This window comes from Rhodococcus sp. PAE-6, assembly GCF_025290685.1.
Taxonomy (GTDB): Bacteria; Actinomycetota; Actinomycetes; order Mycobacteriales; family Mycobacteriaceae; genus Rhodococcus; species Rhodococcus pyridinivorans.
Genome location: NZ_JAOCLZ010000006.1, coordinates 1 through 115,343, shown reverse-complemented (window position 1 = coordinate 115,343; position 115,343 = coordinate 1). Strand labels below are relative to the sequence as shown.

The following is a 115,343-nucleotide window of genomic DNA, read 5'->3' as shown; positions in this document are numbered from 1 at the left end:
AACCGGTCGTGGAACTGCGGTGTGGAAGGCCCCACGGACGATCCCGAGGTCCTCGCGCTGCGCGGGCGCCAGCAGCGCAACATGCTCGCGACGCTGATCCTGTCGCAGGGCACGCCGATGCTCGCCCACGGCGACGAGTTCGGTCGCACCCAGCAGGGCAACAACAACGTGTACTGCCAGGACAACGAACTCTCGTGGGTGGACTGGTCGCTCGCCGAGTCCAACGCCGACCTGGTCGCGTTCACCCGCAACGTGATCGCGCTGCGCACCGACCACCCTGTCTTCCGGCGTCGCAGGTTCTTCGAGGGCCGGCCCATCCGCAGCGGTGATCAGTCCCGCGACATCGCGTGGCTCACACCGGCCGGCGACGAGATGATGCCAGAGGACTGGGACAGCGGTTTCGGCAAGTCGCTCGCGGTCTTCCTCAACGGCGAGGGCATCCCCGAACCCGATCAGCGGGGGCAGCGCGTCGTCGACGACTCGTTCCTGATGTGCTTCAACGCCCATCACGAACCGATCGAGTTCGTCACCCCCGACGGCCCGCACGCCGAGGAATGGACGGTCGCGCTCGACACCGACGTTCCCGACGGTCTGCGCGAGGAGACGGTCGTCGCCGGTAAGCCGGTCCGGGTGCAGGCACGCTCGGTTCTGGTGCTCCGGAAGACCCGGTGACCCCCGGCGATACGGAGTCGGCAGGTGTGAACGGCGCCGGCGCGGGGAATACTGCGCCGGTGTTGTCCACCTACCGACTCCAGATGCGCGGCGACGAGTGCACCTTCGCCGACGCCGTCGCCCTGCTCGACTACCTCGACGCCCTGGGTGTCTCGCACGTCTACCTCTCCCCCGTCCTCAGCGCGACGATCGGGTCCACCCACGGATACGACGTGGTCGATCCCGGCACGGTCTCCGAGTCGCTCGGGGGACGCGAGGGTCTGGAACGGTTGTCGCGGGAGGCACGCGCACGGGGCATGGGGCTGGTCGTCGACATCGTCCCCAACCATGTCGGGGTGGCCGACCCACGTCAGAACGCGTGGTGGTGGGACGTCCTGAAGCACGGCTCCGGATCGCGCTACGCGTCGTTCTTCGATCTCGACCTCGCTGGTGACAACGGTGTGGACGGTCGGATCGCTCTGCCGGTGCTCGGATCGGACGACGCGGTGCAGGAGCTGACCGTCGACCGCTCCGGCGACGAGCCGATGCTCGCCTACTACGACAAGCGATTCCCGATCGCTCCCGGGACCGACGAGGGCACCGGTGAGGAGGTCCACGCGCGGCAGGCCTACCGGCTCGTGGCGTGGAACTCGGGGTTGATCGGATACCGCCGCTTCTTCACCGTCGACGATCTCGCCGCGGTGCGGGTGGAGGATCCCGCGGTGTTCGACGCGACGCACGAGCAGGTCGCCTCGTGGATCGCCGACGATCTGGTCGACGGGATCCGCGTCGACCATCCGGACGGTCTCGCCGATCCGTCCGGTTATCTCGCGCGCTTGCGCGAGGTGATCGGCCCCGAGCGGTGGCTCGTGATCGAGAAGATCCTCGGCGATGCCGAACCGCTGGATGCGACGCTGCCGGTGGACGGCACCACCGGCTACGACGCACTCGGCGAACTGTCGACGGTGTTCGTCGATCCGTCCGGCGAGTCGGAGCTGAACGCCCTGTCGCGCAGGTTCACCGGCGCCGAAGGCGACGCGCCGTGGCTGCACGCCCGCGAACACGACCTCAAACGATCGGTGCTCGGCAGCGGGCTCGCGCCGGAGGTGCGCCGCCTCGTGCGGGCGATCCGACGCGAGACCGGCGACACCGGCTGCGATGACGCGGCGCTGCGCGAGGCCGTGATGGCCGTCGCCGCACAGCTTCCCGTCTACCGCGCCGACTACGCGCCGCTCGCGACCCTGGTGCCGCGTATCGTCGGCGACCTCGCGCGGACGCAACCCGCGCTCGATCCTGCGCTCGCGGTGTTCGCCCGGGCGATGGCCCTCGGCGGTGAGGCCGCGTCCCGCTTCGGCCAGGTGTGCGGTGCCGCGACGGCCAAGGCGGTCGAGGACTGCCTGTTCTATCGGGCGGCGCGGCTGATCTCGCTGCAGGAGGTGGGCGGGCAACCCGGCCGTTTCTCGGCCACCCCGGCCGAGTTCCACCTCGCGTGGACCCAGCGGGCACGGCACTGGCCGCGGGCGATGACCACCCTGTCGACCCACGACACCAAACGCAGCGAGGACGTCCGGGCGCGGATCGGTGTGCTCTCGCAGGTCGCCGACGTGTGGTCCCGTCGGCTCGGGCAGTGGAACGAGTCGGCGCCCGCACCGGATCCGGCGATCGGACTGTTCCTGTGGCAGACCCTGTTCGGAGTCTGGCCGCTCGACGGAGTGGTGACCGACGAGCTGCGCGAACGGGTACATGCGTACGCGCAGAAGGCGCTGCGCGAGAACGGAACCCGCACCACGTGGACCGAGGTCGACGAGGAATTCGAGACCGCGGTGGGCAACTGGCTGGACACGGTGATCGACGGACCGGTCGCGGGTGAGCTCACCGCTTTCGTGACCGAGGTCGAACCGCACGTCGCGGCCGTCTCGTGCGGCCAGAAACTGTTGCAACTGCTCGGCCCCGGCGTCCCCGACGTCTATCAGGGCACCGAACTGTGGGACGACTCGCTCGTCGATCCGGACAACCGGCGGCCGGTGGAGTTCGACGTCCGACGGCGGCTGCTCGACGCCCCTGATTCGGCGCCGGCGAAGTTCACGATCGTGCGCACCGCGCTCCGGTTGCGCCGCGAACGACCCGCGAGCTTCGTCGGCGGGGCGTACGTTCCGGTCCTCGCCACCGGCCCGGCCGCCGAGCACCTGCTCGCGTTCGGCCGCGGTCCGGCGCCGGACGACCTCGATGTCCTCGCGGTGGCCTCCCGCCGCACCGTGGCGCTGTCGCGTTCGGGGTGGAAGGACACGACCGTCGACCTGCCGGACGGCGACTGGTCGGATGCCCTGACCGGACGCTCCTTCACCGGTCGGGTGCGGGTCGCCGATCTGCTCGACTCCCAGCCGGTCGCAGCACTCGTCCGCGCGCGTTAGTCCTCGAGCGCGTCGAGCGCTTCCTCCGCGTCGAGCCGGCGCTGGGTGCGTCGCCGACTCCAGGCGAGAACCAGTCCTGCGAGGACGATGACGACCGCCGCGCCGACGACCCGCCCCGCCCAGGTCGCGGCGTCGTTCTCGAAAGGATGGCTCTCGTAACGCAGGCGGAGGAAGATGCCGGCGACGCCGACGAGATAGAGCGCGGCGGCGGCGGCACTGCGGGGTCGCCACAGTTTCGCGGTGGCGTACAGGTCGACGTCGCGTTGCCGCGCGTACAACTGGGTCACGATCGACACGACGAACCAGGCCACGAGGATGCCCAGTGCCGTCCACGCCCCGGGCCGGCCGGCGAGCCACGGGAGCAGCGCCGCCGCCACCAGCGCGATCCACAGGGACAACTGGAATCCCACCGCCGATGCTTCGTTCCAGACGTCTCGCTGACGTTCGTCGCGGTAGAATTCGTCGTCCAGATCGCCGATGAAGCGCGCGGTTTTCACGAAGACCGTCATGAGGGCTCCTAGATGGTGAGCGGGAACAGTTCCTCGACCGTGCTGTCGAGTCTGAAGGCGAGACGCAGGGCGAGGTACACGCTGGGCGCGTAGTCACCCTTCTCCGTCGAGACGATGCTCTGTCTGCTGACGCCGACCGCGTCGCCGAGCGCGGCCTGGGTGAGTCCCGCTTTCTTGCGGAATTCGCGGACCCGGTTGCTCCTCGGTGTGTCGGTCACACCAAAAGTAAACTCTGCTTGTCATTTCATGTCAAGCATTCTTGTCATTTTCGATCGTCGAACCGCTCCGGCACACCCGTCGAGCTGGACATGCGATCACCCCTCGACGTAGTCGATCAGGAAATAGAGAATTACATTCTCGCGGTCGAAGGTTCCGACACCGCTCCGGCCTTCGGCGAATCATGCCACAATGCCGGGATTTCCGAGCAGGATCCGATCCCGACGAGGGGTGGATTCGGGATCGTCACTTACGGAATCCACCCGATACGCAGCAGTCCTTGATTATGTTCTCGAATACGGAAATCTAGTTCTCATCGCGAGCGCCGTCGCCGGCAGGACTTTGCGCAGTCAGGGAGAGGATTCGATGAAGGCCGAAGACATGGTGATGATCAGCATCGACGACCACGTCGTCAACCAGTCCCGGACCGGCACCAGCTTCCTGCCGGCCGGCATGAGCCCGACGGACGTGTGGCGCAAGAACTTCCTCGCCTGCTACATCACTGAACCGAGCGGACTGAACAACCGTCACCGGCTCGGCGTCGACACCATCGCGTGGGAATGCGACTACCCGCACTCCGACTCGACGTGGCCGAACTCCCCCGAGATGCTCGAGGAGGAACTCGACGCGTGCGAGTGCACCGACGAGGAGATCGACAAGATCACCTTCGCCAACGCCGCGAAGTTCTTCGACTGGGATCCCTTCGAGCACATCCCGCGTGAGGAGGCCACCGTCGGCGCCCTGCGCGCCCGCGCCACCGACGTCGACATCAGCGAGACGTCCAAGGAGGAGTACCGCCGCCGTTACGAGCTCACCAACTCCGGCTCGTAGATTCCTGCTCCACAGGAGCCCACAACAGACGATGCCCGCCGATCCGGATCGGCGGGCATCGTCGCGTCTACGGTGTCGTGCCTACTGCGTCGTGCCTACTGCGTCGTCACGGTCGGCTCACATCGGGTCCTTGCGCCACAACAGTGCGTGCAGGCACTCGACGGCCTCGGCGGGCGATTCGACATCGAGCACTCCGGCGGCGGGCATCCGCCAACCGCCGATCGCGATGACCGGAACACCGATGCGGACCGCGAGCGCGATCTCGCTCATGGTGCCCCAGCTTCCACCCACCGCGATCAACGCGTCGCTGCTGCGCACGAGCAGCGCGTTGCGCATCTCTCCGAGGCCCGTGGGAACGGCCACCGTCAGATAGGGATTGCCCTCGGCACGGTCGTCTCCGGGCAGCAGGCCGAGGGTCGTCCCACCGGCTTCCACAGCGCCACGGCAGGCTGCCGCCATCACCCCACCGAGACCGCCGGTGACCACGACGGCCCGGCGTCCGGCGAGGAGTCCCCCGACCTGGCGGGCGAGGCGTCGCTGTTCGGGCGTGGCTTCACCCGGCCCCACGACCCCGACATAGCGCTGCGCATTCATGTCCGGCATTCTGCATCACGGAGCGCTCCGGAGCGCGCGGTCCGAGAACATCATTCACGCCCGGCATCGTCCGCTCCCGCTCTGACCGCCCCGAGGCCGGGCGATCGAGCCCATCGGGGGAGACTGTGGCCATGAGCAGAGCCGACCGCAGCACCGACACCCGCCCGGATTCCCCGTGCCCGTGCGGTCGCGACGTTCCCCTGTCCGAATGCTGCGGGCCGCTGCTGGCCGGTGCGAGCGCGCCCACCGCCGAACGGCTGATGCGTTCGCGGTACACGGCATTCGCGACGCGCGATGCGGCGCACCTGCTGCGCACCTGGCACCCGTCCACACGTCCGCGCTCGATCGAGTTCGACCCCGGTCAGCGCTGGACCGGGCTCGAGGTCCTGCACATCACCGGAGGCGGATTCCTGCATACGACCGGCACGGTGGACTTCCGCGCGCACTGGACGGCGGACGGGGTGCCCGACTCGATGCGCGAGCACAGCCGGTTCGTGCGGGAGGACGGCGAGTGGCTCTACCTCGACGACTGCGGCGACGACTGAAACCGACTCCGTCACGGCGCCGTTCGTCGCAACAGCGTCGCGCGCAGCGTCCCCGAGAGCCACTGACGGTACTGGTCGACGTCCCATCCGCGATCCCGTCTCAGCAGCGCGTGCACCTGCGGGGAACTCAGGGTGAACAGGACATCGGCCGCGTGCTCGACGGTGACGTCCTCGCGCAGCCAGCCGGCGTGTTCGAGTCCTTCCGCGAGGGTGCGGGCGTTCTCGGCCGTCGCCTTCGCGTCGTCCGCGGCGAAACGACGCATGTCGGGGTCCGCCCCCGATGATTCCACGGAGGTCATGAGCAGCCCGCCCGCGCGTTCGAGCATCGCGGTGCCGTAGCGGACCACCTGCTCGACCACGAGGTCGACGTGCGAGACCGCGCCGCTGCCGTGGGACGATTCCGGATCCGCCGCCGCGACCGCGCGCGGATCGCCGTCGCCGGCCACCGCGTGATCGAGCGCCTCGCGGAAGATCTCCGCCTTGCCGCCGGGGAAGGCGGTGAACACCGTCCGCACCGCCACACCCGCTTCGTCCGCGATGTTCTTGACGGTGGTGCTGACGTAGCCGTCGCGAACGAACAGCCGCGCCGCGGCGTCGCGGATCGTCTCGCGGGTTCGGCGGGCCGCTTCCTCCCGCAACGGCGAGGTGTACCGTCGGCGAGCTCGCTCGGGATTCGGGTTCACTCCCCCAGTATCGAGTGCATTGCAGCTGCAACAAAATTGACGCGCGGCAGGGTGGGACGCCGGTGGCGCCATCCCCTGCACCGACGCCTCCGACACGGCATGCTGGTCGAGTGCACACCTTCGAGGTCTGGGCTCCGATCCCGTCGTCCGTCCGACTGTTCGCCGACGGACGGTTCCACGACATGCAACGCGGCGACGACGGCTGGTGGCGCACCACCGTCGACGTCGCTCCCGACACCCGATACGGTTTCGTGCTCGACGACGACACCGGGACGGTCCTTCCCGACCCGCGATCTCCGCGGCAGCCGGAGGGCGTACACGAGCCGTCGCAGCTCCACGTGCTCGACGAGACGAAGTGGACCGACCACGGCTGGACCGGCCGGCAACTGACAGGAAGCATCGTCTACGAGATGCACGTGGGGACCTTCACCCCCGAGGGCACACTCGACTCGGCGATCGACCGTCTCGACGAACTCGTGGACCTCGGTGTCGAGTTCGTCGAACTCATGCCGCTCAACGCGTTCAACGGCACCCACGGATGGGGCTACGACGGCGTGCTCTGGTACGCGGTGCACGAACCCTACGGTGGCCCCGATGCCCTGCAGCGTTTCGTCGACGCCGCCCACGCGCGCGGACTGGCGGTGGCACTCGACGTCGTCTACAACCATCTCGGTCCGTCGGGGAACTATCTGGGCCGCTTCGGTCCCTATCTCTCCGCGGCCCCGGGAATCTGGGGCGACAACATCAACCTCGACGGTCCCGGATCCGGGGAGGTGCGCCGGTACATCCTCGACAATGCGCTGCGCTGGTTCCGCGACTTCCACATCGACGCCCTCCGGCTCGACGCCGTGCACGCGCTGATCGACCACACCGCCACACACCTCCTCGAGGAACTGTCGGTCGAGACGTTCCGCCTGTCCGCCCATCTCGGCCGCCCCCTGTCGTTGATCGCCGAATCGGACCTCAACGATCCGAAGCTGATCACTCCCCGGCCCGGCGGTGGATACGGACTGCACGCGCAGTGGGCCGACGACGTCCACCACGCGATCCACGCGGCGGTGTCCGGTGAACGGCAGGGCTACTACGGCGACTTCGGTTCGCTGGACTGCCTCGCGTACACGCTCGGGCACGGCTTCTTCCACGCCGGGACGTATTCGAGCTTCCGCGGCCGGGTCCACGGGCGCCCGCTCGACACCCGGCGCACGCCGGCGAGCGGTCTGGTCGCCTACACCTGCACGCACGATCAGGTCGGCAACCGGGCGCTCGGCGACCGGCCGGGTGCCTATCTCGAGCCCGGTCAGCTCGCCCTCAAGGCGGCGCTCGTGCTCACGTCCCCGTTCACGCCGATGTTGTTCATGGGCGAGGAGTGGGGTGCGAGCACACCCTTCCGGTACTTCACGTCGCATCCCGAACCGGAACTCGCCGCGGCCGTGGTCGAGGGTCGCCGGCGCGAGTTCGCCGAACACGGCTGGGACGCCGCCGACGTACCCGACCCGCAGGCTCCGGAGACCTTCATCGGCTCGAAGCTGCGCTGGGACGAACGCGACGAGGGCGGGCACGCCCGGTTGCTCGAGTGCTACCGCGCGCTCATCGCGCTCCGGCGGGACCGTGCCGAGCTCACCGATCCCTGGCTCGAGCACGTGCACGTGACGTACGACGAGGACGAGAAATGGCTCGTCGTGCACCGCGGGGCGCTGCGGGTGGCGTGCAATCTCGGACCCGATCCCGTCACCGTGCCGGTCGGCGGAAAACCACTGCTCTGGTGGGACGAACCGGTGGTCAACCGCACCGAGTCCGCAGTGCTGATCCCGGGCTGGTCCTTCGCGATCCTGGAGGCTCCCGAGATGCCCCGCCGATAACGTTCGTCAGGCGAAAAAAGTCGTTGATTATGCCACGAGTGGGCGAGTACCGTCTCAAGTACCGTCGAATTCTCGAGGTGAATCACCATGCAACCCAAGAAGATTCTGGCGAGCGTATTCCTCAGCACCGCCCTCGTCCTCGCTCCCGCCGGAGTCGCATCGGCGACCCCCACCGTCGACACGGCACCCGGGATCGTGAATGTCAGCGGAGGACACGACGACCACGGAAAGTACGACCACCACGATCACGACAAGAACTACAACCATCACGACAAGAAGTACGACCGCGACCATCACCGGAACCACTACTGGCGGCCCGACTGCTATTGGTGGGGCCCATGGCTGGTGTGCAATCGCTGGTGACCGCACACCAACCGTGACGTGACCGGGCCACCCGGTTACGTCAGATAACGGTAGGCCGGCGACCCCGGCTCGAGTCGCTGCGCGTCGATCGGCGACGCGTCCATGCGATTGAGCAGAGCCGAAAGGTCTTCCGCGGCACCCAGTTCGATACCGACGAGGGCAGCGCCGGTCTCCCGGTTGTTGCGCTTGACGTACTCGAACAGGGTGATGTCGTCGTCCGGTCCGAGGACTTCGTCCAGGAACCGCCGCAGTGCGCCGGGCTCCTGGGGGAAGTCCACGAGGAAATAGTGTTTGAGCCCGCGGTGGACGAGCGACCGCTCGATGATCTCGCCGTAGCGTGAGACGTCATTGTTGCCGCCCGACACCAGGCACACCACGTTCGCTCCGGGCTGCACCGAGATCGACTCGAGGGCAGCGACCGACAGGGCGCCGGCGGGCTCGGCGATGATGCCCTCGTTCTGGTACAGATCGAGCATCGTGGTGCACAGCGCACCCTCGTCGATCTGGGTCATCCCGAACGGGGCCCGGCCGAGCCCCTCCCGGCGCAGCGTAGCCACGAGCGGCAGGCTCGAATGGGACACGACCTCGGCACCGAGTTCGGAGACCACGGCGTAGGGGACGTCGCCGATCCGCTTGACTGCAGCGCCGTCGACGAACGGCTCGACCTCCGGCAGCGTGACGGGACCGCCCGCGACCAGCGCGGCGGTCATCGACGCTGCACCCGCCGGCTCGACGCCGACGATCGACGTGCGTGGGGACCGCTCGCGCAGATAGGCGGCGACACCGGCGATGAGGCCGCCCCCGCCCACGGGGACGAGCACGACGTCGAGATCGCCGTCGAGCTGTTCGAGGACCTCGCGCGCGATGGTGCCCTGCCCGGCAGCGGTGCGGGCGTCGTCGAAGGGCGGGATCATCGTCGCACCGGTGCGGATCGCATCGTCGGCTGCCGCTGCGGCCGCGGCGTCGAAGGTGTCGCCGACACCGATGAGTTCGACGCTGTCGCCGCCGTGGACACGGATCCGATCGCGCTTCTGCTTGGGAGTGCGGGTGGGCACGTAGATCCGGCCCTGGATTCCCATCACCCGGCACGCGTAGGCGACACCCTGCGCGTGATTACCGGCGCTGGCCGTGACGACGCCCGCGGCGCGCTCGGCCGCGTCGAGCTGCGCCATGGCGTTGTACGCCCCACGGAGCTTGAAGGACCGCACCCGGGTGAGGTCCTCCCGCTTGAGGTAGACGTTGGCGCCTACGAGCGCCGAGAGTCGAGGGCTGCGCTCGAGTGGCGTTGGGTCGACCGCCTCCGAAATTCGCTCGGCAGCCGCATCGATGTCGGCCGCGCAGGGCACGGCGGTCAGAGTCATCGGTTCTGCTGTTCGCGAAGTGGAGGTCACCCGTCAATGCTGCCACTCCCCCGATTCGACCACCACGGCGGGATCCGCATCGAGGGGGTAGCAGCACAGTCCGTCCGAGCGTGCTCGGTCTACGAGCCTTCGACCGGTTCGAGAACGAAGACGGGGATCTCGCGGTCGGTCTTCTCCTGGTACTCCGCGTAGGGCGGGAACGCCTCGACGGCACGTTCCCACCACTGCGCCTTCTCCTCGCCGTGGACCTCGCGGGCGGTCATGTCCCACACCTCGGTGCGGTCCCTGACCTCGACGTGCGGGTTCGCGACGATGTTGTGGTACCAAACGGGATGCTTCGGTGCACCGCCGAGCGAGGCGACAGCGGCGTACCTACCCTCGTGCTCGACCCGCATGAGAGGGATCTTGCGGAGCTTGCCGGACTTGGCGCCGACCGTGGTCAGGATGATGACCGGTCGACCCTGGAGGGTGGTGCCGCGGGTTCCGCCCGACGACTCGTACTCCTCGACCTGCTTGGCGCTCCATTCGACGGGACTCGGTTCGTATTCTCCGTGCAGTGGCATACCGACCAGTCAACACAATCGTTGTAGCAGTCGCCGCCCGATCGTCGAGTTCGGTGGCCCGAACTCTTCCCTGCGCCTATCCTGAAGAAAGAGTTCCGCCCGGCCTACAGTCGCTCGGTCTACAGGAGGTGCACCGCGATGTCCGTGCTCGACCCCCGGATACACCGTGAGCGCACCGACGGTGTGGACATCGCCGGCACGATTTGGCCCCTGTACAAGCTCGAAGCACTCGCGGCCGGTCTCCTGACCCTGCTCGTGGTCCTCGTCGTCACCACCAGCGCCCAGAGCGCCGTCATCGGTGCCGCTGCGGTCACCGTCGTCGTGTGGTGGGTCCGCAGGATCCAGCAGCACGCACTCCGTTCCTAGACGCACCGGCCGACCCCGGCTTCCCGCGCGGCGCTCACCGAAGGGCTCGCGCCGCGCGGCGGACCGCTAGGTGGCCAGGCAGCCCGGCCCGAGCAGGGCCTTGAGGTCGCCCATGAGCGCCGACGACGCTTCGACCCGCAGGCTGTCGTCGAGCTTGAGGACGGTGACCTTGCTGCCGGTGATGAGCCGCACGTGCACGTCGGACGAACCGGGATGGCGCGTGAGCACATTCTTGAGGGCACCGACCTTGTCGGGGGTGCACAACCGGGTGGGCATCGACACCGAGACCGGCTTCGCGACCCCGATCTGCGACAGGTCGGGGACGGCGAGATCGTTGGCGATCAGGGAGATCCGGTCGTCACGGATCGACACCCGGGCCTTGACCAGCACCACCGAGTCCTCCACGACGTCCATGCCGTAGACGGCGTAGGACTGCGGGAAGAACAGCACCTCGATGCCACCGGTGAGGTCCTCGAGCTGCGCGGACGCCCAGGCGAGACCGTTCTTGTTGATGCGCCGGTTCACCGAGGCGAGGATGCCGCCGACGGTGACCTGGCTGCCGTCCTTGAGCGCGCCTTCGAGGATCGCGGGGATCTGGGTGTCGGCCTGGGACGCGAGGACGTGCTCGACGCCGTTGAGCGGGTGCCCGGAGACGTACAGGCCGAGCATCTCCCGTTCGAGGGCGAGGCGGTGCTTGGTGTCCCATTCCTCCTCGGGGATGCGGACGTTGAACACCGCGGCGACGGACTCGTCGGCGTCGTCGCCGCCGAACAGGTCGAACTGGCCGATGGCCTCGGCCTTCTTCGTGCTCATCACCGCGTCGATCGCGTCGGCGTGGACGAGCATCAATCCCTTGCGCGGGTGTCCGAGCGAGTCGAATGCACCTGCCTTGATGAGGGATTCGGTGACCTTCTTCGAACACGCGACGGTGTCGATCTTGTTGAGATAGTCGGAGAAGTCGGTGTAGCGGCCCTTCTCCTCCCGCCCCTTGATGATCGAGGCGACCACGTTCGTGCCGACGTTGCGGACGGCGCCGAGGCCGAACCGGATGTCCTCACCCACCGACATGAAGTTGGTGTGCGACTCGTTGACGTCCGGCGGCAGCACCGTGATGCCCATCTTGCGGCAGTCGGACAGATAGACCGCGGCCTTGTCCTTGTCGTCGCCGACGGAGGTGAGCAGACCGGCCATGTACTCGGCCGGGTAGTTCGCCTTGAGGTAGGCGGTCCAGAACGAGACCAGGCCGTAGCCGGCGGCGTGCGACTTGTTGAACGCGTAACCGGCGAAGGGCAGAACGGTGTCCCACAGCGCGGTGATCGCCGCCTGCGAGAAGCCGTTGTCCTTCATGCCCTGCGCGAAGCCGTCGTAGGCCTCGTCGAGGATCTCCTTCTTCTTCTTACCCATCGCGCGACGCAGCAGGTCTGCCTGTCCGAGCGAGTAACCGGCCACCTTCTGAGCGATCTGCATGATCTGCTCCTGGTAGACGATCAGGCCGTAGGTATCGGCGAGGATCTCCTTCAGCGGTTCCTCGAGCTCGGGGTGGATCGGCTTGACCTCTTGCCGCCCGTTCTTGCGGTCGGCGTAGTCGTTGTGCGCGTTCATGCCCATCGGGCCGGGGCGGTACAGCGCGAGCACCGCGACGATGTCCTCGAAGCCGGTGGGCTGCATGCGGCGCAGCAGGTCGCGCATGGCGCTGCCGTCGAGCTGGAACACGCCGAGCGTGTCGCCACGCGCGAGCAGTTCGTAGGTCGCCGGATCCTCCAGCGGGAGGGTGTCGAGGTCGAGATCGATCCCGCGGTTGACCTTGATGTTCTCGATCGCGTCGCCGATGACGGTGAGGTTGCGCAGACCGAGGAAGTCCATCTTCAGCAGGCCGATGGCCTCGCAGGACGGATAATCCCAGCCGGTGATGATCGCGCCGTCCTGCGCGCGCTTCCACAGCGGGATCGCGTCCATGAGCGGCTCGGACGACATGATCACCGCGCAGGCGTGGACGCCCGCGTTGCGGATCAGGCCCTCGAGACCGAGCGCAGTGTCGTAGATCTTCTTGATGTCCGGGTTGGACTCGATCAGCTGACGAACCTCGGCGGCTTCCTTGTACCGCTCGTGACTCGGATCGGTGATACCCGAGACCGGGATGTCCTTCGCCATGATCGGCGGCGGAAGTGCCTTGGTGATCTGGTCGGCGATCGCGAATCCGGGCTGGCCGAACTGCACTCGCGCGGAGTCCTTGATCGCGGCCTTCGTCTTGATGGTGCCGAACGTGATGACCTGGGCCACCTTGTCGTTGCCCCACCGCTCGGTGGCGTAGCGCACCATCTCACCGCGGCGACGATCGTCGAAGTCGATATCGATATCGGGCATCGACACGCGCTCGGGGTTGAGAAACCGCTCGAACAGCAGACCGTGCGGGATCGGGTCGATGTTGGTGATGCCCATCGCGTAGGCGACGAGCGAACCGGCGGCCGAACCACGGCCGGGGCCGACGCGGATGCCGACCTCGCGGGCGTGGTTGATGAGGTCGCCGACGACGAGGAAGTAAGCAGGGAAGCCCATCTGGTTGATGACGCTGATCTCGTACTCGGCGCGCTCGACGTACTCGCGAGGCGGGCCGGCGGGGAAGCGACGGTCGAGGCCGCGCATGACCTCCTTGTGCAACCAGCTCGCCTGCGTCTCCCCTTCCGGCACCGGGAAGATCGGCATCCGGTCGCGGTGGGTCCACACGTCCTCGTAGGACTGCACGCGCTCGGCGATGAGCAGCGTGTTGTCGCACGCACCCGGCACCTCGCGGTCCCACTGCTCGCGCATCTCCTGCGCCGACTTGAGGTAATAGCCGTCGCCGTCGAACTTGAACCGGGTGGGATCGGAGAGGGTCTTACCGGTCTGGATGCACAGCAGCGCCTCGTGGTTCGCGGCCGCATCCTTGGTGACGTAGTGGCAGTCGTTGGTCACCAGCGGCGGGATGTCGAGCTTGCGGCCGATCTCGATCAGACCCTCGCGCACACGGCGCTCGATGGACAGGCCGTGGTCCATCAGCTCTAGGAAGAAGTTGTCCTTGCCCCAGATCTCCTGCCACTTCGCGGCGGCTTCGAGCGCTTCGCGCTCGTGGCCGAGGCGCAGGCGCGTCTGGATCTCGCCCGACGGGCAGCCGGTCGTGGCGATGATGCCCTCGTGATGGTGGGCGATGAGCTCTTCGTCCATACGGGCCCACTTGCCGAGCTGACCCTCGATCGATGCGAGGGAGGACAGCTTGAACAGGTTCCGCAGGCCCGTCGAGTTCTCGGCGACCATCGTCATGTGGGTGTAGGCACCCGAGCCGGAGACGTCGTCGGACTTCTGGCCGGGATCACCCCACTGCACACGCTTGGTGGAGAAGCGCGACTCCGGCGCGACGTACGCCTCGATGCCGATGATCGGCTTGATGCCGAACTTCTTGGCGACGTTGTAGAACTCGCTGGCGCCGTACATGTTTCCGTGGTCGGTCATGCCCACGGCCGGCATCCCCAGCCGTTCGGCCTCCTTGAACAACGGTCCGACCTTCGCGGCACCGTCGAGCATCGAGTACTCGGTGTGGGTGTGCAGATGAACGAACGAGTCAGCCACGCGTGCCTCTCCCGGGATGTCTGTGGGCAGAGACGAGTCTAAGCCGCGCGAGGCTCCGCAGTGACCACGGCACGCTGACGACGGGCCCGCACGAGCGCGTCCGTGCTGTACACCGCCAGGGCGATCCAGATCAGGACGAAACCGATCCACCGCGAGGCGGGCATGTCCTCCCCGAGCACCACCACACCCCACGTCATCTGCAGGCTCGGCGTGAGGTACTGCAGCATGCCGAGTGTCGCGAGCGGGACCCGTTGTGCGGCCGCGCCGAAGAGCAGCAGCGGCACTGCGGTCACCAGCCCCGCCGATACGAGCAGGGCCGTGTGATCCACGCCGTGCCCGAGGAAGGTGCCGGTGCCGGTCACCGCGAGGAAGATCACGTACCCGAGCGCAAACGGGGCCGCGACGATCCCCTCCCCTGTCAGGGACGTGCGCGGATCGAGCGGCACGATCTTCTTGATCACCCCGTAGGACGCGAAGGACAGCGCCAGGGTCAGGGCGATGATCGGCGGTCTGCCGTAGTCGACGGTGATGACCACCACCGCGCACACCGCGAGCACCAGCGCCGCGATCTGCGCCGGCCGCAATCGTTCCCGGAAGAACAGGACACCGAACACCACGCTGACGAGCGGGTTGATGAAGTAGCCGAGTGCGGTCTCCACGACCCGGCCCGAGACGACGCCGTAGATGTAGACGCCCCAGTTGACCGCGATCGCGGTGGACGCCGCGGCGACCAGGCCCCAGGTGCGGGCCGACAGGCCGCGCAGGGTGCGGAGGCGTCCCATGACGCCCAGTACGATCAGCATGAGCACGAGGGTCCACAGCACGCGGTGCGCGAGGATCTCGACGGCGCCGGCGGGTTCGAGCAGACCGAAGTAGGCGGGGAACAGTCCCCACAATCCGTAGGCACCCAGACCGCACAGCACCCCGGTGCGCACGATGTTCCGCTGCCCCGAGTCGTTCCGATCCCCCGAGTCGCTCACCGGCTCACCCTACGGCTCCGCCGGTGCGCTGTCGTTCCGAGACACTGTCGTTCCGAGACACTGTCGTTCCGAACACTGTCGTTTCGAGACGGGATCCCCCGCACCGTCACACTTCCCCGTCGTCCGGGCCGGGCACGACCGTCTCGACGTGGGTGGGCAGCAGCGGGGTCACCGCGAAGCGTCCCGCGATCGCGTCTGCGGGCAGGACCTCCACGGCCCGCACGTCCGGGGCGTCGGCGACGGCCCGGAACTGTGAGGGGGTACCCCGGAGCACCGCCGCGACGACGCAGTCGCAGCCGTCGGCGAGCCGCTGCGCGGAGACCGCCCCGACCCGCGCGGCGCGTTCGGTCCCGAACTCCACCAGGCTCAGCCGGCCCGCGGCGACCGAGGGGGCACGACGCACCGCCTCCGGGTTCTCCGGCACCGCGACCGGCACCAGTGGTGTCTGGACGCGGTCGATCGGGACGCGGAACAGCACCTGCGCCACGCGCACCTCGTCGGTGCGTTCGACTACCCGGTCGATGCCGACGGCGTCGGTGAAGGACACCAGTCCCCAGTGCTCGAGGTCTCCGTCCGTTGCCGCCTCGCTCAGGCTGTCCGCGGCCCGTGCCAGATAGTCGGCGACCGCTTCCCCGTTGTCGGGGCCGAGGGTGTCGCTCCCCACGGGGGCCGTCCGCGGCGGTGAGGTCCACCCGGCGACGAGCACCGCGACGACGAGAACGACGACCGACGCCCAGGGCAGGACACGTCCCATCGGTCAGGCGTTGCGCAACACGGCGAGCGCGTGTTCGAGATCCGGAGGGTACTTGCTGGTGATCTCGACCCAGTGCCCGCGCGTCGGGTGCGAGAACCCGAGGGTGCACGCGTGCAGCCACTGCCGTTCGAGACCGAGACGCGCCGCGAGACGTGGGTCGGCTCCGTAGGTGAGGTCGCCGCAGCAGGGGTGACGCAGTGCCGAGAAGTGCACCCGGATCTGATGGGTGCGACCGGTCTCGAGGTGGATGTCGAGCAGGCTCGCGGCCTGGAACGCCTCGATCGTGTCGTAGTGCGTCACGCTGGGCTTGCCGTCGGCGGTGACCGTGAACTTCCAGTCGCTGCTGCGGTGGCGGCCGATCGGTGCGTCGATGGTGCCGCTGCTCGGGTCGGGATGCCCTTGGACGAGCGCGTGGTACCGCTTGTCGACCGTGCGTTCCTTGAAGGCGCGCTTGAGGACGGTGTAGGCGCGTTCGGACGTCGCGACCACCATGACGCCGGAGGTGCCCACGTCGAGCCGGTGCACGATGCCCTGGCGTTCGTGGGCGCCGGACGTGGAGATCCGGTAGCCGGCGGCGGCGAGGCCGCCGATCACGGTCGGTCCGGTCCAGCCGACGCTCGCGTGGGCGGCGACACCCACGGGCTTGTCGACCGCGACGATGTCGTCGTCGGCGTAGAGGATCTCCATGCCCTCGACGGGCTGGGCCTCGATGGTCAGGGGGCGGGGCGGCTCGGGCAGTTCCACCTCGAGCCAGGAGCCTGCGGACAGTCGGTCGGACTTGCCCACCGCCGCGCCGTCGACCACGACGGCGCCCTCCTCGGTGAGCGTGGCGACCACGGTCCGGGACAGACCGAGCAGGCGCGCGAGGCCTGCATCGACACGCATCCCGTCGAGCCCGTCGGGTACGGGCATCGCGCGGGTTTCCCTCACTGGTGTGATTCCTTTCTCGTTTCGTCCGCATCCGGCGCTGCGCCCGGGCCCTTCGAGGCACCACCGTCGGGTTCGACGCCGAAGATGGTCAGGGCCACGAGCAGGATCGCTCCGCACACGATGGCCGAGTCGGCGACGTTGAACACCGGCCACCATCCGACCGACACGAAGTCGACGACGTGGCCCTGCAGCGGTCCGGGCGAGCGGAACAGACGGTCGGTGAGATTGCCGAGCGCTCCCCCGAGGACGAGGGCGAGGCCGAGCGCCCACCACCTCGATCTCAGGGTCCGGCCGATCTTCACGACGCCGACGACGACGGCGATCGCGACCAGCGTGAGCAGCCAGGTCATGCCCGTGGCCATGGAGAACGCGGCACCGGGATTGCGGACGAGTGTCAGGGTGACTGTGTCGCCGACGATCGAGATCGGGTCGGCTGGGTCGATGTAGTGGACGGCGAGCACCTTCGTCACCAGATCCGCGACGTAGACGACGAGCGCCACGAGCAGCAGCGGCCGCAGCATGCGCCGGCCGACGGAGGGGGACGGCTCGTCGGCACGACCGGGAACCGGCGTCTCCGCGTCGCGGTCGGGTCGGGAAGCTTCGTTCGTCACCGCTCCATCATCCCCTACCGGACGACCGCGGCGGTTCCCCCTCCCGTCGTGGCTACCCTGGGTGGCGTGCCTGCGCTGTCCAGATTCCCCCGCTCGGGGCCGTGTGCCCTCGCGGCTGTGCTGTCCCTCTCCGCTCTCGTCGCCGGTTGCGGTGGTCCTTCGGACGGCGCGCCCGCCGTCACGGCGGCGACATCGACGGAGGTGACGGTGCCGGTGTCGGCGGTGACCACGACGGTGCTCGACCCCGGTGCCGAACCCCGATCGGTGGTGCGGCTCGCACCCGAGGCGGGGGTGCAGCAGAGCGTCGTCCTCACCACCCGATCCGAGGTCTTCCAGCGCGTCGGCGACGACCCGCAGCAGGACTTCTCCACTCCCGAGCTGACCCTTCCGCTCTCGGCGACGGTCGAGCGAGCGGTCTCCGGCGAGGACCCGAGCACCGTGGTCGACATCACCGTCGGATCGGCGACATCGCCGGACGAGACGCTCGGGTCGGCACTGTCCGATGCCGAGGGTTCCGGAGCCGGACTGACGATCGGGCCGACCGGCGCGATCAGTGCGCTGCGCCTCGAGCCCGCTCCCGATGCTGCGAACATCGCACGGTCGGCGATCGAGCAGGCCTTCTACCAGGCCGTCTATCGCATCGTCTCGTTCCCGGACGAAGCCGTCGGGGTGGGCGCGGTGTGGGAGATCCACCAGCAGGTGATGAGCGCGGGCATCACCCTCGACCAGGTCGGGACGGCGACGCTCGTCGAGCGGGAGGACGACCGCATCACGGTCGACGTGAGGGTCGAACAGACACCGCGCGAGTCCACCTGGGTGCTGCCGAACGGACAGGGCCGTCTCGACATCGAGCAGTACACGATGGCCGGTGAGGGGTCGATGACGATCGACGCGTCGCTCCCCCTGCCCGTCGGCGGAGAACTGACGGTGCGGGGCGATCAGACCTACGTCGAGCCGGACGGCGGAACACGCCTGTCGCAGTCGCAGGTCGACCGCGTGGGCTGGAACACCCCGGATCGGTAGTCCGGAAGATGGACGAACGCCGACGGCCGGCGCGGATGATCCGCGCCGGCCGTCGGTTCGTTCGGGACGAGTACTACATCATGCGCAGGCCGGGGACTGCAGCTGCGCCATGTTGATGACGATGGAGCACGCATAGTCCTTCGACACCTTCCAGGTGTCGTCCTCGGCGACGAAGTCGACCGTTCCGAAGGACGGCTGGTCGCTGCCCGCGAGCGCCATCTCGACACCGGCGGTGATCGTGCCGTTCTCGTTGTCGGTCACGTCGACGACGTTGACCTGCACGCCGGCGTCGTTGGCCGCCTGGGCGACCATGTTGATCAGCTCCGGATCCTCCTCGGCGCCCTGGACCAGGTCGGTCTTCTCGGCGGCCGGGACGCTCAGGTCGAAGGCGCGCGCGAGGTCGGCGTTGAGCTCCTCGACGGTGGGCACCGGCGGGTAGTCGACGGCCGGAGCCGCGGCGGTCGTGGTCGTGCTGGTCTTCGCGGTCGTCTCGGAGGAGCTACCGCCGTCGTCCGAGCTGCAGGCGGACATCGTGAGGGCGGCGGCGAGCGCCACGGTGGCGACGGTGATCTTGCGAAGCTTCAACTTCTCGTCCTTCTCGTTCGGTCGTGCACGATGTGTTCGTCGTGCTCGGTCATCCGGCAGCGGATCGCCCGCAAGAGTACCCGGCGGTAGTAAGAAGACCATGAGGGCGCCGGGAACATGTTTCAGTTCAGGCTCGCGAGCGGGTCGGCGACGCCGAGGTCGGGATCGTTCTCGTCGAGCGTCCGTGCTGGTCCCGGACCCGTGCTGTGTGTCTCGAAGCGGACGGTGACCACGCCGTGGCCCGCGCCCTGCACCCATCCGTGCCCGAATTCGGGATGGCAGACGTCGGCGCCCGGCGTCCACCGGGTGGCCGGTCCGCTCGCCGCGACGCGCTCCTCGTCGTCCTCCTCTGCCGGTCCGGTCTCCTCGGTCGTCGTCCGGTCGAGTTCGGGGAACAGGGTGTCCTGCGCGATAGCGGACAGACCCGCATAGCCCACCCCGACGAGCCGGACGGGGCCGATCTCGAGGGGATCGAGCGCGAGTCGCTGGGCGGCGGCGGTGAGCACCTGCATGTCCTCGGTGGCGTAGGGCAGGGTCGACGACCGGGTGAGCACCGACATGTCGGCCTTGCGCAGCTTGAGCACCACCGTGCGGGCGGCACGCCCGTCCTTGCGCAGGCGTGTGTGCGCGGCGGTCGCCGACGCGGCGATCGCCCGCCGCAGTCCGGGCATCGCGACGATGTCCGTGGGAAAGGTGGTCTCGGCGCTGACCTGTTTCGCCTCGGCGCGCTCCGCGACGGGCCGGTCGTCGAATCCGTTGGCGAGCCGGTGCAGTCCCGGCCCGATGGTGCCGCCGAGGATCGACGCCGCCTCGGCGACGGGCAGCGCCGCGAGATCTCCGATGGTCTCGATGCCGAGTCGCCGCAACCGGTCCTCGGCCACCGGACCGATCCCCCACAGCTTGCGCACCGGCAGGCTGTGCAGCAACGGGAGTTCGCCTTCGGGCCGGACGACGAGCAGCCCGTCCGGTTTCGCGAGACCGGACCCGATCTTCGCGATCTGCTTACCCGATCCGGCCCCGATGGAGGCGACGAGACCTGTTTTCTCCCTGACGTGTTCGCGTAACTCGGAACAGAAGCGTTCGACCTCGTCGGCGTCGGCGCCGGCGAGTTCGAGAGGTTCGGCGAACGCCTCGTCGAGAGAGAGGGTCTCGAGGATCGGGATCCGGGCGCGCAGGGTGTCGAAGACGAGTCCGCTCAGTTCGCGGTAGAGGATTCCGCGCGGAGGCAGCACGACCGCCGCCGGTCCGACGAGGCGCCGTGCCCGGCTCATCGGCATGGCAGAGCGCGCACCGTAGACGCGGGCCTCGTAGCTCGCGCCGGCCACCACCCCGCGGGCACCGAGCCCACCGACGAGGACCGGCCGGCCCCGCAGGGTCGGCCGGGTCAACTGCTCGGCGGACGCGAAGAACGCGTCGAGATCCAGGTGCAACACCCAGCGCCGACTCACGGAAGCGGGCACGTGTCGAGACTAGTGCGCCGCACCCACACGTCCGGTGGGAGGCCGCAGGTCGGTGCTTCCGGAAGGACGCTCGGTCCTTCCGGAAGCACCGGCCCGGTCACGCCCTGACGATGGACGCGCGGGTTCCTTCGCCGAGTTCGATCGCCTCGCCTTCGGGGGCGCCGAGCTCGAAGGTCGTGGCGAGGATCTCGCCGGCGATCAGATCCCGGTGGCGGTCGGCCCATTCGGCGCGTTCGGCCGGAACCTCGAACCGCACCGAGATGCGGTCGGAGACCTCCAGGCCGAGGTTGCGGCGCGCGTCCTGGAATTCGCGGATGCGGTCCTTGGCCCAGCCCTCGGCCTCGAGTTCCTCGGTGACGGTCGTGTCGAGGACCACCAGGCCGTTGCCACCCGGCAGCGCGGCGGTGGATTCCGGCTCGGCCGCGACGAGACGGCTGGTGTACTCCTCGGGCAGCAGGGCGATGCCGGCCGCGGTGACCGTGCCGTCCTCCGCCTGCGTCCAGTCGCCCGCCTTGACGGCCTTGATGACCTTCTGCACGTCCTTGCCGAGACGGGGACCGGCGGCACGTGCGTTGACGACCACCTCGAACCGGCCGTGGGCCTCGACGTCGTCGGTGGTCACGACCCGCTTGACGTTGACCTCGTCCTTGATGAGGTCGACGAACGGATCGAGATGCGACGAGCCCGGCGTCGCGACCGTGACCTCGGGCAGCGGGAGTCGCACGCGCAGCTTCTGGGCCTTACGCAGCGACAGCACGGTCGAGCACACCCCGCGCACCTCGTCCATCGCCGCGACGAGCGCGGGATCCGAGGGCAGGTCGTCGGACGCCGGCCAGTCCGCCAGGTGCACCGACCGGCCACCGGTCAGACCCCGCCAGATCACCTCGGACGCCATCGGCAGCAGCGGCGCGGCCAGGCGCGTGACGACCTCGAGCACCGTGTGGAGGGTGTCGATCGCGTCGGTGTCCTCGTCCCAGAACCGGTTCCGCGAGCGGCGCACGTACCAGTTGGTCAGCGCGTCGCAGAAGGTGCGCAGCTCGTCGCACGCCCCGGCGATGTCGACGGCCTCGAGCGCCTCGGTGATGACGTCGCGGGTCTGCGCGAGCTTGGCGAGGATGTACCGGTCGAGCACGTTCGTCGAATCGGTCCGCCAGGTGCCCGGCTTCGACGCGTACAGCTGCAGGAAGCTCCACGCGTTCCACAACGGCAGCAGCGCCTGCCGCACACCCTCGCGGATGCCCTGTTCGGTGACGACGAGATTGCCGCCGCGCAGGATCGGCGAGGACATGAGGAACCAGCGCATCGCGTCGGAACCGTCGCGGGCGAAGACCTCGTTGACGTCGGGATAGTTGCCCTTCGACTTGCTCATCTTCAGGCCGTCGTCGCCGAGGACGATGCCGTGCGCGGCAACGCATTTGAAGGCAGGACGGTCGAACAGCGCGGTGGCCAGGACGTGCAGCGTGTAGAACCAGCCGCGGGTCTGCCCGTTGTACTCGACGATGAAGTCGCCCGGGTAGTGCGTGTCGAACCAGTCGCGGTTCTCGAAGGGATAGTGCACCTGGGCGAACGGCATCGAGCCGGACTCGAACCAGCAGTCGAGGACCTCGGGGACGCGACGCATGGTCGACTTCCCGGTCGGGTCGTCGGGATTCGGCCGGGTCAGTTCGTCGATCATCGGCCGGTGCAGGTCGGTGGGCCGCACGCCGAAGTCGCGTTCGAGTTCGTCGAGCGAACCGTAGACGTCGACGCGCGGGTACTCCGGGTCGTCCGAGATCCATACCGGGATCGGGCTGCCCCAGTAGCGGTTACGGCTGATGTTCCAGTCACGGGCACCTTCGAGCCACTTGCCGAACTGACCGTCGCGGATGTGCTCGGGCACCCACGTGATCTGCTGGTTGAGCTCGACCATGCGGTCGCGGAAACGGGTGACGGCGACGAACCACGACGGCACCGCCATGTAGATCAGCGGCTGACCCGACCGCCACGAGTGTGGGTAGGAGTGCTCGATGGTCTCGTGCCGCAACAGCTTTCCGGCGGCCTTGAGGTCCTTGATGATGACCGGGTTGGCGTCGAAGACCTGCAGGCCCTCGTACGGCGGCACCATCGAGGTGAACTTGCCGCCCGGATCGAGCGGCTGCACGAGCTCGATGCCGTTGCGCTGGCAGTACTCCATGTCCTCTTCACCGAAAGCCGGTGCGAGGTGGACGATTCCGGTACCGGACTCGGTGGTGACGTAGTCGGCGGCGATCACCCGGTGCGCGTTCTCACGGCCGGCGAAGAAGTCGAAGGGCGGCTCGTAGGCGAGACCGACGAGGTCGGTGCCGCGGTAACGGCCGAGCACGTCGGGTTCCTCGCCGAGTTCGCGGGCGTAGTGGCCGAGACGATCCTGCGCGAGCAGGTAGGTCTTGTCGTCGGCGCCACGCACGGCGACGTACTCGATCTCGGGGTGCACCGCGATCGCGAGGTTGGACGGCAGGGTCCACGGCGTGGTGGTCCAGATGAGCGCGCACGCGCCGTCGAGTTCGGAACCGGGTGCACGCAGCACCATGTCGACGGTGACCGCCGGGTCCTGACGCATCTTGTAGGCGTCGTCGAGACGGGTCTCCTGGTTCGACAGCGGCGTCTGCTCGTACCAGCTGTAGGGCAGCACCCGGAAGCCCTGGTAGATCAGGCCCTTCTCGTACAGCGACTTGAACGCCCACATGACCGACTCCATGAAGTCGAGGTCGAGGGTCTTGTAGTCGTTGTCGAAGTCGACCCAGCGGGCCTGACGGGTGACGTAGTCGCGCCACTCACCGGTGTAGCGCAGCACCGACTGCTTGCAGTAGGCGTTGAACTCGGCCAGGCCCATCGAATCGATCTCGGACTTGTCCTTGATGCCGAGCTGCTTCTCCGCTTCGAGCTCGGCGGGCAGGCCGTGGCAGTCCCAGCCGAAGCGGCGGTCGACCTTCTTCCCGAGCATGGTCTGGAAGCGCGGGACGACGTCCTTGACGTAGCCGGTGAGCAGGTGCCCGTAGTGCGGGAGGCCGTTCGCGAAGGGCGGGCCGTCGTAGAAGACGAACTCGTCGGCGCCGTCACGGTTGCGCAGCGACGCCTCGAAGGTACCGTCGGAGGCCCACTGCGCGAGCACACGCTCTTCGAGCGCCGGGAAGTCGACACCCGAATCGCGCGGCAGGTCGTAGTCGACGCGCGGATATCCGGCAGTACTGCCGGCGGTTGCTGCGGTGGGATCCGGTGCAGCGTGGTTCTCGGTCACAGCGTGGCTCCTCCGTGCCTGGATACGTCTCGGCACGGGGACGATCGCCGTGCGCGTGCACGGCCACCGCGGTACCACCCCGCTTGCTCGTCCCGGGGGACGGCCACTCGTTCGGGCTGTGACGGGCCCACCCGTCCGGTTCTACTGGGCGACCGGCAAGGTCGCCGTTCTTCCGGAGGCTCCCCGGTGATGGCCGGATCGACGCCGCCCGCGATCGCGGGATCGAGCTTCACGCTCGGTGATGCATATTGTAGGACGCTTCAGCGATCCGAAGAATTCCGGTCGCCGCGACGCCGGCGCGATGCACGCCGACCGGGACGTCCGCCCGAGGCTCCGGCCTGCCCGACGGAACGGGGATCGGCCCACTCACCTTCGGCCGAACTCCGTCCGCCGAGCGTGCTCGCCAGCAGGAGCACCGCTCCCACGACGCACACCGCGATACAACCCCATGCCCAGAGCACCGAACCGGTCATCAACGCGATCACGAGAAGACCGAATCCGACAGCTGCGAGTACCAGCGTGACGACGAGCACGACGCTCCTCCTCTACCGAGGTACAGCACCAGGCCGTACAGCACCAGCCGGAGAGACCGTCGGTCAGCTGTTGCCCTTCGCGAAGGACGACGATCCGAACGACGACGACGAGTTGGACTGGTTGAACACTTCCTGTCCACCGTCCACCGGAACGGCGGAACCGCGCTGCTCGAGCTCTTCGAGCTGCGACTCCAGATAGGACTTCAGGCGCACCCGGTATTCACGCTCGAACGTCTTGAGCCGCTCGATGCGCTCCTCCAGCACCGAACGCTGCTGGTTGATCGTGGCCATGATCTCGGTGTGCTTCTTCTCCGCGTCCGCCTGCAGCGCGTCGGCCTTCTCCTTGGCCTGACGCAGCTGGGTCTCCGAACGGGTGCGGGCATCGGCGAGCATCGCGTCGGACTTCTGCCGCGCGTCGGCGATCATCGCCTCGCTGCGGGTGCGGGCGTCGGAGACGAGCTGCTCGGAGTTGGTCCGAGCGTTGCGCACGAGCTCCTCGGCCTCGGCCTTGGCGTCGCCGGTGAGGCGGTCGGCCATCTCCTGCGCGAGCCCGAGGACCTTGGCGGCCTGCATGCTCGCGTCGCCGCTCGACGGCGCAGCGGCGACCGGGACGGGTGCCGGAGCCGGCGCCGGGGCGGGTTCCGGCTTGGGTGTCTCGACGACACGCGCGGGTTCGGGTTTGGACGGGGCCGCCGGCGCGGACGACGACGCGCTGCGCGGCGCCTTCTTGGCTTCGGCAAGCTCCTGGTCGAGTTCGGCGACCCGCTGACGCAGGTCGGCGTTCTCCTCGATGAGGTTCGTCAACTCCTGCTCGACGAGATCGAGGAAGGCGTCGACCTCGTCCTCGTTGTAACCACGCTTCCCGATCGGAGGCTTGCTGAACGCGACATTGTGCACATCAGCTGGTGTCAGCGGCATGGAAGGATCCCTTCACGCGTCGAGTAAGCGGTCAAGCAGGCGTTCTGAGTAATCGACAGTGCGTTACGCGTATCAAAACCCACTGTATATGGCACTCCATTGTGGCACACGGCAGCTCCGGGACGGCTCGACCCGACGTCCGACGCAGGCATCATGCTGCGCCGCCCCTGGGCAGGAATGCCATGAGGAAATACACGATGAACAGCAAGACCATGATGGACAGATCGAGCCGTACACCACCGAGATTGAGCGGCGGAATCAGTCTCCGCAGCAGCTTCACCGGCGGATCCGTGACCGTGAAGATCGCCTCGAGAACGACGACCACGAAGCCGGACGGCTTCCACTCCCGCGCGAAGGTTCTGATGAACTCGACGATGATCCGCCCGATCAGCAGAAGCCAGAAGATGAACAGCAGGAACCACAGCACCTCGAAAACGGCCACCTGCCCACAATGCCCGACGATGACGGGTCGATCAAAACCGAAACGCCCGGCCTGCAGTGATCTGCATCATGGCCGGGCGTGTCGGAACACTCGAGGGACGGCGACGGGCATGCCACGACGGACGTGCCGTGTGCACGCCCGCGCAGCGCGCGTCGACTACTGCTGGTTGTAGAAGCCGGTCTCGGCGATACGCCGCCGTTCCTCGGCGGAGACGTCGATGTCGGCGGGCGAGAGCAGGAAGACCTTCGTGGCCACCTTGTCGAACGAACCGCGCAGCGCGAAGGCGAGCCCGGCCGCGAAGTCGACGAGTCGCTTGGCGTCGGCGTTGCTCATCTCGACGAGGTCCATGATGACCGGCGTTCCGTCGCGGAAACGCTCACCGATCGTGCGCGCCTCGCTGTAGTCGCGGGGGCGCAACGTGGTGATCTTGGACAACGGACCTCCCTCGTCGAAGAGCGCACCACGCCGGGGCTCGGCGCGCTCGAGCCGGCTCTCCGCCGTCAGTGGTGCACGGCTGGGAACCGCGCGGGCCGGGGTGGGCGCCGGACGGGGACTGCGAGCGGTGATGGGTTCGACCCGCGGACGCGGTGCCGGCTCGTACCGGTCGAACTCGTCGTGCTCGAACTCGCGAACCGGTTCCTCGCGGTGCGACGGGGCGTACTCGTCGCGATGCGACGGCGCGTAGCCGCCATAAGTGGCCTCGCCGTAGTCGCGATCACGGTCGCGGCGGCCACTCGTCGGATCGTCGAGGTACTCGTCCTCGTAATCCTCGAGCGGCACCATCCCGAAGTACGCCTTGAACTTGTGGAGTGTGCTCATCGATCGCCTTTCCCTCGCGCGGCGGATGTCATTCAGGCTAACGGTCGATACCCCAAGACCGCCGTTCCGACACGCACGCACGTCGAACCCCATCGAACCGCGTGCTCGAGGTCACCCGACATGCCCGCGGACAGCTCCACCGCCGCCGGGTGGTCCTGCAGCAACCGTGCATGCATGGCGTGAAGCTGCTCGAATGCCCGTTCGGGCTCCCACCCGAGCGGCGGCACTCCCATCAGGCCTCCGAGTTCGAGGACCTCGGACGCGGCGACCGCCTCGGCGAGGGCGGGAAGATCCTCGGCGACCACGCCGCCGCGCTCCCGGTCGCCATCGAGGCTGACCTGCAGCAGTGCCCGCAGCGGTCCGGTGCGTTCGCCGGTGTCGAGGGCGGCCCGCGCCCCCTTCTCGAAGGCCTGCACGAGACGGAGACTGTCGACCGAGTGCACCGTGTGCGCCCAACGGGCGACGGCACGGGCCTTGTTGCGCTGCACCCGACCGATCATGTGCCACTCGACCGGCGCGTCGACGCTCTCCCGGAACACGGCGATCTTCGCGCTCGCCTCCTGCTCGCGGGACTCGCCGAAGCGTTCGCATCCCAGCTCGTGGAGGAGCACGGCGTCGGAGGCGGGAAAGAACTTGGTGACCGTCAGCAACGCGACGTCCGACGGATCGCGTCCGGCGGCGCGCGCCGCGGCGTCGAGCCGCTCGCGTACGGTGGCGAGACGTCCGGCGAGTTCGTCGCGCCGCTCCTCGGAGGTGGGGCTCACGCCGTTCCCTCCTCGCCGGCCTCCTCGAGCCAGACGACCGAGGCGAACCGCCCCGTGGGTGCCGAACGCCGGTGGCTGAACAGCGAGGTGTCCTCGATCGTGCAGCGCGGATCCTCCACCACGGCGGTCACGCCGTGATCGGCGAGCTGGCGGCGCAGTCCGGCACGCAGGTCGAGTCCGGGAGTACCGCGGTTCGTGCGGGTCGCGCTACCGGGCAGGTGTGCCTCGACATCGGCCCTCATCGCCGCGGGCACCTCGTACTGCCGGCCACTCGCGGCCGGTCCGAGCAGCGCACCGATGCGATCGGGGCGGGCGCCGAGATCGACCATGACGTCGAGCACGCGCGGGAGGATCCCGATGCGCGCCCCCACCCGGCCGGCGTGCACCGCGGCGATCACCCCGGCCACCTCGTCGGACAGCAGGATCGACACGCAGTCGGCGCTGAGGGTCACGAGCGCGAGCCCGGTCTCGCGGGTGACGAGCGCATCGGTGGCGGGAACGGGTTCGGACACCGGCCCGTCGACCACGGTGACGTTGCGGCTGTGGATCTGTTCCATCCAGACGAACCGCTCGGGCGGCAACCCGATGACGGACGCGAGCCGCCGCCGGTTGGCAGCGACTGCGGCCGGGTCGTCACCGACGTGATCGGCGAGGTTGAAACTGTCGTACGGAGCTGCGGACACCCCGCCGGCTCGTGTGGTCACGACCCGGCGGGCGCGCAGCAGGCGGTGCGGAGCCGTCAACGGCGCATGAAGATCGGCACGTCGACGTCGTCGTCACCGTCGTCGTCGATGTCCACGCTGCGGGGTGCGTTGCCGCCTCCGGCCGGCGGCTGGCTGCCGACGGGGGGCTGCTCGCGCACGGGGGTGGTTTCGACGGTCTCGCGCTCGGGACGGCCGAGTTCGCCGGCGCGCGCGACGCCGATCGCACCGGGCCGACCGGCCGGCTGCTGCTGCTGCTGCGGCTGCTGTTGTTGCGCCTGCCCCTGCTGCTGCTGGCCGACCTCGACGGGACGGCGGGCAGGCGTTCCGCCCTCGAAGCCCGCGGCGATGACGGTCACGCGGACCTCGTCGCCGAGCGAGTCGTCGATGACCGTGCCGAAGATGATGTTGGCGTCGATGTGCGCGGCCTCCTGCACGAGCGAGGCAGCCTCGTTGATCTCGAACAGGCCGAGATCGGATCCGCCGGCGATCGACAGCAGCACGCCGCGCGCGCCTTCCATCGACGCCTCGAGCAGCGGCGAGTTGATCGCGGCCTCCGCGGCCTTGATCGCACGCCCCTCGCCGCGCGACGAGCCGATGCCCATCAACGCGGAGCCGGCACCCGACATGACGCCCTTCACGTCGGCGAAGTCGACGTTGATCAGACCCGGTGTGGTGATGAGGTCGGTGATGCCCTGGACACCGTTGAGGAGCACCTCGTCGGCGGAGCGGAAGGCGTCCATGAGACTGACGGCGGCGTCGCCGAGCTGGAGGAGCCGGTCGTTGGGGATGACGATGAGCGTGTCGCAGGACTCGCGCAGCGTTTGGATGCCGGTGTCGGCCTGACTGCCGCGGCGCTTGCCCTCGAACGAGAACGGACGCGTGACGACACCGACGGTGAGCGCGCCGAGCTTGCGGGCGATGCTCGCGACGACGGGAGCGCCGCCGGTACCGGTTCCACCACCCTCGCCTGCGGTCACGAAGACCATGTCGGCGCCCTTGAGTACTTCTTCGATCTCGTCCTTGTGATCCTCGGCGGCCTTGCGGCCGACCTCCGGGTCTGCGCCGGCGCCGAGTCCGCGGGTCAGTTCGCGGCCGACGTCGAGCTTGACGTCGGCATCCGACATGAGCAGGGCTTGCGCGTCGGTGTTGACGGCAATGAACTCGACTCCCTTGAGTCCCTGCTCGATCATGCGGTTGACCGCGTTCACGCCGCCACCGCCGATACCGACGACCTTGATTACGGCGAGGTAGTTGTGCGGGGGCGTCATGTGCTCTCGCCTTCCTGAAGTTCCGGGTGGTGCATGGTGTCCGGGTGGTGCTGGGTCTGGGTCTGACTCGATGTCGGTCACGTCCGCCGGTCGGGCGGACGGCTCCGCAGCGCGCTGCCCCGACAAACCCTCAACCACAGCTTGAAGGTTATGTCAAGTAACGCGACTGTCCGAAACGCTATGGCACGGGTACCGAGATTAGCCAGTAGACGCGCCGGACACGCCGGACGAATTTCGTCGATCCCTCACCTCACCGTCGGCAGGTCGGGACTCGCCACGTCGAATCGCTCCCCCGGCTGTGTCAGCAGCGGGCCGACGACCGCCGCCTTCCGCTCGGAACGATCGGTTCCACCCCACACCACGACACGCCCGTCGGTGAGGACGATCGAGATGTCGGACGGGGAGGGCGCTTCGACCGTCTCCACCTGCACGCGCAGGTCGGGCGGTAACTTGTCGAGCACCTCAACGGCGGCGCGGGTCGCGGGATCGCCGGTGCCCGGCGTCGGAGTGACGAGACGGGGAGTGAACATCGGAGGCGGCTCGACCGCGAAGTCCACTCCCTCGATGTCGACAGAGTGGGTGCCGTCGGGGGCGTCGAAGAAGACCATCGCCTCGCGCTCGGTCACTGTCACCCGGACGGTGGAGGGATAGACCCGCTGGACCCGGGCCGACGCCGCACGCGGAATCGTCGCGACCCGCTGGGCCGCCGCGGCCGTGTCGACCCGGAGCAGCGGCGTGCCCTCGGCGACCGCGAGCGCGTCGACCACCTCGTCGTAGGTGACGACCTCGATCCCGTCCACCTCGATCACCCGCACGGACAGCAATGGCGACAGCCACGCCACCGCGATGGCGCCGAGGAACACCGCGACGACAGCCGCCCCTAGCAGTACCGTCCGCAGGCGCACCGACCGCCCGGACGGGCGGCGGGCAGTGCTGCGTTCGCGGGCTTCATCGGGCTCACGCGGTTCGCGTGACGGTCGTCCGCGACGGCGGCGCGACGAAACGGCGGCGGGCGTCACGAGCTGATCGGTCCCGGTCCGGAACCGCCGGGTGCGCGGAATCCGCCGGGCTCGGCAGCCGCCCCGGCCGGACGGAAGCGACCCGGTTTGCTGTGGAGCGCGTCGAGGATCTGCCGGCCCAGCATCGTGACGTCACCGGCACCCATCGTGATCACGACATCACCCGGCCGGGTCAGACGCGCGACCTGCCGCGGCACCGCGGACAGATTCGGCTGGTAGTGCACAGGCTTGCTCACCGCCCGCGCGACCAGCGCACCGCTCACACCCGGGATCGGTTCCTCCCGGGCGCCGTAGACGTCGAGCACCACGACCTCGTCGGCGAGGTCGAGAGCCTGCCCGAACTCGGTGGCGAACGCCTCGGTGCGCGAGTAGAGATGCGGCTGGAAGACGACGATCACGCGGGGCCGTTCGGTGCCGGTCTCGGTGTAGCGCAGCGGCTCTCCCGCCACGAGTTCGGCCGCGGCCGCAAGGACCGCGCGGACCTCGGTGGGATGGTGGGCGTAGTCGTCGAACACCCGCACACCGTGTTCGCGGCCGGTGTACTGGAACCGCCGGTGCACACCACCGAAACCGGCGAGGCCTTCCAGCGCCTCGTCGACCTGCGCTCCGGCTTCGAGCGCGGCGAGCAGCGCGGCGAGAGCATTGAGCGCCATGTGCCGGCCGGGGACGGACAGTCGCACGGTGCGCGGCGAATCCTCACCCGCGAGGTGGAACTCGGCGACGCCGCCGACATCCTTGGCCTCCCAGCCGAGCAGCCGCACCCCGACGGGAACGCCGCGGTGGTCGCCCACGGTGCCGATGACGTCGGCGGTGCCGTAACCCTGCACCCGCAGGTCGTCGCGGCCGAGGGCGACGACGCGCTCGGCGAGGGCCGCCGAGCCGGGGTCGTCGAGGCAGACGACGAGCAGGCCGCCGGGGGCGATGCGGGCGACGAACTCGTCGAAGACCGCCGTGTACGCCTCCGGAGTGCCGAAGTAGTCGAGGTGATCGGCCTCGATGTTCGTGACGATCACGGTGTTCGGGTCGTACTGCAGCAGCGAGCCATCGCTCTCGTCGGCTTCGGCGACGAAGACGTCCCCGCTGCCGTGGTGGGCGTTGGTCCCGGATTCGTTGAGTTCACCGCCCACCGCGAAGGACGGATCGAGGCCGCAGTGCTGCAGCGCGACGACGAGCATCGACGTCGTGGAGGTCTTGCCGTGGGTGCCGGAGACCAGGAAGGTGCGGTTCCCTCGCATCAGCGAGGCGAGGACCGCGGGTCGCAACAGGATCGGGATGCCCCGCTCGCGGGCGGCGACCAGTTCGGGATTGTCCTTCGGGATAGCCGCGAACGTTGTGACCAGGGCGGTAGGACCACCCTCCAGCAGGTCGAGAGCCTCGGCGGCGTGGCCGATGCGGACCTGCGCGCCGCGGGCCCGCAGCGCGAGCACACCGCGGCTCTCCTTCGCGTCGGAACCCGATACCTGTCCCCCACGGGCGAGCAGGATCCGGGCGATGCCCGACATCCCGGCACCGCCGATACCGACCATGTGCACCCGCTCGAGTTCGGCGGGTAACTGCGCACTCATCGTTCACTCCTGTTCGGTTCCACTCCGGCAACCTCGAGCACTATGCGCGCCATCTCGTCTGCGGCGCTGCGGTGACCAGCGGCCGCGGCGCTGCGCCCCATCTCCACGAGTCTCCGCTCGTCGCCGAGCAGCGACACCACTTCCGTGGCGACATAGTCCGAAGTCAGGTCGCCGTCGGCGACGATCCTGCCACCGCCGGCCTCGACGACGGGGCGGGCGTTGAGTTCCTGTTCACCATTCCCGTGCGGGAGCGGCACGTACACGGCGGGCAGACCCACCGCCGAGACCTCCGCGACCGTCATGGCCCCGGACCGGCAGACCACCGCATCGGCGGCGGAGTACGCGAGGTCCATCCGTTCGAGATAGGGCACGGTGACGTACGGGGCGCGGGCGTGACCGACATGGGCGGGGATGTCCACGGTGTTCTTCGGTCCGTGCGCGTGCAGCACCGCGATGCCGGCCTCCGCGAGTGCCGAGGACGCGCCGGACACGGCCTCGTTCAGCGAGCGTGCACCCTGCGACCCACCGAAGACGAGCAGCACGGGTACGTCGTCGGGCAGACCGAAGTGCCGGCGTGCCTCCGCGCGCAGCCCGGCGCGGTCGAGACCGGTGATCGACGAGCGGACCGGGATCCCCACGATCTGCGCGTCACCGCCCCGGACGATTCCCGAGCGCGGGACGGCGGCGAGCACGCGCTCGGCCCGCAGGGCACCGATGCGATTGGCGATGCCCGCACTGGCATTGGCCTCGTGGACGACGACCGGGATGCGCCGGCGTCGACGCAGCGGACCGGCTCCGGCCGCGAAATAGGCGGGCAACGCCACGTACCCGCCGAAACCGACGACGACGTCGGCGCCGACCTCGTCGAGGATCTGCCTGGTACGGCGCACCGACGAGACGACCCGGCCGGGAAGTCTCAGCAGGTCCACCGTCGGCTTGCGGGGCAGCGGCACCGGTGGGATGAGTTCGAGGGGATATCCGCGGCGCGGCACCAGCGTCGTCTCGAGTCCCCGTTCGGTGCCGATCGCGGTGATCCGCGCGTCGGGCACGAGTGCGCGAACGGCATCGGCCACCGCGAGTGCCGGTTCGATATGACCGGCCGTGCCGCCTCCGGCCACCACCACCGACAGTGCCGGCCTCTCCCCACTCACCTACGGTTCCCTCTCTCTCCGCTTCGTCCGTTCGATCCGCGTGTCGCGCGGTTCGTCTGCTGCCGGCCGCGAGCCGGTTCGCGTCCAGGTTGTGCACGCCGGGCCCGGCCGGTCCCCTCCCGGGGTTCCGTCCGGCCCGCCGATGTCCGGCGGTCCGTCGCGGCTCCCCGTTGCCGCTCGTTCGGTGCGGGGGACTGCCGCTTGCGCGATCCCCCACCTTTCGACGCGGGGCGGGCACTGCGCTCGGGCGCCGCGGCCCGCGCTCGCGGCTGTCGTGCTGCGACCGTACGCGCCGCCGAGGAGCGACCGGCCCGGTAGGCCTCCGGCTTGCGCAGGCGCAGCAGCCGCGCGAACCGGCCGTCCTGACCCGCGTGCAGCGCGGCGATGGCCTCGGGTTCGTGTCTGGCTGCGTTGGCGATCAGGCCGAACATCAGCAGGGTGGTGGCCGTCGAGGTACCACCGGCCGACACGAGCGGCAACTGCAGGCCGGTCACGGGCAGCAGTCCCACGACGTAGCCGATGTTGATGAAGGCCTGGCCGATGATCCACGTCGTCGCCGTCGCAGTGAACAGGCGCAGGAAGGGGTCGGCCGAACGCATCGCGATCCGCAGTCCGACATAGGCGAACAAGCCGAACAGGCCGATGACGGCCACTCCACCGAGGAAGCCCAGTTCCTCACCGATGATCGCGAAGATGAAGTCGTTGTGGGCGTTGGGCAGATAACTCCACTTCGCGCGGCTCTGACCGAGCCCGCGACCCCACAGGCCGCCGTCCGCGAGGGAGAACTTCGCCTGTCGCGCCTGGTAACCGGCACCCTGCGGGTCGTCGCCGGGGTTGAAGAAGGCCCGCACACGCTGCGAGCGATAGCCGGCCGTCAAGGCCAGGATCACCGCGAGTGTGGTGGCCGTGCCGACGATCCCGAGGAACACCTTGAGCGGCAGTCCCGCGAACCACAACAGGGCGATCACGATGATCACGATCGAGACGGTGGTGCCGAGGTCGGGCTGGAGCACGATCAGGCCGGTCACGAGCAGGGCGGCCGGGACGAGCGGGACGAGCATCTCGCGCAGCGTCGAGTTCTCCCCGCGCCGGGAGGCGAGCAGGTGCGCACCCCACACGGCAAGGGTGATCTTGGCGATCTCCGCCGGCTGCAACGAGATACCGGCGATGACGAACCACCCCCGGGTGCCCTGCGAGACCGTACCGATGCCCGGTATGAGCACGAGCACGAGCAGCACGACCGAGAACGCGAACGCCGGGAAGGCGAAGCGTCGCATCACCCGGACCGGGATCTGCAGCGCGATGTAGAAGATCACCATGCCCAGGACGGCGAAGATCGCCTGGGAGGTGAACAGTCCGTAGGCCGATCCCGCCGCGGCCACCGCGCCGACGCTCGACGACGACAGCACCATGACGAGGCCGAGCACGGTGAGCAGGACGGCGATCGTCACCACGAGATGGAAGGACGCGAGCGGTCGCGCCATCCAGGCCCCGAACCGGCCGCGTACTCCCACCACCGGCTCGTCGGTGTTCGCCCCTGCTCGGGTCGCTCCTGCCCGAGGGGTCACGGTTGCGTCCCGCCCCCGCGGAGTTCCTCGACCGCGGACGCGAAACTCCGGCCGCGCTCCGCGTAATCGGCGAACATGTCGAGCGATGCCGCGGCCGGGGCGAGCAGCACCGTCTCCCCCGGCGAGGCGAGTGCGGCCGCTTCCCGGACCACCACGCGCATCGCGGCAGGACCGTCGGCGCCCGGTGCCACGGCCCTCCTCACCGAAGACGTGTCGGTCTCGCTCGTCGCATCGGTCATCGCTTCATCGTCGCCCGTGTCCACGACGACGACCGGGACCTGCGGGGCGTGTCGCGCCAGCGCGTCGGCGATGTCGCCGGCGTCGCGGCCGAGCAGCACGGCTCCGGACAGTCGCGGCGCAACCTCGGCGACCAGGTCGTCCACGCGGGCGCCCTTGAGCAGACCACCGGCGATCCACACCACGCGGTCGCGGGCGAGCAGCGAACTACGGGCCGCGTGCGGATTGGTCGCCTTCGAATCGTCGATGTACTCGACGCCGTCGACCTGCCCGACCGGCGCGGCGCGGTGCGGACCGACGCGGTGCCGTCGCAGGCCGTCGTGCACCGCCGAGGCGGGCACGTCGATGGCCCGGGCGAGGGCTGCGGCCGCGAGTGCGTCGGACAGTCCGGCAGGGCCGGGCGGCGTCACGTCGTCCACCCGGGCGAGCACGGCGGAATCGGCGAACGCCCGGTCGACGAGCAGTTCGCCGCTGATCCCGAGTTCGCCTTCCTGTGGATAGCCCAGGGTGAAGCCCACGGTGACCACGGCACGGGACCGGTCGCCGAGACCACCGGCGATCGGGTCGTCGAGACCGATGACCCCGACGGCGCCGGTGAGCGCACCGAGTTTGGCCTCGATGTAGTTCTCGATGCCGCCGTGCCAGTCGAGATGGTCCTCGGCGATGTTGAGCACGACGCCGGCCTCGGGCCGAACCGAGGGCGCCCAGTGCAGCTGGAAGGACGACAACTCGACGGCGAGTACGTCGGCCCGCGGTTCGTCGCGGCGCAGGGCGTCGAGCACGGGAAGACCGATGTTGCCGCACGCGACGCTGCCGAGGCCGGAGGCCTCGAGGATCGCGTGCAGCATCATGGTCGTAGTGGTCTTGCCGTTCGTCCCGGTGACGGCCAGCCACCGACGGGCCGGTCCGTAGACCTCGGCGCGGTCGATGCGCCAGGACAGTTCGATGTCGCCCCAGATGGGGATCGCCGCGCCGGCCGCGCGCGAGAGCAGCGGGGCGTCGGGCGGGAATCCGGGACTCGTGACCACCAGGGCGAACTCGCGCAGCGCAGCGGGGTCGTCGACGAGACTGTCGAGGTCGACCGTCCGGGCGCCGAGCGCCGCGCACTCGGCCAGTGCCCGCTCGTTGCGGTCGGTGACGGTGACGTGGGCGCCGAGATCGGTAAGGGGTTCGATCGTCGCGCGGCCGGACACCCCTGCCCCGGCGACGAGCACCGCCCGTCCTCTGAGCCGTTCGAGTTCGTCGTTCACGGTCAGTCCCCGATCGCCGCGAGGTATTCGCTGTAGAAGAGGGCCAGACCGATCGCCGAGGCGATGGCGGCGAGCAACCAGAACCGGATGATCACCGTGGTCTCGGCCCATCCGCCGAGTTCGAAGTGATGGTGGAAGGGTGCCATCCGGAACACCCGCCTGCGGCTGGACCGGAAGACCGCGACCTGGATGACCACCGAGGCGGCCTCCGCGACGAACAGCGCGCCGATGACCACCATGAGCAGCTCGGTGCGGGTCGTGATGGACAGACCGGCCAGCATGCCGCCGAGGGCGAGCGAGCCCGTGTCGCCCATGAAGATCTTGGCCGGTGCGGCGTTCCACCACAGGAAGCCGATGCAGGCGGCGGCGCCGGCGGCGCACAGCAACGCGAGATCGAGCGGATCACGGACGTCGTAGCACCCGGCGGTCGGCTCCACGGCGCACGCGTTGCGGTACTGCCAGAAGGTGATGATGACGTAGGCGCCGAGCACCAGCGCCATCGAACCCGCAGCGAGACCGTCGAGGCCGTCGGTGAGGTTCACCGCGTTCGACCATGCGCTGACCAGCAGATAGACGAACAGGATGAACACGATCGAGCCCATCGAGACCGTGGCGATGTCGCGCACGTAGGACAGATCGGTGCTGGCCGGGGTGAGACCGTCCGCATTGCGGAACTGCAGCGCGAGGATGCCGAAGCCCACCGCGACGACCAGCTGGCCGACCAGCTTGGCCGTCTTGTTCAGACCGAGATTGCGCTGCTTGCGGATCTTGATGAAGTCGTCGAGGAAGCCGACGCCGCCGAGCGCCGTCGTCAGGCCGAGCACGAGCAGACCCGAGGCCGTGGGACCTTCCGCGTCGTATCCCGTACCGATGAGATGCGACCCCCAGTAACCGGCCCACAGACCGGCGAGGATCGCGACGCCGCCCATGGTGGGGGTGCCGCGCTTGGACTGGTGGCTCTGCGGGCCCTCGACCCGGATCTCCTGCCCGAAGCCCTGCCGGGAGAACATCTTGATCAGGAGGGGGGTGAGCAGGATCGAGACTGCGAGCGCGATGCCCGCCGCGAACAGGATCTGTCTCACCGGGCGTCCTCCGTCCCCACAGCAGCGTCGTTGTCTCCGGCACCGGGGTCGTCCGCGAGGACGGCCTCGGCGACGGTCCACAGTCCCACGGACTGCGATGCCTTCACGAGCACGATGTCGCCCGGTTGCAGTTCGTCGCGCAACAACGCGATCGCGGCGTCGGCATCGGGTACGTGGCTCGCTTCCTCACCCCACGATCCTTCCATCACGGCGCCCTGGAACAGACCCCGGACCGGCCGCGTGGCACCGACGGCGATGATGCGGGTGACGTCGAGGCGCACGGCGAGGCGTCCGATGGCGTCGTGGGCGACGACGGCGTCGTCCCCGAGCTCGGCCATCTCCCCCAGCACCGCGAAGGTGCGCCGGCGATCCGGACCGGACCGCGCCATGGTGACCAGGGCCTTCACGGCTGCGCGCATGGAATCGGGATTGGCGTTGTAGGCGTCGTCGATGACGGTCACCCCGTCGGATCGGGTCTGCACCGCCATGCGGTGCGCCGAGACGGGACCCGCCGTCGCGAGCGCCTCGGCGGCCTGCGCGACCGTCGCACCGCACTCCACGGCGACGGCGATCGCCGACAGGGCGTTGCCGATCTGGTGTTCGCCGTGCACGGCGAGCCGCACGGGCACGCGCCGCTCCTGTCCGTCGGCGCCGGGGACGACGGCGGTGAAGGAGGCACGCGCCTGGTCGTCGAGGTGGATGTCCTCGGCGCGATAGGCGGCACCGGACCCGGTCCCGACGGTCACCACACGACCGGTGGTGCGGGTCGCCATCTTCGACACGAGGGTGTCGTCGGCGTTGAGGATCGCCACTCCCCCCTCGGCGGCGCTGGGCAGCGCCTCGACGAGTTCGCCCTTCGTCTCGGCGATGACCTCCTGCGAGCCGAACTCGCCGAGGTGTGCGGTACCGACGTTGAGCACGACACCGATCCGCGGCGGGGCGATGCGGGTCAGGGTCGCGATGTGCCCGGGGCCCCGCGCCGACTTCTCGAGGACGAGGAACCGGGTGGATTCGGTGGCGCGCAGCGCGGTCCAGGGGTGGCCGAGTTCGTTGTTGAACGAGCCGGGCGGGGCGACGACCTCACCGAGCGGTGCGAGCACGGCGGCGATCATGTCCTTCGTGGACGTCTTGCCCGCCGAACCGGTGACACCGACAACGGTGAGGCCGGCGCCGGTGAGCGTGTCCACCACGGTGCGGGCGAGCTTCGCGAGGCCGACGAGCACGGCCGCGCCGGATCCGTCGCTGTCGTGTTCGAGCGCGAGGGTGTTGGTCTCGGTCGGCGGGATGGGCGGCACCACGATGGCGGGCACACCCACCGGCCGTGCGGCCAGGACCGCGACCGCACCGGCGGCGACGGCGGCCGCGGCGTGATCGTGCCCGTCCGAGCGCGCACCGGGCAGCGCCAGGAACAGGCCGCCGGGACCGATCCGTCGCGAGTCGAACTCGACGGAACCGGTCACCTCGGCGGACGGATCGTCGACGTCGTGCAGGGTGCCCCCGACGACCTCCGCGATCCGAGCCAGTGTCATCGGGATCATGCCTTGCCTCCGTGATGCGAACCGCCCGCAGCAGGCGGATGGTCACCGTCGGGTCCTGCGGTCCGGTACTTGTCGAGAGCTGCGCCGAGGACCTCGCGGTCGTCGAAGGGGTGCTTCACTCCGTCGATCTCCTGCCCCGTCTCGTGGCCCTTGCCGGCGACGAGGACGACGTCGCCCGGGCGGGCCCACGCGACCGCGGCGTCGATCGCCGCGGCGCGATCGCCGATCTCGAGGATCTCGCCGCGTTCGGCCGCCGGGACGGAGTGTGCACCGTCGAGGACGGCCGCGCGGATGGCGGCGGGGCTCTCGGTTCGTGGGTTGTCGTCGGTCACGACCACCAGATCGGCGGCCCGCGCCGCGACCTCGCCCATGATCGGCCGCTTCGTCCGGTCGCGGTCGCCGCCCGCACCGACGACGACGGCGATGCGTCCCTCGGTCGCGGCGCGCAGGGTTCCGATGACCGCTTCGAGCGCCGCGGGCTTGTGGGCGTAGTCGACGACGGCGAGGAAATCCTGACCGCGCTCGACCCGTTCGACCCGGCCGGGCACCGCGACATCGGCGATACCGCGGATCGCGGCGTCGATGTCGGCGCCCACCTCGGCGCAAAGCGCTACGGCGAGAGCGGCGTTGGTGACGTTGTAGCGGCCCGGCAGGCCGACGGTGGCGCGGCGGGCGATCCCGTCCGGACCGGTCAGGGTGAACTGCTGCACTCCCGTCTCTTCGGGGACCTCGTCGGTGACCGTCCAATCGGCCGCAGCGCCGGCAGCGTCACCGGCGTCACCCGTGGTGACCGTGCGGACTGCGGTCGCGTCGTCGCGGCCCGCGCGCGCGACCTCGGCCATGCGACGTCCCCACACGTCGTCGGTGCACACCACCGCGCGGCGGGCCCGGACCGGCGAGTCCTCGGCGAACAGCCGGGCCTTCGCGCCGAAGTAGTCGTCGAGGTCCTTGTGGAAGTCGAGATGGTCCTGGGACAGGTTGGTGAACCCGCCGACGGCGAACTCGGTGGCGTCCACGCGACCGAGTGCGAGGGCATGGCTGGAAACCTCCATCACGACCGTGTCGACACCGCGTTCGCGCATGACGGCGAACAGGGCGTGCAGCTGCGGCGCCTCGGGTGTCGTGAGGGTGCTCGGCACGCGAATGCCTTCGATCCGGGTCTCCACGGTCCCGACGAGACCGACGACGCGTCCGGCCGCGACGAGGCCTGCCTCGACGAGATAGGACGTCGTGGTCTTACCGGACGTGCCCGTGATGCCGATGACCTGCATGCTCCGGGAGGGGTGTCCGTAGACGGTGGCCGACGCCGCCCCCAGCGCGACACGCGGTTCGGGATGGACGAGGACCGCGACCGAATCGGAGGTGGCCTCGGCGACGAGGTCGCGACCGGCCTCGTCGGTCAGCACGGCGACCGCTCCGCGTTCGAGCGCGGTGCCCGCGTAGGAGGCGCCGTGGGCGCGCGCGCCGGGCAGCGCGGCGAAGACGTCGCCGGGGCGGATGCCCTGGGCGCGCAGGTCGATGCCGGTGATCGCGGCCGCGCGGGCCGCATCCTCTCCGGCGGCTGCATTGACGATCTCGACGCGCGCCCCGATGGCGTCGGCGAGAACCGAGATCTGCGTCATCGGTGGGTGCTCGGGTCTCCGCCCCTCCTCCGGAGGAGCCGGATCCGGACTCGATGGCACAGGCACCAGTTTCCTCTCGCTTCGCTGCAGCTCGTCTGCAGGCACTCCGACGGATGTTTCCGGGTTCGTTCCCGATCCGCTCTCGGCGACGACCGTCGTGTCACGTTACCGACCTGTCAGCCTACCGAGGCGCCACGGTCACCTCGTCAGTCGACCTGGAGGATCAACTTGCTCTCCGGTTCGGCCGACAGCGGCACGCCGTCGCGCTGCAGCAACCACGACGCGATGTTGCGGAACAACGGCGCGGCCGATTGGCCCCCGCTGCCGTCGGAGCTGCGGGTCGGGGCGTCGAGCATGATGCCCACGACATAGCGCGGATCGTCGGACGGAGCGATGCCGGCGAAGGTGATCCAGTAGTCGGAGTTCGAGTAACACTTGCAGTTCTGGTCGATCTGCTGGGCGGTACCCGTCTTGCCCGAGATCTGATAGCCCTCGATGGCGGCGCCCGCACCGGTGCCCTGCTGGTTGCCGGTATCGGACTGGACGACGGAACGGAACATGTCGCGCACCGTCGCGGCGGTCTGCGGGCTCACCACCCGCACCGGATCGGGACGGGGCGTCTCGGTGCGCGTGCCGTCCGGCGCGATGGTCGCGCGCACGACCCGCGGCGGGACACGTTCCCCGTCGTTCGCGATGGTCTGGTAGATCGCGGTCATCTGCAGCAGGGTCATCGACAGACCCTGGCCGATGGGCAGGTTCGCGAAGGTGCCACCCGACCACTGCTCACGGCTGGGCAGCAGACCCGCGGATTCGCCGGGCAGGCCGACATCGGTGCGCTGGCCGAGACCGAACAGTCGCAGCATCTCGGCGAAGCGGTCCTCACCGATCCGCTCGGCGAGCATGAGCGTGCCGACGTTCGACGACTTCCCGAACACACCCGTCGTGGTGTACGGCACGACCCCGTGATCCCAGGCGTCCTTGACGGTCGCGCCGGCCATGGTGATCGTGCCGGGGACCTGCAGGACCTCGTCGGGGCGGGTCAGACCGTCCTCGATCGCCGCGGCCGCGGTGATGATCTTGTTCACGGACCCGGGTTCGAACGGCGAACTGACCGCGAGGTTGCCCTGTTCGGCGTCGGGCGGGTTGTTCGCGACACCGATCGACGGGTCGAAGGTGCTGTCGTTCGACATGGCGAGCACTTCGCCGGTGTGCGCGTCGAGCACCACAGCGGAGGCGTTCTTCGCCCCGGACAGGTCCTTCGCGCGCTGGACCTCCTGCTGCACGTGGTACTGCAGGTCGTTGTCGATCGTGAGCTCGACGGAGGAACCGTCGACGGCGGGCTGACGGTCGCGCCAGCTGCCCGGGATGACGGCGCCGTCGGATCCACGGTCGTAGGTGGACGAACCGTCGGTACCCGCCAGCACGGCGTCCATCGACGCTTCGAGCCCGATCAGGCCGTGTCCGTCCCAGCCGGTCGCGCCGACGAGATTGGCGGCGAGCGATCCGCCCGGATACAGACGGATGTCCTGACGCTCGGTGCCGACCTTGTCGTACTCGTCGACGATCTCCGCCGCGACCCCCGGATCGACGCCGCGGGCGAGGTAGACGAAGGTCTCGTCGCTCTCGAGCATCTCGAGCACGTCCTTCTCCGGCGCCGCAGCGCCGAGCGCCTCGTGGACCGCCGACGCGACGCCCTCGAGATATTCGGAGACCTCGGGCCGGGACGGGTCCTTCGCACGTTCCTCCTCGAGTTCCTTGCGCACCCGCACGGGTTGGAAGGTCAGCGCCTTCGCTTCCATGGTGTACGCGAGCGGTTCCCCGTTGCGATCGGCGATGGTGCCGCGGGTCGCGGGTTCGACGAGTCGGGTGGTGCGCTGGCTGGCGGCTTCGGCGGACAGTGTGGGGGCCTGGACGAGCTGCACGGACAACAACTGGGCGACGGCTACGCCCAGAATGCCGAACATGCCGATCCGGCCCCACTTGTTGCGGAACGCGAAACTCGTCCGGTCGCGCTGCTTGCGATCGCGCGGCGCGGGCATTCGAGCGCGGCCGCCGCGCGTCGCCGGGGTGGAACGTCGCTGCGGTGCACGCCGAGGGGTGGAGCGGTTGTTCACCGAGGCCCGCCCTCGGGTTCCGTCGGCACGGCCTGGACTGGCGCTTCGGGCGCCGCCTCACGGGGCGCTTCGGATTGCGGCAGTTCGCTCACGGGTACCGATTGTCCTGCCGCGGGCGGTACAGGTGCGGCACCCTCGACATCCGGCGTGGCGGCCGCGGGAGCTTCCGCCGCGGGTACCGGCACGGGAGCCGGTGCCGGTTCCTCGCCCACCGGGCGGCCGTCGGCCGATGGCGCGGCCCGACGCGTGCCCTCGGTGTCGGTGCGCGGCCGGGGTTCCTCGCTCACGTCACCGAGCGGCCGCGGGGTCTCCGCCCCGGCGCTGCCGGCCAGCGGGGTCTGGACGCGGGCGTCCTCTCGGGCGGGCGGATCCAGCGGGACCGGCGGGGCACCCTGGGCCGGAACCGGATCGCCCACCACCTGCACCGAACCGTCCGGAGCGACGACGATCCGCGCGACCTGCCCGGTGGGGATCATCCCCAGTTCCGCCGCGGCGACCGCGAGCGCGGGAGCCGACTCGGCCGTGGCGACGTCGCGCTGGAGCACCGCCCGCTTCTGGGCGAGCTCCTCGTTGAGGGACCGCGCCGCGCTGAGCTCGTAGGAGTCTTCGGTCGCCCGGGTGGTCAGCAACAGCGTCACGGCCATGCCCACGCCCAGGAGCCCGATGATGGTGGCGACGAACGGGATCCGGGTGCGGACACGTCCGGCACCCGTCGTGCGCCCGCGGGTCTGCACCTGTTCGACCCCGAGCTGCGCTGCGCGCTGCGACCGTCGCTGATAGGCACGCTGCGCTGCGGTCGATCGCCCCGGGTTCCGGCGCTGCGGGGGTGCCACCTGTACGGTCATCGGTTACCTCCTGGCGATTCGTTCTGCAGCACGCAGGCGGACGGGCGCCGAACGTGGGTTGGCCTCGATCTCGTCGTCCGTTGCCCGCTCCGCACCGCGGGTGAGGATGCGCAGTTCCGGTCCCATCCCGGGCAGTTCGACCGGAAGCCCTTCGGGACTGCGGGACTTCGCACGCGGTGTCAGTTCCTGCTTGACGACCTTGTCCTCGAGCGACTGGTAGGACATGAAGACGATCCGGCCGCCCACCGCGAGAGCGTCGAGAGCGTCGGGGATCGCGGTGCGCAACGAGTCGAGCTCCGCGTTGACCTCGACCCGCAACGCCTGGAAGGTGCGCTTGGCCGGGTGACCACCGGTACGGCGGGTCGCCGCCGGGATCGTGCGGTACAGCAGTTCGACGAGTTCGCCGCTCGTCCGGAAGGGAGTCTTGGCCCGGGTCCGCACGATCTCGGAGGCGATCCTGCCGGCGAAGCGCTCCTCGCCGTAGGTGCTCAGGATGCGAGCGAGGTCGCCGTGACTGTAGGTGTTGAGGACATCGGCCGCGGTGATGCCGGTGGTGGCATCCATCCGCATGTCGAGCGGGGCGTCCTTGGAATAGGCGAAACCGCGCTCCGCCTCGTCGAGCTGCATCGAGGACACGCCGAGATCGAACAGGGCGGCGTGGACCGAGCCGTACCGGTCGAGGCCGACGCTCTCGAGCGCGTCGGCGATCCCGTCGTAGCGGGTGTGGACGAAGTCTGTGCGGTCGGAGAACCGTGCGAGTCGCTCGCGGGCGATCGCCAGTGCGTCGGTATCACGGTCGAGGCCGACGAGCCGCAGCCTCGGGTAGATCGTCAGGAAGTGTTCGGAGTGCCCCCCGAGACCGAGTGTCGCGTCGACGTAGACCGCGCCCTCGCCGTCGGGACCGACGCTCTCGATGGCCGGACCGAGAAGGTCGACGGCGCGCTGGAGCATGACGGGCACGTGGCCGAATTCCGCCGCAGATGTCACATCGGCACCGGTGGCCTCATCCGTACCATCGACGGATTCGTGCTCGCCGTCCACCATGTGTCCTCCGGAATCCTGCTCGGGCCGCTTACGGTCTGTCGGGTACTCGTCGGGTGGACGGTGGTATGCCTCGTGCCTGCCTGTCGCTCGTCTCGATACCGTGCTCGCCGCCACGGGGGTGGATACGGAAGACGGCGAATGCCTCGAGGTCTCTGTCCGAGTCCGAAGAGACCTGACGCCGGGGAAGTGCGTCAGGGCCCTCCGGTCCGTACCTGGCGCTGGGGAAGTGCGTCAGGGCCGGCACATCGGGCAGAGGCCTCGCGGCACTCGCCGCGCAGCCCGAGCCGTGGTTACAAGATGTCGCGTAGTGCTTCGTCTCTCGCTTCCGAGAAGTCTTCTTCGTGCTCGGCGAGGTAGGTCTCCCATGCCGTCGCGTCCCAGATCTCGAGGTACCTGACCGAACCGATCACCACGCAGTCCTTGGTGAGACCGGCGTACTTGCGGTGAGCTGACGACAGCGTGATCCGGCCTTGTGAGTCGGGTCGCTGCTCCTCCGTTCCCGACGCGAGACTCCGCAGGAACGCACGTGCCTGAGGGTTGCTCCGTGAGGCACTCGCAGCGCGTTCGGCCAGAGCGGCGAACTCGTCGCGAGGGAACACGGTGAGGCTGTGATCCTGCCCCTTCGTGATCATCAATCCTCCCGCCAGCTCGTCTCGGTACTTCGCCGGCAGTGTCAGCCGGCCCTTGTCGTCCAACTTCGGGGTGTAGGTACCGAGGAACACTCGGCGCCTCCCCGCTGCCGGACGGATGCTTCGCGCGACAGGACACCTTGTCCCGCCGCGCCCCACATTACCCCACTTTGCCCCACCGGAAACGGATTACTGCCGCCCGGCCGCGCGTGTTGTCGTCACATTCCCAGCTCAGAGCAGGTGGCGGAAAATGGGGACACGCGCTCGCGTGACGACGACGGATCCACCGCTGTCGGCGCCCCGACGATCCGCCCCACCGGCGGAGCGAGGGCCGAGCAATCGGCGACCAGGGAAAACACTGCGGCCGGAGCCGAGGTGGGAGGCGGTGGGGAGACGGAGATTGCGCGAGTGGGGCGCGGTGGTGGAGGGACAGAGGGGCGGAGAGGCGGGCGACGCCGGGTCGGTGAAAGGTCTGCAGACGAACGACGACGGCACGACCCGTGGGTCGCGCCGTCGTCGGTACACCTGATGGTCGAGGAGGTCAGTCCTGCTCGAAACGCCTCCGGAACCGCTCTTCCATGCGGTTGGTGAAGCCACCACCCGAGGACTTCTTGCCGCCGCGGGAACTTCGACCGGACTTTCCGGAACCGGAACTACCGCCCGTCGCCCCGGGAGTCGACGGCCGACGACCGCCGAGGAGCAACAAGACTCCGGCGGCGAACATCACGAGGAACCCGAGCAGACTGATGATCGGGAAGCCGCCCGGCTTGAGCGGCAGGGCAACGCCGGCGATCAGCAGCGTCAGGCCCAACACGAACAATGCGCCGGCCTGTAGCCGCCGCCGGTTCGACGCCATCCCCAACCGGCTGCCACGCACGGTCGAGGCGAACTTGGGATCCTCAGCATAGAGCGCGCTCTCGATCTGATCGAGCATGCGCTGCTCGTGCTCGGAGAGTGGCACGGTACCTCCCCCGGCACTAAACGGTGGCCACCGGATCCGTGGGGCGAATCCGGTGGGGGGCCGTCCGTACGGCCGCCTGAGTCAATAATACGAGCAGATGTCGCTGTGGACCACAAACTCCACACGTGAGTTCGATCCCGTCGTCGGCGAAGGCCCTCGTGAAGGGGCGAAAGTCACCCACCGACACCGACCTCCGGCTCTGCTTCGGCGTCGAGATAGCCCTCCACATCGTGCAGGAAGTGGCCCACCTCGTCGTAGAAGGCACCGGATTCGTCGGCTCCCACCGCCTGCGCGACCCCCGCCTCGACCGCGGTGCGGGTGGCGGAGCGATCGGCGAAGTAGTCGGCCCAGACGGCGAAGGACTCGTCGGCGCGCGCCATGAGTGCCCATGCGTTGCGCGTCGCGGGTCGGCGGGGCCGGATCCCGGAGCGCAGCTCCGCGGCCGCGACCACCGCACCGGCACCGCGCAGCGCCGCCAGGTAGGCGAGGCGGAACCGCTCGCCCGGATCGCCGGCACCGGCGGCACCGGAAAGCAGATCGTCGGCCTTGCGCAGCAGCGTCGCCGCGCGCGCCGAGGTGGCATGGTCGATGCATGCGGACGGCCCGAGCGTGGGAGACGTTCGGCGCGGGCCTCGACTCGCGACCTGACCGTTGGTCATGTTCACGCACCTCCTCGGCGTGGTCTCACCACTCGTTACAACGAGCGGTATCCGGTGGCATTCCCGCCGAAACGCCGAGGAACGGAGATCACTGTCCTCGAGTGAGGCCCGACACGGACGCCGAGCGGGAGACCCCAGGGTGATCCGGGGATGTTCGCTTCCCTCGAACATCCCCGGATCACCGATGTCGAACATGCGTTCGACGTATTCAATATAGCTGGACCCACCGACAACCCGTCAAGAGAAAGCGGCCACGTCATCCCGAACGATCAGCGAGACCCGAGCACCTCCGACGCACCGCGAGCCACCCGAACGAGTCACGCATGACCACCGATCCCTGCCAGGACGCCCCGATCCTCACCGAACTCTCCCCCGCGGACTTCCGTGCGCACCTGCCCTCGCTGCTGACCGTCTACGTCGCGGCGATGCGATATCCCCGAGGCACGGAGTACCACCGCGCGCCGATGTGGTCCGAGCATTCGGCCCGCGCGGGTTGGCAGGCGTTCGCCGCGAGCCTCCCCGAGGATCCGGACACCGTCGTCGGGATCGCGTACGGCTACCGGGGCGACACCCGCCAGTGGTGGCACCAGCAGGTGCGCGCCGGCATGCGCCATTCCGGACGGTCCCCCGAGGAGATCGATCGCGTTCTCTCCGACTACTTCGAGCTCACCGAACTGCACGTCCGACCCGACATGCAGGGACGCCGCATCGGTGAACTGCTCCTGTCGGCGCTGCTGCGGGAACGCACGGAAGCGGCCGTACTGCTGTCGACACCCGAGGTGCCGGGCGAGGACAACCGGGCGTGGCGGCTGTACCGTCGGTTCGGATTCCAGGACGTCGTCCGCCGGTTCGTCTTCACCGGCGACGCCCGCCCGTTCGCGGTCCTCGGCAGGAGCCTGCCCCTCGAGCCGGACCTCGTTCCGCACCACCATCACACGATCGGCGATCCGGACGGAAGCGGTACCCCATGAACGCCACACTCGACGTCGTCGTCGTCGGCTCGGGCCACAACGCCCTGGTCTCCGCGTGTTATCTCGCCCGCGACGGATGGTCGGTGGAGGTTCTCGAACGCGACACCGTGCCGGGCGGCGCCGTCTCCACCGTCGAACGTTTCCCCGGATATGCCGTCGACCGCGGCTCCTCGGCGCACATCATGGTGCGCCACTCCGGGATCGTCGAGGAACTCGATCTCGCCGCCCACGGCCTGCGCTACATCGACTGCGACCCGTGGGCGTACGCGCCGCCCCCGGCGGACTCCGACCGTCCCGGCATCGTCTTCCACCGCGATCTCGACCGGACCTGCGCCTCCGTCGAGGCCGCCTGCGGACGCCGCGAGGCCGACGCGTACCGCCGCTTCGTGCAGGACTGGGGCCCGCGCAGCGCGGCGGTGATGACGTCGTTCACCCGTCCCCCGACCGGCCGGCACCTGCTGTCCTCGTTCTGGGGACTCGACGCGGGTGAGGGGGGCAGCGCCCTGTCCCGCCGGTTCCTCACCACCGGCGACAGCCTGCTCGACGAGTACTTCGACGACGAACCCCTCAAGGCGGCCCTCGCCTGGTTCGGCGCGCAGTCCGGCCCGCCCATGTCCGAACCCGGCACCGCGGCGATGGTGGGCTTCGCCGCCCTCATGCACACCCTTCCCCCGGGTCGCGCGATCGGCGGAAGCGGTGCGCTCACCCAGGCCCTGCTGTCGCGGCTGCGGTCCGATGGCGGCACGGTGACCTGCGGCGACGCCGCCACCGAGATCCGCCGGGCCGGCGATCTGTGGACCGTGCGCACCGAATCGGGACGCTCGGTGCAAGCCCGCAGGGTCGTCGCCGGATGCCACGTGCTGACCACGCTGGATCTGCTCGACCGCGGCGGATACGACCGCGACCGGCTCGAGGGCTGGCGTCGCAGCATGCGGGTCGGTCCGGGCATCGGCATGGTCCTGCGCCTCGGCACCGACTCGCTGCCCCGCTACCGCGGCTGCGACGAGCCCGAATCGACGACCTCCGGTCTGCAACTGCTCGTCGACGACCGCGCCCACCTGCGCGCCGCGCACGGTGCCGCGATGGCGGGAGACCTGCCCCCGCGACCCACCGTCCTCGCGATGAGCTTCTCCGCCCTCGACCCGACGATCGCACCCGACGGCAAGCACCAGATCACGCTGTGGTCCCAGTGGCATCCGTACGCGCTGCGCGGCGGACGTCGCTGGACGGACATCGCCGGCGCCGAGACCGACCGCATCCTCGCCGAGATGGAGACGCGCTCTCCCGGCTTCACCGCGAGCGTGGAGCACTGCCACGTGCAGACCCCCGCGGACATCGAGAGCGAACTCGGCCTGCTCGGCGGGAACGTCATGCACGTGGAGATGTCGCTCGACCAGATGTTCCTGTGGCGTCCGCTGCCGGAGCTGTCCGGCTACCGGGTGCCCGACGCGCCCGGCCTCTATCTCACCGGCGCCTCGACCCATCCCGGTGGTGGAGTCTCCGGTGCGAGCGGCCGCAACGCCGCCCGGGTCGCCCTCGCCGACGCCAAGGGCAGTCTCGTGGACCGCGTGAAGGGCTGGGTGTCGCGGTGACCGACACCCGCGTCCCCGCACCGACCCGACCGGCCCGGTGGCGGACGGTCCTTCCGATCGTCCCGGCCGTCGCCGCGGTCCTCGCCCAGATCGCCTATCCCCTCACCGAGGGCGGCGCCCGGGACGCCGCGACCGTCGCGGTCGTCACGCTGCTCACCGCCGCCTGCCTCGTCCACGCCGCGTTGAACCGCGGCATCACCTTCGCCGTCGTCCTGTTCGTCAGCTCGGCGGGCATCGGGTATCTGTCCGAGGTGGTCGGCACGATGACCGGCTATCCCTACGGCTGCTACAGCTACGTCACCGACAGGCTCGGGCCGGCCGCACTCGACGTCCCGCTGGTGGTGCCGCTGGCGTGGTCGGCGGGCCTGTACCCCGTCTGGTGCGTGGCCTCCCGCCTCGTCCGCAACGGTCCCGGCAGGGTCGCGGCGGTCACCATCGGCATGCTGGGCTGGGATCTCTATCTCGACCCCCAGATGGTGGCGGACGGGCACTGGTCGTGGTGCAACGCCGGCGGCCTGCCCGGGATCGAGCACATCCCGCTCACCAACTACGCGGGCTGGCTCCTCGTCGCCGCGATCATGGCGACCGTACTCGTGCTCGTCGACTCCCGCTCGGACCGTGCCGACGCGCCCCGGCACGACGCCGTGCCGATTGCGCTGTTCCTGTGGACGTGGCTCGGTTCGGCCCTCGCCCACAGCGCCTTCCTCGACGCTCCCGAACTCGGCTACTCCGCGGTCTACGGGCTGGTCGTCATGGGGGTACTGGGTCTTCCCCTGCTGGTCTCACTCGTCCGGTCGTGGCGCGCAAGCGTGTCCGCTCCCGGGCGGGACGAGGCACGACTCGCCGCGAGCGACCCGAAGAACCGACGAGGATGACCGTGCCTGGCACCATGTTCTCCGTGCAGTCGTCCATCCTGTCCGTCCGCCGTCGTGTCGTCGCGGTCGTGGGGCTCGTGCTCCTCGGCCTCCCGCTCCTCACCGGCTGCCTGCGCGTGCAGGCGACGATGGGGATCTCCTCCGACGACCGTGTGTCGGGGCAGATCGTCGCCGCGACCATCCCCGCCGACGAGAACGATCCCGGCCCCGAACTCACCGCTCCCTCGGCCCTGGCCGGGAAGGTGCGGGTGCAGGAGTACTCGCAGGACGGCTACGTCGGGAGCCAGGTCTTCTTCAACGACCTCACCTTCGGCGACGTCCAGCAGCTCGCCACGATGTCCGATCAGAGCGCCGGCATGTTCCAGCTCAACCTGCAGCGCTCGGGCGATCTGGTGGCACTGAACGGACGTGTGGATCTCGAGTCCGCTCCCACCCAGGGCACCGACGTGCAGTTCACCATCGCGTTCCCCGCCCGGGTGGCGACCACCAACGGCACCCGCGAGTCGGATTCGGTCGTGACCTGGAAGATTCCGGCCGGCGAGGTGAGCACCCTCCGCGCGGAGGTGCGCTACGCCGATCCCAACACGCGCGGTTTCGCGGGCTGGGCCGGAATCATGGCCGGCGGCGCCTTCGGTGTCACGCTGATCATCGCCGGCGCGGCCTGGTTCACCCGCAATCCCGCGCCGCAGTGGTCGTCGGCGAACGGGACGCGGTCCTGACCCGCCTTCCGCGCGACCCGTCCCCCGGTCTCACGCGACTCGTCGCCGGTGGCGCTCTCGTCGCCTCCTACGGCGCGGCCGTTGCCGTCGCGAACCGGGTCTCGCTCCCTCGTCTCGTGCCGGGACCGGTGGTCGACGAGCAGGTCACCGTCGTCGTCCCCGCCCGCGACGAGGCGCCCCGCATCGCCGCGATCGTGTCCGACCTGCGGGCACAGACAGGACTGCACGCCCTGCGCGTGGTGATCCTCGACGACGACTCGTCCGACGGCACCGCCGACCTGGCCACGGCCGCGGCCGAGGGCGACGAGCGCATCACCGTCGTCCGATCGACACAGCCACCGCCCGAAGGATGGACCGGGAAGGCGGCCGCGTGCGCCGCAGCCGTCGCCCACGCCGGATCGACTACCGACAGCGGCATCGTCGTGTTCGTCGACGCGGACGTCCGGCTCGCACCCGACGCGCTCGCCGCCGCCGTCGCTCTGCTGCGCCACCAGGACGCCGCGCTCGTCTCACCGTTCCCGTACCAGCTCACCGGATCGGCGCTCGAACGGCTCGTGCAGCCCCTGCTGTTCTGGTCGTGGTTCTCGTTGCTCCCCGTCGCGGTCTCGCACCGCACCCACCGGCCGTCGATGGCGGTCGCGTGCGGACAGTTCCTCGTCTTCGACGCGCGCGCCTACGCGGCGATCGGCGGGCACGCCGCGGTCGCGGCGAGTCCCACGGAGGATCTGGATCTGGCCCGGACACTGCGTCGCGCCGGACTGCCTACGACGGTCGCGGCCGCGGGCGGACTGGCGTCGTGCCGGATGTACGACGGAGCCCGCCCGCTGATCGGCGGTTACACCCGCTGGTTGTGGTCGGCGTTCGGATCCCCGGTCGGGGCGGCCGCGGTGGTCGCGCTGTATCTCCTCGCCTACTTCGTGCCCCCGGCCGCGGCGCTTCTCGGCGGGGGACGGACGCGACGCTGGGGCGTGGCCGGTGCCACCGCGGGCGTGACGTCACGCCTTCTCGCGCGCGTCACCGAGCGGGGAGGACGCCGACACCCGGACGCTCCGGGCCGTCCCGTCGACGATCTGCTGGACGCCGCGGCGCACCCGGCATCGGTCCTGGCGGTCGGTGCGCTCACGGCGTCGTCGATCCGGGCACGGCGCAGCGGACGCGCGGCGTGGAAGGCCCGCGTCCTGCCCTGACCCCGAACCGGCGCGGGCCGGATGTCAGGCCGGCTGCACCGCGGCGGGAGCTTCGAGTTCGTAGCCGAGGCGGTCGAGCACCTCGCCGGTCGCGCGGGCGAAGTTGAGCGTGATGAAGTGCAGGCACGGCGCACCCTCGGAGATCAGCCGCTCGCACATCTCCGTCGCCACCTCGATACCCACCTCGCGCACCGCGGCGCGGTTCTCCTCCGGACCGTCGCCTGCCGCGCGCCGCAGCCGCTCCTCGAGAACGGGCGGCAGATGCGAACCCGACAGTTCGAGGCTGCGCCGCGCCGAGCGCAGCGACGTGATGGGCATGATCTCGGGGATGATCGGCTTGAGCCCCTGCTCGGCGTCGCAGGCCACGACCCGGTCGCGCAGCCTCAGGTAGTGCTCGACGTCGAAGAACATCTGGGTGATCGAGTACTCGGCACCCGCACGGAGCTTCTGCACGAGATAGCGGGTGTCGTGATCGAGGTCCGGGGACCGGTGGTGTCCTTCGGGGAACGACGCGACGCCCACGTGGAAGTCGCCGAGCTCGCGCACCAGACGCACGAGCTCGTCGGCGTATTCGAGACCTTCGGGGTGCTTTTCCCACTCGCCGAGCGGGTTGCCCGGCGGGTCACCGCGCAGCGCGAGGATGTTGGTGATGCCGCGGTCGGCGTAGGCGCCGACCATCGCGCGCAGTTCGTCGATGCTGTGCCCGACGGCCGTGAGGTGCGCGACCGGCAGGAGGGTGGTCTCCTCGGCGAGGCGTCCGGTGACCCGGACCGTACGGTCGCGGGTGGAGCCCCCGGCGCCGTAGGTCATCGATACGAAGGCCGGGCCGAGACGTTCGAACGTCCGCACGGCGCGCCACAGTCGTCCCTCGGCCTCGGCGTCGCGAGGCGGGGAGAACTCGACGGAGAACGGAATGCGGCCCGAACGCGCGGACCCGAGACGGTCCACGATCGACGGGGTCCGAGAAATCCCGCCGTCCTCGGTTGCCCTGACGAAGTCGCTTGTCACCGGTCCAGCATAGGTGGCGCCCCCGGGGCGGTCGCTACCGGCGACGACCCGACTGTGCGGATAGGCTGGTCGCGGCACCTCCGGCTCACCCGCCTCCGAGGTGCCGTCACCCACCGACCTGGAGGTTTCGTCCTGTCTACCGGCGCCGTTCACCTGTCTGCCGAGCAGCTCCCCCATCGGGTGGAGGACTCCCTCCGGCAGTTCTTCACCTCACGCTCCGACCTGGTCGACTCGGTGGGCAATGGATACCGGCAGGCCGTCGACACGCTCGAGGCATTCGTGCTGCGCGGCGGCAAGCGGGTGCGTCCGCGTTTCGCCTGGACGGGCTGGCTCGGCGCCGGTGGTGACCCGACCGGGCCGGACGCCGAGGCCGTCCTGCAGGCGTGCTCCGCGCTCGAGCTCGTGCAGGCCGCGGCGCTCGTCCACGACGACATCATCGATGACTCCACCACGCGCCGCGGATTCCCCACCGTGCACGTCGAGTTCACCGAGCAGCACCGGAAGGCCGGCTGGCACGGCAGGCCGGAGCAGTTCGGCGAGTCGGTCGCGATCCTGCTCGGCGACCTCGCCCTGGTCTGGGCCGACGACATGCTGCACTCGGCGGGGCTCGACCCCGCGACCGTCGCGCGCGTGGTCCCGCCCTGGACCGCGATGCGCACCGAAGTGCTCGGCGGGCAGTACCTCGACATCGCCAACGAAGTGGCGGCGGACGAATCGGTGGAGGCCGCTACGCGGGTCAACCGGTTCAAGACCGCGGCGTACACGATCGAACGCCCCCTGCACATCGGCGCTGCCCTCGCCGGCGCCGACGACGACCTCATCGCCGCATACCGCCGCTTCGGCACCGACATCGGCCTGGCGTTCCAGCTGCGCGACGACCTGCTCGGTGTCTTCGGCGACCCCGAGGTCACCGGCAAGCCTTCGGGCGACGACCTGCGCTCGGGCAAGAGGACCGTCCTGTACGCGCTGGCACTGGAGACGGCCGATGCCTCCGATCCGGCCGCGGCCGAGCTGCTGCGCACCTCGATCGGGACCGATCTGTCCGACGCGCAGGTCGAGCACCTCCGCTCGCTGCTCGTCGATCTCGGCGCGGTCGCCCGAATCGAGGACCGCATCTCGGAACTGACCGACAGCGCGTTCGAGGCGCTCGAGGCGTCCGGCGCCACCGAGGAGGGCAAGGCCCTTCTGCGCGAGTCGGCGGTCGCGGCGACGCGACGGGTGGCGTGACGGCGGTGCGGACCGTTCCCGGCGCCGACCGGGTCGTCGTGGTCGGTGCCGGTCTCGCCGGTCTGTCGGCGGCGCTGTACCTGCGCGGCGCCGGTAAGGACGTCACGGTGCTCGAACGCGCCGACGACGTCGGCGGCCGGGTCGGCAGCTATCACGGCCCGGGCTACGAGATCGACAACGGCGCCACCGTGCTGACGATGCCCGAGTTGATCGACGACGCGCTCGCCGCGGTGGGCACCGACCGCAACTCCGTCCGGCCGGCCCTGCGCACCCGGCGACTGTCCCCCGCCTACCACGCGCGGTTCGCCGACGGCACCTCGATCGACGTGCACTCCGACCCCGACGCCATGGTCGCGGAGATCTCACGGGTGTGCGGTCCCGACGAGGCACGCCGCTATCTGGGGTTGCGCGCGTGGCTCGCCGACATCTTCGACGCCGAGTTCGACCGCTTCATGGACGCGAGTTTCGACTCGCCGCTCGACCTGGTCTCGTCCCCGGCGGCGCTGCGCGATCTGGCGCGTCTGCTCCGACTGGGCGGGTTCGGCAGGCTCGGCGCGCAGGTGAATCGCAGGGTCACCGACCCGCGCCTGCGCCGCGTCTTCACCTTCCAGGCGCTGTACGCGGGGGTCGCTCCGGCACGGGCCCTCGCCGTCTACGGGGCCATCGCCCACATGGACACGTCGCTGGGCGTGTACGCGGTGGACGGCGGCATGCGGTCGGTCGCCCGCGCGATGGCCGCGGCGTTCGTCGAGGCCGGCGGACGGCTCGAACTCGGCCGGGAGGTGACCTCGCTCGACCTCTCCGCCGGTCGGGTCGACGGTGTCCGCACCCGCGACGGACAGCGCTTCCCGTGCGACGCGGCCGTCCTGACCCCCGACACCCCGGTGGTCGACGGATTGCTGCCGCGCCGACGGTGCCGCCGCACGCTGGCCGCGCCGTCGGCCGTCGTGCTGCACGGGTCGATCCCCACCGGGGTGACCCGTGGCTGGGCGGCGCAACACCACCACGTGATCGATTTCGGCGGGGAGTGGGACCGCACCTTCGCGGAGATCACCCGCAGCCGCGGACGCGGCCGGCCGATGTCGGACCCCTCGCTGCTCATCACGCGACCGGCACTGTCCGATCCCGGCCTGCGATTCACCCGTGAGGGCGTCGAGCACGAACCGTTGTCGGTGCTGGCGCCATGCCCGAACCTCGACAGCGCTCCGCTCGCCTGGGCCGAGCTCGCGGTGCCCTATCGCAACGAACTGCTCGACGTCCTCGACCGCCGCGGATACGGCGGCATCACGGACGGTTTCCGCGTCGACCACATCGACACGCCGGCCACCTGGCACGCTCGTGGCATGCAGGCGGGCAGCCCGTTCTCGAGCGCTCACGTCTTCCGGCAGACGGGACCGTTCCGGCGCCGCAACCTCGATCCGGCCGTTCCCGGCGTGGTGCTCGCGGGGTCGGCGACGGTGCCGGGCGTCGGTGTCCCCACCGTGCTGTTGTCCGGAAGGCTCGCCGCCGAACGGCTCGGTGTTCCGCGAAGGCGGTGACACCGGGCGCACCACGCTCCGCGTCTCCACTAAACTGTCCTCGTTCGCCAGCTATCTGCGCGCGCCGCGCATCCACACGTCCACGGGGGAGGAACCGTACCGATGTCGTCCCCTGCCTCGCCCGACGCCGAGCCGCAGACCTCGCCCGCGCCGGAGGGGACGGCCGCACCGAAGGGTGAGCGTCCGAAGCACGCATTCCTGAGGAGTCCCGCCGGCCATGCCGCACTGCTCGGCGCGTGGGGCGCGGTACTCATGACCTTCGGCAGTTTCGGATCGGGCAGTGTCCGGCGGATCGACCCGCTGCTCGAGGACATCTATCTGTCGTGGCTGCGGTTCGGCCACGGCCAGTTGCTCTCGCGGATCATCCTGTGGGTCGGTGTGCTCCTCATGATCGCAGCGTGGGTGCGCGTCGGCCGGGCGACCCTCGCCGGCCACGTCACGGTGCGCGATCTGTGGACGGTGCTGCCCGCGTGGACCGCTCCCCTGCTGGTCGCGACACCGATGTTCAGCCGCGACGCCTACTCCTACCTCGCGCAGGGCGCACTGCTGCGCGACGGTTTCGACCCGTACGAGGTGGGCCCGGTCGTCAATCCGGGCGTCCTGCTCGACAACGTCAGCAATGTGTGGACAACGACGACCACGCCCTACGGGCCCGTCCACCTGCTGCTCGGTGCGGGCATCACGTCCATCACCGACGACAACGTGGTGACGGGCACCTGGCTGTGGCGCCTGACCATGCTTCCCGGCCTGGCACTCATGGCGTGGGCCGTGCCGAAACTCGCCCGTCGCATGGGCGGAAATCCCGCGATTGCCCTGTGGCTCGCAGTGCTGAACCCGCTCGTACTGATCCACCTCGTCGGCGGTGTGCACAACGAGCTGCTGATGGTCGGTCTCATGATCGCCGGCATCGTGTTCGTGCTCGAGGGCCGGCACCTCGGCGGCATCGCCCTGGTCTCCCTCGGCGCCGCGATCAAGGCCACCGCAGGATTGGCACTGCCCTTCCTGGTGTGGGTGTGGATGATCCACGAACGCGATCGTGCGCTTGCCGAGGGACGCGAACCGGCAGCGCCCGTGCGCCTGTTCGCCAAGGCCGTCGGCCTGGGACTGGGGGTCTTCGCCGCGGTCTTCGGTGGCACCTCGCTGCTCGCCGGTGTCGGCATCGGCTGGCTCACCGCCCTGTCCGGCTCGTCGAAGATCATCAACTGGCTGTCGCTGCCGACGATGATGGCGCACGCCGTCACCTGGGTCACTCCGTGGCGGCTCGGATCGGTCCTCGACATCACACGCATGCTCTGCGCGATCGCGCTGGTGGTGATCCTCGTGTGGGCGTGGTGGCGCTTCCGCCGCACCGAGCGCGACGCGATCTTCGGGATCGTCGTGGCGCTGACTGCGGTGACCCTGCTGTCGCCCGCCGCGCTGCCCTGGTACTACTCCTGGCCGCTCGCCGTCGCCGCCGCCTTCGCGATGTCGCCCCGGGTGCTCATGGTGCTCGTCGCACTGTCGACATGGCTGATGTTGATCTTCAACCCCGACGGGTCGATCGGGATGTACAACATCGCGCACGTCGCGCTCGCGGTGTTCGCCTCGATCGTCGCGGCCCGTTCGCTGGTCACCTACGACCCGCTGCGCCTGCGGTTACGACCTCGACCGGCATCACCCGCCGGCGCTGCCCTGGACGACCGTGCCTGAGCGCCCCACGGGGATCGCGGCCGACGATCTCACCCGGGCCTACGCCTACTGCGCCGAGCTCACCGCCGAACACGGACGCACCTACAACCTCGCGACCCGGCTGCTGCCCGCCTCGCGACGACACGCCGTGCACGCGCTCTACGGCTTCGCCCGACACGTCGACGACATCGTCGACGTCACCGCCGTGGACGACCCGGAGGCCGCGATCCGTGGTGTCGACGACGCGCACAGCCGTCTGCACGCCGCACTCGCCGGCGTTCCCGGCCCGCTCGACCACACCGGTCTCGTGGTCCGCGCGCTTGCCGACACGATCGGGCAGTACCGCATCCCGATCGACTATTTCGAGGCGTTCATCCGATCCATGCGCATGGACGTGCCCGGCACGCCCGAGTTCCGGCCCCGCTACGGGACCATGGAGGAACTGCGCGAGTACATGTACGGCTCGGCGGCGGTGATCGGTCTCGAACTGCTGCCGATCCTCGACGTCGACGATCCGGCCGCCCCGCCCGCCGCAGCCGCGCTCGGGGCGGCGTTCCAGCTCACCAACTTCATCCGCGACGTGGGCGAGGACCTCGAACGCGGACGTCTCTACATCCCGCTCGAACTGTGGTCGGCCTTCGGGGTCGACATCGACCTGCTGCAGGAATGCCGGCGCACCGGCGCGATGGACCCGAGGGTCCGGCGGGCACTCGCCCACGCGGTCGCGCTGACCCGCGCCGAATATCGCAAAGCCGAACCCGGGCTGGAGGTACTCCCCGACCGGATCCGGCCGGGTATCCGCGCAGCCTTCACGCTCTACGGGCGGATTCTCGACGAGGTCGAACGCAGCGGGTTCCGGGTGCTCGACCGGCGCGCGACGGTTCCGCGCCGCACGCGCGCCGCGGTCATGATCACCGAGTACGTCGCCGGCTCACTGCTCCGGAAGCGGTAACGACGCCCCGGAGACTCAGAAGGCGAGCGCCTGCGCCCGCCGCACGACCTCGCGCGCGGACTGCGTGTGCATCGCGGCCACAGGGCATCCACCGGGAAGAGAATCGTCCTCGGCGAAGAGCCACCGCAGGATCTCGTCGTCCTCGTAACCGCCGTCGTGCAGCACCGCGATCAGGCCCGGAAGACCCTTGAGAACGTTTCCTTCCTCGTCGAGAAAGGCCTCGGGCAGGACCGGCACGCGGTCGCGCTTGAACGCCAGCAGCTGCCGGTCGCGCACCATCTGGTGTACGCGGGAGGTGGCGACGCCGAGGCTCTTGGCCACGTCGACGAGCTGCACCACGGGCACGGAGCGGTCGAGAACGTCGTCGCAGTAAGGAATTGCACTCACCCCACCACGTTATCGCTGCGGCCGCGCAGGCAGCTACGCGGCTACCGTCCACGGGAGCTGGCTACGATCGACGGGGACGAAATCGCTCCGCACACGCGGAGCCGGAGCTTCGTCACGTCGATACCTCGAAGGCCCGGGTACCGGCGTCCCACCATCACGCACGAGACACGGGGGTACACCGGGTGACCGCTGGAGGCGACCGACTGGTCGGCGTCGTGCTCGACCGGCGTTATCGCATCGAATCGCAGATCGCGCGGGGCGGCATGTCGACCGTCTACCGCGGCACCGACATGCGTCTCGACCGTCCCGTCGCCGTGAAGATCATGGATCCGCAGTTCGCGGCCGATCCCCAATTCCTGGCACGGTTCGAGTTCGAGGCCAGATCCGTCGCGCGATTGACGCATCCCGGGCTCGTCGCGGTCTACGACCAGGGCCAGGACGGCGATCACGTCTTCCTCGTGATGGAGCTCGTCGAGGGCGGCACCCTGCGCGAGCTACTGCGCGAACGCGGGCCGATGCCGCCGCACGCCGCGGCCGCCGTGGCCGCACCGGTCCTCGGAGCCCTGGCCGTCGCCCACCGGGCGGGTCTCGTGCACCGCGACATCAAGCCCGAGAACATCCTCATCTCCGGCAACGGTGAGGTGAAGATCGCCGACTTCGGGCTCGTCCGGGCGGTCGCCGCCGCGACCACCACCTCGCGCAGCGTGATCCTCGGCACCGCGGCGTACCTGTCTCCGGAGCAGGTGACCGTCGGCAGCGCCGACGCGCGTAGCGACGTCTACTCCGCCGGTGTGCTCGTGTACGAGATGCTCACCGGCCGCACTCCCTTCACCGGCGACACGTCCCTGTCGGTGGCATACCAGCGCGTGGAGAAGGACGTGCCGGATCCGAGTTCGGCCATCGACGGGGTTCCTCCCGAACTGGACGCCTTCGTCCGCCGGGCCACCGAACGCGAACCGACGGAACGCTACGCCGACGCGCAGGTGATGGCCGTCGCGCTCGGCGAGATATGCGACACGCTCGATCTCCCCCGCTACCGGGTTCCGGCTCCGAGACGATCCGCGGTGCGGACGCCACCCGTGGTGGATCCCGATGCCGCGGCACCGACCCGCACCATCGACGGCGCCGCTTCCGGGCCTGCCGATCCTGCTCCGCCGACGACGGTGCTTACCGGCTCGGCCGCGAACTCGCATGCTCCGACGACCGTGCAGACCGCCGTGCCGGCCACGCCCGGCCCGAATGCACCGGCCACGCGCCCGCACCCGACCCGGGTCGCGACCCGCACCCATCCGCGTCCCGATACCGAACCGGTGGCGCCCCGGCCCGACTACGCCGTCGACCGCCGCCGTCAGCGCCGGTCCGCCGCCGGTTGGATCGCCGCGATCATCGTGCTCGCGTTGTTCATGGGGATCGCCGGGTGGTGGCTCGGCGCCGGCCGGCTCAGCGACGTCCCGACCGTGCTGGGACTCGACAAGGCGGCGGCCGTGTCCGCGATCGAGACGGCCGGATTGTCCAGCGAGATCCGGGGCGAATACTCCGACGACGTTCCCGTCGACACCGTCCTCGGCACCGACCCCACCGCGGGCTCACGCGTGCCCGACGGCGACACGATCGCGTTGCTCGTGTCGCTCGGCAGACCGACCGTCCCGTCCATTCCCGGCGCCGGTGAGAGATCCGTCGTCGAGGACGAACTGCGGAGCCGCACCTTCGAACCGGTCGAGGGCGGTACCGCGTTCAGCACCACGGTGCCCGAGGGCGGAGTGGCCGCGCTCGACCCCGCGCCCGGCACCGTCCTGCCCGTGGGGTCCGAGGTCGCGCTTGTGATCAGCAAGGGATCGCCGCCCGTGACCCTGCCCGATCTGACCGGGCGCCCCGTCGACGAGGCGCGTCGCATCCTCGACGAGGCAGGCCTGACCGTCGGGGACATCCGTGAGGTCTTCGACGCCGATGTCGACGAGGGGCGGGTCATCGGCACCGACCCGGAGGAGGGCGAAGACGTCAGCGCCGGCGGAACCGTCACCCTCCTTGTATCCAATGCAGTGAAGGTGCCGTCGATGTTGGGACGCTCGGTGGGCTCGGCCCGCGACGAACTCACCCGCCTCGGATTCGAGGTCGAGGTGCGGCAACTCGGCGACTACGACCGCTCGGTCGTGATCGGCCAGAATCCCGGGGCGGGGCGGAGAGCAGAACAGGGCAGCACGGTCACGCTGACCGCACTGCCCTGATCCGACCGCCTGTCCCCTACCCGCGGAGCATCTCCGCTGTGATCAACCGCGGAGCATCTCCACTGCGATCAACCGCGGAGCATCTCCGCTGCGATCAACCGCGGAGCATCTCCACTGCGATCAACCGCGGAGCATCTCCACTGCGATCAACCGCGGAGCATCTCCGCTGCGATCAACCGCGGAGCATCTCCGCGACCAGGAACGCGAGTTCGATCGACTGCTGCGTGTTCAGCCGCGGATCGCACGCCGTCTCGTAGCGACCGTGCAGGTCGAGATCGGAGATGTCCTGGGCACCGCCGAGGCACTCGGTGACGTCCTCACCGGTGAGCTCGACGTGGATGCCACCCGGATGCGTGCCCAGCGCGCGATGCACCTCGAAGAAGCCCTGCACCTCGTCGACGATGCGGTCGAAGTGACGGGTCTTGTAGCCGGTGGACGCCTCGTGGGTGTTGCCGTGCATCGGGTCGCACTGCCAGATCACCTTGTGACCGGAGGCCTCGACGCGCTCGATGATGCCGGGCAGCAGATCGCGGACCTTCGAGTGACCCATCCGGGAGATCAGGGTCAGTCGGCCCGGCGTGTTGTGCGGATCCAGGCGCTCGACGTACTCGACGGCCATCTCCGGGGTGGTCGACGGACCGATCTTCAGACCGATCGGGTTCGACAGCAGTTCCGCGAACGCGATGTGCGCGCCGTCGAGCTGGCGGGTGCGATCACCGATCCACAGGAAGTGGGCCGACAGGTCGTACAGGCGCGGCTTGTCGCCCGAGTTGTCGAGGCGCAGCATCGCGCGCTCGTAGTCGAGGACGAGAGCCTCGTGGCTGGCATAGATCGTCGCCGCGCGCAGATTCGGGTCGATGACACCGCAAGCGTCCATGAATCGCAGACCACGATCGATCTCGGAGGCGAGCGCCTCGTAGCGGGCACCGGCGGGCGAGGCCGAGACGAAGGCCCGGTTCCAGTCGTGCACGCGGTGCAGGTCGGCCTCACCGGCGGCGGTGACGGCACGCACGAGGTTCATCGCGGCGCTCGCGTTCGCGTAGGCGCGCACGAGGCGCGACGGATCGTGCCTGCGCACCTCGGCATCGGCGACCAGCGAGTTGACCATGTCGCCGCGGTAGGACGGCAGACCGAGCGCGTCGGTGTCGGACGAACGCGGCTTGGCGTACTGGCCGGCGATCCGCGCGACCTTCACGACCGGCGTCGACGCACCGTAGGTCAGCACCACCGCCATCTGCAGCAGCGTGCGGATGTTGCCCTTGATGTGCGGCTCGGTGTTGTCCGCGAACGTCTCGGCGCAGTCGCCACCCTGGAGGAGGAAGGCCTCACCCCGAGCGACGGCGGCGAGCTGGTTCTGCAGCTCCTCGACCTCGCGGGGCACGGTGATGGGAGGCACGCTCTCGAGCACGGTGCGCATCGCCGCGGCCTGTTCCTCGGGCCAGCTGGGCTGCTGCAGCGCCGGCTTTGCAAGCGCCGCGTCGAGGTTGGCACGCAGCTCCTCGGGCAACGGGGGAAGTTCGGGCAAGCGGTCGATCGGCACGTCGACAGTCCAGTTCACCCGTCCAGGATATGGCGTGACGGCCGGAAGCGGCGCAGCACCCCGTTACCCGCGTCACCGCGACCGGCGAGCAACCTCGATCGCTTCGAACTTTGCGAGGTTGTGGCGGGCGTCGGCGAGGGCGTCGTGGTTGTCGTCCGGCGCCGGGGGCAGGGGCGGTGAGCCCGAGTCCTCCCAATACTGCCGGAGCTCGCGGGTGAAGCGGGGCAGGACGTCCGGGAGTTCGGGCATGGTGCCCCACAGCTGGACGAGCACGACGTGGTCGTAGGCTCCGATCCACGCCCACAGTTCGGGCCGGATGCCCGGTCGTGGCACGAGGAACTTCAGCAAGTCGTCGCGGATCCTCGATCGCGACTTCCAGGCGGGGTGCGCCGGGGGCGGGAGCTTCGGGAGGACGTTGCGGCGCACCCAGGCTCCGGCCCGGGTCGGGTCGAACTCGGTCGACACCGCGTAGAACTCGCGGCCGTCCTCGCAGGCGACACCGATCGAGACGAGTTCGATCGTGCGTCCGTCCTCGATGAACTCGCAGTCGTAGAAGTAGCGCACCTGCTCACCCGGCGCGCGTGTCGGGAACGCGGTCCGCGACGGGACCGTCCTGCGGCGGGGTCGCGGCACTGCCGTTCGTCGACGCGCCCGTGTCCCCGACCCCCGACTCGTCCGCCGAGCCCTTGTTCTTGAGGGAGGCGGCGTAGATGTCGACGTACTCCTGGCCCGACAGCTGCATGAGCGAGTACATGACCTCGTCGGTGACGGTGCGCTCCACGAACCTGTTTCCGCCCATGCCCTCGAACCGGGAGAAGTCGATGGGCTCACCGATCCGGACGGTGATCTTCGCCGGTCGCCACATCTTCGACCCGATGGGGTTCATCCGGTCGGTGCCGATCATGGCGACGGGGATCACGGGGACGCCGGTCTCCAGCGCCAGTCGCGCGAGGCCGGTCTTGCCCTTGTAGAGGCGTCCGTCGGGTGAGCGGGTGCCCTCGGGATAGATGCCGAGCAGCTTGCCCTGGCCGAGCACCCGGACCCCGGCGTTGAGCGCATCCTGCGCGGCGTCGGCGCCGGTGCGGTCGATGGGGACCTGCCCGACGGACGAGAAGAACCAGCGCTGGAAGGCGCCCTTGAGTCCGGTGCCGGTGAAGTACTCACTCTTCGCGAGGAAGGTGATGCGCCGACGTACGAGGAGGGGAAGGTAGAACGAGTCGAGGACGGCCCGGTGGTTACTGGCCAGGATCGCCGGTCCGTGCGCCGGAATGTTCTCGCCGCCCTCGAACTTCGGACGTCCTATGAGCCACAGCAGCGGCCCCAGGAGGGCGTACTTGAACAGCCAGTACCACATGGCATCCTTCCCGAATCCGATCATCCCCCACACGGATCGGTGCAGCACCGCCCGCCGGTCGACTCTACGACGACGCGACTGCCCCTCGCACATCGCCCCAGTGCTCGACCCCACCCTTTCAACGTCGACGTGACGATAATCTCACCTCCGGCGAATCTCACCTCCAGTGGAATTCGACTACAGCGGCGGTCGTGAGGTTTCGATCGCGGATCGGGCGAGATCGGCGGCACCGATGAGCCCGGCGGCGTCGCCGAGCTGCGCGACCCGGACGCGCGCGAGAGGACGATGGCCGGCGCCGGTGGTCACGGCCGCGTAGTGCTCGCGCGCGGCGTCGAGGAACAACGGCGCGGAACCGGAGACTCCTCCCCCGATGACGACGAGCTCGGGGTCGTAGACGTCGGCGACGAGCGCCAGTCCGAGCGCGAGCCTGCGGGCGAAATCGTCGAAGGCCGCGAGAGCGACGGGGTCGCCGTCGTGGGCCGCACCGGCGACCCGCCGGCCGGTGAGCGATCCGGGATCCGAGGCGATCTCGCCCGCGAGAACGGACCGCCCGGGTTCGGCCGCGAGCATCTCGACGATCGTGTCCACGAGACCCGTTCCGCTGCAATACCTCTCCCAACATCCCTGCTTGCCGCACGGGCAGGGCCGCCCGTCGGGCACGACCTGCAGGTGACCGAGTTCGGGCGCCACACCGTAGGCACCGCGATAGATCCTGCCGTCGAGCAGCAGGGCCGCGCCGATGCCCGTTCCGAGCGCGACCATCACCGCGATCGTGCTGCCCGCGGCGGCGCCGAAGCGGTACTCGGCCCAGGCCGCGGCATTGGCGTCGTGTTCGAGGACGACCGGCAACCCGAAGCGTTCGGTGAGCGTCTCGGCGAGCGGCGTATCGCGCCAGGGCAGATGCGGTGCGAACCGCACGGTGGTGCGGTCCTCGGTGAGGAAACCCGCGACCCCCAGCCCGACCGCGCCGATGTCGTTGCGCTCACGCAGATGCTCGACGAGCCGGTGCAGCGCGTTCTCGAGGGCGACCGCGGAGGACGGCGTCTGCGTGCGCACACTGTCGACGACGTCGCCGTTACGGTCGACGGCTGCCGCGCGGATGCTCGTGCCCCCGATGTCGATCCCGACCGTGAGCCCGGGGTCGTGCGTGTTCACGTGCGGAGGTTGACGGAGATCGGCTCGAAGGCCGGACGATCCCGTGTCGGCGGATCGGGGGTCGGCTCGGGCGGGACGCCACCGGTCGAGGGCAGGAACTGCGCGAGGAACTTCCGCAGCAACGCGATCAACGCCGCCAGTTTCGACGCCAGCCTGCTGACCAGTTCGTGGTTCTCGCCGCGAACCAGGGCTGCGGCGGCACAGAGCGGGCACCACGCGCACCCGTTCGGGGTGGTCGCGGCCTCGGCGTCACCCGGCGCCGTCGAACCGGTCGCGGTATCGGGGGCGGTATGAGCCGACGCGTCGCCGGTCGCGGCGACGAACTGCTGCACCGTGCCCTCGACGCGGTCGAGCACGGCGTCGGCGAGCAACAACAACTCGGAGATCAGGGCTTCGTGGTCGTCCCTCACAGCGGCCACACCGCCGGATCCGGTACGAATCGCACCACCAGATCGGTTCCGTCGAACTCGGCATCGGAGACGGTGCACCGCCGCAGCCCCGAGGCGAGTCGCACCCGGCGTCGCATGCCGTCGGCGCCGACGACGAGGTCGTCGCCGATCCGTCCGAGTGTCAGGGACGCGGGATCGGCGAGCGGCAGGTACATGCGCATCGCGTACACCGACTCCACCCCCGTTCCCGATTCGTGCTGCACCCGGACCGGCTCGTCGGTCTCCGACGAGGGAACGAGTGCATCGCGGCGGAGCGCCGTGGCGAGCTCCTCCAGAGCTGCCAACCCTACCGGCTCCGCAGCACGGCGCTCGCACACGATCACGGGAACGTCGGTGACGGCCGCCCCGATCTCGGCGACGATCGCCTCGTGCGCGGCCCGTTGATCGGCCAGCAGCCGTGCAGCCGCACCCGAACCGCCCACCGCGGGGACGACGCCGTTGACGACGACCGCGTCGACGCGAATGCCGGACAGGGCGAGCCACGATCGCACCCGTGCGAGCTCGGCACGACCGGCGCGGTCGGGCGTCGCCACGATCACCGCGGCGCTGCGTCCGCGATCGTCGAGCAGGTCGCGTACCGCGGTGATCCCCGACAGCAACCGATCGAACAGCGCGACGAAGACACCCGTGCGGGGGTCCGGACCGGTGGCCGCCGCGACCCGGCTGTGCTGAGGCCAGATCCGTTCCAGCGAATCGGAGACCGTGCGCGGCGCGGTGAGGGTGCGCAGGGCGTCGGCGGAGGCCGGGGCGTCGACGACGACGAGAGCCCACCGTCCGCTGTCCGCGAGTCGCGCGACCTCGGCGAGCACGAGCAGTTCCTCGACGCCGGGAAGCCCGGTCAGTTCGTCGGGCTCGGGCAGGTCGAACTGGTCTGCGTGCTCGTGCGTCCCGGCGAGCGCCGCCATCGAGGCGAGGACCGCGTAGCGCGTGCGGAGCAGCTGCAGCGAGTCGATCTCGACCATGCCGAGGTTGTCCTCGACGGTGCGGATGTCCGTCGCGCCGGCGTCCCGGTTCGTGGCCGGAGGCAGGTCGAGCACGTCGCCGAGAGAGTGCGCCCGGTCGATGGACACGACGAGCACGGGTTCTCCCGCACGGGCGGTCGCGAGCGCCTCGGCCGCGGCAAGGGTCGTCTTCCCGGCGCCGCCCTTTCCGAGGAACCATCGCACGCGGGCCGGGGCGTGCCGGACGTTCAGCCCTCCACCTGCTTCTTGAGTTCCTTCAGCGCGGTGTCGGTGATGACCTTCTCCGCCTTGCGCTTGAACAGACCGATCATCGGGATCGTGAGATCCACGGTGAGCTGGTAGTCGACGACCGTGGTGCCGCCGGGAGCCTCGGTCAGCACGTACGAACCGGACTGGGCCTTCTGGATCTCACCGCTCTCGAGCTCCCAGCTCACGGCACGGTTGTCGGACGCCCACTTGTACCGCAGGACGTAGGTGTCCTTCACGATGCCGGCGTCGAGGACGAAGCGCACGCGTTCGGCGCGGCCGTCGGGACGATGTTCCACGACCTCCACGGTCTTCGCCGCCGACACCCACGTCGGATAGGCATCGAAATCTGCGATGACCTCCATGACACGCTCGGCCGGCGCGTCGATGGTGATCGACCTCTTCGTCTTCTCGGCCATGTGGTGACGGCTCCCTTTCTCGGTCCCTCGGGTGTGCACCGATCAGTCCCGCCCCGAGGGTCTATCACACACCGTGGGAACAACGGTATCGGGACGACGCTCCTTCGGTGGCTTCAGTGTCGCGGCGGTTCACCTGCCGGACGACCGGCCTCGAGACGCTGCTTGACCTCGAAGGTCATCACCTTCCCTTGGACCCGGCGCGTACGGTTCATTCCCGCGAGGTCGAGACCCGCCACCCGCTCGGGCGCGACACCGGCCGGCTCGCAGTGCAGGAAGTAGTGGATCACCGCGCCGTCGAGAACCGGCTCGATCCACACCTCCATCGTTCCGTCGAGCGGACCCGACACCGTCCACCGGATGCCCTTCTCGGCTCGGTCCTCCCGCACGGTCAGTACGAGATCGGGCCACCATGCACGCCACCGATCGAGGGCCGCGACCTCCTCGGCGATGCGCTCCGGAGGCGCCGCTACGAAGGTCTGGTCCGCCACCTGAATGCTGCTCACGCAGAACAGCTTCACATATCGCGTCGGCGGCCCGTCCGGTCACCCCGCCGACGGCGTCACCGTCTCGTTCGGGGGCGCCGAGGCGTCGAGATAACCGCGCAATCTTGCGCCCAGGACGTCCCATCTCCAATCGCTGGAGACCCACTCTCGACCGGCCGCGCCCATCGCGGCGGCACGATCGGGATCGGCGAGGACACCGGACACCGCGGTCGCGACGGCTGTGACGGAGGTGCCGTCGACGACGTAGCCGGTGCGACCGTCGCGCACCGTTTCCGGGGCACCACCCGACCGGCCTGCCACGACGGGCACCCCGGTCGCGGACGCCTCGAGGTACACGATGCCCAGGCCCTCGACGTCGAGACCGCCGCCGCGGGTCCGGCACGGCATCGCGAACACGTCAGCGATGGTGTGGTGCGCGGCGAGCTCGGCCGACGGCACGGTGCCGGTGAATACGACGTGCTCCTCGACATCCGTGCGGCGCGCGAGCTCCCGCAGGCGCGACTCGTACGGTCCGCCGCCGACGATGACGAGGACGGCACCGTCGATCCGCTTCCGGATCGCGGGCAGCGCACGGATGAGCATGTCCTGTCCCTTGCGCGGCACCAGGCGCGACAGACACAGCACGGTGGGCCGGTCGCCGAGACCGTAACGTGCCCGCAGTTCGGCGCGGGCCGCCGGATCGGGCCGGAAGACGTCGGTGTCCACCCCGGACGGCAGGTGTTCGAGACCCGCTTCGGGGCCGAATGCCGAGGCGAACCGCCCCCTCGTGTAACGACTGACGTAGGTGACGGTGTCGGTGTGCTCGCCGATCTGCCGCAGCGCCTGCCGGGCGGCGGGAAGCATCGACCATCCCACCTCGTGGCCGTGGGTGCTGGCGACGATGCGATGAGCGCCGGCGCGGCGCAGCACGGGCGCCAGCAGCGCCAACGGTGCAGCCGCTCCGAACCAGACGGTGTCGCAGTCGTGTTCGGTGAGCAGCCGCGTGGTCCGTCGCGCGACGTCGGGTGTCGGCAGCATCAGTGTCGTGGGATGACGGACGACCTCGAAGGGGACTCGTGCGTCGAACTTCACATGGCTGTCGCCGCGCCACCGCGGCGCGTAGACGACCAGGTCGTCGGACGGCAGCTGGTTCGCGAAGGCGTGCAGATAGGACTGGATGCCCCCCGGTCGGGGCGGGAAATCGTTCGTCACCAGCAGGGTCCGCGACATGGGACCACCGTAGAAGCAGCGCGACGGGAAGGCGCCGACGGGTCCCGAGCTCCGGACGGTGCCGATGGGCCCGGCCCGGACCGTCCCGGTCAGCGGATGTCGCGGATGCGCTCTCCGAGCCAGCGACCCCAACCGCCCACGAAGCCGGCGGTGTCGACGCCGAGCAGGTCTGTGAGCACGTCGTCGAGGTGTTCGTCGGTGAGGGGACCCGCGGCGAGGGCGCGGTAGAGGGAGACGAGCGTGTCGTGTCCGAACTGGTCCGCGGTGTACGCGGCGATCGACCAGGAGCTCTCGTAGGCGAGCGTCGACCGGTCGCCGATGAAGTCGCCGTCGGCGGGCAGCGACGTCGGTACACCCGACGCCCGTACCTGCCGGGTCAGCGTCGGCGCGATCCGCTGCACGTCGACCGGCCCGGTGGCGAGGCCCTCCGCGGCCGTGCGGTGGCCGACGTAGTCGGCGAAGCCCTCGAGGACCCACATCGGGGAGCCGTCCACGGTGCCGGCGCGTGCGGCGACGTGCACCGTCTCGTGCGCGAGCACGATCCGGCGGGAGGTGTCGTCCAGCCGGTCGCTCGCGGCCGGGTTGAAGACGATGCGCTGCCCGGTGGCGATCCCGCGCTCGTGGTCGACATCGTCGGAGACCGCGACGGCCGCGATGTCGTCGCCGTCGTGTCGTGGCCCGACGAGGTGCGAGAACTCCTCGTGTGAGGACGTCACGACCACCAGTGCGCGTCGCGGCCAGGAATCGCCCCAAAGGTCGTCGACAGCCTCGACCACCGACGGCAGGTCGCCTGCCAGGTCGTCGACGAAGGCGGCGTTGTCCGGGTGTCCGATCGCGAGCGAGCGACCACCCTCGGTCTGCGCGGTCGCGAGGTGGAGGCTGCCGTGGTCCCAGGGCCCTCGCCAGGTGACGGTCTGCGCCCCGGCGAGATCGGGTGCGTCGTCGGCGATCCGCCAGCCCTGCGGCCGGTGGACGAACAGCACGGTCACCGGTCGCCGGGTGGGTGTGTCGTCGATTCCGTCCACGGCGTACCGCAGGTGGACGCGGTGCGCCCGTACCTCGCCGGCCGCGAACCGGGCGATCGTCTCGGGCGGCAGGGGCAGCGCGGGTTCGGAGGCGAGTTCGTAGCCGAGCTCGGCGAGGGGAACGGCGGAGATCGCCGCGATCCGCTCCCGTTCGGCGTCGAGGAGTTCCGGAGACGCGTCGTCGATCAACTCCGCGAGGGACCCGTCGTCGCCGGTCCGGACGGCGTGCGCCCAGTCGTCGAGCACGACCTGCAGTTCGGCCCGTACCCGGCTGTCGGCGTCGTCGGTGTCCACCGGGTCGACGGCCAGCAGCAGTCCTGCCGTGACCAGCGCGACCACGAGCCCGGCCAGGCCGAGACGTTCCCACTTGCGGGTACCGGCGGTGGAGGGCGATCGCGCGGGCACCGCGTCAGTCTAGGTCGGTGTCCGAGGGTGGTCCCGTACGCCCTCGCCCACCGGCTGCGATCCCGCCTCTACCCGGTCAGTACCGCCGGGCGCTGTGGAACGGGAAGCGATCGATCGACTGCACCTTCACCGGCACACCGAAGGTCGACGCGTGCACCATGTTGCCATCGCCGACGTACATGCCGACGTGGGAGGCGTCGTCGTAGAAGATCACGAGGTCGCCGGGCTGCAGATTGTCGCGGGAGACGGGGATGCCGCCCTGCGCCTGGGCCTGACTCGACCGGGGCAGTGATTTGCCGACCTGGTTGTACGCCCACACCATGAGTCCCGAGCAGTCGAACTGGTCGGGTCCGGTCGCGCCCCACACGTACGGCGAGCCGATCCGCGACAGGGCGGCGCGGAGCGCGGCGCCGTTGCTGCCGGGGACGAGGTGCTGCAGGATCTTCTCGGCGTCGAGGCCCGGAGGGAAGGGAGTGCCGGCGAGTTCGGCCTTCTCCGCGTCGCTCAGCGCCTCGAAGGCGTTCAGGACCCCTTCGATCTGCTCCTCGAGTTCGGCCTGTCGCCGCTGGAGTTCGTCGCGGAGGGTCTGGGCCTGCTCGGCGGCGGCACGCGCCTCGTCGGCGGCATGCTGCGCGGCGACGGCCGCCTCGGCCGCAGCGGCGGTGGCCGCCCGGAAGCCCTCGACCTCACGCGAGGTCTGCTCGCCCAGGACGTCGAGCAGGACCATCTGGTCGAGCATCTGCTGGGGCGAGTCGCTCACCATGACGGCGAACAGCCGGTTGGTGCGCGCACCGCGGTAGTTGGCCCGCGCGAGCTTGTCGACGGTGGGCTTGAAGCGGGCGATCTCGGCGCGAGCGGCGCCGAGCTCGTCGTCGGCCTGGCCGGCACGCACCTCGGCCTCGTGCTGCGCAGCGACCTTCGCTTCGAGATCCGCCCCGGCGGCGTGCAACGCCTCGGTGGCCTGTTCGCTGCGACGCGACAGATCCGCGAGGTGCTCGAGGCGTGCTGCCGGGCTCTCCCCTGCGGGTTGCGCCGTCGCCGGCGCCAGGGTGAAACCGAGGACCATCATCACGAGGGCTACGACGAGCGCCGGACGGCCGGTCCGTCGCCTGTCCTGCACTCGTACGAGGTGCTTCGTCCTGTCGGAAACCACGTGGGCTCGCATCCTTTCCCAAAGGTCTCGATCAGGTTACGGAATTGCATAGGTTTGTGTCTACCTGCGAGTAGCCCTCCCACGCAGCGGTCGTTTGTGCAAGCAGTTCCTGCATCGGAAAGGACGTGCAGACACACGAGGAGGGTGGGTCCGGTACGTACCGGACCCACCCTCCTCGGGCAGTGCGTCGGCGCTGGAGCGGGGGTGCTCAGCCCGATCGGAAGCGACGGGCGCCGACCGATCAGAAGCGACGGGCGCCGACCGATCAGAAGCGACGGGCGCCGTCGACGGGCATCGAGTTCAGCGGTGCGATCTTGACCGGCTGGCTCGAGGTGGAGGCGTGCACGATGTTGCCGCCGCCGATGTAGATGCCGGTGTGGCTGCCGCCGTAGAACGACACGACGTCCCCGGGCTGCAGAGCCGCGACGTCCACCGGGGCACCGGCGGAGGCCTGCTCGTAGCTGGTGCGCGGGACGCTCAGACCGGCCTGCTTGTAGGCCCACTGCACGAGACCCGAGCAGTCGAAGGAGCTCGGGCCGGCAGCGCCGTAGACGTAGGGGGCACCGATCTTCGACTGCGCGGCGTCGGCAGCGCGCTGGCCGACAGAGCTGAAGGGGGCGGTGAAGGAACCGGACTGAGGCGCGGGGGCGGCCTCGGGGGCCGGCGGAACGATGTTGGCGATCTCCGGCGGCACGGTCACACCGGCCGGGAGGTCGAACGTTCCGACACCGGGAATGTTGATCGGCTCGGCCATCGCCGGGCCGGCCGAGACGGTGACTGCTCCGAGAGCAATGGCACCGGCGACGAGTGCGCGCCGGACGGTGCGCGTGCTGTTGTTCGAAACCACGAGGGGACGTTCTCCGTTTCTTCCGTTCACCCGCCGACCGAGTTAGCTGACGGATTCGGGCCGGAAGATCAGCCCTACCCCTCCCCGCGAGCAGCGGAGGGGATTCACCCCGAGTACTACGTGTGGGTCCCCGGCTCACCGCTCCCGCAGACGGGAGAAGCGATTAGGCGGTAACCGTGCGGCTCCGACCCGGGGGTGGGGCGGAAACTCTCCGCTCGGTCTCGAAAAGATTACGAAACGGCATCGGTGAAGTCGACCGCCTTGCCGTGCGATCCGACCTTCTCGGGCCACCCCTGGAGGAATGCCGTCGCGGGGCAACGGTCCGATAACGGCGCGGTAACGGCCACTGTCCGGCGCACCTCCGCTCGGGAGAGGCCCGGCGCCCGTTTCACCCGAGTTCCTTCCGGAAGAACCAGGTCAGGGCACGCTGACTCATCGACCGTCGACGAGGCGATGCGCCCGATTCGCCGGATTGTCGTTCCCGGAGGCCGATCGGTCTGTTCTCCGGCCTCCGTTTACCCTTCATCGAGCCGAAAAGAACGCAGTGTGATCCTCGTCTCCCCGTGCTCCGAACCCCGCTCCGAAGCCCGCTCGACGGCGTGTCGGTGACGCTTCCTAGGCTCTGCCGCATGACCTCGCCGCAACCATCCGCCCTCGGCGTGCAACTCGGTTTCGACGAGCTCGACACTCCGCTGCGCGAGACCACCTTCGTCGTCGTCGACCTCGAGACGACCGGCGGGAAGGCAGCCGAGGACGCCATCACAGAGATCGGCGCGGTGAAGATCCGCGGGGGCGAGGTGCTCGGCGAGTTCGCGACCCTCGTCGATCCGGGACGACCCATCCCCCCGTACATCGTGCAGCTCACCGGCATCACCACCGCGATGGTCTATGCGGCGCCCAAGGTCGAGGAGGTGCTGCCCGCCTTCCTGGAATTCGCGTCCGGAGCGGTGCTCGTCGCACACAACGCCGGATTCGACGTCGGCTTCCTCGAGGCGGCCACGGCGCAGTGCGAACTCGCGTGGCCCCGCTTCCAGGTGCTGTGCACCGTCAAGCTGGCCCGCCGCGTCCTCGGACGCGACGAAGCGCCGTCGGTGAAGCTGTCCGCGCTGGCCGAACTGTTCCGGGTCTCCACCGTGCCCACCCACCGCGCCCTGGACGACGCACGCGCCACCGTGGACGTCCTGCACGCCCTCATCGAACGGGTCGGCAACCAGGGCGTCCACAGCCTCACCGAACTGCGCGACTATATGCCGGTGGTCACCGCCGAGCAGAGGGCCAAACGCGCACTCGCCGCGCATCTGCCGCGCAAACCGGGTGTCTACATGTTCCGCGGCCCGTCGGACGAGGTGCTGTACGTCGGCACGGCGGTCGACCTGCACCGGCGTGTCCGTACCTATTTCACGGGCTCCGAGACGCGACCGCGGTTGCGCGAGATGGTCGCGCTCACCACACGCATCGATCACGTCGAATGCGCCCACGGGCTCGAGGCCGGCGTCCGCGAACTCCGGTTGATCGCGGCCCACACCCCTCCCTACAACCGCCGGTCGAAATATCCGATGCGCGGTTGGTGGATCATCCTCACCGACGAGGCGTTCCCGCGCCTCGCCGTGAGCCGCACCCCCGGACCCGACTCGGTCGGCCCGTTCTCGGTGCGCGCCGACGCCGCGGATGTCGCGGCACTGCTCGCGGAGATGTGCGGTCTGCGCACGTGCACGCGCAGGATCGGCCGTACGGCCCGCCACGGCGACCGCTGCCCGCCCGTCGCGGTCGGGGGCTGCGCCGCAGCCGCCTTCGGGGTCCAGGACGCCTCCGCCTACGCAGCCCAGGTCGAGCGTGCGCGCGCGGTCGTCCGCGGAACCGCCGACGACGCCGTCGAATCGGCGCAGCAGCGACTCGACGCCCTCGTGCGCGACCAGCTGTTCGAGAACGCCGCCCGCCTCCGCGACCGCCTCGCCACCGCCCTCGTCGCGCTGCGGCGCACGCAACGCCTCGCGGCGCTGGCGGCCGTCGACGAACTCGTCGCCGCGCGACCGCGGGCCGAGGGCGGGTGGGAGTTCGCCGTCGTGCGCGCCGGTCGTCTCGCGTCCGCCGGAGTGGCACCGCGCGGTGTGCGCCCGATGCCCGTCGTCGAGGCGATCGTCGCCGCGGCCGAGACGGTGCGGCCGTCACCCGGCCCGCTCCGGGGCGCGTCCCCGGAGGAGATCGGTCTGGTCGCACGATGGCTCGACGGCGAGGGCATCCGCATCGTCCGGGCGAGCGAGGGCTGGTGCGAACCGACACGGGGTGCGGGCCGGTGGAGCACGTGGGCCGAGCTCGCCCGCGACGCCCGCGCGGTCCGCAGGCTCCTCTCCGCCGACGACCCGCACCGCTTAGGCTGATGCAATCCCCGAGGAAGGTTGAAGGAGACCCCATGATCAACGCGATCGTCCTGATCGATGCCGAGGCGAACCGTATCCCCGAAACCGCGCAAGCGGTGGCCGACCTCGACGGTGTCGACACGGTGTACTCCTGCGCGGGCGACGTCGACCTCGTGGCCGTGGTCCGGGTCCGCGACCACGAGAAGATCGCGGAGGTCGTCACCCGGGGCATCAACAAGATCGACGGCGTGACGAAGACCGTCACCCACATCGCATTCCAGTCGTACTCGAGCGCCGACGTCGAGGCCGGCTTCTCGATCGGGAACTGACACCCCGCAGCACCACCGACGACCGACGGGCCCGCACCGATGCAGTGCGGGCCCGTCGTTCGTGTGTCCTTACTCTTCTCCGGTCATTTCTGTCCGGAACCGGCACCCAGCCGCGTGGTGACCTCGGCCCACTGCTCCAGGACGGCCGTGGCCCGGCCGCTGTCGATCGCCTCTGCCGCCGTCTCGAGCCCGGCCGTGAGGGCATCCTCGAGAACGCCGTCGACGCCCCGGAAAGCCGCGATTGCCCCGGCGGCGTTGAGGAGCACGGCATCGCGCACCGGCCCTGTCTCCCCCGCCAGCATCGCCCGCGCGATCGCCGCGTTCTCCGTGGCGTCACCTCCGCGGAGCGCCTCGAGCGGAACCCGTTCGATACCGAGATCGCGCGGATCGAGCGTCACGACCCGGACCTCGCCGCCGTGGACGACGTGCACGCGCGAGGTCGTGGAGGTGGTCAGTTCGTCGAGACCGTCGTCGCCTCGGACGACGAGCGCCGAATTGCCGCGCTGCGCGAGCACACCGGCGACGGTCGGGACGAGCGGTTCGAAGGCGCACCCGATCAGGCCGGCGCTCGGGCGGGCCGGATTGGTGAGCGGGCCGAGGACGTTGAAGACCGTCGGGATGCCGATCTGCTTGCGCGGTGCGGCCGCGAAACGCAGCGCCGGGTGGTAGACCGGCGCGAAGCAGAATCCGATCCCGGCCTCGGCGACCGAGCGGGCCACCTCGTCGGGTCCGAGATCGATGTGCACTCCGAGCGCTTCGAGCACGTCGGCGCCGCCGCTCTTGGACGAGGCGGCGCGGTTGCCGTGTTTGACCACGCGGATACCCGCTGCGGCGACGACCAGCGAGGCCATCGTGGAGATGTTGACGGTGTTCGCCCGGTCGCCACCGGTGCCCACGACGTCGACCACGTCACCGTCGACCGGGACCAACCGGGCGTAGTCGAGCATCGTGTCGGCGAGTGCCCGCACCTCCTCGGGTGTCTCGCCCTTCATCTTCAGAGCGACACCGAAGGCCGCGATCTGAGCGGGAGTGGCGTTGTCGGAGAAGATCTCGCTCATCGCCCATCGCGCCTCCGCGGCGGACAGGTTCTGCCCGGCCGTGAGCACTCCCAGGACGGAGGGCCAGTTCTGCGTCACCTCGTCCGCGTCTCGCGTCGCGTTCATCGCACCTGCCCTCGCCGCATCTCGCTCCTCACCGGGCACCGGCGTGCCCTCCGACCGGTCAGCTTAGCCAGCGGAATCCTGCGGTTGCAGAGCGTCCCATCCCAGGGCCGTTCCACCGAGCCGCTGGGCAAGCGAGGCCATGCGCGACTTCTCCTGCGCACAGTGCAGTGCATCGAGGACCTGCACGCGCTGCAGGATCACCGAGGCGCCCGCGACGGCCGCGGCTGGGACGTTCCCGTCGCCGGTCCCGGCCACGACGTAGCCGTCCTGCCCGGCCAGTTCCGCCGCCCGGTCCACCCTGTCGGCGGGCAGGGCGAGGTGGTGCCGCAGAACCGCCTCGTCCTCGGCCTGCCACACAGGTGTCGCCTCGGCGGCACGCTCGAGCGCCGTCGAACACGCCTCCGCGTCGTCGAAGGACGAGACGACCACGACCAGGTCGGGCCGGTTCGCGTCGAGCGGTTCGCTGCGCCGACCGATCAGGGACCGCAGCCACCCCCGAACACCCTTTCCGGTACTCATGTCACCACGATCGCACGTGACCTCCGCGACCCTCCGAAATGTCCCGTGTGACACCCCTCCGAGCACCCGCCACCGAGTGCCCACCTGGAGAAATACAGGTCCGGGACCTGCACGGACGCGCCGATTTCGGCCCCGATTGCCCAAGACGTACTACGACGGGTCATACTAGCCAGCGTGACGAGCGCAGTAGGGACTTCAGGATCTGCAATCACACAGCGCGTGCACTCGTTGAACCGGCCCAACCTGGTCAGCGTCGGCACCATCGTGTGGTTGTCCAGTGAGCTCATGTTTTTCGCAGGGCTCTTCGCCATGTACTTCGTGGCACGGGCACAGGCCCCGGAGGGCATGTGGCCGCCCCCGCCCACCCACTTGAACCTGTGGTTGGCGGTACCGATCACCATGGTGCTGATCGCTTCTTCCTTCACCTGCCAGCTGGGCGTCTTCGCCGCCGAGCGCGGCGACGTCTTCGGCCTGCGACGGTGGTACATCATCACCCTCGGCATGGGCACCTTCTTCGTGCTCGGTCAGGGCTACGAGTACATCACCCTGGTGAAGGACGGCACGACCATCCCCGGCAGCGTGTACGGCTCGGTGTTCTACATGACCACCGGTTTCCACGGCCTGCACGTCATCGGCGGCCTCATCGCATTCGTGTTCCTGCTGTTCCGCACGAAGGTCAGCAAGTTCACGCCTGCGCAGGCCACTGCGGCCATCGTCGTTTCGTATTACTGGCACTTCGTCGACATCGTTTGGATCGCGCTGTTTGCCACGATTTATTTCATCCGTTAGCCAGCTGAACGCCCAGGCAGCCCCCTGACGTCCAGTCCGTCCCGACATAAAAAAAGGGATACAGATGAGTTCATCCCCACCTCTCGCCTCCGAGGGTGACATGCCCGGTCGATCCTCTGCAGCCGATGCTGCGAAGTCCCGCCGCCAGCGCAAGATGCGCCGGCGCGTCACCGGAGCGTTGGTCCTTGCGCTCGGTCTCCTCAGCGCAGGCTTCATCGCCTCCGCGCTGACACCTGCCCCGCAGGTGGCTACAGCGCAGGACGACCAGAGCGCTCTGATCCGCGAGGGTCAGCAGCTCTACGAGACCTCCTGCGTGACCTGCCACGGTGTCAATCTTCAGGGCGTCCAGGACCGCGGTCCCAGCCTCATCGGGGTCGGCGAGGCCGCCGTCTACTTCCAGGTCTCCTCGGGCCGCATGCCGATGATGCGCAACGAGGCCCAGGCCCTCCGCAAGGACCCGAAGTTCGACGCTGCGCAGACCGACGCGCTCGGCGCGTACATCCAGGCCAACGGTGGAGGCCCGACGGTCATCCGCGACGAGAACGGCGAGATCGCCCAGTCGTCACTGCGCGGCAACGACATCGGACGCGGTTCGGAGCTCTTCCGCCAGAACTGCGCGTCCTGCCACAACTTCACCGGACGCGGCGGCGCGCTCTCGTCCGGCAAGTTCGCACCGAACCTGGATCCGGCCAACGAGCAGCAGATCTACACCGCGATGCTCACCGGCCCCCAGAACATGCCGAAGTTCTCCGATCGTCAGCTGACGGTCGAGGAGAAGCAGGACATCATCGCGTACATCAAGTCCGCCAGTGAGACGAGAGACCCGGGTGGCTACGGGCTCGGCGGCTTCGGCCCCGGTGCCGAAGGGCCGACCATGTGGGTCGTCGGCATGGTCGCCGTCGTCGGCGCTGCACTGTGGATCGGAGCAAGGTCATGAGTGGCGGCGAAACGCCGAACAAGCACACGGTCGAAGATCTCGACCGGATGAGCCGGGACGATCTCGTCACGCTCGGCACGAACCTCGACGGCGTCGACGTCGCGTTCCGCAAGGATCGCTGGCCCGTCGAAGGCACGCGTGCCGAGAAGCGGGCCGAGCGCAACGTCGCATTCTGGTTCGCCCTCGCGGGCATCGCGGGTGTCGCGTTCATCGCGATCTACCTGTTCTGGCCGTGGGAGTACCAGGGCATCGGCGACGAGAACTACGGCTGGTACAGCCTCTACACCCCGATGCTCGGACTGACCCTGGGTCTGTCCATCCTCGGCATCGGCGTGGGCGCGGTGCAGTTCACCAAGAAGTTCATCCCCGAGGAGGTGTCGATCCAGGATCGGCACGACGGCGGCTCGCCCGAGGTCGATCGCAAGACGATCGTCGCCGAGCTCTCCGACTCGCTCGAGACGTCCACCCTGCCGCGCCGTAAGCTGATCAAGCGCACCGCGATCTTCGGTGGTGGCGCGCTCGGCCTCGGTCTGATCATGCCGCTCGGCGGCCTGATCAAGAATCCGTGGGCCGAGGGTGACCAGTCGTCGCTGTGGGTGTCGGGCTGGACTCCGCGCTACCCCGGCGAGACCATCTACCTGCGTCGCGACACCGGCCGCCCCCAGGACATCGTCCTGGTGCGCCCGGAGGACCTCGACGCCGGCGGTATGGAGACGGTGTTCCCGTTCCGCGAGTCCGATCGCGGTGACGACCACGCTCTGCTGCAGAGCCTGCGCGGCATCCGCAACGCCGTCATGCTCATCCGCCTGCGCACCGAGGACACCGAGCGTGTCGTCAAGCGCAAGGGCCAGGAGAGCTTCAACTACGGCGACTACTTCGCGTACTCGAAGATCTGCACGCACCTCGGCTGCCCGACCTCGCTCTACGAGCAGCAGACGCACCGCATCCTGTGCCCGTGCCACCAGTCGCAGTTCGATGCGCTGGAGTACGGCAAGCCGATTTTCGGTCCCGCTGCTCGCGCACTGCCGCAGCTTCCGATTACAGTGAACGAAGAGGGCTTCCTGGTCGCCAACGGTGACTTCATCGAGGCACTCGGCCCGGCATTCTGGGAGCGTCGCCCGTGAGTACTGCAACCCCGTCCCGCGCCGCACAGATCGGCGAGAATCTCGATTCTCGCTACCACCTGTCCGCGGGCATCCGCCGCCAGATCAACAAGGTGTTCCCCACCCACTGGTCCTTCCTCCTGGGTGAGATCGCGCTCTACAGCTTCGTCATCCTGTTGATCTCGGGTATCTTCCTCACCCTGTTCTTCGACCCCTCGATGGCGCACGTCATCTACGAGGGCGTCTACACGCCGCTGCGCGGTGTGGGTATGTCCCGCGCCTACGAGACGACCCTGAACCTCTCCTTCGAGGTTCGCGGTGGTCTGTTCGTGCGACAGATCCACCACTGGGCAGCACTGATGTTCGCAGCGTCGATCGTCGTCCACCTGCTGCGCGTGTTCTTCACCGGTGCGTTCCGGCGTCCGCGTGAGGCCAACTGGGTGATCGGCTCGCTGCTGCTCATCCTGGCGATGTTCGAAGGCTTCTTCGGTTACTCCCTCCCCGACGACCTGCTCTCGGGCACCGGCCTCCGCGCCGCGTTCTCGGGCATCACGCTCTCGATCCCGATCATCGGTTCGTGGATGCACTGGGCGATCTTCGGTGGCGACTTCCCGGGTGAGCTGATCATCCCGCGCTTCTACGTCCTGCACGTGCTGCTCGTCCCGGGCATCATCCTGGCCCTGATCGCCGCGCACCTCGCGCTGGTCTGGTACCAGAAGCACACGCAGTTCCCCGGCCCCGGCCGCACGGAGCAGAACGTCGTCGGCGTTCGTATCCTCCCGGTCTTCGCCGTCAAGTCGGGTGCTTTCTTCGCGATGACCTTCGCGGTGCTCGCCCTGATGTCCGGCCTGCTGCAGATCAACCCGGTCTGGAACATCGGCCCGTACAACCCGTCGCAGGTGTCCGCCGGCTCGCAGCCCGACATCTACATGATGTGGACGGACGGCATGGCCCGTATCTGGCCCGCCTGGGAGCTGTACCTGTTCGGCCGGTACACGATCCCGCAGCCGTTCTGGATCGCGCTGATCATGGGCCTGGTGTTCGTCGTGCTCACGGTCTACCCGTGGATCGAGAAGAAGTTCACGAAGGACGACGCACACCACAACCTGCTGCAGCGTCCGCGCGACGTGCCGGTCCGCACCGGCATCGGGTTCATGGCCCTGGCGTTCTACGCCGTCGCCACGATCATGTGTGTCAACGACATCATCGCGTACAAGTTCGACATCTCGATCAACGCGACGACCTGGATGGGCCGCATCGGTCTCGTCCTGCTCCCGCCGCTCGCCTACTACATCGCGTACCGGTTCTGCCTGGGTCTGCAGCGCAGCGACCGTCAGGTGCTCGAGCACGGCATCGAGACGGGCATCGTCCGTCGCCTGCCGACCGGCGAGTACATCGAGATCCACCAGCCGCTCGGCCCGGTGGACGAGCACGGCCACCCGATCCCGCTGGAGTACCAGGCCGCCCCGGTTCCGAAGCGGATGAACAAGCTCGGCACCGCCGGCAAGCCAGGCTCCGGCAGCTGGTGGAGCCCGGACCCGGCCGACGAGGCCGCCGCTCTCGAGGCCGCCCACCACGAGGCCGAGCTCGAGCTGCGGAACACGCTCCGCGAGTACCAGGAGCGCGTCCACGGCAACGGAGACGGCGCAGCCCAGCTGCCCGACAAGTCGCAGCACTGATCCGCATCAGCGGCTCGTAACGGGGCCCCGGACCATCACGGTCCGGGGCCCCGTTCGTCGTTCGGGGGTTCTCCCATCCCCCACCGGATATCGTCCGGAGCGTACGTCTTGACCTTGACACTGTGACAAGCGCTCGAATGGGTCGTGAAGGAGGTGCCTCCCATGCGCACACATCAGGACCCGTCCACCCGCCTCGTCGAGGCCCTGTCCACCCGCCTCGTCGAGGCCCTGTCCACCGACGACGCCTCCGTGCGTCTGCGCGCCGCACTCGAGTCGGGTACCGCACCCGATCCCGAAACGGTGACCGCTCTCGTCGACCGGTGCGCGGTGGAGCCGGACTTCTTCGTCCGCGACATGCTGACCTGGGCGCTGTGCCGTCTGCCGGCCGGGGTGACCGTGCCGCGTCTGCTCGCCGAGCTCGGTTCGGATGTCTCGCAGGCACGCAGTCAGGCCCTGCACACGTTGTCGAAGATCGGCGATCCCGTCGCATGGCCGAAGGTTTCGGGGATGCTCCACGACGAGCACGACGAGGTGGCACGCAGCGCGTGGCGCGCGGCGGTCGCTCTCGTGCCACCGGGCTCGGAAAGCGGCCTCGCTGCGGCTCTCGGCGCCGAACTGGGCCGCGGCGACCGCGACCTACAACTGAGCCTCGGTCGCGCTCTCGTGGCACTCGACGAGGCCGCGGCGCCGGTCCTGGACACGGCGATGAACAGCCCCGACCCGCGCGTCCGCGCTCACGCGGAGGCCACCGAACGGATCCGCGTCGACCCCGACAGCGCGTTCGTCCTCTCTGTGGAGTCGGCGAAACGCGTCGCCGCACTCGGCGCGGACGGTATCCGGGAGTGAGCCGGTGCTGATCGGTGAGGTCTCGCGGCGCTCCGGTGTCAGCAGCCGCATGCTGCGGCACTACGACCGCCTGGGGCTGGTCACGCCGACTGGCCGTACCTCGGGCGGCTACCGCGAGTACACCGAGGACGACCTCAGGAGGCTCTTCCACGTGGAGAGTCTCCGGAGTCTCGGCCTGTCGCTGAACGAGGTCGGACGTGCGCTGGGGGAACCGGATTTCGCTCCGGCGGATCTGGTGCAGGAGCTGATCCGGCACACGCGCGAACGGATCGCCGCCGAGACCGAACTCCTCGCTCGTCTCGAAGGCGTCGACTCGGCCTCCCCCAGCGGTTGGGACGACGTCCTGCGCCTCGTCGCGCTGTTGCGCGCGTTCGAATCCGATTCCGGCTCCCGCCGCCAGCAGGCGATCCTGTCCCAGGACGAGGACACGACGCTGCCGGTCGCAGCGCTGGTCCGGGCGGCGCTGTCGGAGGAGGATCCGTTCGTCGCCGGCGCGCTGCGCTGGTCGCTCGCCCGAGCAGCGGAGGCATTCGACGCTGCGCTGCCGGCACTCGCGGAGGGCCTTCACTCCGACGAGGTGCCGGTGCGGCGACGGGCGATCGCGACACTCGCGGAACTCCGTGTGCCCGAATCGACGAGGCTCCTGGAGGGGGCCCTCGACGACACCGATCCCAAAGCACGTTCCACGGCGGCTCTGACGCTCGGGGCGCGAGGGGTGGACGTGGCCGTCCCCGTGCTCGTGGAGATGATCGTGGAGGGCCGGTCGGACGTCGAGGCCGCCGAGGTACTCGGCCTGCTCGCAGATCGGCCGCTGTCGTCCGCCGAGATCGTGCGGTTGCTGCAGCACGCGCTCGGCGGCTCGGACGATGCCGGTGTCCGGCTACGTCTCACGCAGGCACTCGCGGAGATCCCCGGGTCGGCCGCCTACGACGCGCTCGAGGCTCTGACCGACGATCCGAATCGTACGGTCGCAGCGACCGCGAGGGTCGTCCTCACCACGCGTCGGGCTCCCTGAAGAACTGAACCTCGAGAACGACGACGGAAACGACGCAGGCGCCGCACCCGAAGGTGCGGCGCCCGTGTGGTCGAGGGTACCGGCTCAGTGCTTCTCGGGTCCGATGTGGTACTCGAACACCAGGCCGGCTGCTGCCGCGATGATGAGCGCGACCGCGAGGACGATCATCCACGGCTGGTAGAAGGCCAGTGCGATGGCGGCGAACGCTGCTGCGCCGGCGAGCAGGATCGGCCAATAGCTCCCCGCACTGAAGAAACCGAGGTCGCCCGCACCGTCGCTGATCTCGGCGTCCTCGTAGTCCTCGGGACGGGTGTCGAGACGACGAGCAACGAAGCGGAAGTACGTTCCGACGATCAGGGTCAGACCGGCGGAGAGGACGATGGCCGTGAGGCCGGCCCATTCGATGCCCTTGTCCGAGAGCCCGGTGAACACGCCGTACACGATGGCGACGAGCACGAAGAACACCGTCACGACCTCGAAGAGCTTGGCTTCGATCTTCATATCAGCACTTGTCCTTGTCGGAGGGGGTGGCCGTCACTCGCCTGCGGCGACGGTCGCCGACCGATCCGTGCGGTCGGTCTTGAACGGAGTCGTCGAGGTCGCGATCGGGCTCTGGCCGATGGCTTCGAGCGCACGAGCGTTCGACAGGCCTTCGCCGCCGTCCTCGACCGGCTTGCGGAGCTCGATGTACCGGGCGAAGTCCTCCGGGCTGACCGCGCGGACCTCGAAGTTCATCATCGCGTGGTAGGTGCCGCACATCTCGGCGCAGCGGCCGACGAACGCGCCCTCACGCTCGATCTCGGAGATCTGGAAGACCGGATCGGAGTTGTTCTCACGCGGGTTCGGGTTCACGTCGCGCTTGAACAGGAACTCCGGCACCCAGAAGGCGTGGATGACGTCGGAGGACGCCAGCTGGAACTCGATGCGCTTCCCGGTGGGAAGAACGAGCACCGGAATCTCTTCGCTGGTGCCGATCGTCTCGATCTTGTCGTAGTGCAGGTAGGACAGGTCCTCGGCGGGCTTGCCGTGGATCGCTCCCGGAGCCTCGTGCTCCTCACCCGATTCACCGTGCGCGGTGGACGGGTCGAACGGCTCCTGTGCGACTGCCGCCTCGGCGACCTCGTCGATACCGTTGTAAGGGGCCGTGCCGTCCTGCAGATCGATCGTCCGGTAGCCGAACTTCCAGTTCCACTGGAACGCCGTCACGTCGACCACGACGTTCGGGTTGTCTTCCTTCTCCAGGACGTAGTTCTGCACCACGACCGTGAAGTAGAAGAGGACACACACGGCGACGAACGGCGCCGCGGTGTAAGCCAGCTCGAGCGGCACGTTGTATGCCGTCTGACGCGGGAACTCCGGATCGTCCTTCCGACGCCGGTAGGCAATGATCACCCAGAAGGTGAGTGCCCACACGAGAATTCCCATGACGAGGGCGGCGACAACCGACCACGTCCACAGTTCACGCATACGCTCGGCCTGAGGAGTGATGCCCTCCGGCCAGCCGAAACGAAGGATTTCTTCGCTCGAGCACCCGGTCAGCACCAAGGCTGCAATGCCGAGTGATGCTGCGAGCCCGAACCGCCGAAGGATCCGACCTTGCGCCACGTTCACGCCTTCCTGATCGCCGCAATTCCACTAGGGCACACCCGGAGGGCCGGCCCAATTACTACGCAGCGTAGACCAAACCCGGGCGCTATCCATCGCCGGGGCACGAAGAAAGTGTCGGACTGGGCGTTTCGACCGGAAGGCCCGGCTCGTGACGTCGGTTTTCTCCTGTCGGGCGAGTGATCGTCAGTGGCGTCCGGGCGCGGCTGCCCGATGTCGACCGTCTGCGGCATACTTCGGTAGAACCAACGCCGGACCCCGAGTGGTAGTTCCCGGTGTCATGCGCGGTGCGGTGTCCCGCGCTGGGCACCCACCGGGGTTCTTCGCGACACCCCCGACCGGAATGAGGTAACCCACGCGTGTGCGGATTGCTCGGGTTTCTGACCACTGACGGCACCAGCGACGACGCCGTCGCGAAGGTGGACTCCGCGATGCACTGCCTGCGCCATCGCGGCCCCGACGAGCACGGCACCTGGCACGACGCCGACCTCGTCTTCGGATTCAACCGGTTGTCGATCATCGACATCGCGCACTCGCACCAGCCGCTGCGCTGGGGCCCGCCGGAGCAGCCCGACCGCTACGCGCTGACCTTCAACGGTGAGATCTACAACTATCTCGAACTGCGCAAGGAGCTCACCGAGACGTTCGGTACCTCCTTCGCGACCGAGGGCGACAGCGAGGCGATCGTCGCGGCCTACCACCACTGGGGAGTGCGCGCGGTCCAGCGCCTGCGGGGTATGTTCGCCTTCGCGATCTGGGACACGCACACCCGCGAGCTGTTCGTCGCCCGCGACCCGTTCGGCATCAAGCCGCTGTTCCTCGCGACCGGCACCGGCGGTACCGCCTTCGGCAGCGAGAAGAAGAGTCTGCTGGAGCTCGCCGACGTGATCGGCATCGACACCGAGCTCGATCCTCGTGCGATCGAGCACTACACGGTGCTGCAGTACGTTCCCGAGCCCGAGACGCTGCACCGGCGGATCCGCCGCCTCGAGTCGGGCTGCTACGCGCGTATCACGCCCGGCGCCGAGCCGGAGATCACGCGGTACTTCCATCCCACCTTCCCGGTCCGGCCGTTCGCGGCGGGCCGCGAACAGGATCGTTACCGCGAGATCGCCGAGGCCCTCGAGGACTCGGTGGCCAAGCACATGCGCGCCGACGTGACCGTCGGGTCGTTCCTCTCGGGTGGCATCGATTCGACGGCCATCGCCGCGCTGGCGATGCGCCACAACCCGAAGCTCATCACCTTCACCGCGGGTTTCGAGCGGGAGGGTTACTCCGAGGTCGACGTCGCCGCAGAGTCGGCGGCCGCGATCGGTGCCCGGCACGTGGTGCGGGTGGTCTCCCCCAGCGAGTTCGCCGCGGCGATCCCCGAGATCATCTGGTACCTCGACGACCCTGTGGCCGACCCGGCGCTCGTGCCGCTGTGGTTCATCGCCCGGGAGGCCCGCAAGCACGTCAAGGTCGTGCTGTCGGGTGAGGGCGCCGACGAGCTGTTCGGCGGTTACACGATCTACCGCGAGCCGCTGTCGCTGCGTCCGTTCGAGTTCCTGCCGCCGGCGCTGCGCCGGGCTGCCGGGAAGCTTTCGGAGCGCATCCCCGAGGGCACCCGAGGCAAGAGCCTGCTGCACCGTGGCTCGATGACGCTCGAGGAGCGCTACTACGGCAACGCCCGCAGCTTCAACGACGCGCAGCTGCGCTCGGTGCTGCGCGACTTCCGTCCGGAATGGACGCACCAGGACGTCACCGCCCCGATCTACGCGCAGTCTGCCGGCTGGGATCCGGTGGCACGGATGCAGCATCTCGACCTGTTCACGTGGCTGCGCGGCGACATCCTCGTCAAGGCCGACAAGATGACGATGGCCAACTCGCTCGAGCTGCGCGTGCCGTTCCTGGACTCCGAGGTGTTCCGGGTGGCGTCGCAGGTTCCGCTGGACCAGAAGATCACGAAACAGACGACGAAGTATGCGCTGCGGCAGGCGCTGGAGGGCATCGTCCCGCCACACGTGCTGCACCGCGCGAAGCTGGGCTTCCCGGTGCCGCTGCGGCACTGGCTGGCCGGCACGGAGCTGTTCGACTGGGCGCACGAGGTGATCGCCGAGTCGCAGACCGATCACCTGCTCGACAAGGGCGCGGTGGCGAAGATGCTCGACGAGCACCGGACCGGCCCGATCGATCACAGCCGTCGTCTGTGGACGGTGCTGTGCTTCATGGTCTGGCACGGCATCTTCGTGGAGAAGCGCATCGTGCCGCAGATCCAGGAGCCGGCCTACCCGGTCGAGATCTGATCACCCGACCCGTACGCGACGGCCGCGAACATCCCCAGGGATGTTCGCGGCCGTCGCGTTTCCAGGACGGGGTGTTCCGTCGTTCAGGCGCCGAGAACCGCGCCGATCTCGTCGGCGGCGGCGGTGCCGTAGGCGTCGGCGAGACGCTTGAGGGCGTCGGTGCGGTCGAAGGTCCACTCCTGCGTGCCGGTGGTTTCGAGGACGTGCACCGCGACCAGCGAGCCCAGCTGCGCGGCCCGTTCGATGCTCAGACCCGAGCGGTGTCCGAGCAGGAAGCCGGCGCGGAAGGCGTCGCCCACACCGGTGGGGTCGACCTTGGCGCGCTCGGGCACCACACCGACCTGCACCTGGTTGCCGTCGCGGTCGACGATCTTTGCGCCGTCGCCGCCGAGGGTGGTGATACGCATGCCGACCTTCGCCTGCACCTCGTCCTCGGTGAGACCGGTCTTCTGCAGCAGCAGTCCCCACTCGTACTCGTTGGTGAACAGGTACTCGGCACCGTCGATGAGCTGCTCGGTCTGCTGCCCGTCCAGGCGGGCGAGCTGCTGGGACGGGTCGGCGACGAACGGGACGCCGAGCCGGCGGCACTCCTCGGTGTGCCGGATCATCGCGTCGGGATCGTTGGCGCCGACGAGCACGAGGTCGACACCGTGCTTGCTCACCACGTCGGCGATGGAGATCTCGCGGGCCTCGGACATCGCACCGGGATAGAACGAGGCGATCTGTGCCATGTCCAGGTCGGTGGTGCACACGAAGCGGGCGGTGTGGGCGGTCTGCGAGATCCGCACCGACGAGCAGTCGACCCCGTGGTCCTCGAGCCAGGTGCGGTACTCGGTGAAGTCGGCGCCGACGGCGCCGACGAGCACCGGCGTTCCGCCGAGCACACCCATCGCGAAGGCGATGTTGCCGCCCACTCCGCCGCGCCGGACGACGAGGTCGTCGACGAGGAAGCTCAGCGAGATGTGCGCGAGCTGGTCGGCGAGCAGCTGCTCGGCGAACCGGCCGGGGAAGCGCATGAGGTGGTCGGTGGCGATGGAGCCGGTCACGGCGATGGTCACGTGGCTGAGCCTTTCCGCGGATGTCGATGGTGTGGCTGCTCACACGGAGAGCCGTAGCGGTCCCACGGTACTACCGCGGAAACGACGGAACCCCGGCGCCGTGAAGCGCCGGGGTTCCGAAGTGCGTCCTCAGCTCAGTTGAACGAGTCGCCGCAGGCGCACGACCCCGTGGCATTCGGGTTGTCGATGGTGAAGCCCTGCTTCTCGATGGTGTCGACGAAGTCGATCGACGCACCCTCGACGTACGGCGCGCTCATCCGGTCGACGGCGAGCGTCACACCGGCGAATTCCTTCGTGAGGTCTCCGTCCAGCGTGCGGTCGTCGAAGAACAGCTGGTACCGCAGACCGGCACAGCCTCCGGGCTGCACGGCGATACGCAGTGCGAGGTCGTCGCGGCCCTCCTGATCGAGCAGTGCCTTCGCCTTCGCAGCGGCGGCCTCGGTCAGGATGACGCCGTGAGTATCGGTCTCTTGCTGCACAGTCATGGGCGCTCCCTGTCGTTCGTGTCGAAACCCGATGGTTCAACGGTACCGCGCCGGAATCTATTCCTCGTGGACGAGTTGCGCCGAGCGTGGTATGGCGTGCGGAATTTCCCGCTTCTCTCCACTATCCCATAGCCTGGTGGTGTGAAGTTGCTACGCCGCGGTGGTTCCGACGACTCCGCCGATCACCAGGTTCCTGCGACCGAGGACTCCCCGGCCGCGACTCCCGACGATTCCGCGTCCGCGAAGGCGACGACCGGTAAGGGGCGTCCGACGCCGAAACGGCGCGACGCCGAGAACCGTCGCCGCGGTCCCGTCGCCCCCGCTCCCCTGACTGCGAAGGAAGCACGCGAGCGCCGTAAGGCCGCGCGCAAGTCGCAGAGCAAGGAGGAGCGCAAGGCGGCCGCCGCGCAGCGTCGCGCCGACGCGTCCAAGCGTCGCAACCGGATGCTCGCGGGCGAGGAGAAGTACCTGCTCCCCCGCGACCGCGGCCCGGTGCGCGCCTACGTGCGCGACATCGTCGACAGCCGGCGCAATCTCGTCGGCCTGTTCATGCCACTCGCGCTCGTGCTCATCATGTCGATGTTCCTCGGACCGGTGGTGCAGCAGTACGTCACGCTCGCGATGTTCGTGATGATGTTCCTGATGATCATCGAGGGCATCTACCTCGGGCGCATGGTCAACAGGAAGGTGCGCGAGCGCTTCCCGGATTCGACGGACGGTGGCTTCGGCCTCGGCTGGTACGCCTTCGTGCGCGCCTCCCAGATCAAGAAGCTGCGTGCACCGCTCCCCCGGGTCGGCCCGGGCGACGCCGTCTGACCGTCCGGCGACCCTCAGTTGTGAGGCGCCCCGCACACCACCGGCGGTAGCTGCCGGATCTCGGCCGCGGCCTGCATGTCCTGCGACATGCGGTGCCGCGGCCGAGTCGTCTGTGCGGGGCGTTCCCAGTGAAGCCGCCAGGGTGCACGCCGGACCCAGGCCGGCGCGGGAGCAGTCCGCCGGCGGAGCACCTCGAGACCGATGATCAGGGTGGACAGGACCACGACGGTGACGGTGAGTTCGATCATGTCTCGATCCTCCGACCGAACCCGATCGCCGAAAAGTGGCAGTGATGACGCATAACGTCGAATTTCTGCCAGACCGGGCGGTTGATAGCGTTCTCGCGTGAAGATCCGTCCGAGAGGTGACCTGTGACCAGCGGTTCCGATTCCCCCGCCGACGTCGAGTTCCCGCGCGTCGACCTACCCGATCTCGAAGCACGCGTCGCCGCCGAGGAACGCCAGCGAGATCTGACGAAACCCGCCGGCTCACTCGGACGGCTCGAGGAACTCGGGTGCTGGGTCGCCGCCTGCCAGGGCGAGGTCCCGCCCCATCCCTTCCGCCGACCGCGGGTCGTGGTCTTCGCAGGTGACCACGGCGTCGCACGCAACGGGGTCTCGGCCTATCCGCCGGAGGTCACCGCGCAGATGGTCGCGAACCTGTCCGCAGGGGGCGCCGCCGTGAACGTGCTCGCCGCCGCCGCAGGCGCAGGAGTGCGGGTCGTCGACATGGCAGTCGAGAGCGACACCTCCCCCGAGGTGTCCGAGTTCAAGATCCGTCGCTCGAGCGGCAGCATCGACCGCGAGGACGCACTGACACACGACGAGACGGTCCGCGCGATCGAGGCCGGCCGTGCGCTCGCCGACCGCGAGGTCGACGAAGGTGCCGATCTGCTCGTCGCGGGCGATATGGGAATCGGGAACACCACTCCTGCAACCGTTCTCATCGCCACCCTTACCGCCACCGAACCCGTGGCCGCGGTCGGCCGCGGCACCGGCGTCGACGACGCGGGGTGGATGCGCAAGGTCACCGCGATCCGCGACGCCATGTGGCGGGCGCGGCCCCACGTACGCAATCCCGTCGCCCTGCTGCGCACCGCCGGTGGCGCGGACTTCGCCGCGATGGCGGGATTCCTCGCGCAGGCCGCGGTCCGCCGGACGCCGGTGATCCTCGACGGAGTCGTCGTCACCGCCGCCGCGATGGTCGCCGAGGAACTCGCACCCGGCGCGGCACGCTGGTGGGTGTCCGGTCACCGGTCGGCCGAACCCGCCCACGCCATCGCGCTGCGTCATCTCCGACTCGAACCGATCGTCGACCTCGGTATGCGCCTCGGCGAAGGATCGGGAGCCGTGACGGCGCTGCCGGTACTGCAGGGTGCGGTCGCGATCCTCGCGCAGATGGCCACCTTCTCCGAGGCGGGCGTGAGCACCCGCGAGGAGAGCGCTCCGGCGACCGCGGACTGATGATCCGCGCCTGGATCGGCGGGGTCGCGCTGGCCCTGTCGTGGTTGACGGTCCTGCCCGCGCGAGGCCCGTCGGAGATCGACCGGACGGTCGCCGGACGTGCGATCTCCGCGGCGCCGATCGCCGGTGCCGTACTCGCCGCCGCGACCACGGCCGTCTGCCTGGTCGGTTCCGCCGTCGGGACGCCACCACTGGTGACGGGCCTGGTGTGTGTCGGGGTGTTGGCGGTCGGCACCCGGGGAATGCACGTCGACGGGCTGAGCGACACCGCCGACGGTCTCGGTTGCTACGGCCCGCCCGAGCGGGCGCGCGAGGTGATGCACAGCGGCGGCGCGGGTCCCTTCGGTGTCGCGGCGCTCGTCGTCGTCCTCGGTCTGCAGGCCGCCTCGTTCGGCGCGCTCGCCGACACCGACGCGTGGTGGGCGCTCGCGTTCGCAGTCTTCTCGGGACGTGTGGCCGTGGTCCTCGCGTGCCGGCGCGGTGTCCCGGCCGCGCCCGGCAGCGGCTTCGGCTCGCTCGTGGCGGGGACGCAGGGTGTCGTGCCGATCACGGTGTGGACGGTGGCCGCGGTGGCACTGTCGCTTGTGTGCCTGCCCGGTCCGCTCTGGGTGGGACCGCTCGTCGTCACGGTGGTACTGGTCGTCGCGGTACTCTTCGCCCGGCACTGCGTCGCGCGCTTCGGCGGCATGAACGGCGACGTGCTCGGCGCAGTTACCGAGGGCACGGCCGCCGCCGTCGCGGTGGCAGCGTCGGGGCTCCTCTAGATCGCACTGCGTCCGGAAACGACGAAGGGGTGCTGCCGGAATCGGCAGCACCCCTTCGTCGTCGTTCGTGGCTACGTCACTTGCGCAGCGTCGTCATCCACCCGTGGGTGTCGGCGAAGGTACCGCGCTGGATGCCGGTCAGGGTGTCGCGCAGGGCCATCGTGATGGGGCCGGGCTCGCCGTCGGCGATGGTGAACTCGCCGTCCTTGTCCTTGACGCTGCCGACCGGCGTGATGACCGCGGCGGTACCGCACGCGAACACCTCGGTGATCTCACCGCTGCCGGCCTTCTCACGCCACTCGTCGGTGCTGATGCGCCGCTCCTCGACCGAGAGACCGGAGTCCTTGGCGAGGGTGAGCAGCGAGTCGCGGGTGATGCCGGGCAGCAGCGAGCCGGACAGCTCCGGGGTGACCAGACGCGCGTCGGCACCCGACCCGTACACGAAGTACAGGTTCATGCCGCCCATCTCCTCGACGTACTTGCGCTCGATGGCGTCGAGCCAGACCACCTGGTCGCAGCCTTGCTCGGCGGCATGCGCCTGCGCGACGAGCGAAGCCGCGTAGTTGCCGGCGAACTTCGCGGCGCCCGTGCCACCCGGGGAGGCGCGCACGTACTCGCGGGAGAGCCACACGTTGACGGGCTTCACGCCGCGCGGGAAGTAGGCACCCGCCGGGGACGCGATGACGAGGAACTTGTACTCCTTCGCGGGCCGCACGCCGAGAGCCGGCTCGGTCGCGAACGCGAAGGGACGCAGGTAGAGCGAATCCTCGCCGCCGGCGGCGGGAACCCACTCGTTGTCGACCTCGACCAGCTCGGTGATCGCCTTCACGAACAGCTCCGGCGGCAGGTACGGCATCGCGAGCCGCTCCGCGGACCGGTTCATGCGCGCGGCATTGGCGGTCACGCGGAACGACGCGATGCTGCCGTCGGCCTGACGGTAGGCCTTGAGGCCCTCGAAGATCGCCTGCCCGTAGTGCAGGACCATCGCGGCCGGGTCCAGGGATATCGGGGCGTACGGCTCGACTTTCGCGTCGTGCCAACCGATCCCGCCGGTGTAGGTGATCGACACCATGTGATCGGTGAAGTACTGCCCGAAACCGGGATTCGACAGAACCTCCTGTCGCCGCTCCGCAGAGCTCGGTGAAGGATGCTGGACGCGGGCGAATTCGAGGACACCTGTCATGGGGGACAATGGTACAACCGCCCGCAGAACCGTTATCTGGTGTGGTCCTCGACGAACGGCGGAGCCACCACTTCGGCACGCAGCGATCGTCCGCGCACGTCCACGGCCACTTCGTCGCCCGGCTCGAGTCCGGCGGAGGTGTCGAGGAGCGCGAGGGCGATGCCGATCTTGAGGGTCGGAGAGAAGGTGCCCGAGGTGGTCCGCCCGACCTCGTCGCCGTCGCGTCGCACGGTCAGATCCTGACGCAGGACGCCGCGGTCGAGTGCCCGCAGGCCCCACAGTTTCCGCGCCGGGCCCGCCTCCTTCTCGCGGAGCAGGGCGTCGCGCCCCCAGAACTGCGGCTTCTTCCAGCCCACGGCCCAGCCGACCCGCGCCTCGAGCGGGGAGATGTCGACGGAGAGCTCGTGCCCGTGCAGCGCGTAGCCCATCTCGGTGCGCAGGGTGTCGCGGGCGCCGAGACCGGCGGCCTGGCCGCCCTGCGCACGGACGGCATCGAGCAGGGCGCGGAAGACGCGTTCGGCGTCGTCCCAGCGCGGCAGCACCTCGTAGCCGCGTTCACCGGTGTAGCCGCTGCGGCACACGCGCACCGGAGCACCCTCGTACTCGGCGTCGGCGAAGCCCATGTAGGCGATGTCGGTGGGCAGGCCGAGCGCCTCGAGGACCTCGCCGGACTTCGGTCCCTGGACGGCGAACACCGCGTGATCGCGATGCTGGTTCGTCACTGTGACGCCGGCCGGCGCCGCGGCGGCCAGTGCCTCGACGACCGCCGCGGTGTTGGCCGCATTCGGAACGAGGAAGAGCTCGTCGTCGGAGACGTGATAGACGATCAGGTCGTCGACGACACCGCCGTTCTCGGTGCAGCACAGCGTGTACTGCGCCTTGCCGGGACCGATCCGGGTGAGGTCGTTGCTGAGCGTGGTGTTGAGGAACTCGGCGGCACCCGGTCCGGCGACGAGCGCCTTTCCCAGGTGGCTGACGTCGAACAGTCCCACGTTCTCGCGCACGGCCGTGTGCTCGGCGACCGTCCCGGCGTAGGAGACCGGCATCTCCCAGCCACCGAACGGAGCGAAGGTCGCACCGAGTTCGACGTGCACGGTGTGGATGGGGCCCTGCTTCAGTTCCTCGTCGCTCATGGCGTACGACGCTATCCCACCGCCATGGTGTCCGACAGCGACGCCGGGCGTCGTTGTCATTAGGGTCGATGGCATCGAGGCGATTCCCCTCGCACCGAACGACGCCGCAAGAGAACGACTCGCTCGTTCCCGACCCAGCTCCAAGGAGATGCCCTGTGAGTGCACCCACTCCCGATCTTCCCGAACTCGTTCTCGCCGGTTCGGTTTCCACACGAGCCGATGTCCTGGTGATCGGCGTGACCTCTTCCGACGGCACCCCCGAGATCCTCGCGGGCGACGCCCCGATCGACGAGGCGGTCCTCGGCGAACTGCTCGACGCCCTGGTCGCCGTGGGCGCGAAGGGCCGCGGCGAGGAGCTCACCCGCGTGCCGGCACCCGCCTCCCTGCCCGTGGCGAGCGTGCTCGCCGTCGGTCTCGGCGACGCCGACAAGATCGACGCCGAGCAGGTCCGCCGCTCCGCCGGTACCGCGGCACGCGCACTGACGGGTGTGGAGACGGTCGCGACCACACTGTCCGCCGTCGACCTCGGTGCCGCGGCGGAAGGCTTCGCGCTCGGCGCCTACACCTACACCGAGTTCCGGTCGGAGAAGTCCGCACCCAAGGAGGACGCGCAGCCGGTCGCGCGGGTGGAGCTGCTCGTGCCCTCGACCCGCGACCGCGCGGCCAAGGCGGCGCTCACCCGCTCCGTCGCGATCGCCGAGGCCGTCGCGACGGCCCGGAACTTCGTGAACACCCCGCCGAGCCACCTGTTCCCGGCCGAGTTCGCCGAGCGCGCGAAGGCACTCGGCGAGGCCGCCGGTCTGAAGGTCGAGATCCTCGACGAGAAGGCGCTCGAGAAGAAGGGCTTCGGCGGCATCGTCGGCGTCGGCAAGGGCTCGTCGCGTCCCCCGCGTCTCGTGCGCCTGTCCTACTCGTCGAAGAAGCGCAAGGCCCCGAAGGTCGCGCTCGTGGGCAAGGGCATCACTTTCGACACCGGCGGCATCTCCATCAAGCCCGCCGCCGGTATGGAGGCGATGACCTCCGACATGGCCGGCGCCGCCGCGGTCGTCGCGACCGTCGTGCTCGCCGCGAAACTCGGTGTCGCTGCCGACGTCACCGCGACCGTGCCGATGGCCGAGAACATGCCGTCGTCGACCGCGCAGCGTCCGGGCGACGTGCTGACCCAGTACGGTGGAACCACCGTCGAGGTCATCAACACCGACGCCGAGGGTCGCCTGATCCTCGCCGACGCCATCGTGCGCGCATGCGAGGACGATCCCGACTACCTCATCGACACCGCGACCCTCACCGGCGCACAGATGGTCGCCCTCGGCACCCGGACGCCGGGCGTCATGGGTCACGACGAGTTCCGCGACCGCGTGGCCGCGCTGTCCCAGGAGGTCGGCGAGAACGGCTGGGCGATGCCCTTCCCGAAGGAACTGCGCGGTGATCTCGAGTCCCGCGTGGCCGACCTCGCGAACGTCTCCCCCCACCGGTGGGGCGGCATGCTCACGGCCGGCATCTTCCTGAAGGAGTTCGTCGCCGAGGGTGTGCAGTGGGCGCACATCGACGTCGCCGGCCCGGCCTTCAACACCGGCGGACCGTTCGGTTACGTCGGCAAGGGCGGCACCGGCGTGCCCGTGCGCACCATGCTCGCCGTGATCGAGGACATCGCCGCCAACGGATGATCTTCCGCACCGGTCCTCTCCCCGCCTGGCCCCGCCCGGGGCGAGGGAGAGGACCGGTGTGATCGGTAACAGCGGAACCCCGGTGTGAGGTGATCCGCCCCTCCCCGAACATCACCGAAAGATAGGTGCAAGGATGGGAGGGGCCATGCCCCGCCGGTATCGGCCCGACCGAACACGTGAACCAGCAGGCACGGGGTTCCTGGCCCGCGCACAATGGTCAACGACCACACAATGGTCGGCGACCACGAGTCGGTACAACTCAACACACACGAACACAACCGTCGAGGAGTCAACAGACATGGCCTTCTCCGTCCAGATGCCAGCGCTTGGTGAGAGCGTCACCGAGGGAACTGTCACGCGATGGCTCAAGCAGGAAGGAGACACGGTCGAAGTCGACGAGCCCTTGCTCGAAGTCTCCACGGACAAGGTCGACACCGAGATCCCGTCGCCTGCAGCCGGCGTGCTGGTCAAGATCGTCGCCCAGGAGGACGACACGGTCGAGATCGGTGGCGAACTGGCCGTGATCGGTGACGCCGGTGAGGAAGCCGGCGGAGATTCCGCACCCGCTGCCGAAGAGGCACCGGCCGAAGAGGCTCCCGCCGAAGAGCCCGCCGCGGAGTCCGCCCCCGCGCAGCCCGCATCCTCGGGTGGTAGCGGCGAGGGCACCCCGGTCACCATGCCGGCACTGGGCGAGTCGGTCACCGAAGGCACCGTCACCCGCTGGCTCAAGGCCGTCGGCGACGAGGTCGCCGTGGACGAACCGCTCCTCGAGGTCTCCACCGACAAGGTCGACACCGAGATCCCCTCCCCGGTCGCCGGCATCCTCACCGAGATCACCGCTCAGGAGGACGAGACCGTCGAGGTCGGTGGACAGCTCGCTGTCATCGGCAGCGAGGCCCCGGCCCAGCAGTCCGCTCCCGCCGAGCAGTCCGCCCCGGCCGAGGAGTCGGCGCCGGCGGCCGAGCCCACCACCGAGCCGTCCGAGGAGGCCGCTCCGGCTCCGTCCGCCCCCGCGCAGCCCGCATCCTCGGGTGGTAGCGGCGAGGGCACCCCGGTCACCATGCCGGCACTGGGCGAGTCGGTCACCGAAGGCACCGTCACCCGCTGGCTCAAGGCCGTCGGCGACGAGGTCGCCGTGGACGAACCGCTCCTCGAGGTCTCCACCGACAAGGTCGACACCGAGATCCCCTCCCCGGTCGCCGGCATCCTCACCGAGATCACCGCTCAGGAGGACGAGACCGTCGAGGTCGGTGGACAGCTCGCCGTCATCGGCAGCGAGGCCCCGGCCCAGCAGTCCGCTCCCGCCGAGGAGAAGCCCGCGCCGAAGCAGGAGGTTCCGAAGCAGGAGACTCCGAAGCCCGCCGAGCAGAAGCCCGCCGCACAGCAGCAGGCCCCGAAGGTCGAGCAGGCCACCCCGGCTCCCGCACCGAAGCCGGTCGGGACCGCGGCGACGACCCCGAAGCCCGCGCCTCAGGAGGAGTCCACCCCGAGCGGTGCGACCCCGTACGTCACCCCGCTCGTGCGCAAGCTCGCCTCGCAGCACGGCGTCGACCTGTCGACGGTGAAGGGCACCGGTGTCGGTGGCCGCATCCGCAAGCAGGACGTCCTCGCTGCCGCCGAGGGTGGCAAGGCCGCCGGTGGCGAGCAGCAGAAGTCTGCTGCTCCGGCGAGTCCGGCTCCGGGTGTGCGCCCCGAGCTCGCCAAGCTGCGCGGAACGACCCAGAAGGTCAACCGCATCCGCCAGATCACGGCGAAGAAGACCCTCGAGTCGCTGCAGACCACCGCGCAGCTCACCCAGACCTTCGAGGTCGACGTCACCAAGATCGCCCAGTTGCGGGCCCAGGCGAAGAAGGCGTTCTCCGAGCGCGAGGGCGTCAACCTCACCTTCCTGCCGTTCTTCGCCAAGGCCGTCGTCGAGGCGCTGCGCGCGCACCCGAACGTCAACGCCTCCTTCGACGACGGCAAGAAGGAGATCACCTACCACGCGGCCGAGCACCTCGGCATCGCGGTGGACACCGAGCAGGGTCTGCTCTCCCCGGTGATCCACAACGCCGGAGACCTGTCGCTGGCCGAGCTCGCCCGCGCGATCGCCGACATCGCCGAGCGTGCCCGCAAGGGTGGTCTCAAGCCCGACGAGCTGGCCGGTGGCACCTTCACCATCACCAACATCGGTAGCCAGGGCGCGTTGTTCGACACCCCGATCCTCGTGCCGCCGCAGGCCGCGATGCTCGGAACCGGCGCGATCGTCAAGCGTCCGGTCGTGGTGATCGACGAGACCGGCAACGAGTCCATCGGCGTCCGCTCGATGTGCTACCTGCCGCTGACCTACGATCACCGCCTGATCGACGGTGCCGACGCGGGCCGCTTCCTCAAGACGATCAAGCATCGTCTCGAGGAGGGCGCGTTCGAGGCCGATCTGGGACTGTAGGTTCCCGGATCCGGACTACCCGTCCGGACGACCTCCGACGGGGGCATCACCGCTGCGGTGATGCCCCCGTCGGCGTCCGCGCCACAGCGGGTGCCCTCCCCCTGCGGTGCGGCGTAGAGTTCAGGAACATGAGTGATCCCTCGTCTTCCGCCCGTTCCGATTCGGCTCCCGTCGCCGTCGTACGGCTCGGAACCCTCGGTTATCTCGAGGCCTGGGAGAGGCAGCGCGAACTCGCGAACGAGCGCGCCGACGGCATCGGCGCCGACACCCTGCTGCTGCTCGAACACCCGCCCGTCTATACGGCCGGGCGCCGAACCGAGGACGGCGATCGCCCCACCGACGGCACGCCCGTCATCGACGTCGACCGCGGCGGCAAGATCACCTGGCACGGCCCCGGGCAGCTCGTGGGTTACCCCATCGTCAAGCTCGCCGAGCCGATCGACGTCGTCGGCTACGTGCGTCGCATCGAGCAGGGCCTGATCCGCGTCTGCACCGATATGGGCCTGAACTGCGGCCGTGTGGAGGGACGCTCCGGTGTCTGGCTTCCCGCCGAGCTGCGCGACGGGCATTGGCTCCCCGAACGCAAGATCGCCGCGATCGGTATCCGGGTGCAGCGTGGGGTCGCCATGCACGGCTTCGCTCTCAACTGCAATTCGGCTCTCGACGCGTTCGACTCGATCGTCCCGTGCGGCATCCGCGACGCCGGAGTCGCGTCGCTCACCGGCGAACTCGGCCGGGAGGTCACCGTCGACGACGTGATCCCGGCCGTCACCGAGGCCGTCATCGCTGCTCTCGACGGTCGAATCCCCGTGACCGAGTGCGACATCGAGCGGGTCACCTTCGAGCAGGCGGTCGGGACGTCCGGAATTCCCACCACCACCCCGGAATTCACGACGCACCGGTTCTGAGGGGCGGTCGCACCCGCCGGGTCCGGGCGGGACCGGCGGCGTACGATCGAGGGCGTGACTGTGGCCCCAGAAGGACGCAAGCTGCTGCGGATCGAGACCCGAAACGCGCAGACGCCGATCGAACGCAAACCCAACTGGATCAAGACCCGGGCGAAGATGGGCCCGGAGTACACCGACCTCAAGGGCCTGGTGCGACGCGAAGGTCTGCACACGGTCTGTGAGGAAGCCGGTTGTCCCAACATCTACGAGTGCTGGGAAGACCGCGAGGCGACATTCCTCATCGGTGGCGAGCAGTGCACCCGTCGCTGCGACTTCTGCCAGATCGACACCGGTAAGCCCGCCGCGCTCGACCGCGACGAGCCGCGCCGTGTCGCCGAGTCGGTCCGCTCGATGGGTCTGCGCTACTCCACGATCACCGGCGTCGCCCGCGACGATCTGCCCGACGGCGGCGCATGGCTGTACGCCGAGACAGTGAAGCAGATCCACGCGCTCAATCCGGGCACCGGCGTCGAGAACCTCATCCCCGACTTCAACGGCAAGCCCGACCTGCTGCAGGAAGTCTTCGAGTCGCGTCCCGAGGTGCTCGCCCACAACGTCGAGACCGTGCCGCGGATCTTCAAGCGCATCCGTCCGGCCTTCCGCTACGAGCGGTCGCTCGACGTCATCCGGCAGGCCCGCGATTTCGGACTGGTCACCAAGTCCAACCTCATCCTCGGCATGGGCGAGACCCCCGAGGAGGTCACCGAAGCGCTGCACGACCTGCACGACGCCGGCTGCGACATCATCACGATCACCCAGTACCTGCGGCCCTCCCCGCTCCACCATCCGGTCGAGCGCTGGGTCAAGCCGCAGGAGTTCGTCGATCACTCCGAGACCGCCCGCGAGATCGGGTTCGCCGGTGTGATGGCCGGGCCGCTGGTGCGTTCGTCGTACCGCGCCGGTCGCCTGTACGCGCAGGCGATGGCCCACCACGGACGCGAACTTCCCGCCGACCAGGCGCATCTCGCCGAGGAGGGCACGGCGTCCCAGGAAGCCGGCGCCGTTCTCGCGCGCTTCGGCAACTGACCTCGCGCCGCTCGTCGCGGCAGGTCCTCAGGCGGCCCCGGTGGTGGTAAACGTGCCATCACCGGGGCCGTATCCTTGAGTACATGGCGAAGGGCAGCAAGACCGACAAGGAAGCGAAGGCCGCGGCGAAGGCCGCACGCAAGCAGGCGTCGAAGGAGCGTCGAACCCAGCTGTGGCAGGCGTTCCAGATCCAGCGCAAGGAGGACAAGGCACTCCTGCCGTGGATGATCGGTGCCCTCGTCGGTTCGATCGTGGTGTTCTTCCTCGTCGGCCTGATCTTCGACATCCAGTGGTTCCTGCTGCCGGTCGGCATCCTCGTCGGCGTCCTGTTGGCCTTCATCATCTTCGGGCGCCGCGTGCAGAAGAGCGTGTACTCGAAGGCCGACGGCCAGGCCGGTGCGGCCGCGTGGGCGCTCGACAACCTGCAGGGCGCATGGCGCGTGAGCCAGGCGGTCGCGGGCACCACCCAGCTCGACGCCGTGCACCGCGTCATCGGACGCCCCGGCATCATCCTCGTCGGTGAGGGCAACCCCGGTCGCGTGAAGGGCCTGATGGCCCAGGAGAAGAAGCGGGTCGCGCGTCTCGTCGGCGACACCCCGATCTACGAGTTCGTCGTCGGCAACGAGGAGGGCCAGATTCCGCTCTCCCAGCTGCAGAAGCGTCTGAACAAGCTGCCTCGCAACATCGACACCAAGCGGATGGACACCATCGAGGGTCGCCTGTCCGCGCTGAGCACGAAGAAGTCCGGGCCGGCCATGCCCAAGGGTCCGCTTCCCGCCGGTGCGAAGATGCGCAGCGTGCAGCGCACGATGCGCCGCCGCTGATCTTCCGAAGTACGCCCAAGGCCGCCTCTCGTCCCGGGGACGAAGGCGGCCTTCGGCGTATGCGGAGCAGTTTTCGGGTGATCGGCTCGAACGGACGCGTGCGCGGTCAGCGCGAACGGACGACCGCGGTGCCCGTGGCGCGATCCTGCAGGCCGCGACCGTCGATGTCGGTGACGAGCGCCGGGGCGATGAACACCAGCAGCACCTGACGTGCGAGCGCGCGCACGATGCCGACCCGCACGGGGGCGTCCACCCGCACGACCTGCAGCCCGGCGACGAACTGGCCGGGGGTGAACGAGAACAGGCTCACGCATCCCACGCCCACCACGAACCAGATGATGAGGGTGTACGACGACAGCAGCGGGCTCTCGAGCGGGTTGCCCCCGACGAGGCCGGCGGCGATCGCCATGGACATGAACCAGTCGACCGCGAGGGCGAGTACCCGGCGGACGGTGGGCACCATGGAGCCGGGGCCGTGTTCGGGGAGGCCGAGCAGTTGCCCGGGATAGTCCTGCTCCTGCTGGAGACCTTTGGGAAGCGCCGCAGCAGGCCCGGAAAGCCAACTGCCCGTCATGCGTGCCATGGCACCAGGATAAGCTCTCATGGGCGGACCAGCGTCGACCCGTGTTGGCCGCGGTGACTTATACCACCTTTTCGACCTCACAGCAGGACGAAAGCATGTGTAACACCCGCGAAACATAGGCTTGATGGACGGGCAACACCAGATCCATAACGTCTGATCCGACGCAGGCGCCCAGCACCCATGGCGCGCACCGACTGAAGGAGCACAAGCGTGGCGTTCACCACGGCCGAAGAGGTCATCAAGTACATCGCGGAAGAGAACGTCGAGTACGTCGATATCCGCTTCACGGACCTGCCCGGCATCGAACAGCACTTCTCGATCCCGGCGAAGGCGTTCAACGAGGACGTCTTCGAGGACGGCCTGGCATTCGACGGATCCTCCGTGCGGGGTTTCCAGTCCATCCACGAGTCGGACATGCTCCTGCTCCCCGATGTGACGACCGCCCGCATCGATCCCTTCCGCGCCGCCAAGACCCTGAACGTCAGCTTCTTCGTCCACGATCCGTTCACCCGTGAGTCCTACAGCCGCGACCCCCGCAACGTCGCGCGTAAGGCCGAGGAATACCTGATCAGCACCGGCATCGCCGACACCGCCTTCTTCGGTGCCGAGGCCGAGTTCTACATCTTCGACTCCGTCTCCTACGACTCGAAGATGAACGGCGCGTTCTACGAGCTCGATTCGATCTCCGGCTCGTGGAACACCGGCGCCGAGTACAACGCCGACGGCACCCCGAACCGCGGCTACAAGGTCCGCCCGAAGGGTGGCTACTTCCCCGTCGCTCCGTACGACCACTACGTCGACCTGCGCGACGAGATCTCCACCAACCTGCAGCTCGCCGGCTTCGAGCTCGAGCGCGGCCACCACGAGGTGGGCACCGGCGGCCAGGCCGAGATCAACTACAAGTTCAACACGCTGCTCTCCGCAGCCGACGACCTGCAGCTGTTCAAGTACATCGTCAAGAACACGGCGTGGAAGAACGGCAAGACCGCCACCTTCATGCCGAAGCCGCTCTTCGGCGACAACGGCTCGGGCATGCACGTGCACCAGTCGCTGTGGAAGGACGGCAAGCCGCTGTTCCACGACGAGTCCGGCTACGCGGGTCTGTCCGACCTCGCCCGCTGGTACATCGGCGGCATCCTGCACCACGCGCCGTCGCTGCTCGCCTTCACGAACCCGACGATCAACTCGTACCACCGCCTGGTGCCGGGCTACGAGGCTCCGATCAACCTCGTGTACAGCCAGCGCAACCGTTCGGCCGCCGTGCGTATCCCGATCACGGGCAACAACCCGAAGGCCAAGCGCCTCGAGTTCCGCGCTCCCGACTCCTCGGGTAACCCTTACCTGAACTTCGCGGCGCAGATGATGGCCGGCCTCGACGGCATCAAGAACAAGATCGAGCCGCTCGCTCCGGTCGACAAGGACCTCTACGAGCTCCCGCCGGAGGAGGCCAAGAACATCCCGCAGGCCCCCACGAGCCTGTCGGCCGTGATCGACAACCTCGAGCGCGACCACGAGTACCTCACCGAGGGCGGTGTCTTCACCACCGACCTCATCGAGACCTGGATTTCGCTCAAGCGCGAGCAGGAGATCGCTCCGGTCAACCTGCGTCCGCACCCCTACGAGTTCCAGCTGTACTTCGACTGCTGAGTCGACTGCCTCCACTGACCAGTATCGGAGCGCTTAACCAGACGCTTCGGTACGCAGTGGGTACGCAGTAGCCGAACCCGAGTCCACCCGTTCCGCGATGACAGCCGCAATCGCAGAGCGGGTGGACTCGTCTGCATCGGGCCAGAGATGCCCATAGACGTCGAGTGTGGTCTTGGCGCTGGCATGTCGCATTCGGGCCTGCACGGTCTTGATGTCCGCTCCTGAGGCGATGAGAAGCGACGCCAGGTAGTGCCGCAAGTCATGGAAACTGAAGTCGGAAGGCAAGTCCAGCTCACTGGCCCCCTTAAGGTCGCGCACCGCTCGCTCGATCAGCCACGGTGCCGCCGGCCCCCCGAGCCCATTCGTAACCATCTGCTCGTGCGGCCACTTCTTGACAGAAGCCGCCAGAAGTAGGGTCAGCTCGTGCGGAACCGGGATTGGAGCACTACTTCCCTGAGTCTTCAACGGCCGAGCCGGCCACTGCAGCTTCGGATAGACCACCCCCCTGGTGAAGTCGACGTCCGCGACCTTGAGTGCAGAAACCTCGGCAATGCGCAGACCCGCGAATGCACCCAGCAGGACGGCCACCCTCAGATGCTCGGGCATCGCGTCATGCAGCTGCCAAAGCTGTTCGGTCGTGATGACGTACAGCTTTGACTTGCCCATGGGCGGCGAGGTTCGTCGCGAACATGGATTTCTTCCCAGCAGACCGTCGTAAACGGCATCGCCGAGGATCTGCGACAGCCTCGAATGCAAGGCATAGACATAGGAGTCGGCGAGCCCTTGTGCTTTCAGCTTGGACGTCCAAGCCTTGACTGCCGACGGCCGGATCTCCGCAAGTTGCATCGTCCCGAACTCGGCGGTGATTTGGCTGATGTGTGTCCGCGCTTGCCTGACCGTTGATTCGCGATGCACTGAATAGCCCTCGATCCATCGATCGCACCATTCTTGGACTGTGATGCGGGCGTCTCGGGGTGCGACGTGCGTTCCTTGTGTCAGGGTTGTCGTGGCACTGTCGAGCCACTGCTGTGCATCGACCTTCCGCTCAAAGCGCTTGGTGTGTTCGGTGCTTCGCTCGTCGACATAGCGTGCCCGCCATCGCTTGCCCCTACCGTGCAGTTTGGACTCGACACGTTCAGTAACGCCGTTCGGCAGGCGTACGGTCTTCCACCACAGGTCCTCGACGCTCCCCCGCCGGTTACGTCGCGCTCTTGTCGCGCTCACTCGGGGTACCTCGCCTGGTAACGCAGCGTCAACTGACGCCAGCGCTCCCGCAGATTGGCCACATACGCATCGACATCCATCGCCCGAAGCGCCGCGTCGATCTTGCGGAGCTTTTCTGGAAGGAGGAGTACCTCAACCTCCTCAGGATGATCGCTCAGAGACATCACAGACTCGATCGAACCCAGCAGACTCGCCGTTTCCTCGCGAACCCTCTGGAGCATCTCCATGTTTCGGAGGATGTCGACGCCAACGTCGATCGCAGGAATGTTCACCCCCTCGGTGATGGTGCCCCGCTCCAGACCAAGAGCATCCGCGAGAGCTTCCGCCTCGTTTAGGCGAATTGACCGAGGCCGATCGACGTCGCGTAGCTCGATCTTCGCGATCGCCGAAGGATGCAGGTCCACACCGTAGTCCTTCAGACGTGCCGCAAGCTCAGCTTGACTCCAACCCAGTCGCTCGCGCTCGTGACGCACACGTAGCCCGAACCAATCCTCGGCGGTATACGGTCGGCCAGTTTCTCTTCCCACAATCGAAAGGTATCACCACCAACTGGAGGTTGCACACAAGATCAAACCGTGATTTTCTATTTGAGGAAGGACCAGTAACCTACATGAGGATGACTCAATGGAAGAGATCCTGCTTACCTCGCAAGTGGCCAGCATGACCCGTAACCCCGAAGCGACTTTGCGGTACTGGCGACACATCGGAAGGGGACCCGCATCATTCAAACTTGGCCGCCGAGTGGTCTACCGGCGTAGCGAAGTCGAACGTTGGATGGCCGAGCAGGAGGCTGCGACTATCCGGGGTGGCGCTGCATGAACAACGATCTGAACATCCCTGTTGACCTTTGCGAAAACCTGAAGGCAATCGAACGCGAACTTGGTCAGCTGTACCTCAAGTACGCATCTCTGACGCCTGACAATCTGGCGATCGACGACCTCGGAGAACCGATGAACGCCGCGGATGCGCGAGCCCGTGTGTGCGGCCGCCTGATCTACGCCTGCATCACCCTCAAAGACGCAGCCGAGGACGCCTGCCGACTGCGGCCGCGCTAACGCGTCGTCACACACAGCGCGATCCATCCGCACAGGCAGATGCCCGAATCGGAGAATCGACGCGGCATTACCCAACTGGCTCAGACACAGCGAACGGGCCGTACCTGGCAGTACGACCCGTTCAAGAACCAAACCGACACCAGACACCCACGCCAAGTACGGAATCCGCCCCCGCAAGCGCGACACCGAAAGGAACACGCACACGAAGATTCGGAGGTTCAGTTGCTCATTGTAGGGGCAGCGCCCGACAGCGGCGCCCCCCATCACCCTCATTCAACTGTCCCGGGCGTAGGCGGGCGCCTGGGACAGTCCCACCCTCTAATTACCCGGAGACACAATTGAATACCGCACATCACCCTGCAGGACTCACCCAGGCCCTCACCAATGCCGACCCCTGGTCCTTCGATCCGGCCATGGCCGCGCTCAAGACCTACTCCCGAATGAACCCGAAGCGTGCCTTCGAGGCATACGACTTGGAAGAACGCTTCGGCATTCATTTCGATCATCCGGCACGCTGGGGAGCGCTATTCCAAAGCGCGTACAGAGCCGGGATCATCGAGCCGGTCGGGGGCGTACCGTCTCGCCGTCCATCACGCGCTGGCGGCATCACCCGCGTCTGGATGGCAGCGCGGAAGGAGACGGCGCTATGAGCACCAAAGCGCCCTCTTCGATGCGCTACGAATGGCGTCGCCTCGTCGTGCGCGATGCCTACCTCACCGACTCGACCCGACGCGTCCTCCTTGAGCTTGAATCCTACGCCAACCCTGACGGCACCAAAGCCCACCCCGGCATCGCCCGCATCGCCGCCGCACTCCGCACCACGACGCAGGCCGGCACCGTCAACGAGAAGACCGTTCGCCGTGCCCTCGCCGAGGGGGTTAGGCGCGGCTTGATCGAATGCACCTACAAGAGTCGCGGCGGGCGTGCTGGTGATGACGCCGATGAGTACCGGCTCGCCTTGCCCGCACAGGAAGCAGGCTCCGATGACGGCGTTGAGGCGGAAGACGCGGACCCGTTCGATTCCGGAAAGCATGAGTCGGCAACACATAGCCACCACGCCCCCCGGAACGCCGAAACGGTGGACACCCAGATGTCCGGCGTTCTCCCCGAAACGGTGGACATTCAGATGTCCACTGATCAGACGACAGCAGCGGACATTCCGAGTACGAACGGTGGACATCTCACCCCGAACGGTGGGCACCCAGATGCCCACGCGCCAGAGCCTTTAGACCAGATCTCTTACCAAGAGGGGGCACCTGAGGTGACCAACTCACTTGTCGAACCGGTCCACTCCGACAACGCTCCCACCCAGCCTCCGCCGCCTTCGGCGGACGACTGGCCTCCGATGCCTGCGGCGGAGCATGGGCTCTCGCGGTACTGCGAGAAGCACCCGGGCGGCACGCCCAATTCCTGCCCGGCGTGCGGTGCGGCCCGCCGGGCGGTAGAAGAGGCCGAGGCCGCGATCAAGCGAGCCGAGAAGCAGCGGATCACTGCAGACGAGGAGGCTCGTCGGGAGGCTGCGTGGCGCGCTGTGGAGGCGTGCTCGATGTGTGACGAAGACGGCTATCGGAACCGCCGGATCTGCAATCACAGGCCGGAGCAGGATCGGGTCAACGCTGAAGGGAAAGCCAAGGTGCTAGCCGCGATTGCGGCTGCGCGCCGGAAGCGGGAGGAGGAGGGGCAGCGAATCCGAGTCGACACCGCTGGCAGACCTATTCGAGGCGCTGCCAAATCTGGTCCACGTCAGTCGGTCCGGGGCTTTCGGTCCGGGGACGAGGCCGGGCAAGCGGTGTCACGTGCGGAACTCGAGCGTCCCAAGCTTGCGCCGCTGTCTACGAGACACGCTCCTGATGGCGAGGTAGAGGCCGACAGGGTCCTCCAGGCATCGGTGGCCTGACAGTACCTAACCGCGGTGGTCGGCATGGTTGCGAGTCCTACCGCGACTGTGCCGGCCACCCAAGACACTCGGCTCCCGTCACCAAGCCCAGACTCCAAGATCCGCAAGGACCCTCATGAACAGAACTCCCACGATCCCGCTCGTCGTCAGTATCGCCGGTACAACCGCGATCTGTGTGGCCGCCTTCTGGTTGTCCTACGAAGCCCTCACCGACCTCGCCGATCGGTCGGGCGTCACCACCCCGTGGCTGTGGCCGCTCATCGTCGACGGGCTCATCGTTGTCGCAACCGTCGCCGTCGTCGCACGAGCAGGCCGATACGCCTGGGGCCTGCTGATCGCAGGCGTCACGGTCTCCGTCGCCGGCAACGTCCTTCATGCGGCGCTGCCCGATGGTGTGCTGCCCGTGTGGTTGCGCGCCACTGTCGCAGCCGTTCCGCCGGTCGCTCTCGTCGCGGTCACCCACCTCGCTGTCGTGCTGCGACAGGCACACACGAACCTCCACCGCGACGCTGTCGCAGACGCGACAACTAGGTCGACCGAACCCCGTAGCTACGCAGAACCCCCGCAGGTCAGCGCACGCGACATTGCGCGTTGCGACGCCATGGTAAGTCCTGAGACTGATGATGTGACGGCCTTTGCAGAGTCGTCCGAAGAAGAGATGTCCCCGCCGCATCTGCACCTGCTCGACGCTCCGGTCGCAACGGACAGGACGGCAGATAACGACGCACGTGACAACCGCGCGAAGGCTCTCGCAATGCTCAGTCAGGGGATGCCGGTCTGCGACATCGCTGACGAACTCGGAGTGCATCGCGCGACGATCTACCGGTGGCGCGCATCGGTGAGCTGACCCCGCGGATTGCGTGGTCAAGATGAAGTCGTGGGCAATGAACGGCGACCCACGCAAGCCGGAGGTCGCCGCGGTGCAGGCATTCTTCGCGATCCGCATTCGGGAGGACGGGGACCCGCGAGCCTCTCCGATCGTCCATCTGCGTTGCGTTGAGCCGGCGTTCTGGGTATCTACCGTCCACGCTCGGACGCGGCAAAGCCCCCGCCAGCCCGGTGAGGGGCTGACGGGGGCTGCGTGGGTCGTTTCGGCGCTCAGTCGTCCAGACTGCTGGGGCTAACGTATGTGAGGCTGTCGATGCGGTGGTAGGACTGCCACTCCCTGGGCTTCTCGCCGGAGCGCATTCCGGGGAACGATTCGCCGAGGGTGAGCACTCCTGCTTCGACGGCGACGATCTTGCCGTGGGTGTACCGGCTGCCTTCCAGGCCGTTGTGGATGGAGACGCGGCGGCCGATGTTCTCGGTGAGCACGCGGGTGAACACGTCGGCGGGAGTCTGCGGCGCGGCGGTGTCGGTCATGGTGTTCCTATTTCGGTGAAGCGGATGCGGATGTTGGCGGGGTTCTCGCCGTTGGCGATGGCGGCTTCGGCTGCGTCCGTGGCGGCGCGGACGGCGGCCGCGAGCTTGCGGGCGTCGTCGATCGTGTAGTCGCGGTAGCTGCCGTTGTCGAGGCTGAAACGGACGCGGGGCCCGTCCTCGGTGTCGACGAGCTGCAGTGCGCCGAGGCCCTTGGTGTGCTCGAACAGCTGCGGTTCGCGGGAGTCGTCCATGATCAGAGGGCGTGGATGGTGATCGGGGCGTCCTCGGTCAGCGGAACGATTCTGGTGATGTGGGCGGTCGGCACGAACCACGTCTCGCCGTCGGCGACGAGGGTGACGAGTGCGTTGTCGCCGCGCCAGTACTGGACGGGCACGCCCCTGGACTTGCTGGCGTCGGTGGTGGTGATTTCCAGGCGCAGCTTGTGTTCGATCGCGACGTCGAGCAGGCCTCCGATGGTGTAGGCGTACTCGGTGAGGTCGAGGGTCTCGGGGCTGTCGGTCACGGTGTTCTCCTGTTCGTAGCGGGCGACGGCCGCCCAGTAGTCCCGGCCCGGGCTGGGTCGGGTGTGTCGTCAATCGGGGACGGTACAGCGACTGTCCGACGTGTCCGGATTGCGTTGATGAGCCAACCGGTCCGACCTTGCCACTTATGAACGGACGGGCATCGGGACTCCGCGGATGTCGTCGGCTACTCTCTGGGAATCTGCCTGGACTACTGTGAGACCGAGCGCGCACGTCACGCCGGTCTGTCATACCTCTGAACTAGCTTCGCACCATGCGCCGCGCCTACCTCGAAGCCAGTGTTCCCCTCCAACAAGCAGTCCGGACCGCAGTCGAATGGGCAGGCAGTCCGGGCTCAATCCATGTGCCAGACACAGCAAGCGTCAACGACAACCTTTGGCTGACGAAACTTGGAATCCCGATCACCTCCCCATCGGCCAGGTCTCGCTTCCAAGGGCGGCCCCGGGGTATCGTGATTGGCTTCTGCCTCAACCCGTCCGAGACCCTCGGACTCGAACAGTCCGGCGACGTCCAGGGCATTGTGGCAGTCGGCGCCTACGGGCCGCTCTCACATAGTCAGAGCGTGGCCAGCTTCTCTCCCTGGATCACCGCATTCGACGTCGAACATCTCGGTGGCAATCAGATTGACCCGACGCCCGAAGCCTCCGCACCGATCAAAGCCGCCGTAGAAGGGTTGACATTTATCGCGGTCGAGAACCAGGGGCTTCTCGACCGTAGAGAGCGCTCCGCGGCCGTACAAGCGCTCACCTACCTGCGGGACCGCGGCATCCGATTGGAGCCCGATGCGCTGATGGTAGAAGCGCTCCGCAACAAGTGGGGAGGTAACGGCCCTGAGGAACTGCGGGGGATCGCACTGGACCTCAATGCCGGCAAGCAGCTCCGCTACCAGAAGCGGCTCAGCGACGATGCGATCGAGGCGTGGCTTCGGTCAGGTAAAGCGTGATGCGGACACACGGATCACAAGCGATCGATGTCACCATGGAGCGTTAGCGAGGGGCAATTTCGGGGCGCCGAATGGTGGACACTCAGATGTCCACCGTTCGCGTAGGAACACCGGACATTCAGGTGTCCACCATTTATGAATGAACACCGGACATTCTGAGTGCGAACGGTGGACATTTTGCGTCGAACACTGGACATCTGGATGTCCACCCACCAGTTCCTTTACACCAGATCATTACCAGAGGGGGGTTACGCAAGGTGACCACCTCACTTGCCGGACACCTCGACTCCCTCCACCTTCCCGATCGAAATCCATCGAAAATCCGCCGTCTGCGGCTGACGCCGCGCCGACTCCGCTCATCGGTACTGCTACCGGTGCCGTCGTGGAATCAAAGTGGGAGGCGTGCGGCAACCCAATGACGGCACAGCAATCTGCCGCTCAAGCCCACGCCCTCCGAAGCACACCGGCACGCTGTGGTCGCTTCCAGATCCTTGTCCTCCCCATTGCATGAGCCGACGCGCTTCGACGCTCTCCGGGGCAACCAGGGGGCATTTCGAGGGCCTGCCGTCCCGGTGCAGGCCTAACGGAATCTCCTCCCCCGCTCCGCGATCGAACGCGGCGGATCGCCGGGGCCGCTCTGCGGCGATGCAACGACGCGTCCCGCAGCGCCGGCCACGTCGACAGGATCACTGGGTTTGACTGCCCTCATGACCTAAGCCACACGCCCGCGTGCGACCTTGACACGTACGCAAAACGCCAGGCAAGGTGATCTTGCGCCAGTAGTGTGTCTCCAGCCAGACGAAGAGACATCGGCGCACAGCGAACTCCGAGCCCGACTCCATTACCGAGTCGGGCTCTTCTCATATCCCCACCCGCAGCCCCGGACATCATGTCTGGGCTTTCTCATTTTCAGGAGCCTTCAGATGGTCACAGCCACCGAACGCCGCCTCGCCGCACAGATCGCCGCCCACGAATCCTGGGCCCGCACCCCCGACCGCCGCGCACGCACCGCAGCAGCCACGCAAGCCTCCGCCGCCGCAGCCCGTGAACGCGCCCTCATTCGCTACGAAGCCCAGATCGATCCCCACAACGAACTCGACCCCACCGAGCGGCGTCGGCGCGCCGAGAGCGTCCGGCAGGCAGCTTCCGCCCGCGCCACGCTCAAGGCGACCCGGGCACATCGTCTCGCAATCGAAGCTGCACAGCTCGCTGCCGAAGCCACAGCCGAAACAGCCGCACTCGGAATCTGAGCGCCTCAAACCCCCTCCTGCGCCAATCACTACCCCCGAGGCGCAAACTCTTGCCCTGCTCCGACCGTGAAGGCAGAAACAGCCTCCCGGATCCGACACCGGAGCCACCATGACACAAATCAACACCTGCAGCCGCTGTCGCGCCCGATGGACCGCTCGCGAGGCCTGCCACTGCGACGGCTGCCACCACACTTTCTCCTCCATTACCGCCTTCGACGCCCACCGGCGCGCAGGCACCTGCCGCACACCCCAAGAAGCCGGACTCGTCCTCCTCGACCGCGCCTACCCGTGCTACGGCAGACCCGTCCGGGAAACCACCGAACCCTGGTTCGACACCCTCGACGAACTCGCCGCCGCCATCCCTCAGGACTGAGTCCCCATAACGGCCACAGCGAAAGACCAGAGACACCGAGGTCGACCGGTCGACTCCTGCGCCCGCGCACGCACGCGCGCGCGGGGGCCGCCGTGCCTTATCCCTCTTCGCGGCGAACCCGTCGCGTCACCCTGAAAGGAGCCCACAATGGGTTACTCCAAGTACGACGAAGAGCATCTCAACCAGGTTCGCGCCGAGGATGCGCAACGGATCAAGACGGCCGACGAGCAGTCGAGGTCGGCAACTCTTGCCCTGCACGAGGCGCGTGCACGCTCGGCCCGTGAGCAGGAAGCTCAGCGGCTGGCTGAGCAGGCCGACGTCGATTCGTCGATCGAGGCGATCATCGAGGAGAAGCGCCGGCGAGCGACGGAACCGCAGAATGAGATCGATCAGCTTCGGTTGGCTCGAGCAGCCCGGCCTGCACCCGAGGATCGCCGCGATGTGGCTGCTGATGCGACTGTCGCAGCGCGGAACGCGGAGGCGCAGCGGATGGATGCTGAGTTTGCTCGGCGGACGGGCGTGCCCTCGATCCTGGATCGGATGGCGGTGAGCGTGGATGCGTATCGCGTTGAGCAGGCTCGTCGTGAGGAGCGTGCCCGGTTCCTGCGGGGTGATCGGCGAGCATAGAACGTCGGGTCGTTCGGCGGCTGCCAAAGCGGCCATCCGGGTGTCTTTCGGCAGTTCTGGCCGGGCTGCCCATGCTGTCCCCGCTGCGGTAATCAGTGGGGCTGAACTTCGCGGAACGTCCCGTCCGGTTCGCGCAGGTGCACCGTGCTGCGCCTCTGGGTCCCGCTCTCAAGGGAGTGCGTCATCCGCAGGGAGCGGGCGAGCGCTGTGGTCTTGGTCGTGCCGTGGAAGCGGGCGATCTCGGACATGCGGAGTCTGTCCTCGTTGGGCAAGTTCACAGTGACTTTCGAAGTGTTCTTCGTGCCGCCTCGCGGAGGTCGTGTCGAGGCCCTTCTATGGGGATCTGCTTGTTCTGCCAAAGACCGTAACCGGCGCGACGTCTCCCCGGTGGGGCGTCGTGTCTGACGCGGCGCTGACCAAGCACTCAGTGCGGACGCCGGGCCGATCCGGTCTCCTGTACCCGCGTGGTCTGCCATCGCGGCATGTATTCCTCTTCCCACTTCGACACGAAAGGTAGAGCCATGTCACCGAAACGAAAACCCCTGCCCGATCAGATTCTCACCACCGACGACGACGGCATTCCGAATGGTGTGCTCGACTTCGACACCGTCAATCGTGCGGCGACGCGGTTGGCTTTTGAGCTCGCAGCCGTCTGTGACGATGAGGCCGCGATGGATCGGGTCACGCGCCAGTACGTCGACACACTCGGAGGTGTCACGTATCGGTATGCGGCTGCGCTCGCGTTGAAGGGTTTGGTGGTGATGGTCCTCCGCGATGCTGTGGAGGTTGTGGAGCATGTTGCGCCACAACTGGGGCTGCGTCGGCATCTGCGTGATGGAGCGATTCGGGCTCGTGAGAACTTCCCGATCGGCCTGGAGGCAGAGGGCTGCGGCTGATTGGCACCCCGCCGCCAGGGGAGCGCCGATCGAGCGGCTGGATAGACTGGTCTGCAGAGAGAGGTCGCGTTGTGGATCGTGTTCGGTCTCTTCGCAATCAGGTGGATCGAGGAGTTGCTGTGAGCAAGGCGCACCAGTCGATGTTGGATGCGGACGGTGCTCTCGCGGGGGTGTCGACTGCGGCTGAGCGGACCCGAAGTGCCCTTGATGCGAAGGCTGCGGCGGTCGACGTGCAGAGTGCCGCAATTCGTGCTGCTCACGATGGGGGTGCCACTGTCGCGCAATTGGTCGCGGCTTCGGGTCTGACCCGGAGCGCGGTGCATAAGATCCTGGCTGCGGGGGACGATGCCGACCGACAGGAGCGGGTGCGACAGCTGCTGCTGGAAGTCGAGGCAGCGGCGGAGCGGTGCCGCGAGGCTCGTGATCTGGCCGCCGATGTGGCTGCGGAGCGGCGCAGTTCGATTGTTTCGGCGGTTGAGGCGGGGGTGCGAGTGGCCGATGTGCAGCGTGCTGCCGGCCTGAGTCGAGCTCGGGTGGATGCGATTTTGCAGGAGCGAGATACGTAGCAGGAGAGACTCTTTAGATGAGGACCCCTGTATGGACCTGCTTCCGCTCCAGGAATTACATGGTTGTTGACATTTGTTGACTAGGGTGTAATTTAGTGGGTAGCCAAGCACCTTCTGCTGATGGCTTCCCACATCCCATCCTCTTCTGGAGCAATGATGACTTCTGCTTTCTCCACCCCTGCCCCAGCTGTTGAGCTGGCCAACCCTTCCATCCCCTCCACCATGGGAGTGCCCATCTCAGTGGAGCACAGCAACATTGAGGAGCCCCTGGTGACCCTGCTTGCACAGCTCCCTGAGGGCCTTGCAGACCTCACCCCCCATGCAGCACTGGAACTGGCACAGCAGCTCATTGCAGCAGCTCTGGGAGGCTCCCCTGTCAACACCTTTGAAGCTGTGAACTCCAGGATCCTGAGCTTGGAGTATGAGGAAGGGGAATCCTTGGATGTGGTCTACCAGCCCTTGGACAGTCAGACCATCACAGTCTGCTCTGATTTGGAGGAAGGGCCTATTCAGACCCTGGATGGACTGAACCCCTACCAGGCCAGGGTATTGGCCTTGATGCTGTTGCAGGCTTCCCTGGCATCCTGAGTCTCAGAGAATGCCCCTGCCTCTAGGGCAGGGGCATTCTGCTGCATTGAGTCACATGGCAGTCTTCTTGGTGCCTAGGGTTTTAGGGGGCTCTGGGCTCTGGGCTCTGGGCTCTGGAGAGCACCACCAGGCTGAGCAACATGACATTTATCCCTAGCTGCCACCCCCAACCTTCATCACACAGACTGAGAGCACCCCAAGGGTGCCTTGCTCAAGAGCTTGTTACCACAAGCTATTGGCCGGCAGGAAAGGTCTGCTATGACCAGAAGCCATGATGGAAGTTGAGGCCACCCACATCACGGTCGGGGACACCTATCCCCGACTGGTGTGCGAGCTGTATCCGGGGGTGTTCGTCGTCGACGGCTACACCGGCTGCTATTCGGTGCTGCGCTTCGCCGATCGGGTCGAGCCGCTGTCGCACGACGGGGACCGGGTGTTCCCGATCAAAGAGCGGTCCGCCGAGGACGCGGCGCAGATGTACGAGGGCTTGATGCATACCTACGCCGAGCGCCGTGAGTTGGCGATGATCTCCGACCCGGAGTACGCCGAGACGCTGGTGTGGCCGCCGAAGGGTTGGAAATCCCGCGTCGGCAAACGTTAGAAGTTGCAGGTCGAAGGCCCGCACCCCATCGCCGGGGTTGCGGGCCTTTCGCATGTTTGAGGGTGTGTAGCTCAGTGGCAGAGCGCCGGTTTCATCCACCGGGCGTCGCAGGTTCGAGTCCTGCCGTCCCCACCGTCACCGCCGGTTTCTGACCGGTAGGTGATTCACCCGTACCTGGCGTACGGGCTCGGGCCTTAACCCCTGACCTTGGACACGGTGTCATTTCGGTTATGCCGCTTCCGCGAGGGTAGCGGAGGCAGCGGCTT

Annotated in this window: 114 protein-coding genes, 1 tRNA gene and 1 riboswitch (1 of these 116 running past the window's edge); of the genes, 50 read left to right on the top strand and 65 right to left on the bottom strand. The window is 68.7% G+C overall.

The genetic code is table 11. The features are described from left to right. A protein-coding gene (gene glgX / locus NVV99_RS14205; protein WP_024101246.1) for a glycogen debranching protein GlgX crosses the window boundary here: on the top strand, positions 1-672 show its 3' portion. It extends 1,635 nt beyond the left edge of the window; 672 of the gene's 2,307 nt are visible here — the last part of the coding sequence; its start codon lies off the left edge, out of view; the stop codon is at positions 670-672. After that, the gene (treY, locus tag NVV99_RS14200) at positions 669-3,062 is read left to right on the top strand and encodes a malto-oligosyltrehalose synthase (protein ID WP_024101247.1); all 2,394 of its coding nucleotides are present in this window, start codon (positions 669-671) and stop codon (positions 3,060-3,062) included. The genes glgX and treY overlap by 4 nt, the downstream gene beginning before the upstream one ends. Here the strand turns inward: treY and NVV99_RS14195 are convergent. Both NVV99_RS14195 and NVV99_RS14190 read right to left on the bottom strand, forming a co-directional pair. Next, the gene (locus tag NVV99_RS14195) at positions 3,059-3,571 is read right to left on the bottom strand and encodes a DUF2029 domain-containing protein (protein WP_006554110.1); all 513 of its coding nucleotides are present in this window, start codon (positions 3,569-3,571) and stop codon (positions 3,059-3,061) included. The genes treY and NVV99_RS14195 overlap by 4 nt on opposite strands. An 8-nt stretch (positions 3,572-3,579) precedes the next feature. Then, on the bottom strand, positions 3,580-3,789 hold the full coding sequence (locus NVV99_RS14190; protein ID WP_024101248.1) for a helix-turn-helix transcriptional regulator: 210 nt from the start codon (positions 3,787-3,789) through the stop codon (positions 3,580-3,582). Between the two features lie 364 nt (positions 3,790-4,153). Here NVV99_RS14190 and NVV99_RS14185 point away from each other — a divergent pair, with 364 nt between their 5' ends. Further along, on the top strand, positions 4,154-4,618 hold the full coding sequence (locus NVV99_RS14185; RefSeq protein WP_024101249.1) for a hypothetical protein: 465 nt from the start codon (positions 4,154-4,156) through the stop codon (positions 4,616-4,618). 117 nt (positions 4,619-4,735) lie between these two features. Here NVV99_RS14185 and NVV99_RS14180 read toward each other — a convergent pair whose 3' ends face one another. Beyond that, positions 4,736-5,221 carry a TIGR00725 family protein gene (locus tag NVV99_RS14180; RefSeq protein ID WP_006554113.1) on the bottom strand — a complete coding sequence of 162 codons (486 nt, stop codon included), beginning with the start codon at positions 5,219-5,221 and terminating at the stop codon, positions 4,736-4,738. Between the two features lie 122 nt (positions 5,222-5,343). Here NVV99_RS14180 and NVV99_RS14175 point away from each other — a divergent pair, with 122 nt between their 5' ends. Beyond that, on the top strand, positions 5,344-5,757 hold the full coding sequence (locus tag NVV99_RS14175) for a YchJ family protein (protein ID WP_041803390.1): 414 nt from the start codon (positions 5,344-5,346) through the stop codon (positions 5,755-5,757). Between the two features lie 11 nt (positions 5,758-5,768). On the opposite strand, the gene NVV99_RS14170 is transcribed toward NVV99_RS14175, so the two are convergent. Continuing rightward, positions 5,769-6,440 carry a TetR/AcrR family transcriptional regulator gene (locus NVV99_RS14170; protein ID WP_024101252.1) on the bottom strand — a complete coding sequence of 224 codons (672 nt, stop codon included), beginning with the start codon at positions 6,438-6,440 and terminating at the stop codon, positions 5,769-5,771. A gap of 110 nt (positions 6,441-6,550) precedes the next feature. Here NVV99_RS14170 and treZ point away from each other — a divergent pair, with 110 nt between their 5' ends. Together treZ and NVV99_RS14160 are read left to right on the top strand one after the other, a co-directional pair. After that, complete coding sequence (treZ, locus tag NVV99_RS14165) at positions 6,551-8,299, top strand: malto-oligosyltrehalose trehalohydrolase (protein ID WP_024101253.1); 1,749 nt, start codon at positions 6,551-6,553, stop codon at positions 8,297-8,299. An 87-nt stretch (positions 8,300-8,386) separates the two neighbouring features. Continuing rightward, positions 8,387-8,662 (top strand): hypothetical protein, encoded by a 276-nt coding sequence (locus tag NVV99_RS14160; RefSeq protein WP_019289739.1) that lies wholly within the window; start codon positions 8,387-8,389, stop codon positions 8,660-8,662. 35 nt (positions 8,663-8,697) lie between these two features. Here NVV99_RS14160 and ilvA read toward each other — a convergent pair whose 3' ends face one another. After that, positions 8,698-10,023 carry a threonine ammonia-lyase IlvA gene (gene ilvA, locus NVV99_RS14155; RefSeq protein ID WP_024101254.1) on the bottom strand — a complete coding sequence of 442 codons (1,326 nt, stop codon included), beginning with the start codon at positions 10,021-10,023 and terminating at the stop codon, positions 8,698-8,700. 119 nt (positions 10,024-10,142) lie between these two features. Further along, complete coding sequence (locus NVV99_RS14150) at positions 10,143-10,586, bottom strand: nitroreductase family deazaflavin-dependent oxidoreductase (protein ID WP_024101255.1); 444 nt, start codon at positions 10,584-10,586, stop codon at positions 10,143-10,145. Positions 10,587-10,724: 138 nt separating this feature from the next. Between NVV99_RS14150 and NVV99_RS14145 the strand changes: the two genes are divergently transcribed. Further along, positions 10,725-10,952, top strand: a complete 228-nt coding sequence (locus NVV99_RS14145; protein WP_006554120.1) for a hypothetical protein — start codon at positions 10,725-10,727, stop codon at positions 10,950-10,952. A gap of 66 nt (positions 10,953-11,018) precedes the next feature. On the opposite strand, the gene dnaE is transcribed toward NVV99_RS14145, so the two are convergent. From dnaE to lspA, 5 genes are all read right to left on the bottom strand, one after another. Then, entirely contained in the window at positions 11,019-14,555 is a 3,537-nt protein-coding gene (gene dnaE / locus NVV99_RS14140; protein ID WP_019289741.1) for a DNA polymerase III subunit alpha, read from the bottom strand. Between the two features lie 38 nt (positions 14,556-14,593). Beyond that, on the bottom strand, positions 14,594-15,493 hold the full coding sequence (gene rarD / locus NVV99_RS14135; protein ID WP_039585247.1) for an EamA family transporter RarD: 900 nt from the start codon (positions 15,491-15,493) through the stop codon (positions 14,594-14,596). Between the two features lie 148 nt (positions 15,494-15,641). Next, complete coding sequence (locus NVV99_RS14130) at positions 15,642-16,289, bottom strand: hypothetical protein (protein WP_006554123.1); 648 nt, start codon at positions 16,287-16,289, stop codon at positions 15,642-15,644. A gap of 3 nt (positions 16,290-16,292) precedes the next feature. Beyond that, on the bottom strand, positions 16,293-17,201 hold the full coding sequence (locus NVV99_RS14125) for an RluA family pseudouridine synthase (RefSeq protein ID WP_174247134.1): 909 nt from the start codon (positions 17,199-17,201) through the stop codon (positions 16,293-16,295). A 14-nt stretch (positions 17,202-17,215) separates the two neighbouring features. Continuing rightward, positions 17,216-17,830: a signal peptidase II gene (gene lspA / locus NVV99_RS14120; RefSeq protein WP_024101258.1), complete on the bottom strand. Its 615-nt coding sequence runs from the start codon at positions 17,828-17,830 to the stop codon at positions 17,216-17,218. A 66-nt stretch (positions 17,831-17,896) separates the two neighbouring features. Here lspA and NVV99_RS14115 point away from each other — a divergent pair, with 66 nt between their 5' ends. After that, a complete protein-coding gene (locus NVV99_RS14115) occupies positions 17,897-18,853 on the top strand; it encodes a hypothetical protein (RefSeq protein WP_024101259.1) in 957 nt (318 codons plus the stop codon). A 78-nt stretch (positions 18,854-18,931) separates the two neighbouring features. On the opposite strand, the gene NVV99_RS14110 is transcribed toward NVV99_RS14115, so the two are convergent. From NVV99_RS14110 to NVV99_RS13995, 24 genes are all read right to left on the bottom strand, one after another. Beyond that, positions 18,932-19,438: a hypothetical protein gene (locus NVV99_RS14110; RefSeq protein ID WP_024101260.1), complete on the bottom strand. Its 507-nt coding sequence runs from the start codon at positions 19,436-19,438 to the stop codon at positions 18,932-18,934. 122 nt (positions 19,439-19,560) lie between these two features. Continuing rightward, positions 19,561-20,871, bottom strand: coding sequence for a DNA polymerase IV (locus tag NVV99_RS14105; protein WP_041803391.1), 1,311 nt, complete (start codon positions 20,869-20,871; stop codon positions 19,561-19,563). A 124-nt stretch (positions 20,872-20,995) separates the two neighbouring features. Then, entirely contained in the window at positions 20,996-24,154 is a 3,159-nt protein-coding gene (gene ileS, locus NVV99_RS14100; RefSeq protein ID WP_024101262.1) for an isoleucine--tRNA ligase, read from the bottom strand. 260 nt (positions 24,155-24,414) lie between these two features. Beyond that, positions 24,415-24,687 carry a hypothetical protein gene (locus NVV99_RS14095; RefSeq protein WP_006554130.1) on the bottom strand — a complete coding sequence of 91 codons (273 nt, stop codon included), beginning with the start codon at positions 24,685-24,687 and terminating at the stop codon, positions 24,415-24,417. A 63-nt stretch (positions 24,688-24,750) separates the two neighbouring features. Further along, the gene (locus tag NVV99_RS14090; protein WP_006554131.1) at positions 24,751-25,605 is read right to left on the bottom strand and encodes a DivIVA domain-containing protein; all 855 of its coding nucleotides are present in this window, start codon (positions 25,603-25,605) and stop codon (positions 24,751-24,753) included. A 151-nt stretch (positions 25,606-25,756) separates the two neighbouring features. Next, positions 25,757-26,047 (bottom strand): YggT family protein, encoded by a 291-nt coding sequence (locus NVV99_RS14085; RefSeq protein ID WP_006554132.1) that lies wholly within the window; start codon positions 26,045-26,047, stop codon positions 25,757-25,759. Positions 26,048-26,203: 156 nt separating this feature from the next. Then, positions 26,204-26,866 (bottom strand): cell division protein SepF, encoded by a 663-nt coding sequence (locus tag NVV99_RS14080; protein WP_024101263.1) that lies wholly within the window; start codon positions 26,864-26,866, stop codon positions 26,204-26,206. Between the two features lie 32 nt (positions 26,867-26,898). Further along, on the bottom strand, positions 26,899-27,630 hold the full coding sequence (locus NVV99_RS14075; RefSeq protein ID WP_024101264.1) for a YggS family pyridoxal phosphate-dependent enzyme: 732 nt from the start codon (positions 27,628-27,630) through the stop codon (positions 26,899-26,901). Further along, positions 27,627-28,373, bottom strand: a complete 747-nt coding sequence (pgeF, locus tag NVV99_RS14070) for a peptidoglycan editing factor PgeF (RefSeq protein ID WP_016691805.1) — start codon at positions 28,371-28,373, stop codon at positions 27,627-27,629. Before pgeF ends, NVV99_RS14075 begins: the two co-directional genes overlap by 4 nt. After that, positions 28,370-29,602 (bottom strand): cell division protein FtsZ, encoded by a 1,233-nt coding sequence (gene ftsZ, locus NVV99_RS14065; protein WP_024101266.1) that lies wholly within the window; start codon positions 29,600-29,602, stop codon positions 28,370-28,372. Before ftsZ ends, pgeF begins: the two co-directional genes overlap by 4 nt. 245 nt (positions 29,603-29,847) lie before the next feature. Further along, on the bottom strand, positions 29,848-30,507 hold the full coding sequence (locus tag NVV99_RS14060; RefSeq protein WP_033097684.1) for a cell division protein FtsQ/DivIB: 660 nt from the start codon (positions 30,505-30,507) through the stop codon (positions 29,848-29,850). Between the two features lie 110 nt (positions 30,508-30,617). After that, entirely contained in the window at positions 30,618-32,186 is a 1,569-nt protein-coding gene (gene murC, locus NVV99_RS14055; RefSeq protein ID WP_024101267.1) for a UDP-N-acetylmuramate--L-alanine ligase, read from the bottom strand. Then, the gene (gene murG / locus NVV99_RS14050) at positions 32,183-33,337 is read right to left on the bottom strand and encodes an undecaprenyldiphospho-muramoylpentapeptide beta-N-acetylglucosaminyltransferase (RefSeq protein WP_024101268.1); all 1,155 of its coding nucleotides are present in this window, start codon (positions 33,335-33,337) and stop codon (positions 32,183-32,185) included. The genes murC and murG overlap by 4 nt, the downstream gene beginning before the upstream one ends. Then, positions 33,334-34,821 (bottom strand): putative lipid II flippase FtsW, encoded by a 1,488-nt coding sequence (ftsW, locus tag NVV99_RS14045; RefSeq protein WP_051424921.1) that lies wholly within the window; start codon positions 34,819-34,821, stop codon positions 33,334-33,336. Before ftsW ends, murG begins: the two co-directional genes overlap by 4 nt. A gap of 80 nt (positions 34,822-34,901) precedes the next feature. Beyond that, positions 34,902-36,392: a UDP-N-acetylmuramoyl-L-alanine--D-glutamate ligase gene (gene murD / locus NVV99_RS14040; RefSeq protein WP_024101270.1), complete on the bottom strand. Its 1,491-nt coding sequence runs from the start codon at positions 36,390-36,392 to the stop codon at positions 34,902-34,904. A gap of 2 nt (positions 36,393-36,394) precedes the next feature. Continuing rightward, a complete protein-coding gene (mraY, locus tag NVV99_RS14035; RefSeq protein ID WP_006554142.1) occupies positions 36,395-37,474 on the bottom strand; it encodes a phospho-N-acetylmuramoyl-pentapeptide-transferase in 1,080 nt (359 codons plus the stop codon). After that, positions 37,471-39,012, bottom strand: coding sequence for a UDP-N-acetylmuramoyl-tripeptide--D-alanyl-D-alanine ligase (gene murF / locus NVV99_RS14030; RefSeq protein ID WP_024101271.1), 1,542 nt, complete (start codon positions 39,010-39,012; stop codon positions 37,471-37,473). The genes mraY and murF overlap by 4 nt, the downstream gene beginning before the upstream one ends. Next, entirely contained in the window at positions 39,009-40,634 is a 1,626-nt protein-coding gene (locus tag NVV99_RS14025) for a UDP-N-acetylmuramoyl-L-alanyl-D-glutamate--2,6-diaminopimelate ligase (RefSeq protein WP_024101272.1), read from the bottom strand. The genes murF and NVV99_RS14025 overlap by 4 nt, the downstream gene beginning before the upstream one ends. Positions 40,635-40,840: 206 nt before the next feature. Continuing rightward, positions 40,841-42,673 carry a penicillin-binding protein 2 gene (locus NVV99_RS14020; protein WP_006554145.1) on the bottom strand — a complete coding sequence of 611 codons (1,833 nt, stop codon included), beginning with the start codon at positions 42,671-42,673 and terminating at the stop codon, positions 40,841-40,843. Positions 42,674-42,744: 71 nt separating this feature from the next. Continuing rightward, the gene (locus NVV99_RS14015) at positions 42,745-43,593 is read right to left on the bottom strand and encodes a hypothetical protein (RefSeq protein WP_019289758.1); all 849 of its coding nucleotides are present in this window, start codon (positions 43,591-43,593) and stop codon (positions 42,745-42,747) included. 3 nt (positions 43,594-43,596) lie between these two features. Then, the gene (gene rsmH / locus NVV99_RS14010) at positions 43,597-44,637 is read right to left on the bottom strand and encodes a 16S rRNA (cytosine(1402)-N(4))-methyltransferase RsmH (RefSeq protein WP_024101273.1); all 1,041 of its coding nucleotides are present in this window, start codon (positions 44,635-44,637) and stop codon (positions 43,597-43,599) included. Between the two features lie 290 nt (positions 44,638-44,927). Continuing rightward, the gene (gene mraZ / locus NVV99_RS14005) at positions 44,928-45,359 is read right to left on the bottom strand and encodes a division/cell wall cluster transcriptional repressor MraZ (protein WP_006554148.1); all 432 of its coding nucleotides are present in this window, start codon (positions 45,357-45,359) and stop codon (positions 44,928-44,930) included. Positions 45,360-45,807: 448 nt separating this feature from the next. Next, positions 45,808-46,227 (bottom strand): DUF3040 domain-containing protein, encoded by a 420-nt coding sequence (locus NVV99_RS14000; RefSeq protein ID WP_024101274.1) that lies wholly within the window; start codon positions 46,225-46,227, stop codon positions 45,808-45,810. Positions 46,228-46,400: 173 nt separating this feature from the next. Next, positions 46,401-46,886, bottom strand: a complete 486-nt coding sequence (locus NVV99_RS13995; RefSeq protein WP_024101275.1) for an SAV_6107 family HEPN domain-containing protein — start codon at positions 46,884-46,886, stop codon at positions 46,401-46,403. A 323-nt stretch (positions 46,887-47,209) separates the two neighbouring features. Here NVV99_RS13995 and NVV99_RS13990 point away from each other — a divergent pair, with 323 nt between their 5' ends. The 5 genes from NVV99_RS13990 to NVV99_RS13970 are packed head-to-tail and all read left to right on the top strand — an operon-like array spanning position 47,210 to position 52,230. After that, entirely contained in the window at positions 47,210-47,857 is a 648-nt protein-coding gene (locus NVV99_RS13990; RefSeq protein WP_024101276.1) for a GNAT family N-acetyltransferase, read from the top strand. After that, positions 47,854-49,449, top strand: a complete 1,596-nt coding sequence (locus NVV99_RS13985) for an NAD(P)/FAD-dependent oxidoreductase (protein WP_024101277.1) — start codon at positions 47,854-47,856, stop codon at positions 49,447-49,449. Before NVV99_RS13990 ends, NVV99_RS13985 begins: the two co-directional genes overlap by 4 nt. After that, entirely contained in the window at positions 49,446-50,324 is an 879-nt protein-coding gene (locus NVV99_RS13980; RefSeq protein WP_024101278.1) for a carotenoid biosynthesis protein, read from the top strand. Before NVV99_RS13985 ends, NVV99_RS13980 begins: the two co-directional genes overlap by 4 nt. Further along, on the top strand, positions 50,321-51,043 hold the full coding sequence (locus NVV99_RS13975; RefSeq protein ID WP_006554154.1) for a DUF3153 domain-containing protein: 723 nt from the start codon (positions 50,321-50,323) through the stop codon (positions 51,041-51,043). The genes NVV99_RS13980 and NVV99_RS13975 overlap by 4 nt, the downstream gene beginning before the upstream one ends. Further along, positions 51,013-52,230, top strand: coding sequence for a glycosyltransferase family 2 protein (locus tag NVV99_RS13970; RefSeq protein WP_024101279.1), 1,218 nt, complete (start codon positions 51,013-51,015; stop codon positions 52,228-52,230). Before NVV99_RS13975 ends, NVV99_RS13970 begins: the two co-directional genes overlap by 31 nt. 24 nt (positions 52,231-52,254) lie before the next feature. Here the strand turns inward: NVV99_RS13970 and metF are convergent, their stop codons facing one another. Beyond that, complete coding sequence (gene metF / locus NVV99_RS13965) at positions 52,255-53,199, bottom strand: methylenetetrahydrofolate reductase [NAD(P)H] (RefSeq protein WP_170318569.1); 945 nt, start codon at positions 53,197-53,199, stop codon at positions 52,255-52,257. Positions 53,200-53,418: 219 nt separating this feature from the next. Here metF and NVV99_RS13960 point away from each other — a divergent pair, with 219 nt between their 5' ends. The 4 genes from NVV99_RS13960 (at position 53,419) to NVV99_RS13945 (ending at position 58,623) form a co-directional block, all read left to right on the top strand. Continuing rightward, positions 53,419-54,465 (top strand): polyprenyl synthetase family protein, encoded by a 1,047-nt coding sequence (locus NVV99_RS13960; RefSeq protein ID WP_024101281.1) that lies wholly within the window; start codon positions 53,419-53,421, stop codon positions 54,463-54,465. 5 nt (positions 54,466-54,470) lie between these two features. Further along, positions 54,471-56,003, top strand: a complete 1,533-nt coding sequence (crtI, locus tag NVV99_RS13955; protein WP_024101282.1) for a phytoene desaturase family protein — start codon at positions 54,471-54,473, stop codon at positions 56,001-56,003. Between the two features lie 102 nt (positions 56,004-56,105). After that, positions 56,106-57,692, top strand: coding sequence for an alpha-(1->6)-mannopyranosyltransferase A (locus tag NVV99_RS13950; protein ID WP_019289764.1), 1,587 nt, complete (start codon positions 56,106-56,108; stop codon positions 57,690-57,692). Continuing rightward, positions 57,685-58,623, top strand: coding sequence for a phytoene/squalene synthase family protein (locus NVV99_RS13945; protein ID WP_024101283.1), 939 nt, complete (start codon positions 57,685-57,687; stop codon positions 58,621-58,623). The genes NVV99_RS13950 and NVV99_RS13945 overlap by 8 nt, the downstream gene beginning before the upstream one ends. A 15-nt stretch (positions 58,624-58,638) precedes the next feature. On the opposite strand, the gene NVV99_RS13940 is transcribed toward NVV99_RS13945, so the two are convergent. Beyond that, complete coding sequence (locus tag NVV99_RS13940) at positions 58,639-59,010, bottom strand: Rv2175c family DNA-binding protein (protein ID WP_024101284.1); 372 nt, start codon at positions 59,008-59,010, stop codon at positions 58,639-58,641. Between the two features lie 182 nt (positions 59,011-59,192). Between NVV99_RS13940 and pknB the strand changes: the two genes are divergently transcribed. Beyond that, entirely contained in the window at positions 59,193-61,235 is a 2,043-nt protein-coding gene (gene pknB / locus NVV99_RS13935) for a Stk1 family PASTA domain-containing Ser/Thr kinase (protein ID WP_024101285.1), read from the top strand. A gap of 172 nt (positions 61,236-61,407) precedes the next feature. Here pknB and NVV99_RS13930 read toward each other — a convergent pair whose 3' ends face one another. From NVV99_RS13930 to NVV99_RS13875, 12 genes are all read right to left on the bottom strand, one after another. Continuing rightward, positions 61,408-62,793, bottom strand: coding sequence for a class II 3-deoxy-7-phosphoheptulonate synthase (locus NVV99_RS13930; RefSeq protein WP_006554163.1), 1,386 nt, complete (start codon positions 62,791-62,793; stop codon positions 61,408-61,410). Between the two features lie 54 nt (positions 62,794-62,847). Beyond that, positions 62,848-63,339 carry a polyadenylate-specific 3'-exoribonuclease AS gene (locus NVV99_RS13925; RefSeq protein WP_006554164.1) on the bottom strand — a complete coding sequence of 164 codons (492 nt, stop codon included), beginning with the start codon at positions 63,337-63,339 and terminating at the stop codon, positions 62,848-62,850. Positions 63,340-63,343: 4 nt separating this feature from the next. Continuing rightward, the gene (locus NVV99_RS13920; protein WP_006554165.1) at positions 63,344-64,129 is read right to left on the bottom strand and encodes a 1-acyl-sn-glycerol-3-phosphate acyltransferase; all 786 of its coding nucleotides are present in this window, start codon (positions 64,127-64,129) and stop codon (positions 63,344-63,346) included. Between the two features lie 177 nt (positions 64,130-64,306). Then, complete coding sequence (locus tag NVV99_RS13915; protein ID WP_024101286.1) at positions 64,307-65,284, bottom strand: ROK family glucokinase; 978 nt, start codon at positions 65,282-65,284, stop codon at positions 64,307-64,309. Further along, the gene (locus NVV99_RS13910) at positions 65,281-65,703 is read right to left on the bottom strand and encodes a hypothetical protein (protein WP_033097590.1); all 423 of its coding nucleotides are present in this window, start codon (positions 65,701-65,703) and stop codon (positions 65,281-65,283) included. Before NVV99_RS13910 ends, NVV99_RS13915 begins: the two co-directional genes overlap by 4 nt. Continuing rightward, positions 65,691-66,899: an ArsA family ATPase gene (locus NVV99_RS13905; protein ID WP_024101288.1), complete on the bottom strand. Its 1,209-nt coding sequence runs from the start codon at positions 66,897-66,899 to the stop codon at positions 65,691-65,693. Before NVV99_RS13905 ends, NVV99_RS13910 begins: the two co-directional genes overlap by 13 nt. Before the next feature lie 23 nt (positions 66,900-66,922). Beyond that, positions 66,923-67,360 (bottom strand): SRPBCC family protein, encoded by a 438-nt coding sequence (locus NVV99_RS13900; protein WP_006554169.1) that lies wholly within the window; start codon positions 67,358-67,360, stop codon positions 66,923-66,925. A 113-nt stretch (positions 67,361-67,473) separates the two neighbouring features. Continuing rightward, a complete protein-coding gene (locus NVV99_RS13895) occupies positions 67,474-67,863 on the bottom strand; it encodes a hypothetical protein (RefSeq protein ID WP_024101289.1) in 390 nt (129 codons plus the stop codon). A 39-nt stretch (positions 67,864-67,902) separates the two neighbouring features. Next, complete coding sequence (locus NVV99_RS13890; protein ID WP_024101290.1) at positions 67,903-69,072, bottom strand: glycosyltransferase family 4 protein; 1,170 nt, start codon at positions 69,070-69,072, stop codon at positions 67,903-67,905. Between the two features lie 89 nt (positions 69,073-69,161). Then, positions 69,162-70,502 carry a membrane protein gene (locus tag NVV99_RS13885; protein ID WP_041803392.1) on the bottom strand — a complete coding sequence of 447 codons (1,341 nt, stop codon included), beginning with the start codon at positions 70,500-70,502 and terminating at the stop codon, positions 69,162-69,164. A gap of 76 nt (positions 70,503-70,578) precedes the next feature. After that, positions 70,579-71,622, bottom strand: coding sequence for an NlpC/P60 family protein (locus NVV99_RS13880; protein WP_024101292.1), 1,044 nt, complete (start codon positions 71,620-71,622; stop codon positions 70,579-70,581). Positions 71,623-71,920: 298 nt separating this feature from the next. Then, positions 71,921-72,502, bottom strand: a complete 582-nt coding sequence (locus NVV99_RS13875; RefSeq protein ID WP_024101293.1) for a C40 family peptidase — start codon at positions 72,500-72,502, stop codon at positions 71,921-71,923. Positions 72,503-72,517: 15 nt separating this feature from the next. After that, a riboswitch (cyclic di-AMP (ydaO/yuaA leader) is annotated at positions 72,518-72,682 on the bottom strand. 449 nt (positions 72,683-73,131) lie between these two features. Between NVV99_RS13875 and NVV99_RS13870 the strand changes: the two genes are divergently transcribed. Together NVV99_RS13870 and NVV99_RS13865 are read left to right on the top strand one after the other, a co-directional pair. After that, entirely contained in the window at positions 73,132-74,880 is a 1,749-nt protein-coding gene (locus NVV99_RS13870) for a DEDD exonuclease domain-containing protein (protein ID WP_024101294.1), read from the top strand. Positions 74,881-74,912: 32 nt separating this feature from the next. Further along, positions 74,913-75,188: an Lrp/AsnC family transcriptional regulator gene (locus NVV99_RS13865; RefSeq protein ID WP_006550005.1), complete on the top strand. Its 276-nt coding sequence runs from the start codon at positions 74,913-74,915 to the stop codon at positions 75,186-75,188. 83 nt (positions 75,189-75,271) lie between these two features. Here the strand turns inward: NVV99_RS13865 and trpD are convergent, their stop codons facing one another. After that, positions 75,272-76,351, bottom strand: a complete 1,080-nt coding sequence (trpD, locus tag NVV99_RS13860; RefSeq protein WP_024101295.1) for an anthranilate phosphoribosyltransferase — start codon at positions 76,349-76,351, stop codon at positions 75,272-75,274. A gap of 63 nt (positions 76,352-76,414) precedes the next feature. Further along, the gene (locus tag NVV99_RS13855) at positions 76,415-76,870 is read right to left on the bottom strand and encodes a hypothetical protein (protein ID WP_006550007.1); all 456 of its coding nucleotides are present in this window, start codon (positions 76,868-76,870) and stop codon (positions 76,415-76,417) included. 174 nt (positions 76,871-77,044) lie between these two features. Here NVV99_RS13855 and NVV99_RS13850 point away from each other — a divergent pair, with 174 nt between their 5' ends. The 6 genes from NVV99_RS13850 (at position 77,045) to NVV99_RS13825 (ending at position 83,239) form a co-directional block, all read left to right on the top strand. After that, positions 77,045-77,659, top strand: a complete 615-nt coding sequence (locus NVV99_RS13850; protein ID WP_006550008.1) for a heme-copper oxidase subunit III — start codon at positions 77,045-77,047, stop codon at positions 77,657-77,659. A gap of 100 nt (positions 77,660-77,759) precedes the next feature. After that, entirely contained in the window at positions 77,760-78,596 is an 837-nt protein-coding gene (locus NVV99_RS13845) for a c-type cytochrome (protein WP_174247132.1), read from the top strand. Next, a complete protein-coding gene (locus tag NVV99_RS13840; protein ID WP_006550010.1) occupies positions 78,593-79,720 on the top strand; it encodes a ubiquinol-cytochrome c reductase iron-sulfur subunit in 1,128 nt (375 codons plus the stop codon). The genes NVV99_RS13845 and NVV99_RS13840 overlap by 4 nt, the downstream gene beginning before the upstream one ends. Beyond that, on the top strand, positions 79,717-81,378 hold the full coding sequence (locus tag NVV99_RS13835; RefSeq protein ID WP_024101297.1) for a cytochrome bc complex cytochrome b subunit: 1,662 nt from the start codon (positions 79,717-79,719) through the stop codon (positions 81,376-81,378). The genes NVV99_RS13840 and NVV99_RS13835 overlap by 4 nt, the downstream gene beginning before the upstream one ends. A gap of 162 nt (positions 81,379-81,540) precedes the next feature. Continuing rightward, complete coding sequence (locus tag NVV99_RS13830) at positions 81,541-82,224, top strand: HEAT repeat domain-containing protein (RefSeq protein ID WP_024101298.1); 684 nt, start codon at positions 81,541-81,543, stop codon at positions 82,222-82,224. Positions 82,225-82,228: 4 nt separating this feature from the next. Continuing rightward, complete coding sequence (locus NVV99_RS13825; protein WP_024101299.1) at positions 82,229-83,239, top strand: HEAT repeat domain-containing protein; 1,011 nt, start codon at positions 82,229-82,231, stop codon at positions 83,237-83,239. An 84-nt stretch (positions 83,240-83,323) separates the two neighbouring features. On the opposite strand, the gene NVV99_RS13820 is transcribed toward NVV99_RS13825, so the two are convergent. Further along, positions 83,324-83,740 (bottom strand): cytochrome c oxidase subunit 4, encoded by a 417-nt coding sequence (locus tag NVV99_RS13820; protein WP_006554396.1) that lies wholly within the window; start codon positions 83,738-83,740, stop codon positions 83,324-83,326. Between the two features lie 33 nt (positions 83,741-83,773). Next, the gene (locus tag NVV99_RS13815; RefSeq protein ID WP_006554397.1) at positions 83,774-84,850 is read right to left on the bottom strand and encodes a cytochrome c oxidase subunit II; all 1,077 of its coding nucleotides are present in this window, start codon (positions 84,848-84,850) and stop codon (positions 83,774-83,776) included. Positions 84,851-85,203: 353 nt separating this feature from the next. Between NVV99_RS13815 and asnB the strand changes: the two genes are divergently transcribed. Continuing rightward, on the top strand, positions 85,204-87,129 hold the full coding sequence (gene asnB, locus NVV99_RS13810) for an asparagine synthase (glutamine-hydrolyzing) (protein WP_006554398.1): 1,926 nt from the start codon (positions 85,204-85,206) through the stop codon (positions 87,127-87,129). 83 nt (positions 87,130-87,212) lie between these two features. Here asnB and NVV99_RS13805 read toward each other — a convergent pair whose 3' ends face one another. Together NVV99_RS13805 and NVV99_RS13800 are read right to left on the bottom strand one after the other, a co-directional pair. Continuing rightward, entirely contained in the window at positions 87,213-88,187 is a 975-nt protein-coding gene (locus NVV99_RS13805; RefSeq protein ID WP_024101300.1) for a carbohydrate kinase family protein, read from the bottom strand. Positions 88,188-88,321: 134 nt separating this feature from the next. After that, a complete protein-coding gene (locus NVV99_RS13800; protein ID WP_006554400.1) occupies positions 88,322-88,672 on the bottom strand; it encodes an iron-sulfur cluster assembly accessory protein in 351 nt (116 codons plus the stop codon). A 141-nt stretch (positions 88,673-88,813) separates the two neighbouring features. On the opposite strand from NVV99_RS13800, the gene NVV99_RS13795 reads away from it, so the two are divergent. Beyond that, on the top strand, positions 88,814-89,488 hold the full coding sequence (locus tag NVV99_RS13795) for a DUF3043 domain-containing protein (protein ID WP_260782920.1): 675 nt from the start codon (positions 88,814-88,816) through the stop codon (positions 89,486-89,488). 14 nt (positions 89,489-89,502) lie between these two features. On the opposite strand, the gene NVV99_RS13790 is transcribed toward NVV99_RS13795, so the two are convergent. After that, positions 89,503-89,736, bottom strand: coding sequence for a hypothetical protein (locus NVV99_RS13790; protein ID WP_024101302.1), 234 nt, complete (start codon positions 89,734-89,736; stop codon positions 89,503-89,505). Between the two features lie 123 nt (positions 89,737-89,859). Here NVV99_RS13790 and cobT point away from each other — a divergent pair, with 123 nt between their 5' ends. Next, positions 89,860-90,951 carry a nicotinate-nucleotide--dimethylbenzimidazole phosphoribosyltransferase gene (gene cobT / locus NVV99_RS13785; RefSeq protein WP_024101303.1) on the top strand — a complete coding sequence of 364 codons (1,092 nt, stop codon included), beginning with the start codon at positions 89,860-89,862 and terminating at the stop codon, positions 90,949-90,951. Then, positions 90,951-91,715 carry an adenosylcobinamide-GDP ribazoletransferase gene (locus NVV99_RS13780; protein WP_041803393.1) on the top strand — a complete coding sequence of 255 codons (765 nt, stop codon included), beginning with the start codon at positions 90,951-90,953 and terminating at the stop codon, positions 91,713-91,715. The genes cobT and NVV99_RS13780 overlap by 1 nt, the downstream gene beginning before the upstream one ends. A gap of 76 nt (positions 91,716-91,791) precedes the next feature. On the opposite strand, the gene NVV99_RS13775 is transcribed toward NVV99_RS13780, so the two are convergent. Both NVV99_RS13775 and gcvT read right to left on the bottom strand, forming a co-directional pair. Next, positions 91,792-92,898: a branched-chain amino acid aminotransferase gene (locus NVV99_RS13775; RefSeq protein ID WP_024101305.1), complete on the bottom strand. Its 1,107-nt coding sequence runs from the start codon at positions 92,896-92,898 to the stop codon at positions 91,792-91,794. Between the two features lie 32 nt (positions 92,899-92,930). After that, complete coding sequence (gene gcvT / locus NVV99_RS13770; protein WP_024101306.1) at positions 92,931-94,031, bottom strand: glycine cleavage system aminomethyltransferase GcvT; 1,101 nt, start codon at positions 94,029-94,031, stop codon at positions 92,931-92,933. Between the two features lie 155 nt (positions 94,032-94,186). Between gcvT and NVV99_RS13765 the strand changes: the two genes are divergently transcribed. The 5 genes from NVV99_RS13765 (at position 94,187) to NVV99_RS13745 (ending at position 100,923) form a co-directional block, all read left to right on the top strand. Then, on the top strand, positions 94,187-95,698 hold the full coding sequence (locus tag NVV99_RS13765; RefSeq protein ID WP_024101307.1) for a leucyl aminopeptidase: 1,512 nt from the start codon (positions 94,187-94,189) through the stop codon (positions 95,696-95,698). A 298-nt stretch (positions 95,699-95,996) separates the two neighbouring features. Continuing rightward, entirely contained in the window at positions 95,997-98,126 is a 2,130-nt protein-coding gene (gene sucB, locus NVV99_RS13760) for a 2-oxoglutarate dehydrogenase, E2 component, dihydrolipoamide succinyltransferase (protein WP_260782919.1), read from the top strand. Between the two features lie 128 nt (positions 98,127-98,254). Next, the gene (gene lipB, locus NVV99_RS13755; protein ID WP_024101309.1) at positions 98,255-99,034 is read left to right on the top strand and encodes a lipoyl(octanoyl) transferase LipB; all 780 of its coding nucleotides are present in this window, start codon (positions 98,255-98,257) and stop codon (positions 99,032-99,034) included. A gap of 54 nt (positions 99,035-99,088) precedes the next feature. Further along, on the top strand, positions 99,089-100,099 hold the full coding sequence (gene lipA, locus NVV99_RS13750; protein ID WP_024101310.1) for a lipoyl synthase: 1,011 nt from the start codon (positions 99,089-99,091) through the stop codon (positions 100,097-100,099). Between the two features lie 83 nt (positions 100,100-100,182). Next, complete coding sequence (locus NVV99_RS13745; RefSeq protein WP_024101311.1) at positions 100,183-100,923, top strand: DUF4191 domain-containing protein; 741 nt, start codon at positions 100,183-100,185, stop codon at positions 100,921-100,923. A gap of 106 nt (positions 100,924-101,029) precedes the next feature. On the opposite strand, the gene NVV99_RS13740 is transcribed toward NVV99_RS13745, so the two are convergent. Then, on the bottom strand, positions 101,030-101,506 hold the full coding sequence (locus NVV99_RS13740; RefSeq protein ID WP_016694972.1) for an RDD family protein: 477 nt from the start codon (positions 101,504-101,506) through the stop codon (positions 101,030-101,032). A 210-nt stretch (positions 101,507-101,716) separates the two neighbouring features. On the opposite strand from NVV99_RS13740, the gene glnA reads away from it, so the two are divergent. After that, positions 101,717-103,153 (top strand): type I glutamate--ammonia ligase, encoded by a 1,437-nt coding sequence (gene glnA, locus NVV99_RS13735; RefSeq protein WP_006554411.1) that lies wholly within the window; start codon positions 101,717-101,719, stop codon positions 103,151-103,153. A 33-nt stretch (positions 103,154-103,186) separates the two neighbouring features. Here the strand turns inward: glnA and NVV99_RS13730 are convergent, their stop codons facing one another. Beyond that, complete coding sequence (locus tag NVV99_RS13730; protein WP_260782918.1) at positions 103,187-104,377, bottom strand: site-specific integrase; 1,191 nt, start codon at positions 104,375-104,377, stop codon at positions 103,187-103,189. Then, a complete protein-coding gene (locus tag NVV99_RS13725) occupies positions 104,374-104,904 on the bottom strand; it encodes a multiprotein-bridging factor 1 family protein (protein WP_369011263.1) in 531 nt (176 codons plus the stop codon). Before NVV99_RS13725 ends, NVV99_RS13730 begins: the two co-directional genes overlap by 4 nt. Before the next feature lie 97 nt (positions 104,905-105,001). On the opposite strand from NVV99_RS13725, the gene NVV99_RS13720 reads away from it, so the two are divergent. The 5 genes from NVV99_RS13720 (at position 105,002) to NVV99_RS13700 (ending at position 108,176) form a co-directional block, all read left to right on the top strand. Next, entirely contained in the window at positions 105,002-105,196 is a 195-nt protein-coding gene (locus NVV99_RS13720; RefSeq protein WP_260782917.1) for an AlpA family transcriptional regulator, read from the top strand. After that, positions 105,193-105,432, top strand: coding sequence for a hypothetical protein (locus NVV99_RS13715; RefSeq protein WP_260782916.1), 240 nt, complete (start codon positions 105,193-105,195; stop codon positions 105,430-105,432). Before NVV99_RS13720 ends, NVV99_RS13715 begins: the two co-directional genes overlap by 4 nt. A gap of 338 nt (positions 105,433-105,770) precedes the next feature. Then, a complete protein-coding gene (locus NVV99_RS13710) occupies positions 105,771-106,082 on the top strand; it encodes a hypothetical protein (protein WP_260782915.1) in 312 nt (103 codons plus the stop codon). Beyond that, entirely contained in the window at positions 106,079-107,329 is a 1,251-nt protein-coding gene (locus tag NVV99_RS13705) for a helix-turn-helix domain-containing protein (RefSeq protein ID WP_260782914.1), read from the top strand. Before NVV99_RS13710 ends, NVV99_RS13705 begins: the two co-directional genes overlap by 4 nt. Positions 107,330-107,444: 115 nt before the next feature. Beyond that, positions 107,445-108,176 carry a helix-turn-helix domain-containing protein gene (locus tag NVV99_RS13700; RefSeq protein WP_260782913.1) on the top strand — a complete coding sequence of 244 codons (732 nt, stop codon included), beginning with the start codon at positions 107,445-107,447 and terminating at the stop codon, positions 108,174-108,176. Between the two features lie 251 nt (positions 108,177-108,427). Here the strand turns inward: NVV99_RS13700 and NVV99_RS13695 are convergent, their stop codons facing one another. The 3 genes from NVV99_RS13695 to NVV99_RS13685 are packed head-to-tail and all read right to left on the bottom strand — an operon-like array spanning position 108,428 to position 109,214. Next, the gene (locus tag NVV99_RS13695; RefSeq protein WP_260782912.1) at positions 108,428-108,691 is read right to left on the bottom strand and encodes a hypothetical protein; all 264 of its coding nucleotides are present in this window, start codon (positions 108,689-108,691) and stop codon (positions 108,428-108,430) included. Next, positions 108,688-108,942: a hypothetical protein gene (locus NVV99_RS13690; RefSeq protein ID WP_260782911.1), complete on the bottom strand. Its 255-nt coding sequence runs from the start codon at positions 108,940-108,942 to the stop codon at positions 108,688-108,690. The genes NVV99_RS13695 and NVV99_RS13690 overlap by 4 nt, the downstream gene beginning before the upstream one ends. Positions 108,943-108,944: 2 nt before the next feature. Beyond that, on the bottom strand, positions 108,945-109,214 hold the full coding sequence (locus tag NVV99_RS13685; RefSeq protein ID WP_260782910.1) for a hypothetical protein: 270 nt from the start codon (positions 109,212-109,214) through the stop codon (positions 108,945-108,947). A 272-nt stretch (positions 109,215-109,486) separates the two neighbouring features. Between NVV99_RS13685 and NVV99_RS13680 the strand changes: the two genes are divergently transcribed. The 4 genes from NVV99_RS13680 to NVV99_RS13665 all read left to right on the top strand — a co-directional run bounded on the left by NVV99_RS13680 (position 109,487) and on the right by NVV99_RS13665 (position 112,426). Continuing rightward, a complete protein-coding gene (locus tag NVV99_RS13680) occupies positions 109,487-110,176 on the top strand; it encodes a hypothetical protein (RefSeq protein ID WP_260782909.1) in 690 nt (229 codons plus the stop codon). Between the two features lie 923 nt (positions 110,177-111,099). Beyond that, positions 111,100-111,426 carry a hypothetical protein gene (locus NVV99_RS13675; protein WP_260782908.1) on the top strand — a complete coding sequence of 109 codons (327 nt, stop codon included), beginning with the start codon at positions 111,100-111,102 and terminating at the stop codon, positions 111,424-111,426. 109 nt (positions 111,427-111,535) lie between these two features. Then, positions 111,536-111,799 carry a hypothetical protein gene (locus NVV99_RS13670; RefSeq protein WP_260782907.1) on the top strand — a complete coding sequence of 88 codons (264 nt, stop codon included), beginning with the start codon at positions 111,536-111,538 and terminating at the stop codon, positions 111,797-111,799. Positions 111,800-111,946: 147 nt separating this feature from the next. Then, positions 111,947-112,426 carry a hypothetical protein gene (locus NVV99_RS13665; protein WP_260782906.1) on the top strand — a complete coding sequence of 160 codons (480 nt, stop codon included), beginning with the start codon at positions 111,947-111,949 and terminating at the stop codon, positions 112,424-112,426. A gap of 92 nt (positions 112,427-112,518) precedes the next feature. Here NVV99_RS13665 and NVV99_RS13660 read toward each other — a convergent pair whose 3' ends face one another. Further along, positions 112,519-112,674: a hypothetical protein gene (locus NVV99_RS13660; RefSeq protein ID WP_260782905.1), complete on the bottom strand. Its 156-nt coding sequence runs from the start codon at positions 112,672-112,674 to the stop codon at positions 112,519-112,521. Between the two features lie 273 nt (positions 112,675-112,947). Between NVV99_RS13660 and NVV99_RS13655 the strand changes: the two genes are divergently transcribed. The 5 genes from NVV99_RS13655 (at position 112,948) to NVV99_RS13635 (ending at position 115,209) form a co-directional block, all read left to right on the top strand. Continuing rightward, entirely contained in the window at positions 112,948-113,322 is a 375-nt protein-coding gene (locus NVV99_RS13655; RefSeq protein ID WP_260782904.1) for a hypothetical protein, read from the top strand. A 119-nt stretch (positions 113,323-113,441) separates the two neighbouring features. After that, the gene (locus NVV99_RS13650) at positions 113,442-113,888 is read left to right on the top strand and encodes a hypothetical protein (protein WP_260782903.1); all 447 of its coding nucleotides are present in this window, start codon (positions 113,442-113,444) and stop codon (positions 113,886-113,888) included. 120 nt (positions 113,889-114,008) lie between these two features. Beyond that, positions 114,009-114,476: a hypothetical protein gene (locus NVV99_RS13645; RefSeq protein WP_260782902.1), complete on the top strand. Its 468-nt coding sequence runs from the start codon at positions 114,009-114,011 to the stop codon at positions 114,474-114,476. 271 nt (positions 114,477-114,747) lie between these two features. Then, complete coding sequence (locus tag NVV99_RS13640) at positions 114,748-115,077, top strand: hypothetical protein (protein ID WP_260782901.1); 330 nt, start codon at positions 114,748-114,750, stop codon at positions 115,075-115,077. Positions 115,078-115,137: 60 nt separating this feature from the next. Further along, positions 115,138-115,209, top strand: a tRNA-Met gene (locus tag NVV99_RS13635). Positions 115,210-115,343: the final 134 nt, after the last annotated feature.

Coding starts and splice junctions, on each gene's coding strand:
- NVV99_RS13855 (WP_006550007.1), bottom strand. CDS start 76,870: ATGAGTACCGGAAAGGGTGTTCGGGGGTGGCTGCGGTCCCTGATCGGT.
- NVV99_RS13990 (WP_024101276.1), top strand. CDS start 47,210: ATGACCACCGATCCCTGCCAGGACGCCCCGATCCTCACCGAACTCTCC.
- NVV99_RS14080 (WP_024101263.1), bottom strand. CDS start 26,866: ATGAGCACACTCCACAAGTTCAAGGCGTACTTCGGGATGGTGCCGCTC.
- sucB (WP_260782919.1), top strand. CDS start 95,997: ATGGCCTTCTCCGTCCAGATGCCAGCGCTTGGTGAGAGCGTCACCGAG.
- trpD (WP_024101295.1), bottom strand. CDS start 76,351: ATGAACGCGACGCGAGACGCGGACGAGGTGACGCAGAACTGGCCCTCC.
- NVV99_RS14090 (WP_006554131.1), bottom strand. CDS start 25,605: ATGCCGCTGACACCAGCTGATGTGCACAATGTCGCGTTCAGCAAGCCT.
- ilvA (WP_024101254.1), bottom strand. CDS start 10,023: ATGACTCTGACCGCCGTGCCCTGCGCGGCCGACATCGATGCGGCTGCC.
- NVV99_RS13820 (WP_006554396.1), bottom strand. CDS start 83,740: ATGAAGATCGAAGCCAAGCTCTTCGAGGTCGTGACGGTGTTCTTCGTG.
- NVV99_RS13655 (WP_260782904.1), top strand. CDS start 112,948: ATGTCACCGAAACGAAAACCCCTGCCCGATCAGATTCTCACCACCGAC.
- NVV99_RS13700 (WP_260782913.1), top strand. CDS start 107,445: ATGAACAGAACTCCCACGATCCCGCTCGTCGTCAGTATCGCCGGTACA.
- NVV99_RS14130 (WP_006554123.1), bottom strand. CDS start 16,289: ATGGGACGTGTCCTGCCCTGGGCGTCGGTCGTCGTTCTCGTCGTCGCG.
- NVV99_RS13845 (WP_174247132.1), top strand. CDS start 77,760: ATGCCCGGTCGATCCTCTGCAGCCGATGCTGCGAAGTCCCGCCGCCAG.
- NVV99_RS14195 (WP_006554110.1), bottom strand. CDS start 3,571: ATGACGGTCTTCGTGAAAACCGCGCGCTTCATCGGCGATCTGGACGAC.
- NVV99_RS13640 (WP_260782901.1), top strand. CDS start 114,748: ATGATGGAAGTTGAGGCCACCCACATCACGGTCGGGGACACCTATCCC.
- NVV99_RS14025 (WP_024101272.1), bottom strand. CDS start 40,634: ATGACGCAGATCTCGGTTCTCGCCGACGCCATCGGGGCGCGCGTCGAG.
- NVV99_RS13775 (WP_024101305.1), bottom strand. CDS start 92,898: ATGACAGGTGTCCTCGAATTCGCCCGCGTCCAGCATCCTTCACCGAGC.
- NVV99_RS13690 (WP_260782911.1), bottom strand. CDS start 108,942: ATGGACGACTCCCGCGAACCGCAGCTGTTCGAGCACACCAAGGGCCTC.
- NVV99_RS13985 (WP_024101277.1), top strand. CDS start 47,854: ATGAACGCCACACTCGACGTCGTCGTCGTCGGCTCGGGCCACAACGCC.
- NVV99_RS13670 (WP_260782907.1), top strand. CDS start 111,536: ATGACACAAATCAACACCTGCAGCCGCTGTCGCGCCCGATGGACCGCT.
- NVV99_RS13995 (WP_024101275.1), bottom strand. CDS start 46,886: ATGACCAACGGTCAGGTCGCGAGTCGAGGCCCGCGCCGAACGTCTCCC.
- NVV99_RS13645 (WP_260782902.1), top strand. CDS start 114,009: ATGGCTTCCCACATCCCATCCTCTTCTGGAGCAATGATGACTTCTGCT.
- NVV99_RS13870 (WP_024101294.1), top strand. CDS start 73,132: ATGACCTCGCCGCAACCATCCGCCCTCGGCGTGCAACTCGGTTTCGAC.
- NVV99_RS13800 (WP_006554400.1), bottom strand. CDS start 88,672: ATGACTGTGCAGCAAGAGACCGATACTCACGGCGTCATCCTGACCGAG.
- NVV99_RS13840 (WP_006550010.1), top strand. CDS start 78,593: ATGAGTGGCGGCGAAACGCCGAACAAGCACACGGTCGAAGATCTCGAC.
- rsmH (WP_024101273.1), bottom strand. CDS start 44,637: ATGGTGGACGGCGAGCACGAATCCGTCGATGGTACGGATGAGGCCACC.
- NVV99_RS13900 (WP_006554169.1), bottom strand. CDS start 67,360: ATGGCCGAGAAGACGAAGAGGTCGATCACCATCGACGCGCCGGCCGAG.
- NVV99_RS13920 (WP_006554165.1), bottom strand. CDS start 64,129: ATGTGGTACTGGCTGTTCAAGTACGCCCTCCTGGGGCCGCTGCTGTGG.
- NVV99_RS13665 (WP_260782906.1), top strand. CDS start 111,947: ATGGGTTACTCCAAGTACGACGAAGAGCATCTCAACCAGGTTCGCGCC.
- NVV99_RS13830 (WP_024101298.1), top strand. CDS start 81,541: ATGCGCACACATCAGGACCCGTCCACCCGCCTCGTCGAGGCCCTGTCC.
- murC (WP_024101267.1), bottom strand. CDS start 32,186: ATGAGTGCGCAGTTACCCGCCGAACTCGAGCGGGTGCACATGGTCGGT.
- NVV99_RS13975 (WP_006554154.1), top strand. CDS start 50,321: ATGACCGTGCCTGGCACCATGTTCTCCGTGCAGTCGTCCATCCTGTCC.
- lipB (WP_024101309.1), top strand. CDS start 98,255: ATGAGTGATCCCTCGTCTTCCGCCCGTTCCGATTCGGCTCCCGTCGCC.
- NVV99_RS14125 (WP_174247134.1), bottom strand. CDS start 17,201: ATGCCCGTACCCGACGGGCTCGACGGGATGCGTGTCGATGCAGGCCTC.
- NVV99_RS14020 (WP_006554145.1), bottom strand. CDS start 42,673: ATGCCCGCGCCGCGCGATCGCAAGCAGCGCGACCGGACGAGTTTCGCG.
- NVV99_RS14015 (WP_019289758.1), bottom strand. CDS start 43,593: ATGACCGTACAGGTGGCACCCCCGCAGCGCCGGAACCCGGGGCGATCG.
- NVV99_RS14145 (WP_006554120.1), top strand. CDS start 10,725: ATGTCCGTGCTCGACCCCCGGATACACCGTGAGCGCACCGACGGTGTG.
- NVV99_RS13950 (WP_019289764.1), top strand. CDS start 56,106: ATGTCGTCCCCTGCCTCGCCCGACGCCGAGCCGCAGACCTCGCCCGCG.
- NVV99_RS14150 (WP_024101255.1), bottom strand. CDS start 10,586: ATGCCACTGCACGGAGAATACGAACCGAGTCCCGTCGAATGGAGCGCC.
- NVV99_RS13705 (WP_260782914.1), top strand. CDS start 106,079: ATGAGCACCAAAGCGCCCTCTTCGATGCGCTACGAATGGCGTCGCCTC.
- NVV99_RS14185 (WP_024101249.1), top strand. CDS start 4,154: ATGAAGGCCGAAGACATGGTGATGATCAGCATCGACGACCACGTCGTC.
- gcvT (WP_024101306.1), bottom strand. CDS start 94,031: ATGAGCGACGAGGAACTGAAGCAGGGCCCCATCCACACCGTGCACGTC.
- NVV99_RS13680 (WP_260782909.1), top strand. CDS start 109,487: ATGCGCCGCGCCTACCTCGAAGCCAGTGTTCCCCTCCAACAAGCAGTC.
- NVV99_RS13660 (WP_260782905.1), bottom strand. CDS start 112,674: ATGTCCGAGATCGCCCGCTTCCACGGCACGACCAAGACCACAGCGCTC.
- ftsW (WP_051424921.1), bottom strand. CDS start 34,821: ATGGCGCGACCGCTCGCGTCCTTCCATCTCGTGGTGACGATCGCCGTC.
- NVV99_RS13715 (WP_260782916.1), top strand. CDS start 105,193: ATGAACAACGATCTGAACATCCCTGTTGACCTTTGCGAAAACCTGAAG.
- NVV99_RS13745 (WP_024101311.1), top strand. CDS start 100,183: ATGGCGAAGGGCAGCAAGACCGACAAGGAAGCGAAGGCCGCGGCGAAG.
- NVV99_RS14180 (WP_006554113.1), bottom strand. CDS start 5,221: ATGCCGGACATGAATGCGCAGCGCTATGTCGGGGTCGTGGGGCCGGGT.
- NVV99_RS13720 (WP_260782917.1), top strand. CDS start 105,002: ATGGAAGAGATCCTGCTTACCTCGCAAGTGGCCAGCATGACCCGTAAC.
- NVV99_RS13865 (WP_006550005.1), top strand. CDS start 74,913: ATGATCAACGCGATCGTCCTGATCGATGCCGAGGCGAACCGTATCCCC.
- NVV99_RS13790 (WP_024101302.1), bottom strand. CDS start 89,736: ATGATCGAACTCACCGTCACCGTCGTGGTCCTGTCCACCCTGATCATC.
- NVV99_RS13675 (WP_260782908.1), top strand. CDS start 111,100: ATGGTCACAGCCACCGAACGCCGCCTCGCCGCACAGATCGCCGCCCAC.
- NVV99_RS13740 (WP_016694972.1), bottom strand. CDS start 101,506: ATGGCACGCATGACGGGCAGTTGGCTTTCCGGGCCTGCTGCGGCGCTT.
- NVV99_RS14175 (WP_041803390.1), top strand. CDS start 5,344: ATGAGCAGAGCCGACCGCAGCACCGACACCCGCCCGGATTCCCCGTGC.
- ftsZ (WP_024101266.1), bottom strand. CDS start 29,602: ATGACGCCCCCGCACAACTACCTCGCCGTAATCAAGGTCGTCGGTATC.
- NVV99_RS14160 (WP_019289739.1), top strand. CDS start 8,387: ATGCAACCCAAGAAGATTCTGGCGAGCGTATTCCTCAGCACCGCCCTC.
- NVV99_RS13695 (WP_260782912.1), bottom strand. CDS start 108,691: ATGACCGACACCGCCGCGCCGCAGACTCCCGCCGACGTGTTCACCCGC.
- murF (WP_024101271.1), bottom strand. CDS start 39,012: ATGATCCCGATGACACTGGCTCGGATCGCGGAGGTCGTCGGGGGCACC.
- NVV99_RS13890 (WP_024101290.1), bottom strand. CDS start 69,072: ATGTCGCGGACCCTGCTGGTGACGAACGATTTCCCGCCCCGACCGGGG.
- NVV99_RS13780 (WP_041803393.1), top strand. CDS start 90,951: ATGATCCGCGCCTGGATCGGCGGGGTCGCGCTGGCCCTGTCGTGGTTG.